Raw genomic sequence first — 115,343 nt, 5'->3', positions numbered from 1 at the left:
TTCGCGGGCAGTATTTCGACGCTGACGACAGTTCCCGCCTCAGGGAGATTGCCGAGAAGAATCTCGGCAAATATGTCAGGGAACTGCCGCTGACAATGGAGGGGGAGTTGTTCCCGGTGGCCGCATTGAGCATGGAGCATGGCCGCAGGCCCTTCTTCCGTTTCCTGCGCCCGCTGCTGCTGGCGCTGCTGTGGCTGGTGCCGGTCGTGCTTCTCCTCGGGCTGTATTGCTGGTTGCAGGCCAGGCTCCTGGCCCCCGTTTGAAGGGGGAAACGAATGCCGCCCTTTTCAACAGAACGTTGCGCCCATGCTTAAAACTATCCTGAAAGTGCTGCTCTGGTGCGCGCTTCTGCTCGGTTTGGCCGGCCTGCTCTTCTGGGCCCTTCTGATCTGGGAACTCCCCTGGTGGGTCGGCGTGGCCAGCTATGCCGGTATTCTCGGTTTGTTCTTTGGCCTCTGTCTCCTCCGGCGCCTGATGGTGCGGAGACGGCAAAAAAGGCTCATTCAGCATGTTGCCGCAGCGGATTCGTTGCCTCCGGCGGAGTTGTCCCCGCAGCATGATGCCGAACAGGAACTCCGCACTCATTGGGCCAAGGCCCTGCGGGATCTGAAACAATCCTCCCTGCGGCGCGCCGGCAACCCGCTGAAGGTCATGCCGTGGTATCTGATGCTGGGCGAGTCCAGGGACGGCAAGACCACCGCCATCAAGCATTCCCGGACCAGTTCGCCGCTCACGGATATAGATCCCCGTGCGCAGCGGCAGGGAACTCGCAATTGCGACTGGTGGTTCTGCGAGCAGGCGGTCATCCTCGATACCGCCGGCCGGTATTCGATCCCGGTCGACGATGTGCAGGATCGCAAGGAGTGGGAAGTCTTCCTCGAATTGCTCTTCAAAACGCGCCGGCGCAAGACCCTGCAAGGGGTGATCGTCAGTGTCGCCGCCGACCGGTTGCTGCGCGAAGACGCCGCCACCCTGCTGCGCAAGGGACAGACGATCCGCCAGCGGTTGAACCAGTTGATGCAGTTGACCGGCAATCGTCTGCCGATCTATCTGCTGATCACCAAGATGGATCTGGTGCACGGCTTCAACGATTTCTTCCAGGGGTTCGGCGACGACCAGGTCGAAGGCAGCATGGGCGTCGTCAACAGCACGCCCGATTGCCCCTGGCAGCAGACACTCGACCAGGCCTTCGGTACCTTGCGCCGACGTCTGCATGGCCTACGCCAGATCCTGGCGCATACGGTCAAGTTGGAATACTACCCCGGTGCCGTGCAGTTTCCCAATGAGTTCCAACTGTTATTGGAACCCTTGGGTCAGTACGGCCAGGGGCTGTTCGGTTTCGATCAATATCTCGAAACGCCCTTTTTGCGCGGTATGTATTTTTCCAGCGGACAGCATCAGGGGCAGCCTTTTTCGCCTTTCCTGCATTTGATCGGCTATGCGCCTCCGCCTGCCGATGCGGCTGAACAACGGGCCAGAAATGACTGAACAACGGCTACACGACGAGCGCGGCGAACAGCGGCTGCCATCCCGGCGCAGCCTGTTTCTGCGCGCCCTTTTTCAGGACAGGGTGCCACGCGACCGGGATGTGCACCTGCCGTTGGCCGGGCGGCTTCGTTCGATGCGCACCACCCTGGGCGTGGGGTTGTTGGCCTGGTATCTTTTGGCGGCCGGCTTCGCGGGTTGGCTCGGATTCACCTATTACCAGAACCATCAGGCATTGCAGAGCGGCCCCGGCCAGCAGCAGGCAAGCGCTCCGACCGAGCCAGCGTCCGTTTCCTTGCAGGACCTCGACCGGTTGCGTCACGATATCGAAACAGTGCACGGAAAAAACCGGACCCTGATCATCAGCCGCTTCGGCTTCGACCAGTCGCTTCGGTACGAGCAGGAACTCAAACAACGATACGTCAGCCTGTTCGAGAGCAGCGTGCGCCGATTGGAGGCGTTGGCCCTGGCCCATTGGCGCGCTGTCAACAAGGATTTCTCCGCGGAACAGAAACAGGGATACGCCAGGTTTCTTTTGGGGCAGTGGCGACTGCTGTCCGGAGGTGTCGGCGACAAGGCGGCGGATGGGCAACAGTACGCGGCCCTGACCGATCCTTTCTGGCGCGTCCTTTTTCCCGAGGCGGTCGGGGTTCCCATCGGTCCTCTCTACCGGGCCTATCTGCAATGGCGGCCGGCGTCTCACGGCGATGACGCCGTCTATGACTATCCCTCGGAGATCCAGAACCTCCTGAGCCGGGTCCGCGGTCAGGAAGCGGCTTGGCTGTGGGCTTCGCCGGAAATCACCGCCTTGCCGGTGGCCATCGAAGATTTCTGGATCGATTTTCCCCAGCCCGGCTGGATCGAAATTCCGGGCGGTTTCACGCTCCAGGGCCGCACGCAGACGGAGACGTTTTTCAAGCAGCTTGTGCAGCCACTCGACAAGAAAGATGCCGAAGCCATTGCCGCCCTTTTCTGGCAAAGTTACTGGCAGCAGTTTTTCACGGCCTGGGAACGGTTTACCAGTGAGTTCATCGAGCAGGGGAGACTGCTCTCGGAATCCCCGGGAAATATCGTGGCGGCCGGTTCGGTTTTGCGTCAGGACGGTCCGTATTTTCGGGTTTTCGTTCGTTTTGCCGATGAAATCAAGGGGCTCGCCGATCAGCAGGACCGGCCGGCCTGGGTGCGGCAGTGGCAGATATTGGCCGCGGGCTGGGATCGATTCATCGAAAATCAGACCAGCAAAACCGGGGGCGTGACCGAGAAGCTCACCGCGCTCACCGCGAATGTGACCCACAAGGGCGAGGAACTGACCGGGCAGCGCATTGCCCTATCCGTGTCGGTCAGGGACCAACTGGCGGAACTCTGGGCCAGTTATCTTGCCGATTTGTCGGCCCTCTCTCCGGTGACCGTCCATCGGGAGGAACGTGTCGATCAGTTCGGCAAGTTTTTCCGGGGATTGCAGCAGGGCGAGAGTTCCGGCTTTTTTTCCGCCTACGCCGATTTCCGCAAACTGGTGACCCTCGAGACCGGCGGCGCCGACGATACCCTGGCCACCCGCCTGGTGTTCGCGCCCCTGGATTTCGTGCTGCAGGTGGCCCTGGGCGAGGCAGCCGACGTGCTGCAACGGGAATGGACGGGGACCGTGACCGCGCCGTTGGGCGCGCAGGCCGCAGCGCCCCAGTTGGCCGCCCTCTTTTCCCAGGCCGACAGCCCGGTGCCGAAATTTCTCGCCGGCCCGGCGGCGCCGTTTCTTGAACTGACCAACAGCGGCTATCGCCCCCGCACCACCTACGGGATGAGCCTGCCGTTTCGCCAGGACGTGCTCTCCTTTTTGTTCGAGGGCACCCGGGCAAGCAAGGACTATGCGAAGGAGTTGACCGTCACCTTGAGCAATCTGCCCTTGAACGTCAATCCCGAGGCACAAACCCATCCGTTTTACGCCAAGATAGAGATGCAGTGCGCCAGCAGGCAATACGTGCTGGAAAACTGGAACTATGCCGACCAGGCTGCATTCACCTGGACGCCTTCGTCCTGCGGTGACGTGGTCATCACCCTGAAGTTCCCGGGCGAGACGACATTGAGCAAACGCTATCCGGGTGCCTTGGGATTCCCCCAGTTTCTCAATGATTTCCAGGACGGACGCCAAACCTACGCCCTCAAGGATCTGGCGGGGGACAGCAAGGGGCTGCTGGAGCAGAAGGTCGAGCAGGTGACCATTGCCTACGGTATCAGCGGCGCCCCGGATGTGCGCCAGTGGCTGCAGCGCATCCCCACCGCCATCCCCGAGAAGCTGTTTCTGGAAAAAGTGCCGCCCGTGCATCATGCGGACGCCTTCGATACCGTGCCGCTCCATATCGAAACCGTTCGCCCGGCCTCCGACGCGATTTTGCGGCTTCCAGCCGCAGCCGTCACTGCGCTCCATGCCAAGAAAACGAGCATTGCCCTCCGGCCTCCTGCGGTGGCGGATCGCGCCGCAGCCTCCTGTGACGACTCCGCCTCTTGGATTCAGGGACAGCCGGCCGGCGCCGTGACCATCCAGTTGATGAGCCTGCGCTCGCAGCAGGCCCTCAAGGGATTGTGCGAGAAATACGCTGACATTCCGGTCCACTGGTACCGAAAGCACGACGCGCAGGGCACATGGTTCGTGGTGATCGGCGGTTCCTTCGCCTTCAGGGAAGAGGCGCGGGCTGCCATCGCCCGGTTGCCGGCCGCGCTGAAAACGAGTGCGCCGTTGCTCCGCACCTTTCAATCCGTCCAGACGGAGATGGAGTCGAGTCGCGGCCCCAAGCCGGATGCAGGGAAGAAACAGCCATGAATCCGATGGAATACACCGATTTGGGTACAGCCCCGATCTCGGAAGCCTTGCCGGCCGGCATCGATCTCGCCACCGAGCCGCTCTACGAGCAGCTCTCCCTCGAGATCAAGAAGCTTTCCTCGCCGACCGCCGAGGGCGGCATCGACTGGCAGGCCATCCAGAACCTTGCCGCCGAGATATTGCAGACCAGGTCAAAGCATATTCTCGTCGCCTGCTGCCTGTCCGTCGCCTGGCAGCACACCGGCGGCTGGCGCGGCTTTGCCCAGGGCGTTCGGGTGGTCAGGGACCTCCTCCTCACCTATTGGGACCAGTGTTTTCCGGAAAAGAAACGCATGCGGGGCCGGCGCAACGCGCTGGTCTGGTGGAAGGAGCAGATCGACAAACTGATCGAGGCCGGCACCGGCGAGCAATGGGACCACGAGGCGCGGCAGGCCCTGCTCGACGACTTCGAAGAAATCGACCGCTTCCTTGGCGAACAGTTGGAGGATTCGCCCCTTTTCCGGCCGACCATCCAAGCGCTCGGCACGCTGATCGCCGAAGCGGCGATTCCGGAACCGCAGCAGGATCCTGAGCCGGTGGCCCCGGAAACGCCAGCTGTCCCTGCGACTGCCACCGAACCCCGTCCGCCGGCCCAGCCGCTGGCGAGCGGGCCGCGCCACGAGGCTCCGATCGCGTCGGACAGCGCCACGCCGGAAAAGAACCTGGCGCGCGGCAGTGAATTTCTGCGGGTGGCCGCCACCCAGTTTCTGCAGAACGATCCCTTTCATCCGCTCGCTTTTCGCCTGAACCGGATCGTGGCCTGGTTTCCCGTCGACAGCCTGCCGCCCGCCAGCGATGGCACCACCCTGGTGCCGCCGCCCGACGACCAAGTGGTATCGCTGGTGCGCAGCCTGGAGGAAAGCGGCAATTGGCCGGCGCTGCTGCAGACGGCCGAAGCCCAGCTGCGCCAGCATCTGTTCTGGCTCGACCTGAACCGGTATGTCGCCGAGGCCCTCGACCGCCTGGGCAAGGAACTGGCCAGCGAAGGGGTGGCACACGAGACCCGGCTGCTGGTCAGGCGGCTGCCCGGTATCGAAAAATTGTCCTTCAACGACGGCACTCCCTTTGCGGATCAGGCCACCCGGGCTTGGCTCAAGGAATTTCGCATCACCAAGGGGACGGACGGCACAGTGGTGCCCGACGAGGCCCAAGGCGAGCGGGGAGGCATTGCGGCGAAGCTGGCGGCGGCGTGGGCGTTGGCCAAAGACGGCAAGCTGACCGAGGCCCTGAACGAACTGCGTCACGGCCTGAGGACCGCCGGTGGCGGTCGCGAGCAGTTGTTGTGGACAGCGGAGATCTGCCGGCTGCTGTGCCGGCAGCAACAGGCGGCCCTGGCCGTGCCCTTTGCCGAATCCCTGGTGGCGCAACTCGACCGTCATGGCCTCGAGCAGTGGGAACCGGAACTGGCGGAAGAGACGCTTGAGGTGGTGTACCAGGCGCTGCGCCTCCAGGAAAGCAACGAGCAGGCCTCGGCACGGATGAATGAGGTCCTGCACCGGCTGGCCCTGCTGAACCCGGCGCGGGCCCTGGATGTCAAGTAGTCGGCTGGAAACGGATCACGGTCTTAACACACAGAGATAAGGAGAAGGATGCCATGGCAAAGGAAGGTTCGGTAGCTCCCAAGGAAAGAGTGAACGTCGTGTACCGACCGGCAATCGGCGACGCGAAGCAAGAGGTCGAACTGCCGATGAAGATTCTGGTGATGGGCGATTTCACCCAGAAAGAGGACGGTCGCATGGTCGAGGAGCGGGCGTCCATTAACGTCGACAAGGACAATTTCAACGAAGTGCTCAAGGCGCACGACCTCAACCTTAAAACCACGGTCGACAACAAGCTGTCGGAGGAAGCGGACGCGGTCATGAGCCTTGACCTCGACTTCAAGAGCCTTGCCGATTTCGAACCCGACTCCATCCTGCAGAAGGTGCCGGAATTGAAAAAACTCTACGAGTTGCGCGAGGCGCTGAAGGCGATCAAGGGTCCCCTCGGCAACATCCCGGACTTCAAGAAAAAGCTGACCCAACTGGTCGCCGACGAGGGTGCCCGCGAAAAGCTGCTGAAAGAATTGGGCATTGATTAACACGCAACTCAACGAGAGAGACGGCCATGACAGAGAAGCAACAAGAAGCACAACGTTCCGAAGCCACTGAAACCGGCGCGCAGGCGACCCTGCTCGACGAGATCGTGCAGGCCACCAGCCTGAGGCCGACGGATGAGGGATATCAACTCACCAAACAGGGCGTGCAGGCCTTTATCGATCAGTTGCTCAAGCCCGAAATGGCGGGGGTCAAGATCTCCCAGGGCCTGGTCGACGAAATGCTGGCCGAGATCGACCGCAAGCTGAGCATCCAGATGAGCGAGATTCTGCACAACGACCAGTTCCAGGCCCTGGAACGGTCCTGGCGTTCTCTCAAATATCTGGTGGATCATACCGATTTTCGCGAGAACATCAAAATCGAGATGCTCAACGTCAGCAAGCAGGACCTCCTGGACGATTTCGAGGATGCGCCGGAAATCACCAAGTCGGGTCTGTACAAACTGGCCTATACCGAGGAATTCGGCCAGTTCGGCGGCCAGCCCTACGGCATGATGGTGGGCGACTTCGAATTCGGCTACGGCCCGCAGGACATTCAACTGCTGCAGAACATCGGCAGCGTCGCCTCCATGGCCCATGCGCCGTTCGTCGCTGCCGCCGGGGCCGGGATGTTCGGCCAGGAGGATTTTTCCGGGCTGCCCAATCTCAAGGACCTGAAGTCGATTTTCGAGATGCCGCAGTACGCCAAGTGGCAGTCGTTCCGCGAGTCGGAGGATTCCCGCAATGTGGCCCTGACCCTGCCGCATTTTCTGCTTCGGCTCCCCTACAGCGCCGAAACCAAGTCGGCGAAAAGCTTCGACTTCAAGGAAGACGTCTCCGACGGCAACGACCGGTTCTTATGGGGTAACGCCGCCTTTGCCTTTGCCGCCCGGGTCACCGACAGCTTCGCCAAGTACCGCATGTCGGCGAACATCATCGGGCCGCAGGGCGGCGGCGCCGTCGAGGATCTGCCGCTGTACCAGTACGAGGCGATGGGGGATCTGCAAACCAAGATCCCGACCGAGATTCAGATCTCCGACCGGCGCGAATTCGAGCTGGCCGAGGAGGGCTTCATCGCCCTGACCATGCGCAAGGGCAGCGACAATGCCGCCTTTTTCTCGGCCAATTCGGTACAGAAACCGAAAATGTTCGGCAACTCTCCGGAAGGGAAACAGGCCGAACTCAACTACAAACTGGGCACGCAACTGCCCTACAACTTCGTGGTCAGCCGCCTGGCGCACTACATCAAGGTGATCCAGCGCGAGAACATCGGCACCTGGAAGGATCGCGGCCAGCTCGAGGACGAGTTGAACAAATGGATAACCCAGTATGTATCCGATCAGGAAAACCCGAGCGCCGGGGTCCGGAGCCGCCGGCCGCTGCGCAAGGCGCAGATCACGGTGAACGACGTGGAGGGCGAACCCGGCTGGTACAGGGTCTCCATGGCGGTGCAGCCCCATTTCAAATACATGGGCGCCTCGTTCACCCTGTCGTTGGTCGGCAAGCTGGATAAATCATGATGTTGCCCGATGTGCGGGCGAGATAGAGCAACTCACCATCCATTTTTACAGCACAAGGAGACACAACCATGGCAATGACATCGTATTTGAGTGTGACTGGCGCCAATCAGGGCGAGATCAAAGGCGGATGCACCCAGGCCGGGCGTGAGGGCAAGATCCTGGTGTACGGGATCGACCACGCCGTGGAAATTCCGCGCGACACCCACACCGGTCTGCCGACCGGGCAACGGATCCATCGTCCCCTGACGATCACCAAGGCCAAGGACGGCAGCAGCCCCCTGCTTTTCCAGGCCTGCTGCTCGGGGGAACGGTTCACCGCCTGGGAGTTGCAGTACTACCGGATCAACGACAAGGGCCAGGAGGAACTCTATTTCACCATCAAGCTGGAAAACGCGATCATTGTCGAGATGCGGGAGTACACGCCGCTGACCTTCCTGCCCGACAACAAGCCCTATCACGACATGGAGGATGTCTCCTTTACCTACGAAAAAATCTCCTGGACCTACGAGACCGACGGCATCGAAGCCGAGGACGACTGGAAGGCGCCGAAGGCGTGAACAGGGGACGCCTCGGGACGCGGATGACCCTTCGTCCCGTTCGCACCGTCCGGAAACGGGCGGCGAACGGGATGGGACGGTTCTTCCGCCCGATGCCTGCCTCGGCAGGTATCGGCACCCTGCGGCACGACGCGGGGCGGTGGTTCCGGCCGCCGCCTTGCGCCCGTTGTCACCGGACGGTAGCGAGCTTCGCCCATGACCATTTTTCGCGAACGGTTTCTTGAGCGGCTGGTCCGCGCCGGCCAATCCGGCGAGGAAGATCAGTCGTGCACCTCCGGCCAGGAGCTGGCTTCCGTCATCACGCATCTCCAGAAGCTGCTCAACACCCGCCAGGGCAGCGTGCAGATCGCGCCGGACTACGGCCTGCCCGACATGAACAGCGTGCACAGCGACAGCCTCGTCGATACCGGTCGCCGCATGGAGCAGGTGCTGGTCGGCGTGATAGCGCGGTTTGAACCGCGCCTGACCAATGTGCGGGTGACCATGGAAAAAAGCGAGGGGGTGCAGTTGGAACTCAAGTTCAAGCTCGAAGCCGCCCTGGCCCGGCAACCCGATATCCCGGTGGTGTTTGAAACGATCATCAATGCCAACGGCAGCATTCTGGTCACCAACTGATCATTTATTGGATGCATTGTGAGTCAACGCTACTACCAGCAACAGCTCCAAAACCTGCGGGAACTCGCCAAGGAGTTCTCCCGCGTGCATCCCGCCGTGGCGCCCTTTCTCGGCGGGGAGTCGCGGGACCCGGACGTGGAGCGGCTGCTGGAGGGGGTTGCCTTTCTCACCGGGCTGGTCAGCGAACGGATCGACGACGAATTTCCCGAATTGATCCACACGTTGACGGGTCTCGTTTTCCCGCACTATCTCCGCCCCATTCCCTCGCTGGCCCTGGTCGCCTTCACGCCGAAGCCGAGCGTGATGGAGTCGGTCCGGGTACAGCGGGGCACGGTATTGGCGAGCCGGCCCGTCGACGGAGAATCCTGTCAGTTCCGGACCTGCTTCGATCTCGAGGTCCATCCGTTGCGCCTGCTGCAAAGCGAATATGTGCAGCAGGGCCCCGGAACCAGCAGCATCGTTCTTGATTTCGAACTGTTCAATATCGATCTCGGCCAGTGGCAGCCGGACCAGTTTCTGCTGTACCTCGGCGGCCCGCTGAACACGGCCGCCAACCTGTTTTTCCATCTCACCAGGAATCTCGAGGGAATAACCCTGGAAGCAGGCAACGGCGGCGAGAGTCTGCGTCTGCCCGCCCGCATGCTGCGGCCTTTCGGCTTCCAGAACGAGGGGGCGCTTTTTCCCTATCCCCGGCGGGTCTTCGCGGGATTTCAGATCCTCCAGGAATATTTTTCCCTGCCGCAGAAGATGCTGTTCCTGCAACTGGACGGCTGGGACCAGTGGCGCGGGCGCGGTGCCGGCAACCGGTTCCGGATCCGGTTCGACCTGGGCCGTTTGGCGGAAAACCATCCGGTCCCGCCGCTGCAGGCCGACAGCTTCATGGTGGGCGTCACGCCGGCGGTCAACCTGTTCTCGCTCGATGCCGAGCCCGTGCCGCTCGATCCCACCAAGCCCAGGGTGCGGATCAACCCCTCGCAGCGCCGGCCCCACGCCTTTTCCGTCTACACCGTCGACCAGGTGGTCGGCTTCACCCGGGGCACGGTGCAGCAGCGCGTCTACCGGCCGGTCGACGATTTTGCCGAGGTCGAACGCGACGCGCCGGTCTACCAGGTGATCCGCAGGATCTCGCCGGTTCACGGCCAGGTGGAAACCTTTCTCGATTTCAGCTATCCCGGCACCAGCATCTTTCAGAACGACGAAACCCTGGCCGTGGACCTGACCTGCACCAACGGCCGACAGCCGGAGCAGTTGCTGCTCGGCGACATTTGCCGGGAAACGGCGAACAGTCCAGGTTTGCTCAGCTTCGCCAACATCACCACGCCGACCCTGCAGATCGACCCGCCGATCGGCCAGGGCAGCCTGTGGAAACTCCTGTCCCATCTCTCCCTGAACCTGGCCTCGCTGGGGCACATCGAGGGAGTGCGTTCATTGCTGGAGGCCTACCTGGCGATGCACGACCGGGATCGGCAGAAGGTGGCGGCCATGCGCAAGCGGATCGAGGGGCTGGAAGAGATGAGCATCCGACCGCTGGATCGCATCGTGCAAGGAATCATGCTGCGCGGGCAGGAGATCGTCGTCAGGGTGCGAAGCGCCCATTTTTCCGGGGTCGGCGATCTCTGCCTGTTCGGTTCGGTGCTCGATCTGTTTCTCGGTGAATACAGCGGACTCAACTGCTTCACCGAATTTGTCATGGTTGATGTCGACTCTGGGGAGGAGTTCCGATGGCCGGCCCGCCTTGGCAGCAGACCGCTGATCTGAAAGACATCCTCGTCAGTCAGGCGCGGCGCTTTCCCTACCAGCAGGCGGTGCGCCTGCTCCACCTCCTGCTCGAGCACGAGGCCGGCGGCATTTTGTCGGACGAGGAACGCAGCCGCTCGGTCCGCACCCGGCCGGAACTCTCGCTCTCGTTTTCCTCCTCCGATATCGCCGCCATCGATGCGGTCGAGGAGGAGCCTTCGCGGTTCCAGTTGACCGCGACCTTTCTCGGGCTGTACGGAGCCTCCTCGCCGCTGCCCACCTTTTATACCGAGGAACTCCTGGATGAATGGCGGGAAGGTCAGGACCTGTCGCGCCGTTTTTTCGATGTGCTCAATACCGGCCTGTACGACTTGTTCTTCCGGGGCTGGGCCAAGTACCAGCTCGCCTACCAACTGCACGAACGGCAAAACGCGGAAACGCGCGAACGGCTCTTTGCCCTTTTGGGGCTGCCGGAACAGGTGTGGCGCGACCGCGTCCGCCATCCCGTCCGCCTGCTGCGCTATATCGGCCTGACCACCCAGGCGCCGCACAGCGCGGCGGGATTGCAGGCCATGATTCGGGATTTCCTCGACAGCGATCAGGTCGAGGTCCGCCAATGCGTGCAACGCCTGGTGGCGATCCCCGTCCAGCAGCGGCTCCTGTTGGGCCAACAGGGCCACAGCCTGGGCGAAGACACTGTTCTCGGCCAGGAGATGGCCGAGCGTGGCGGCAAGTTTCAACTGCACATCGAGGCGCACACCGCCGAGCAGTTTCACGATCTGCTGCCCGACCGACCCGCCTTTGCCGAGGTGGTGCAACTGGTTCGTTTCTATGTGGATCGCCCGTTGGCCTGGGACATGGTCCTGTCGCTGCCGGCGCGCGATGTCCAGGCCGTCACGCTCGGAGGCCGGCAGTGGTCGCGGCTCGGGTGGAACACCTGGCTGCAGACCGAGAGCTCCAGTTCGGCACAACCCTTGGCCGTCACCCTCGCCGGACCGGAAATCGGCGCTCACACCCCTTCAGATTCGGTCCACTCCCACCGCTAAGGAGAAAAGCATGATCAAAGTCGATATCAAGTCCTTGCTTCTGCGTCTCAATCCCTATCTGACCACCAGCCTGCAGGCCGCTGCCGGCCTGAGCGTCTCCCGGACGCATTACGAGGTCACGGTCGAACACCTGTTTGTCAAACTGCTGGAGGACATGCGCAGCGACTGGGGCTTGATCGCCGTGGCCTGCGACATCGACACCGGCCGTCTGAGACACGCCCTCGAAGCGGTGCTCGAGGAGTACAAGACGGGCAACTCCGGTAAGCCGGCCTTTTCCCCGGCCCTGCTGGAATTGCTGCAGGACGCCTGGCTGACGAGTTCGGTCGACCTGCAGGAGCGCTCCATCCGCTCCGGCGGGGTGCTGCTGGCCTTCCTGGCCAAACCGATCGCCTATGGCGACGGTGCCTATGTCGACATGCTCAAAACGATCAACCGGGAAAACCTGCTTCGGGATTTCTGGACCCTGACCAAGGGCTCGCTGGAAAAACCGGCGCCGGCTGCGGCCCCGGCCTCGGGCGGCGATGTGGGGCAGGGCCGGGCCGGCGACAGTTTTATCGCCCGTTTCTGCAACGATTTCACGCAAAAGGCGCGTGAGGGCAAGATCGACCCGGTCTTCGGCCGCGATCAGGAGATCCGGCAGATGGTCGACATCCTGGCCCGGCGGCGGAAAAACAATCCCATCTGCGTGGGCGAACCGGGGGTAGGCAAGACGGCGGTGGTCGAGGGGCTGGCGCTGCGCATCGTCGAAAACGACATCCCCGAGGTGCTCCGGGACAACATCCTGCTGGAACTGGACATGGGGCTGCTCGAAGCCGGCGCCGGCATGAAGGGCGAGTTCGAGAACCGTCTGCGCGGCGTGATCAGCGAGATCAAGGCGTCGGAAAAGCCGATCGTCCTGTTCATCGACGAGGCCCATACCCTGATCGGCGCCGGTGGCAGCGCCGGCGGCAGCGACGCGGCCAACCTGCTCAAACCGGCCTTGGCCCGCGGCGAACTGCGCACCGTGGCGGCCACGACCTGGAGCGAATACAAGAAATATTTCGAGAAGGACCCGGCCCTGGCCCGGCGGTTCCAGCCGGTCAAGCTGGACCCGCCCAGCGTCGACGACACCATCCTCATCCTGCGCGGCCTCAAGGAGGGCTACGAGCGGTCGCACGGGGTCATCGTGCGCGACGACGCCGCCAAGGCGGCGGCCGAACTGGCCGATCGCTACATCACCGGCCGGTTCCTCCCGGACAAGGCCATTGATCTGCTCGACACCGCCTGCGCCCGCGTCAAGATCAACCTCACCACCAAGCCGCCGGAACTGGAAGACCTCGAGCGGCAGGTGCAGGCGGCCGAGCGGAGCAAAAAGGCGCTCGAACGCGACCGGACCAACGGCGTCGCCATCGACGAGGAGGCCCTGGCCGGCATGATCGCCACTATCGAGACCGCCACCGGCAAGGCCGAGCAGCTGCGGCAGCGCTGGCTGCAGATCCAGGAACGCGCCTGCGTGGTGCTGGAACTGCGCAACAAGATGCGGCAGTCCGAGGAGGAGGGCGGCGAGGCCAGGGCCGCCGCCCAGCGGGAACTCGAGGAGGCCAGCGCCGCCATGGACGCGCTTCAGGGCGACACCCCGCTGATGCACATCGAGGTGAGTCCCGACATCGTGGCCAAGGTGGTCTCCGACTGGACCGGCATCCCTCTGGGCAGGATGCTGCGCGACGAGGCCGGCACCATGCTCGTGCTGGAAGAACGGCTCGGCGCGCGCATCAAGGGCCAGGATCAGGCCCTGGTCACCCTGGGCGAGGTGCTGCGCAGCGCCAAGGCCGGCATCAAGAATCCGAACCAGCCCCTGGGCGTCTTCCTCTTTGTCGGCCCGAGCGGCGTCGGCAAGACCGAATCGGCCCTGGCCCTGGCGGACCTGATGTTCGGCAGCGAGAAGAGCACGATTTCGATCAACATGTCGGAATTCCAGGAGGCGCACACCACCAGCCGCCTGATCGGCTCGCCGCCGGGATACGTGGGCTACGGCGAGGGCGGCATGCTGACCGAGGCTGTGCGGCAAAAGCCCTACTCGGTGGTTCTGCTCGACGAGGTGGAAAAGGCGCACCTGGACGTGATGGAGCTGTTTTACCAGGTGTTTGACAAGGGCACCATGACCGACGGTGAGGGCAAGGAGATCAACTTCAGGAACACGGTCATCATCCTGACCAGCAACCTGGCCTCTGATGTCATCCAGGAGATGACGGCGGGCAGCGCCGACCTGGCCATGGACACCCTGACCGGGGCCATCCGGCCGATTCTTTCCCACCATTTCAAGCCGGCCCTGCTCGCCCGGATGACCATCGTGCCCTTTTTCAGCCTGGGCGCCGAGGCCATGCGCGGCATTGTCCAGCTCAAGCTCGGGCGCGTGCGGAAGACGCTGTGGCAGAACAACAAGATGGCCCTGACCTTTGCCGACCAGGTGATCGATGTCATCACCGCCCGCTGCACCGAGGTTGAAACCGGGGCGCGGAACATCGATTATATCCTCAACGCCAACGTGCTGCCGAAACTGTCGCAGGCCATTCTCCACCATCTGAGCGAGGGGGAGATGCCCGCCGCCGTCCATCTCGACGTTGACGACGACGGCACCTTCCAGTATCACTTCACAGACGAGGGCGGCGGAGAGCCGGAGGAGGGGGCATGAAGCAGGTCTGGGTGACGTCGCTTGACAAGGATCCGGCCGTGGTCGGCTCCCTGCTCGCCACCATCAGGCAGTACGGTCTGGCGGCCGAGGGCCATTTCTGGACGGACGATCTGGGCAAGATTGCCTGGAAGGGAGCGCTGGACCGGATCGTGGACCCGGCGGTCGCGGTATGGGTTGTTGTCGGCGGCAGCAAGCCCGTTGCCGCTAGTGTCGGTTTCGGGCTGACCCTGCTGGCGCTCAGCGCGGCGCAACAACGCCGGCAAGGGCCGGTCCTTGTCTGGCTCGACCGCACGGGGAAAATGACTGCGGCGCAACTGCCCATGCCGTTTCAGGGCGCGGAGATCCTGCCGCTGACGGCCCCGACCCTGGGGGCGAAATTGGTGGCCGCGGCCCATCGCCCGCCCGCGGCAGCGCCACCGTTGCCGTATCGCCTGGGGGTCCATGCCCACGAGGGCTACGGCACTTGGCTCGAAGTCGGGCCCATCGACGCCTCCTGGGCAGGCTCCTTGGTCGGCGTCGCCCCGGAGGGAAAAATCGTCTTCCAGGGGGTCGGTCCGGCTGGGCAATTGCCGCAGAAGGCGGTGCTCGAATATCCGGAACAGGGGCTGACGCTTTGCCTGGGCGAGACGGAATACAGCGCCTGGGCGGTGCGCAACGAGATCACCCCTGCGGATTCGCATTACGTCAAGATCGACGGGGCGCCGGCATCGCTTCTTTTCGGTCCCTATGCCGCCGGTGACGTGGCCGAGGTGTTCGTGATGCAAACCGCCTGCATTCCTTGAGATCACGGTAATACCCATGCGCGGAGATTTCCGGAATATCGCCGTCCTGGCTCCCTTTGCCGCCGGCATCGGCCGCCGGCCGGGCCATGCCGTGCGGGCGCGGGAGGATCTTGCCGAGGCGATGGCCGCCCTTGGCGGGCACTGCGTGCTGGAGGTCCCCCGTGAACTGGCTGCCGCCGGCCGCATCGCCGTGGCCCTGCACCCTGCCGACGGCCTGACCCCGGCGGGATGGGTGCCGCGCACCCCACCCCTGGCCGATCTTGCCGCGGCCCGCGCGTATCTGCAATCGGCTGACCAGGGAACCCCGCCGGCGCGCATCGCCGCCGAACTGCGGCAACGCTGGCCGCAATTGACGGGCGACTGGCTGGATGGTGCGCCTGACGACAACGGTGCAGTCGCCGCCGGCCGCAGCGCCGTGGACGACCTGCTCGATCTGGTCGCCTTGCCGCCGGGCAGAGAGGATGCCCCTGGCCAGGCACCCGCCGTGTCCGCCTGGCGCCGCGACATCGACAGCCGGCTTGCCGTGCTGCTCGAACACATCCTGGCCCATCCCGACTACCGCAAGCGGGTGGCGGCGTGGCGCGGCTTGGGCTGGCTGCATGACCTCGGCCAGGGCCGGCTGCAATGGCGCCTGTTTGATGTCGATCGCGACGATCTGCCCGAACTGCTGCCCTCGCTTGTCGAGGAACTCGTCCAGGATGAGCCCGACCTGGTGTTGGTCGATCTGCCCTTCGATCATACCCCGCGCGACCTGGACAGCCTCGCCGCCCTGGCCGGCTTGGGCGACCGCCTGCTGGCGCCGGTGCTCGCCTGGGCAGGGGCGAACTTCTTTTCGCTCTCTTCCTGGCGGGAGTTGCCGCGCCTGCCGTATCTCGCCACTCACATGGATCGTCCCCAGTATGCCAAGTGGCGGTCGCTTCGCGCCAGGTCCGAGGCCCGCTGGCTCGCCCTGTCGGTCGGGCGTTTTGCCACCGGCGGCCCGGATGCCCTGTGTGCGGACCTGGCTATCGCCCCGCCGGCGACCGAGCCAACATGGCTCAGTCCGATCTGGGTGCTGGCCGCGCTCGTCGTGCAGCAGCAGGAGCGAAGCGGTTTGCCCTTTCCCGTGGCGGACCAGGCCGTCGACCCGCCGGGCGAAGGGGCGGCCATGGAGGTGGCGTCCTCCGGGGATCGTAGCGAGCAGTTGCAGCGGGCGGGCTTTGCCCCCTTACTGGCCCTGGGGCCGCACCGGCTGGGATTCGCCGCCATGCCGCTGGCCGACGGCACGGATCTCGATCAGCAGTTGCTCGTCCGGCGGCTGCTCAACTGGCTTTTTGCCGAACAGCGGCAACAGCCGCTGGCGACGGCATCGCAGCTTCGCGCCGTTTTTCTGGAAAGTCTGCATCAGGCCGGCCTGGCCCCTCCGGACGAGTTCACGCTGGCAGTCGAAAACGGAACCTTGTCGTTGACCATGCACCTTGCAGGCAGAACATCCCGCACGGCTGGACAGGTCACCCTGCACCTGCCCTGGGAGGAAACGCCGCCGGCCGATGCCAACCGGGGAGAGACGCTATGAGATTCCTGACGGAAAAACGGTTCAGTTTCGTGAGTTCAGCCTTGGCCGAGGACAGTTTCGGCGTGGTTCATTTCACCGGGACCGAGGGGCTTTCTTTTCTCTACGAATTTGACATCACCCTGATCACCGACGACCCGGCCCTCGATCTCGACGCGGTGCTCCAGCAGCCGGCGACCTTCACCATCCATCGCCCGGACGACCGGAAGGTCGATTTCCACGGCATCCTCGCCCATTTCGAACAGCTGCACGAATTTAACGATTGCATTTTCTACCGGGCCCTGCTGCGGCCGCGCCTCTGGTGGCTGACCCTGACCCAGCACAACCAGGTGTGCCTCGACCTGCCGATCGTGCCGCCGCCGCAGGGAGCGGCGCAGGGCAGCGTGCTCGGGCAGGTTCTCAGGGACGGCGGCTTGAGCGATCTCGATTATGCGTTCCGGACGCAAAAAAGCTACGCCCCCCTGGAGTATGTCTGCCAGTACGGCGAATCGCACTACGATTTCATGGCCCGCTGGCTCGAACGGGAAGGCCTGTACTACTTTTTCGAACAATCCGCTTCGGGCGAGCAACTGGTGATCACCGATTCCGCCCTGAGCCACGTCGATCTGCCCCAGCAGGGGCAGTTGCTCTACACGCCGGCCTCGGGGCTGGATGCCCACCATCACGAGGAGGCGATCAAGGTGCTGACCTGCCGGCAGCGGATGCTGCCGAAGAAGGTACTGTTCAGGGATCACAATTACGAACGGCCCACCCTTGAGGTCTCCGGCGAGGCGCAGGTCGATCCGAAGGGACGGGGCGAGACCTATGTTTACGGCGAATATTTTTCCACCCCGGAAGAGGGGAACCGCCTGGCGGCGATCTATGCCGAGGCTCTGCTGTGCCGCAAGATCGAGTTGTACGGCGAGAGTACGGTGCCCTTCCTGGCGCCCGGCTACACCTTCAGCCTCGATCGTCATTACCGGCGGGATTTCAACACGAAATACCTGATCACCGAGGTGCGGCACGAGGGCAACCAGACCGGTTATCTCGTCTCCGGCCTGCAGGGCGCGCTCTCCGATGTCGAGCAGGCGGTGTCCTACCGCAACAGTTTCACGGCCATCCCGGCCACCGTGCAGTTCCGGCCGGAACGGTCGACCAGAAAACCGCGCATCGCCGGCACGCTGCACGCCAGCATCGATGCCGAGGGCAGCGGCCAGTACGCCGAACTGGACGACCAGGGCCGCTACAAGGTGCGCCTGCCCTTCGATCTCAACGACGAGCACCAGGCCGGCAAGGCTTCCTGTTTTTTGCGCATGGCGCAACCCTATGCCGGGCCGAAACGAGGCATGCATTTTCCCCTGCCCAAGGGCACCGAGATCCTGCTGACCTTCATCGGCGGCGACCCTGACCGGCCGGTCATCGCCGCCGCGGTTCCCAACCCGGAAGCCCCCAGTCCCTCGACCGCGCGCAACCAGACCGAGGCGGTGATCTGCACGGGCGGCAGCAACAAGGTGCGCCTCGAGGACCGGCAGGGCAGGGAAAGCATCGTCCTGGAGAGCCCGACCGCCGATTCCTGGGTGCGCCTCGGCGCGCCGCATGACGGCTCGATCCACGACAACGGTGTCAACGGCATCCGTCTGCACACCACGGAAGAACTCTGGCTCGAGGCGGAAGAGCGGTTCGGCGAGTATCACAGCGGCAGAAATGGAGCGGCCCCGAAGAAAGCCAGTGGGGAAACCGTGCCCAAGACCGGGGATCTGCTGGCGAACTTCGACAGTGTTTACAAGCCGTCAGGCATGCTGAGCCGCCATGGCGGTGCGGCGCAGCAATGGAGCGCAGTGGTGGATGCGGCCCATGTCTCGGTGTCGAGCCTCGATACCGTCAATACCCAGGAAGGCAATATCTACGATTTCGGTGGCTACTGGAACTACAACCTGGGCAATTGCTACCGGGAAAACCACATGGACCAGAAGGCAACCTTGAATGCCAAGCTGGACTATGATCTCCTGGACAAGGGCGGGCCGAATTTTACCAAGCTCGAATTCCCCACCCTCAAGGATGGCGCTTCAAGCGCGCTCGATGGGACCTGGCCGCCGGCACAGGGTATGTGGGTGGAGAAAAAGGTCGGCAATTCCTATGACTATGCCAGGGGGGACTCGGTGGAGGTCAGGGCCGGCAGTTCCCTGGACATCCGTCATGGCGGCCGTCATATCGAGGTTTCCTACCGCGGCGACGGCAGCCTGGCGTCGTGGAGTTGGAAGGAGAAGGGGGTTACGGAAGAAAGGGTATGGACAGAAGATGGAATCTGCATCGAATATAAAACCTCCGATTTCAATGCCTCCACCTCGTCGAAGACGGTTTACGACTGCAACATCGGAACCCTGGCTTCCTACTCGACGGAAGCCAACACCGGTGGCGGCTTGGCCAGCTTCGGATTGACCATGGTCGCCAAGGCCACCTCGGACATCAAGCTGGCGGCGGTGTCCGCCTTTTCCCTCGAAGTGGCGGGCAAGGTGGAGATTGCCCTGTCGGCGGCGGCCGAGATCAAGATAGGCGTCGCCGCGGCCCTGCAACTCGAGATGTGGACGAATCCCTCCGGGAAACTCCAGCTCAAAAACAGCAAATTCGAATACCACGGTCTCGGATCGCAACTGGACAAGGAAGAAGCGGTCAAGGCGGGGATCAAGGATCTGTATCTGGAGCAGACACTTGGATGGATTACCAAGAATGACTTTGAAGCGCGCAAACAGAGCTTGACCATGAGGGTACAGAACCTGGGCCTGGACTCGGGCATTTACATGATGGGATTGTAGGAAGCGAGGCAAAAAATCGCTTCCTACATGTTCGACGTTCTACACAGTATGGCGCACCTGCACCTTTCCGGTGAAGTATCCCGCAGGGGCGGGCGGTTCGCCCTGCAACCACCCCGGGAGGAAACCGGTGGTAACCAGAAAGAGGAGTCATGCAATTCCTGACGAAAAAACGATTTGATTTTGTGAGTTCAGCCACGCCCAAAGACAGCCTCGGCGTGGTCCATTTCACCGGGACCGAGGGGCTTTCTTTTCTCTACGAATTCGATATCACCCTGGTCACCGACAACCCTGACCTCGATCTCGACGCGGTGCTGCGGCAGCCGGCGACCTTCACCATCCAGCGCCCGAACAACCACCAAACCAATTTTCACGGCATCGTCGCCCATTTCGAACAGTTGCACGAATATAACGGCTACATCTTCTACCGGGCGCTGTTGCGGCCGCGCGCCTGGCGCCTGACCCTGACCCGGCACAATCAGGTGTGCCTCAATCTGCCGATCGTGTCCTCGTCGCAGGACAGCGTACTCGGGCGGATCCTCAAGGACGGCGGTCTCAGCGATCGCGACTATGTATTCCGTATGCAAAAAAACTATGCGTCCCTGGAATATGTCTGCCAGTACGGCGAATCGCACTACGATTTCATGGCCCGCTGGCTCGAACGGGAGGGCCTGTACTATTTTTTCGAACAAACGGCTTCGGGCGAGCAACTGGTGATCACTGATTCCGCCCTGAGTCATGTCGACCTGCCCCAACAGGAACAGTTGCTCTATGCACCGGCCTCGGGGATGGATGCCCAGCATCGTGACGAGGTCATCAAGGTACTGACCTGCCGACAGCGGATGCTGCCGCAGACGGTGCGGTTCAAGGATTACAGCTCCGAACGTCCCACGCTCGACCTTTCCGGCACGGCGGAAGTCGATCCGAAAGGATGGGGCGAGACCTATGTCTACGGCGAATATTTTTCCACCCCGAAAGAGGGGAACCGCCTGGCCGCGATCCATGCCGAGGCCCTGCTGTGCCGGAAGGTCGAATTCCACGGTGAAAGCACGGTACCTTCTCTGTGCCCGGGCTTCACCTTTGCGCTTGCGGGTCACTACCGGCGGGATTGCAACCGGAAATACCTGATCACCGAGGTGCGGCACGAGGGCAACCAGACCGGTTACCTCGTCGCCGGTCTGCGGCACGCGCTGGCCGATCTCGAACAGACGGTGTCCTACCGCAACAGTTTCACGGCCATCCCGGCCGAGGTGCAGTACCGGGCGGAACGGTCGACCAAGAAACCGCGCATCGCCGGCACGCTGCACGCCACCATCGACGCCGAGGGCAGCGGCCAGTACGCCGAACTGGACGACCAGGGCCGCTACAAGGTGCGCCTGCCTTTCGATCTCAACGATGGGCATGCGGCCGGTAAGGCCTCCTGCTTCGTGCGCATGGCGCAACCCTATGCCGGGCCGGACGGGCGGGGTATGCACTTTCCCCTGCCCAAGGGAACGCTGGTTCTGCTGACCTTCATCGACGGTGACCCCGACCGGCCGGTCATTGCCGCGGCGATCCCCAATCTGGAAACGCCCAGCCCCTCGACCGCAACCAACCAGACTGTGGCGATGATCCGCACCGCCGGCGGCAACGAGATCTGTCTCCAGGAACAGGCGGGGCAGGAAAGTATCGTTCTCGAGAGTCCGACCGCCGATTCCTGGCTGCGTCTCGGTGCGCCCTATGGCGGGTCGACTCATGACAACGGCGCCAATGGCATCCGTCTGCACACCAAGGAAAAGCTCTGGATCGAGGCAACGGAGCGGTTCGGCGAGTATCGCACCGGCAGAAACACCGCGGCTCCGAAGAAATCCGATGGGGAAACCGTGCCGAAGACCGGGGATCTGCTGGCGAACTTCGACAGTGCCTATAAGCCGTCGGGCATGTTGAGTCGCCACGGCGGGGCGGCGCAGCAGTGGAGCGAGGTGGTGAATGCGGCCCACGTCTCGGTGTCGAGCCTCGATACCGTCAACACCCAGGAAGGCAATATCTACGATTTCGGCGGCTACTGGGTCTACAACCTGGGCAATTGCTACGTCGAAAACCACATGGACCAGAAGGCGGGGTTGAACGCTGTCCTGACCCACGATCTGCTTGTGGACAAAGATGGGAACCAAAAGGGCGGCCCTAATTACACCAAGTTGAGCTTCCCCACCCTTAAGGACGAGGCTACCGCCGACATCACCGGAACCTGGAAAACGAAGGATAAGGATGGGAAAGATGAAGATGCCTCATGGAAGAACGGTGGCATCTGGGTGGAGAAAAAGGTCGGCGATTCCTATGACTATGTCAAGGGAGACGCGGTGGCGGTGGCGGTGGGCAGTTCCCTGAACATCCGTCATGGCGGCCGTCATGTCGAGGTGAGCTACCGGGACGACGGCAGCCTGGCCTCGTGGAGTTGGAAGGAAGGCGGTGTCTCGGACGAACGGGTATGGGACAAGCATGGTACCTGCCTTGAACACAGGACGGCCGATTTCAATAACGCGACCTCGTCGAAAACCGTTTACGATCGCAATACCAAAATACCTGCCTCCTACTCGACGATGATTAACAGCGGCAGCGGTTTGGCCAGTTTCGAGGTCACCTTTGTCGGTAGCGCTACCAATAAAACCTATTTGGGAGGGAAATTTGAATCTACCGTAGTGATTGGGGCGTCGATAGATACGTGGTTTGGACTTTCTAAACTCCAGATTCAAAACGATAAATTTCAATATCATGGTCTTGGTTTTAGCTTCAAGAAAGATAACAACAAAGCCAAGATCACAGGCGTAAAGTTCGGACACACTGATGGAGAAATTACGCGGCACGGTTTCAAGCTCAAGGAAGAGGAAATGTCATTGGAGAGAAAGGGGATTGCGATGATGTTTCCTCAATATTTGTTTATGGCATAGCAATCCATGCAGACCATCACCCCGCTCCAACTCGATATCAGGACCAATGTCTTTGAGCATGACCGGCGCTTCTACTGCGCGGTCAGCGCTACCCTGGCCACCCATCTGCTCAGCGGTGAGGTCGTGATGCCCTTCGACTATCTCTCCGGCCTGCCGGAGGGGAGTGACGACGAGGTGCCATTGGATACCGGCATGCCCAAACCCCAGGGCGAATATCTGGTGACCGGCAGCTTCCACGCCCCCAAGGGACAGCCGGTGCCGGCCGGCGAGGTGGCCCTGGCGGTGGGGGCGTTGCAAAAACGGTTGGCAATTTTCGGCGAGCGCCGCTGGCAGGGGCCCATTCCCAGCCCGCCGACCCCCTTCACCACCTTGCCGCTCACCTATGCCCACGCCTTCGGCGGCAAGGACTTCGCCCGCAACACCGGCGGCATGGGGCACAAAGACGGCCTGCTGCCGCGCATCGAGCATCCCGGGCGGCTGGTCGGCGGCAGGGACGAGGAGCCGGAACCGGCCGGAGTCGGCGCCATGGGCATGGACTGGCCGCAACGAAGCCAGTATCGCGGCACCTACGACGGCCAATACCTGCGGAACTATTATCCTGGTCACCCGGCCGACTTCGATTGGCGCTTTTTTCTCACTGCGCCGCCGGACCAGCGGTTGCAGGGCTTCTGGCAGGGGAACGAACGCTATGCCCTCCACAATCTGCATCGGCACCAGACCACCATTGAGGGGCAACTTCCCGGTTACAGGGCGCGCTGCTTCCTCCAGCGCACCGGAGCGGAGGCCGGATTCGCCGAACTCCCCCTGCGGCTCGATACCCTCTGGTTCTTTCCCGGCCAGTTGCTGGCTCTCCAGATCTGGCGGGGCGTGCTCGAAGTCGTCGACGACGAGGCCGCGCAGATCAGCCATCTGCTGGCGGGCTACGAGGATGCGGCACACCAGCCCCGCGATGCCGGCCACTACCGCCGGGCCCTTGCCCTGCGGCTTGACACCAGGGACCCGCTCCGCAACAGCCTCAATACCGCCGACCTGATTCCCGAAGGCGCCCCGTGCGCCATGGAGATCCTCCAGCAGAAAGCTTTTGCCGACAGCGAGCAGAGCCCCCTGGTCGCCAATATCGAGGCCAAGACAGCGGAACTCAGAAAAATGGCGGACGAGAAGATCGAAGAGGCCCTCCAACAGGCCGAACAGCAGGTGGCTGCGATTGATGCGCCGCCGGGTATGGAGCCGATCGACATCCGGGCCCTGGCCCAGGCCGCGCGGCAGGGGGAGGCCGACCCGGCCCAGCGGGCCCTGACCGACAAGCTGGAGGCGATTTTGCCGGGCATCACCGGCGGCGATCCGAAACAGATCGAATTGAAACAATTCTCCTTCGACAAGATCGATCAGATGATGCAGGTGGTGCAGGATTTCGCTACCGACAAGGAACAGGAGGGCAAGCGCCTAGCCAAGGAGGAGATCGCCAAGGCCCAGGAGACGCTGACGGCGCAATTGGCCGCGGGGACACCGGGCGAAACGGGCATCGGCGTGGACGAGCGGGCGCGGCTCGAGCAGGAGATGCGGAAACTTGCCGACCTCGATCTCGACCATCCCGCGCCCGGACCGCTGCCCCGGATGAACGCCGAGGCCCTGATGGCGCAACTGGCTCCCATCGACCCGATGATGCAGGAGGCGATGCAGCATGTGGCCAGCATGCGGGCCACGGGGGGCGAGGAGGCGCAGATAGCGGAACTGGAGCGCCGGGTCGGCGAGATGTACGACGGGCGGATAGCGGGGATCGAACAACGGCTCCGGGATGCGGAAGGCCACTTCAAGGAGGCCTATATCCTGGGCGCCCATTTCATGGCCGAGGGCTTGCCGCCCCACAAAGAGCCCCTCGACGAGGTGCGGGCGCGCTTTCTTCGGGCAGTGGCCGCGAAAGAGCGGGTGAGCGGCTGCGATTGGGCCTGCCTCGATCTTGCCGGCCAGAACCTGGACGGGATCGACCTCAGCGACTGTTTTCTCGAACAGGTGAATTTCACCGGTGCGAGCCTCAAGGGCGCCACCTTGGCGCGGGCCATCCTGGCGCGGGCCGTGCTCACCGATGCCGACCTGAGCGGCGCCAATCTGCACGGGGCCAATATCGGCGCGGTCTTCGCGCACGGCGCCAATTGTTCCGGAGCCGATCTGCACGGCGCCAAGCTCTCTAAAGGGGATTTCACCCGCGCCAATTTCACCGGCGCCAACCTGGAAGAGGTCGAAGCGCTGGACATCGTCGTCGCGGCGGCGGTGTTCGACCAGGCCCGCCTGGCCGGGGTGCAGTTCATCGAACGGCAGTTGACCGGCGTCCGCTTTTGCGGGGCCGGGCTCGCGACGGCGCTGTTCTACAAGTGCACCGTGCGGGATGCCGATTTTTCCGCGGCCGCCATGCCCCATTCGGTCTGGGCCGATTGCTCCCTGGAGACGGTCCGCTTCGACGGCGCCGATCTGTCCGCCGCCTGTTTCGTGGCCACGGAAGAGGGGAAATCGATCCTGCGCGGGGTCCATTTTCCCGGCGCCCGGCTCGACCGCGGCACCTTCCAGCACATGGGCATGGCCGGCGCCGACCTGGCCGGTGCGTCCATGGAGGGCACCCTGTTCAACGGCAGCGACCTCTCTGGCGCCGACCTCCGCGATGCTGCCGCCAAGCAGGCCCAGTTCCGCAAAACCGACCTCAACGGCGCCCGGCTCGACCGCATCGACCTGCGCGAGGGTTCGTTGGCCAAGGCGCGGCTGACCAACGCCTCGTTGACCGGCGCCAATCTGTACGCGGTCGACTGCCTGCGCTGCACCATCGGCAACACCGATTTCAGCGGCGCCAATCTCGACGCGACCCTGCTCGAAGACGGGAGTGGACAATGATGACCGGCCAGGAATTGAGCAACCAGGTCAAGGCGGGCGAAATTTTCGCTCAAGTGGATTTTGCGGACCTCGATTGCCGGGGGCTCGATTATGCCGGCGCGATTTTCAACGAGGTGCGGTTCGCGGGCTGCGATTTCAGCGGCGCCAAGCTGCGCGAGGCGACCTTCAACAATTGCACCTTCGACCAGGGGCGCTTTGACGGCGCCGATCTGAGCATGGCCAATTTCATGCAATGCCGGCTCCCCCAGGCCTGTCTGGATGGCGCGATCATGGATTTCACCAAGTTCATGCAGACGGAGATGGCGGCCGCCCGCTTCGACCAGGCGCGCCTGACCACCACCGTCTTCACCAAGTGCGACCTGACCGGGGCCTCGTTTGCCCGAGTCGCCTCGGAGGTGTGCGTGTGGTATGAGTGCACCCTCGCTGCCGCCGATTTTACCGCGGCGCAAATACACAAGGCCGTCTTTTTCGAGTCCGCCTTTCGCGGCAACGGCTTTGGCCAGGCCAGGATTACGCTTTCGTGCTTTTTCAAGGCAGACCTGGCCGGCGTCGATTTCAGCGGGCTCGATCTCTCGCAAACCCAGTTCATGGAATGCGAGTTGGCCGAATGCCTGTTCCGCGGCAGTCTGCTCAAGCAGGGGGGATTCATGCGGGCGAATTTGCACAGCGCCGTCTTTGACGATGCCGATCTGGAACTGGCCAACTTCTACGAGGCGAATCTGACCGGCGTCAGCATGAAAAAGGCGCGACTCGCCAAGGCGAACCTGCAAAAGGCGCAACTGACAGGGTCCGATCTCGGCTCGGCCCATCTGGAAATGGCGCAGTTGGCTGAAATGACGGCCAACCTGTGTGTGTTTGCCGGGGCCGATTTCACCTACGCTGACCTGGCGCATGCCGATCTGCGGGAGTCGGACTTCACCAATGCCGGCCTGTTTCAGGCCGATCTCCACAAGGTGCGGGCCGAGAAGGTCATCTGGAACGGCACGGACCGGGCCTTGGCCAAGGCCGGCAATGCCAAACGGGAAAAAGCGGAAAACTGGAGGCAGCAATGAGTGCAATAATCGGAAACAGGGTTCCCCTGGTCCGGCAACCCGAGGCAGGGTTTGCGCACGGCCAGGTGGCCGGGGTGAGGGAACGAGAGGTGCTGGTGGCGGTCGCCGGGCAGCAATGCCGGGCCACGGTCGCGTTCAGTTGCCTGGTCCAGCCGGAACCCGGCGACACCGTGCTCTGCGCCGGCGACGATCAGGGGCGTTGGTTCGTCCTCGGTATCCTCGAGCGGCCGCAGTCGACCAGAACGGTGGTCCAGTTCCCGGGCGATGTCGTGCTCCGGGCCACGTCGGCCAGCATGGTCAGCGAGGGCAACCTCAATTTCTTCTCGGCGCAGGAGATTCACAAAAGCGAGGCCGCGGTGGTCGACGTCCGGGAGGTCACGGCCACCGGTGAAAACTTGCAGGCCACCTACCGGAGCATCCGCTTCATCGGCCAGTTGATGAACATCATGGCGCGCCACCTGGTCAAACGGGTGCACACCTACCTGCGCCGCACCGAGGGGCACGACCAGATCAAGGCCGGTCAGGCGACCCGCACGGTCGAGGGCCTGTATTGCATGGATTCGAACTACACGGTCATGGTGAGCAAGAAGGACACCAGGATCGATGGCGAGCGGATCCACATGGGTTGACTTTTTTAAGGAGAGACGCATGTTTGCTAACTGTTCGCTGTCCGGAACGCAGTTCGGCTTTCCGGATGTCTGTCTGACCCCGTCACCGGTGGGGCCCGTGCCCATACCGTACCCCAATATGGCCATGCTGCCGATGGCCCTGCCGCCGACGACATCGCTCAAACACCTGATTTCCATGATGCCGGCGCACAACATGGGCACCACCGTGCCGATGAGCAATGGCGATAACGCCGGCGTGGCGGGCGGCGTCGCCTCGGGCATAATGATGGGACCGGCCCGCAACATCATGGGCTCGGTGAAGGTGTTCACCGGCGGGTTGCCGGCCACCAAATGGCTCTCGCCGACATTGCAGAACATGACCAACTGTCCGGGCGGCATGACGCTGGTGCCGTCGCAGTGCAAGGTCATGATCATGACCTGACCTCTTTCCCAATGCAAGGAGCAGCATGCCGCACAATCAGAACGACAAACCGCAGGACCGGCAGGCCGCCGGAGAAGAAGAACGCGTCCAGGTGCATTTTCATCTGCCGCAGGACCTGGAGTATGTCTACCGGGATATTTTCAACGTCTATGTCGGCACGGGCGACGTGGTGATCGAACTGGGCAACCTGCACCGCTCGATGCCCGGCCACGCCACGATCTCCGACCGCATCGTGGTTTCCGTCAGCAACGCCTATGTCCTCGTCCAGACCTTGCAGCAGGCCCTGCAGGCGGCACAACTCCAATTGCAGCAGCAGATGAACCAGGCCCGCAAAGACGGGCGCTGACGCCAGCGGAAAACAGGGGCGATTGGCCTCCGCCGCCCGCAGCAATCGCCCCCTCTCGCCGAGTCCCGTTGTCCCACCGATCGCCCACAGGGGCGCTCATCCCCTCATCAAGATGAAACCGGACCGGTCAGCCCCGGTCCAGAGCGTGCCGCCGCCGGCCCTGAGCCGGCCCGGCATGCGGCAAGGAGAGCCGATCCGGTGGAAAGCCTCGTCTGCCGGCTGCATACGGGGTTTTTTGATCAGGCCCTTGCTTCGTACGGTTTCTGTCTGATTTCACACCACACATTCTCCCTGGCAACCAGGCCGTAATGACTGTCATCCGCCAGGGCCACGGCTTCCTCGTCGCTTTCGGCATAGGCAACGCACCATTCGGTGCCCGCGCTCTCGTAGTGATGCCAATCCTCGCTGAAGGGTTCCGCTTCGCCCTGCGAATTGTACGTTGATACAAAAGGATAGGTGTTCAATTCGTCGCGATCGATGGCTCGTGCCTCGCCGTTGTTGACCAAAAAATAATGCTTCATGACTAGACCTCGCGTTGATAAAGATTCCTGTTGCTGTGTTAGAGATTCCTAAGATAAGGAGGCCGGCAGGGCGTGGCAAGGGGGCAACCTGGAAAAGCACGCATCCCGGAGAATTCGGGTCGACATGATCGGCCTCGACGCATGCCGACACATGGGTGGGAAAAACGCGGCCATTAGTGCCGTCGTGCCCATGTACCGGTGCAACCTGGATGCGTTCGAGGGGCTTCGGTAATAGGGGAGCTGAAGCGCCGCTCAACGGAACTGGAAAAAATCCTGCTGAAATATCGTTCATTCTTCTCCGTCCGCGTCCGATGGCGATAGATCGGTGAAAAAAAGCGTTGACATTTGGTGGCGCGCACTGTACTTAGGGGCATCTAACTTAGCAGTTTCTAACTCTGTTGTTTGCTAATAACATCGGAAGTCATCACTCTAAATATTGACCATGACCCACACACCGGTTTGCAGCCTTCCAAAAACGGAAGCGGAGGCTGAAAGCAAGAAATCCCCGTCATACCCTCTGGTTTTCGCCAGCGAAGGGGAGCGGGTCAAGGTTGTCAGTCTGCACGGCGGCTGCCTCATGCGGGAACGCCTCCTCAGCATGGGCATCAACGTCGACGACGAGATCCTCGTGGTGCACAAGCAGGAGAACGGGGCGGTTGTGATTGAGAAGGCGGGGTGCCGATACGGCCTCGGCGGCGGCATGGCCCATAAGATTAATGTGATCAAGGCATGATAATGGAAAAAACGCTCAGTGAAATTGCTGTGGGACAGGCGGGTACGGTGGTTGGATTCGTCAAGGGAAGCGACACCTATCGCCAGAAACTGTTGGCCATGGGCCTGCTCAAGGGCACGGCATTCAAGGTGGTTCGGGTCGCGCCCATGGGTGACCCCGTGGAGATCACGGTGCGCGATTTCAGTCTCAGCCTGCGCCGGGACGAAGCCAAGGCCCTTTTGGTGCGGGAGGTGTGACAATGAGCGCGAACAGGCTGGCAATCGGCATCGTCGGCAATCCCAATTGCGGCAAGAGCACCTTGTTCAACTGCCTGACAGGGGCCAAGCAGCAGGTCGGCAACTGGCCCGGCGTCACTGTGGACCGCAAGACGGGCTGGTATCAGGATGGCGGCCGCAAGGTCGAGGTCATCGACACCCCCGGCATTTATTCTCTGACCGCCTCCAGCGTGGATGAGCAGGTGGCCCGCGATTTCGTCCTGTCGCGGGAGGCCGACCTGATCGTCAATATCGTCGATGCCTCCAACATCGAGCGCAACCTGTATCTCACCAGCCAACTGCTGGAGATGGGTGTGCCGCTGCTCATCGCCCTCAACATGATGGACATGGCCGAGGAACGGAAACTGGCCATCGATGTGGCTGGCCTGGCCGAACGGCTCGGTTGCCCGGTCGTTCCCCTGGTCGCTTCAAAAAATAAAGGGCTCGAGGAACTCAAGGCGGCGATCCTCGCCTCGGTTGGGGCGACGAAGGTCTCCACCGCGGAGTTGGTGTATCCGGAACCGGTGCAGTTGGCACGCGAAGCCCTGGCCTCGGAGGTGCAGGATGCGTGCGCCATCAGGAAAATCGATCCCTACTGGCTGGCACTCAAGCTGCTCGAAGGCGACCCCCTGGCCGCGTCCTATGTTCCTCTGGGAGAGGCGACCCGAGCCAGGGTCGATGCCCTGCGGACGCAGATCGAGGAGGAGATGGAAGAGGAGGCCGATATCGTCATCGCCTCGGCCCGGTACGGGTTCGTTTCCTGGCTGACCCGCGATCTGGTCAAGAAACAGGGACAGGTCAACAGAACCCTCTCCGATCGGATAGACCGGGTGGTGCTCAGCCGGGTGCTCGGCATTCCCATCTTTCTTGTGGCCATGTACCTGATGTTCATGGTCACCATCAATCTGGGCGGCGCCTTCATCGACTTCTTCGATCAACTGGCCGGCACCATTTTTGTCGACGGTTTCGGCGAACTGCTCGCCGGCATGCACGCACCGGAATGGCTGATCACCGTCCTGGCCACGGGCATCGGCGGCGGTATCCAGACCATGGCCACCTTCATCCCGCCCATCGGCTTCATGTTCCTCTGTCTCTCCTTTCTCGAGGATTCCGGCTACATGGCCCGGGCCGCCTTTGTCATGGACCGGTTCATGCGCTTCATCGGCCTGCCGGGCAAGGCCTTCGTGCCGATGCTGGTCGGCTTCGGCTGCAACGTGCCGGCGATCATGGCCACCCGCACCCTGGAGAATGAACGCGACCGCACCCTGACCATCATGATGAACCCCTTCATGTCCTGCGGGGCGCGTCTGCCGGTCTATGCCCTGTTCGCCGCCGCCTTCTTCCCCACCGGCGGGCAAAATCTGGTGTTCCTGCTGTACCTGATCGGCATCGGCTTTGCCGTGCTCACGGGCCTGATCCTGAAGAACACCCTGCTCAAGGGCGAGATCACGCCGTTTATCATGGAGATGCCACCCTATCATCTCCCCACGGTCCGTTCGGTCGTCCTGCGGGCCTATGACCGCCTGAAGGCCTTCCTTTTCCGGGCCGGCAAGGTGCTCATTCCGGTGATCATGGTCCTGTCCATCCTCAATTCGGTGGGCACCGACGGCACCTTCGGCAACGAGGATACCGACAAATCGGTCCTGGCCGCGACCAGCAAGGTCATCACCCCGGCACTTGAGCCCCTGGGGGTCACCGAGGCCAACTGGCCCGCCACGGTGGGCATCTTCACCGGCATCTTTGCCAAGGAAGCGGTGGTCGGCACCCTGGATGCCCTGTATGCGCAGATCGACCAGCAGGCCCCGGCGGAAGAGGGCGAGGGCGAGAGTGAAGAGGAGGCCTTCGATTTCTGGGGTGGCATCACCGGCGCCTTTGCTACCATCCCGGAGAATCTGCTGGGCGTGGTCGACACCCTGACCGATCCCCTCGGCATCTCCGTGGGCGATGTCAGCGATACCGCCACTGCCGCCGAGGAGCAGGAGGTCAACGTCGCCACCTTCGGTTCCATGGTGCACCTGTTCGGCAGCAAGACCGCGGCCTTCGCCTACCTGCTCTTCGTGCTGCTCTATTTCCCGTGCAGCGCCGCCATCGCCGCGGTGTATCGGGAAACCAACCTGGCCTGGACCGCCTTCGCCGGATTCTGGACCACCTTTCTCGCCTTCATTGCCTCGACGCTGTTTTATCAGGTGGCCACGTTCAGCGCCCATCCCGGCTATTCGGCGGTGGTGATCGCCGGCGACCTCATCGCCTTTGCCGGCGTGGTCCTGATGCTGAAACTGGTCAGCAGCGCCAAGGAGCGGCAGGCCAAGACGGCCCTGGCCGCTGCCAGCCCGGTGACCCGGGTCGCGGAGCAAGGATAAGGACAAGGACCGAGCGAACCGATGGATCTGATCAGCCTGAAAAACTATCTGCGCGCGCGGAAAGTCGCCCCCTTGCAGGACATGGCGCTGCATTTCCAGACCGAGGCCGAGACGGTCCGTCCTCTCCTTGCGATCTGGATGCAGAAGGGTAAGGTCCGCAAGCGGTCGGATGATGCCGCCACGGGCTGCAAGGGCTGCTGCAAGTGCGATCCCGCCACTATCGAACTCTACGAATGGATTGAGTGAATTTCTTGATTGCGTTCAAGGCGGCAATTGCAGTACAAAAATTCGATTGTTATCAAATTATATTTTATAACACCAACATTCAAAAGGAGCGGAAACATGACCAAAGGATTCAAACGGAGCCTTGCCTTGGCGGCAGCGGGCACTTTCTGCCTGCTGCCTCTCACCTCTTCCCTGGCGGCACCTCCTGCCAAAAGCGAGATCGAGCAGCTCAAGCAGCAGGTGCAGCAGTTGATGCAGCAAAATCAGCAGCTCAATCAGCGCCTCAATGAAATGGAAAAGGGCATGCAGGCTCAGCCGGTTGTTGACAAGACGGCCATCGAAGAGGAAGTCGCCCGCCAGGTGAAGGAGAAAAGCAGCGGTCCGGGGATCAACGAGTTCGTCAGCCTGAGCGGCGTCATCGAGGGCGATTACAAACTGGGCAAGGATTTCCAGGGCGACCATTCCAGCGAATTCGTCCTTGACACCGTTGACCTGATCTTTGATCTCAAGGTCACCGATTGGGCCACCGGCAAGATCGTGGTCGAGTACGACGGCACCGAGGGCAACGAAGACATCTATATCGACGAGGCCCATGTCACCCTGGGCAACACCGAGAGCTTCCCCTTCTTTCTCACCGGCGGCAAGCTCTACGTCCCGTTCGGCGATTTCTCCACCAACATGATTCAGGATCCCCTGACCCAGACCCTGGGCGAGACCAATTCCGCCGGCGTCATCGCCGGTTTCGAGAAGAACGGCTTCACCGCCACCGTGTTCAGCTACAACGGCATGAACGAGGGCGACGATCCGGCCGACGAGGACAACGACAGCATCAACGGCTTCGGCGCCTCGCTGGGGTATAGCTACGAGCAAGAGGAGATGGGATTCAAGGTCGGCGGTGCGTGGATCAACAATATCGCCGATGCCGACAACACCACGGATATTCTGGAAGACAGCGGCATTTATACCCTGAGGGATCAGGTGCCCGGCCTCAGTCTCAACCTTGGCGCCAACTACAAGGCCTTTTCCCTGATCACCGAATACATCACCGCGCTGGACAGCTTCGACGCCGGCGAACTCGCCTACGGTGCGCCCGGCGCCGAGGTCGGCGCGGAACCGGCCGCATGGAACACCGAACTCGCCTATGCCACCGCGATTCTGGACAAGGAGACCGTGTTCGCCATCGGCTATCAGCGTTCCTGGGAAGCGGTCGCCCTGGAGTTGCCCGAGCACCGCTACATCGCGGCCACCTCGTTCGGCATTTTCGACGGCACCACCCTGACCTTCGAATATTTTCATGACGAGGACTATTCGATTGCCGACGGCGGTACCGACAACAGCGGCCACGGCTTCACCACCAGGCTGACGTACGAGTTTTAACTAACGATTGCACCACCCCCTCCCGGAAGTCCGTCTTCCTGGAGGGTTTTTTAGGGGATTTGTATTAGGCTTTTCTAATTTAATGGAGGAGTCCTAAAATGGAACGACTCGCATTGCCGCGCAGAGTACTGCAAGCCAAAAAAATCTGGGAGATCGAGCCGTGCTACAAGTGCTCGCTGATCGGTGCCTGCCTGACCCGCACGGAACTGCGGACCCTGGCCAAGGAACGGATCTTTGCCATTGAATCCGGTTACGACGACTACCAGTTGCACGCCGAATTCATCCGCATCTCCGACCGCGCCGATGCCCAGGGCAAGGCGCTGCACAAATATCTGGCCAAAAAATACCAGGGCCGCGCCAGGAAATATCTGCGCGCCGGTACCGATCAGGAGATCAGGGCGCTGTGGGACAAGGACATGGCCGAGGGGCTGCTGGACAGCGCCTGGTGGTCGGTGCTCATCCATCCGTCGGCCTCGATCTACCTGGTGGGCCGGCTGTACGGCTCCCTGCACATGCTCGGCCATGACGCCCTGAACAATCACCACAAGGACAGGCAGCAGGGCGACCGGTTGCGCGCCAAGATCACCATGCTGGAGGAGGTGCTCGGCTCGGAACGCCAGCATTACCGCCAGGAAAAACGGCAGCAGCAGGAGGAAATAGCCGCCCTGCAGCAGACCATCGTCCAACAGAAGGCCATGGAGCAGGAAAACGGAGCACTCCGCGGAGAGACCGCCAGACTGCAACGGGAACTCCAGGAGATGCGGGATGGCAAGGGGTATGCGGCGCAGCAGCAGGAGATCGACGACCTGCGGCAGACGAACAACGGCCTGTGCGGCAGAATCGACGAACTGACCGGCGAACTCGCCGCGATGAAGGAACAGATGGCCACCACTGTGCGGCAACTGGAGGACATGGAGCGGCTGCGCCGGCGACTCGAACATCACGAGGCCGAACAGACGCGGGAGATCGCCACGCTGGAGAGCCTGCTCATGCGCCACATCGTTCAGGAGGCACCCTGCTGCCAGTGCGCAGACCAGCACACGGCCAACTGCCCCGGACTGAGCCTGTGCGGCAAGACCGTACTCTACGTGGGCGGCCTGAACAACATGATTCCCCATTACCGGCAGTTGGTCGAGCAGTTCGGCGGGCGGTTTCTCCATCACGACGGCGGCAAGGAAGCCTCGCGCACCCTGCTGCCGAAGATGCTGACCACCGCCGATGCCGTGCTCTGCCCCATCGATTGCGTCAGTCACGATGCCTGCAACTGCGTCAAGAAAATGTGCAAGCGGTACCAGAAACCGTTCGTCCTCATGCGCAGCGCGGGCCTGTCCTCGCTGGCCAAGGGACTCAGCGAGATCGTGCAATGATCATTTTGAAGAAACAACGGAAAAACAGCAAAAAATAAAATGTTCTTTGTCGAGGAGAAAGCCATGAAATACAAACAACCCGTCGACGCCGCCTACCGTAACGGCAATCTGCACATCAACCTCAACGGACCGTTCTCGTCCGAGACCGCGGTGGAATTGTCCAGCACCATCGCCATGTTCTACGAGGGCAGAGGCAACATCTTCATCCACACGGCCAACGTCACCTCCGTGGAGCCGACGTCGAAATCCGTGCTGGCCGACCACATCAAACACCTGGGCCTGCCGTGCGAGCGGCTGTACATGACCGGGACGAAGGGCCTCGACATGAGCCCGGACAACATCAGGGTGATCGTCTACGAAAAGAAAAAGAAGGGATGCTGCGGCCGGTGCAAAGACTGCGGCTGCAACAGCGAGCATTGACATAGGGGCGTTCCCCATGTTTCATTCATAATCCACCATCAGGAGGAAAGTATGTCCAAGGCATTGATTGTGTATGGTTCCACCACAGGCAACACGGAAGCGACAGCCAAGCAGATCGGCGAGGTGCTGAGCCAGCAGGGAGTGGAGGTCACCATTCAGGATGTCACGCGCACGCAGGTGGCGGACCTGGGGGGCGATTTCGATCTGACCCTGTTGGGTTCCTCGACCTGGGGCGATGCCGACATCGAGTTTCAGGAGGATTTCGCCCCGTTTTACGACACCCTGGATCAGGCGAACCTGAAAGGCAGGAAGGTTGCCCTGTTCGGATGCGGCGACTCGAGCTACACGCATTTTTGCGGGGCCGTCAACATGCTCGAGGAGAAGATGGAGGAGCTGGGTGCCGCCGTGGTCAACGATCCGCTGCGGATCGATGGCGATCCGGGCGATGCCAAGAGCGATATCGTCGACTGGGCCAAGGAAGTGGCGTCCCACGCATGATGGCCGGCAGCGCCGGCCGTTTCCGTGGCAATGGATTGTCTTGACCAGTCACCCGGAATGCTCGGGACGTGAGGGGTACAATGGATCGCCAGACCTATCAAGCATACCGCACCGCTCTCCTCGCCGTGCGCCGGCAGGTTCGCATCGTTCACCACCTGTCCGGACGCATCCGCGTGGAATTCCGACCAGACGGAGCGGATGCCACCTCGCTGCCCGTCAACGGTTCCGGAGGACTGGCAGCGGTCCGGGCGTTGCTGCCGGGCATCCGCTCGCTCCGGCTCAACGCCCTGGCCGGTTCCGTGGTGCTTGAATACGACCACCAACTCTATCCTGCCCATCTGGTGGATGCGTTTTTCCGCACCACCAGTACGGAGGAGGCCGGCGATCTGCTGGATCGCCTCTATTCCAGAAACCTCAACACAAAGGAGAACGCCCATGAATGAATCAACCCAGAACCTTTTGATTTTCCTTGGTGGCGTCGCGCTCGGCTCTCTGGCGGTCCTGGCGCTGTCCAAGAACAAGGAAGGCCTGCGGCCCGCCCTGGCCGACCTGACCGCCAACGCCCTCGATCTGCGCGACAAGGCGGCAGGCGCCTTTCAGCGCACCAAGGAGGATCTCAGCGATTTCATGGCGGAAGTCGAACACGCCCGGGCCGAGAAGGGCGAGGCCCAGGCGCCGAAGGGGGAATAATCCCCGATGACCGTGATGATGAAGCCCGTGTCCTTGGCCATCGTGCACGATCTGCCTGGTCGCCTGCGGCTGCGTGGCGGCTCGACCCGGGAGGCGACCCTCCTGTCTCGGGGCGTTTCCCTGCAAACCCATGCCGGCGTGCTCGCCATCCATCACTCTCCTGTGGGTAGGAGCCTGTTGGTGCTGTACGATCCTGCCGTCATCGGCCGCAGCGACCTGCTTCTTGTCCTGTACGATGCCCTGACCCGGGAACCGGCGCCGGACGCAACCGCCCTGTCCGCGCCGGTGCAGGACCGGGGAGGCCCAAGCCTCCTCGGCCTGATGTTTCCGCTGGCCCTGAGGCCGCTGCTGCCGATGGGCCTGCGCCAGATCGTGGCGTTCAAGACCGCCTGGCCCCGCCTGCGCAGGGGGCTGGTCAGCCTGGCGCGCGGCCTGCTCGACATCGACGTGCTCGACGCGGCGGCCATCGCCCTGTGCATTGTCCGCCGCGATTTTCGTACCCTGACCACTATCACCGTGCTGCTCGGCCTGGGCGAATTCCTCGAAAGCTGGACCAGAAAGCGTTCCGAGGCCAGCCTGGCCGATTCCCTCGCCAGGCATTCGATCAGGGCCAGCCTCCGCCAGGGCGACACGGAGCGGCAGGTGGACGCCTCGGCCCTGCGCGCCGGCGATATGGTGGTGGTCCGCCAGGGCAGCTTCATTCCGGCCGACGGCGTGGTCATGAGCGGCGAGGGGCTGGTGGACCAGAGCCTGATGAGCGGCGAGGCCAAGCTCCAGGAAAAGCGGGCCGGCACGGCCGTGTTCGCCGGGTCGCTGCTGGAGGAGGGGGAATTGCTCATCCAGGCGACCGAGGACGGCGACAAGACGGTCTGGCGCCGCACCATGCTGCTGCTGCACGACGCCGAGCAACGCAAGGCGTCCATCCAGGGGCAGGCGGAACAACTGGCCAGCCGGCTGGCGCCCTTTTCCCTGCTGCTGGCCGCGTTGGTCTTCCTGGTCACCGGCGATCCCCGCCGGGCGGCCTCCGTGTTGCTGGTCGACTATTCCTGCGCCATCAAGCTGGCCACGCCCCTGGCCATCCTCGCCGCCATGCGACAGGCGGCATCCCTGGGGGCCGCTGTCCGCGGTGGCCGGCATCTCGAGGACCTGGCCAAGGCGGATGTCTTTGTCTTCGACAAGACCGGTACCCTGACCATGGCCGCGCCGACCGTCAGGGAGATCGTGCCCTGCAACGGCTGGAGCCGCGACGAGGCGCTCCGCCTCGCCGCCTGCCTGGAGGAGCATTTTCCCCATCCCGTGGCCAAGGCCGTGGTCCGCCAGGCGGCCAGCGAGGGGCTGGAACATGCCGAGCGCCATGCCACGGTCGAATACGTCACCGCCCACGGCGTCGCCAGTTGCCTGGAGGGCAGCCGCGTCCTGCTGGGCAGCCGCCATTTCGTCGAGGAGGACGAAGGCGTGGACATCTCGCCCCTCGAAGGGCACGTCGTCCGCTGGAACGACCAGGGGCACACCATCCTGTACCTCACCATGGGCGGCGAGTTGTTGGCCGGCTTCGCCCTGGACGACCCGCCCCGGCCCGAGGCGGCGCAGGTCATTGCCGCCCTGCGCGGCATGGGGGTCCGGCGCGTCATCATGCTCACCGGCGATCTGGACGGCATGGCGGAGCGCATGGCGCGGGAACTCGGCATCACCGAGTGGGTGGCCCAGGCCCTGCCCGACGACAAATTCCGCTTCATCGGCGAATTGAAGCGCGAGGGCCATGTGGTGGCCATGGTCGGCGACGGGCTCAACGACGCCGCCGCCCTCGCCGAGGCATCGGTGGGCTGCTGCATGCGCCGGGGGGCCGACATGGCCCGCGATGCCGCCGACATCGTCCTGACCCACAACGAACTGATGACGCTGCCTCTGCTCCGTTCGCTGGCCACCGCGACCCTGTCGCGGGTGCAGAGCAATTTCGCCTGCATCGTCGGCGCCAATACCCTGCTCCTGCTCGGGGGGTTGTTCGGTGTGACCTCCCCGGCCCTGGGGGCCTTCCTGCATAATTCGACGACCGTGGCGGTCGCCGTCAATGCGCTCAGGCCCTATACCCTTCCCGCTCTCGCGGCCAATCCCGTCGGAGGTGAACGATGATCGTCCATGCGCTTCCCGGCCGTATCCGCCTGCGCCATGCCGCGCCCCCGTCCCGCAACGAACTGGATGCGCTCGGCCTCTGCGTCCGTGCGGTCGCCCCCTCGGCCAGGCTGACCCACATGCCCAGCTCCGGCAGCACCCTGGTGGAGTTCACGGAACACGGGCTGACGGACGCGGTCCTGTCCCTGCTCCAGGGGCCGTCCTGCGGCTGTACCGCACCGGATCGCCCTGCGGCGGTCCGGTCTGCGCCGGCGGCGGGCAGCGCATCCGCCCGTGTTTTCCGCTGGCCGTCGATGTCGGTGGTCAAACGGGGGATGACCGGGTCGTTGCTCGTTTCCCTGGGGTTGGCCGCCCTGCGCCGCGAAGGCGGCCACGGCCTCACCGGCGGGATTTTTCTCGTTTTCCTCTCCCGCCACCTGTGGGTGTACCGAAAGCGGCTGTTGAAATAACGATCCCTGTAAACAATTGCATCATGGAGAAAGAGATGAACAAAGGAGAACTCATTGACAAGGTGGCCCAGGAATGCGGTCTGAGCAAGCATGCCCTGCACAATGTCCTGGATTGCCTGCTCGACACGATCACCGCCGCCCTCGCCAGCGATGGCGTCGTGAAACTGAAGGGATTCGGCACCTTTTCGACCCCCGAGCGGGCGGCCAGGGAAACCCGCAATCTGCATACCGGCGAGATGATCCGCATTCCCGCGCACAAGGCGATCAGGTTCAAGGCGGGGGTGAAATTGACCAAGGCGGTGCAGTGAGGAACAGACGCGACCATTGTCCGTTCCCCCCTCCATTGCTCGCTTGAGGCGATCCCGAATCCGACGGGATACGCTCCGAGGCATCCTCACCAGGTGATGGGCACCAGCTCATCACCTGTTTTTTTTCGACCCGCCACGACCCGGCATTCCACTTTCTTTCCCCCGCTTTCCCCGTGACGACCTGACACGCTGCCCTGGGAGCAGGGTGCCGACAGGCGCACGCCTCCGTCTGTTTCACGTTTTTGTCAGGACGATTTCGAAGGCCGCCGGTGCGGCGTCGCCGCATCGAACGGGCGGACATGCCTGAGCCATCAAAAAAAAATCAAAAATCTGAAAAATCTGACCCGACTGTGATCTACGTCACAGAAATAAATGGTGAATCGGGTATAGTGGCACGATTCGGGATGGCGAAACTCATCAGGGAATCCTGATCCAACGGCCGCGGCTCCCGCTGAAGGGAACGTCGGCCACAGCCGGAAAACGTTCGGGCCCCGTGCCCCATACTGGTTGTGTCCATGGTCACCGGGTCGAATGGCAACCAAGGAAAGGGGGCGCCGGGAACGGGCCGCAGAGGCGTTTTTTTGCATTCGGAGGCAACACGATGAAAAAAAGAGGTGTATCGGCCGCTGCGGGTGGATGGCTCCCCGCCCTGGCGCTGATCGGCATTATGGGGCTGTCCGGCATCTGCGTTGCCCAGCCCTCGGAATCGGAGGTGCTGGTGGCGCTGGCCGACAAGGGCGTCGCGCCCAGTCTCAAACAGGCCGCGACCGCATCGCGGGGGCTGGCCGAGGCGGTCCGGCAGTTGTGCGCGCAAAAGGACGCGGCGCATCTGGAGCGCGCCCGCGCGGCGTGGCAAGAGGCGTTCCTGGCGTGGCGGCGGGCCGAACCGTTTCAGTTCGGCATCGGCAAGGGAGGAAAGCAGGACCGGTCGATCGACGAATGGCCGGTCAACGCCATCGTCCTCGATCAGGTCGCGGCCACCAAGGATTTTGCACATTTGCGGGAGAGCAAGGACATTCGCGGATTTTCCGGGGCCGAATACCTGCTGTTCGTCCCAGCCGACGCCACTGCGGCGACGGCTGCGGAACGCTGCCCGCACCTGCAGGACATCGCCGACGAAATCGCCGGGCGCAACGCGCGCCTGTACCGGCAATGGCAGGAGGAAGACAGCCGCCGGTTCGTTGCCGCCGGCGACGGCGAACCGTTTCTGATGCCGGAAGACGCCTTTGCCCCGGTCTTCGCCCGCATGCTCAATGTCACCGAGCGTCTGCTCCGGGACCGGATCACCATTCCGAGCGGTTCTGACGAAATCGCGGCCAAGCCCGAGGCGCTGGAAGCCTGGCGCAGCGCTTTGACCAGGGACGCCATCCGGGCGACCATCGCCGGTCTCCGCCTGGCCCTGGTGGGGGACGGCAGGACGGGCATAACCGGCCTGGTCGCCGTCAGGGACGGGCTGGTGTCGCAGAAAAATCCCCAGTTGGCCGGGGCGATCGCGCATCAGCTCGACCGCATCGACAAACGCCTCGACGACCTCGGCGGCGGCCGGACGCTGTACGAGGCCCTGACGAGCAAGACCACTGTCCTCAAGCCGCTGTACGACGACATCGAAACGCTCCAGAAACAGATCGTGGAGGCCTCGCTGACACTGGAGGTCGATGTGCGCATGCCCGGAGAACTGTAACCAGCGAGGATGAGAAGGAAAAAAAGCAATGAAGACACCTGCGAAACCACACACGTCAGCGAAACCACACAAATCCAAGCGGCGCCTGCCGACCGCACAATCCCTGGTCCGCATCGCCGTGCTGCTCGTCCTTGCCGGGATCGTCTGCGCCGGCCTGCTGCTGTACCGCGATGAGGCCGTGCGGACGACCGTCCAGGACTACCTGACAGCCCGAAAGATCGACAAGGTCATCGTCGATTACACCGACAATGTGGTCGTGCGGACGCTGGCCGACGTCGCCGACAAGATCGCGGCCCTGCGCGACGCCACCGTCCGCCTGCAGGCCGAACCCTCCGAGGCCGCCATGCGCGCGGCCACCGATGCCTGGCGTGCCGCCCGCGCCCAGTGGCAGGCGATCTACACCTTTGCCTACGGTCCGAACGCCTTTTACGATTTCGACAAGCAGATAGCCTCCTGGCCGCTGGACAGGCCGATGATCGACCATACCATCGCCGAGATGGCCGCCGGCCGGCTGCAACTCACCTCCAGGTATCTGCGTGAGCAACAGTATTCCACCCTGCGCGGATTCTTTGCCGCCGAATATCTGCTGTTCCGCGACGGCCAGCCGCGCAAGGCCGGCGACCTCGGCCCCTTCGAGTTGCAGTACCTGACGGCGGTCACCCGGGCCATGGCCGAGGAGAGCCTGGATTTCCAGGCCGCCTGGGTGGGCACCGACCGTCTGCCCGCGCCGGCCGTGGCCGCGCTCACGGAAGCCGGTCTGCGGCCCAGGACGTCCTATGCCGAGGAGTTCAAGCATCCGGGCCAGCCGGGCAGTCGGTATGTTTCGCCCTCCATACCGCTCCAGGAAATGTTCCAGGAAAGCCACTCGGTGGTGGAGGATGCCTGCGCCATGATCGAGGAGATGCTCGCGTCCGACGACCCGAAGGACAGCGAGTCCCGCTACAGTCGCAACGTCTCGGCCGACATCGTCAACAGGCTCAAGGGAGTCGAAACAGCCTATCTCGGCGGGATCGAAGGCGTCCGCCGCCATGCTCAGGCCGACCTGGTGGCGAACAAGAACAGCGTGCTCGACCGGCGCATCCGCATTTCCCTGGCCAGGGCGCAGCACAGCGTCGCCGCCGTTGGCGATCCCTATGGGGAACACCGGGAGGACAAAGAGTTGAAGGTGCGGCGGGCCATGGCGGCCTGCACCAAGCTGGCGGACAACTTTGCCAGCGCCATTCCCGTGGTGTGCCTGGACCCGGCATCCAAGCCTTGGGCCGCCTACGGCAGATGAGGCGCTGCCTGCGGACAAACCGGAAGAACAGAGGAGAACAGAATCTATGAAACCTTTCCATACATGGCAACGACGAACCGTGGTCGGGGCGATGCTGTCGCTGCTGGCGACCGCCGAATGCCTGACCGGCGGCTGGCAGGCGGACCTGCACGCCCACGCCCAGATCGGCGCGGTGCCGAAGGGACTGGCCGAGGAATATTACACCGGCGGCCGGGGGGGCACGGTCTTCAGCACCACCTCCCGGTCCTTGGAGCTGCCGGCGCCGGCGATCAGCGCCAATCCGGAGTTACAGGAAAAATTCGATCGGGGCGAGGCCGTGTTCGAGGCCCTGTACGTCACCGACCCGGAGTCGCAGTACGGCGGCCTGGGGCCCGTCTATCTCAACAATTCGTGCCGCAACTGCCATCCCAACTATGGCCGGGCCCGACGGGTGGAGAACTTCAAGACCCAGTTCGGCAACGGCTACACCGTGTTCGTGCACACCCCCGACGGCAAGTTGGTGGACGGCTATGTCTTCATGCTCCAGACCATGGCCGTGCCGCCGTACGTGCCGACGGCCAAGGGCGTGGACATCACCTGGCATCCCTTCGTCGACGAGCACGGCAACACCTATCCCGACGGCACGCCCTACAACAAGGGCAAGGCCACCGAGGGCACGCTGATCTACCCCACCGCCGACATCGTCGAGCCGCTGCTGCCCCTGCCGCCCGACTACAAGGTCAGCCTGGAGGCGACCATCGGCATCTTCGGCACCGGCCTGCTCGACGCCCTCCGCGACGAGGACATCATCGCCGAGTTCGAGCGGCAGCGGGACCAGCCCGGCCCGGTCAAGGGCCAGCCCGGCAAGTGGGTGGAGGGACCGGACGGCACGAAGCGCCTGGGCAAATTCACCTGGCACTGCACCCGCGCCACCATCGACGACGGCCCCGGCAGCAACGGTGTCTGGAACGTCACCAACGTCAACCGCGCCGACCGGCCCAAGCTGTTCGCCAGCCAGCAATGGATCGACAAGCAGGCCGAACTCGGCCTGGACATCGCCCCGTTGGCCGCGCATCAGCCCGTGGAGATGAGTACGGAGGAATTCGAGGACTTTCTCGTCTGGCACCGGGGACTGGGCGTACCCGCGGCGCGCGGTCTCGACAAGGCGGAAGTGAGGCGGGGCAGGGAACTGTTCCATCTCGCCGGCTGCGCCAACTGCCACAAACCGTCGTGGGTCACCGGCGACTACCCGCAACTGCCCGGTTTTTCGAAACAGAAGATCTGGCCGTACACCGACATGCTGATGCACGACATGGGCGAGATCAACCACGGCGTCAGCAAGCTCTTCCGCACGCCGCCGCTCTGGTCGCGCGGCCTGATGTACAACGCCGTCGATCACACCGACATGTTCCACGATCTGCGCGCCCGTGACTTCGAGGAGGCGATTTTGTGGCATTTCGGCGAGGGGCTGGACTCCCGCGAGGCCTTCCGCAAGCTGCCCGCCGAGGATCGGGCCGCGTTGATCGAGTTCCTCAAGGCGATTTAAGGGGGCGCGTCTCCGTCGGCCGGGCTGCGCCTGCTGCGCGGTATCGGTGCGCCCGTATAGGTCGCGGGACCGGAAAAGCCGGGTAGGTTGGAGTTGAGCGCAGCGAAGCCCAACGTTCAAGAGGGGGGATTGCGCCGTTTGTTGGGTTGCCTTCGTCAGCCCAACCCGGCTAAAAAAACCGCTGTGACCCGGATCACAGTTTTGCACTTTTTGAGGGAGATTGTACGCTTCTCACGTTCATTCCCGTGGATGTTTGAACCCGGAAAGAGGCTGTTTCATTTCGCAGTTCTTGTCATTGACCGTAAAGGGAGGAAAAACCATGGAAGTCGAAATTACCTGGGGCAGAATTATCAGAGTCTGGTGGGCATATCTTTGGCGCAACCTCATCGCGGTCATCCTTGCCGCGATAACCGGATGGATCATCGGATTCATTCTCGGCTTCATCATGGGTGCCATGGGTATCGCGCCTACGACAAGCCAAATCGTGACTGCACCTCTCGGAGCTCTTTTTGGATTGGCGTTTTCAGTCATTCCCATGAAGATGATTCTTGGCAAAGACTTCGGGCAATTTCGTCTTGTCTTGGTTTCGAAGGCCTGATCTTTGCTGATTGCATCAATAAAGCCCAACACCCAACATTTACCGCTCAACCCGGCCTACGCCCTCCGGGGCTGCCTTGCGCTTCTCCGGCGGATCGGGCCGCGGATACCGTCTTGGCGGTCAAGCGGTTTTTGACAATGCCACGAAAACGCGCGGTGTTCATGCTCCATTGCCTGAGACAGGAGGGAAACCACCAGGGTGTTCATGCTGAGCCTTCCCGACGGGCCAGGGCCGCCGGGCGGGCGTGCAGGCTCTTGGGCACCCTGGCGACAAACGTGCCGGAGATACCGCCGGTGTCCGGCTCTGGAATCGGATCGTCGAATTCCCTGGCCGTCTCGGTCCAGAAACGGGCGACATCGTAGGTGGCGCGCAGCGCATCCTCCACCGTCTCGCCGTCGGCCATGCAACCGGGCAGATCGGGGAAAACCGCCAGAAAATGACGATGGGATTTCTTCCTCCGGGCGAAATGACCTTTTCCCTTATATGACAGCCGGGTAGGTTGGGCTGACGAAGGAAGCCCAACGGGCGGCTGCATCCAACGGAGGGCTGAATGTTGGGCTTCGCTGCGCTCAGCACCAACCTACGGACAACTCCCCCCCGGCGCAATCCAACGGACGGCTCTCAAATCGACCTCCCCGTGGGACGTTGAGCTTCGTTGCGCTCGGCGCCAACCTTGCATCAACCTGCCTCGGCGCCGACGAACGGCGCCGCCCAACGGCGCAACTACCCGGTGATACTGATTTTTTTCAGCCCCTCGACATCGAGAATATCCACCACGCCGTTCTCGACCCGGATAAGCCTCCGCTCCTGCAGGCAGGAGAGCGCCCTGGAGAAGGTTTCCCGCGCCGTGCATATCTCGGCGGCGGCAAGATCGAAGGGCCGCAGATCCGTTTGCACTTTCTGACCCTTTACCATGTCCTCCGGGTTCAGGGACAGATGCCGGTATTTGCTGAGCAGGTATCCGGCCACCTTGGCCAGGGCCCGGCTTTTGCGGCACAGGCAGGCGTGCCGGCAGAACTGTTCGACGTGCTCGGCCAGGACCCTGCTCACCTGCAGGGCGACGAGGGGCTCCCGCCGCATGATGTCGCGGAATTCGTCGAAATGCCAGGTGAAGCACCGGGCCGCCCCGATTGCCTGGGTCGAATAGGTGTGCACAGGCGCTTCGGTCAGCATCAGGTGCAGGGAAATGTACTGGCCGGGCAGGACGACCCGCCGCAGGCATTGATCGTCGGCGCCGGCCGGATAGTACTCCTTCAGCCTGCCGGCCAGCACATAATAGAAGGCAGCGAGTTCCTGGCCTTCCCCAAACAAATGCTCGCCCCTGCGCAAGGATCGGGTCGCGCCGATGCGCAGCAGCAGGTTCTGGATTTCAGAAGGCAGATTCTGCAGAAGCGGGGAATGCAGCACCACCCGGCGGTCATGGGTTGTGGCCGGCCGGATGTCGGCAGGCAGCTCGCTGAGCAGGGCAAGGTCTTTCATGGCAATCCGATAAGCTGTTTAAAAAAATGACGGCGATGCGGGGCGACTGTTCCTGTCAGGAGACGCCGGATATTACGGTTCCGTATCTTAGGGTTACCGCAAAATATTGTCAAATTCTAAAAACGAACCGAATCGGTTGCTATTCCTCGACAATCATTGGGAGGAACAGGGGAGATTTGCATGGTTTGGTTGTTCCGCGCCGCTCAGGAACACAGAAAACCATCGGGGGCAATCGCAGCAGGTTTCCATGGTAATAGAGTGTTTTTATACATAATAATTCTATAGAACCGGCGATTGCCGCGCGCTGTCATTTTTTTCATTTTTTTTCACAAACTGTGATCTAGGTCACAGCAATTTTCTGCGGATGTGGTAGAGTGGCTCCATTGTTAGCTATGGCTAATACTAATCGGTGACGCTAATCGATCATTCGCCGGATCGGATGCCGTCCCCCGCCGATCGGCGGGTGGGGCGGGAAGAGTTTGGCGGATCGTGCGGTTTTTCCGTATGGAGCCATGGGCGAAAACAGTGGGAGCAACGGCTGGTTGTCCGCATGGGAACAATTGGTTGTTCCATGGGAACATGTTATTTTTCCATTGAAAAATTGCTCATGGCGCGGGCGGATGATCGGAAAATGTCATTTTTTTCATTTTTTTTTGCAAACTGTGATCTAGGTCACAGCAATTTTTTGAGAGCATGGTATAGTGGCTCCGCAATTAGACACGGCTAATACTAATCGGAGTTGCTAATCATGATTGGGGAGCCCATGGTAGCCTGGACCAGCCATGGGCGGAAGGATTTCCGGAAAAATGGTCGATGGCCGGGGTGAGCCGCGCCGGCCAGGTGGAACGAGAATGGAAACGGCAACCAACCAAGACGTGCTGAAACAGTTCGAGGCTTTGTATCACGAGGTGTTTGCCCACGACGGCTATGGCGATATCCGCCTGGAGATGCGGATTCTCCGTCGGGGGCAGAAGGAGGTGATCATCCACTGCGGCAAGCAGTACCGGTTCGTGGTGGATTTCATCAACAAGAGCGACCATGAACCGCCGTCGAAGCGCGACCCCAGGATTGAGGTGGGGCGCGACGCCTCGGCGGCGTGAAGTGTGAACCACGGCGATGGCGTGCGGCCATGCCGGCAAGCGAAAGGCGTCGCAAACGTGAGGGACGTTCGATGCCGCAGCGACCAAATGTAGGCAACATATCTGCAGTGCAACCCATGGCTGTCGGCTCCTCGGGGTGGAGCGAAGTCGAACAACACCATCCTTTAGGAGGAAACTAGGAATGAAGGCTTTCGCACAGAAAATGAAAACCCTGCTCGAGACCAGAAAACAAATGCTGGAGAGCAAGAAACGCAACAACGACGGCTTCACCCTGCTCGAGCTGCTGGTGGTCGTGGCCATCCTGGCCGCCATCGCCGGTACCGCCACCATCGCCCTGCAGGACACCGACGCCCGCGCCGCCGCCGCCGCCCACGTGGCCATGATGGACGAGTTGAACAAGGGCGTGGGTACCTTCCGCGTACTGCAGAAAAACGTCCTGCCCAACAACCTGGATTCGCTGCTGTCGCATTCTGGCACCGACTTTGCCCTGCTGCCGAACGGGAATGGCGAGATACTGGGAATCGAAAACGATGGTACCACGACCGGCGATATCGGCGCCTTTATCCTGCCCGCGGATTCGTATGATCGCATGGAGGAGATCGGCATGACTCACCTGCGCTACATCAACGCCGATGCTGCCACCAACGAGCTGCCGGACGATGTAACCTCCTGCGCCGTTGCCAATGGTAATTTGCAGAATGTCATCAACAGCCGCAGCAACGCGGTGGTGGCCGGCAACATCTTCAACGGCCCGGAGGGCAATGGTTGTGGCGAGAGCGTTGCCATGGACTCCACTGCAACTGTGCCGGTGGCCCTGTGGACCGGCACCGCCGAACGCATCCTCGGACCCGGCGACTACGGTTCCTTCCAGGTGACCGCTCCCGATATTGACACTGCTCCCGCTGCCATTGCCGCAGCTGCCCTGCAGGGCACCGCCCGCACTGCGACCGCTGGCGTGCCCGCGCCGATCATGATGGCGGTGGGCTTCGGTCCTGCCTCCGACCTGTTCAATGTCCAGAAGCTGGGCGCCATGACCTCGGTGCCGGTGTACCGCCACGTCAATCCCGACCAGTACAACCGGTTCATCGGCTTGTTTCAGGTGGCCACTGCCATCTCCGGAGATGCTGGTGCCTATTCATCCGGTACCATCGAGGCGGTTGACATGATTACCTTCTTGGGCGTGGTCGACGGCGCCGGCGACACCAAGGAAGAGGAACTGGGCGAGTGGGACGGCACCCGCAGCACTATCTAATCGCCTGACCTGAACCTTCCCAGCGGCAAGGGCCGCCGGGAATACCTGGAACAGCGGGCGGGGCGGCACGATCCGTCGAGTCAGGCCCCTGCCGCTTCGCCCCTGTTTACGGCACACCTTGCAATCTCAGGGCCGCATCCTGGCTGCGGCGGGTGCACTTTCCCCCCCCCCGCGTCCGCCACGGCTGCCCCTGCCCTCCGCAGGGGGAGGCCCGAACAAACCAACCCGGAGCCGGCGGCCACCTCGTGTGGCCGCGGAGCTCCATCGGCGGCCGGAGCACGCGCCGCCGCCGAGGAACAGGCACCGCAGCCCCGTGGCGGCGAACACCACGGGGCTGTCGTGTGTCGGCCGTTAACGGCCCCCCCCTGATCACCTATCAACCGTTTCAGCCAAAGGAGAGGGTCCTTGGAGGAAAGAAAGATGCGCACCATGAAACGAAATTCGCTGCTGTTGTTGACCGCCGTGCTCTTGTCCGGCTGCGGTCCGTCGCCCGATGTCGAGGCCATGAAATCGGGATTGATCAAATCGGGCATGCCCGCCGACCAGGCGACCTGCTATGCCGAGACCGCCGGCAAGACGGTCGATGGCGAGCCGTACAACTACATGGCCGAGTTGATGAACGCCGGGCTTCCGGAAAATGAAGCATCTAACAAGGCCAGGCGCAAGTATTCGGCGGAATTCAGGAAACCGCTGATCGAGGCCAGGAAGGAATGCGTCAAGGCTGAGCAGAAGTAGCGCTGAACGGCGGATGTGCTTGTACTCCCGAACGATGGGCAGATTGCCCGGGCAGGATGACGTGCAAGGAACCGGTGCACAACAGTTGCGCAGTTCCGCAGGCCGGGGCGGAAAAAGAGCCGCATGCCCGCCATGGTCACGTGGCGACGGCGGGCGCGGTAAGGGCATCCGCCCTTGTCCTGCGGTCTGCCGGCAGGGCTTCACCCTGCTCGAGCTGCTGGTGGTGCTCGCCATCCTGGCGGCCATGGCCTTCATCGCCACCGGAACCTTCCGGGGCGCGAACGAGCGTGCCGAGGAGAGTCTGGTCCGGGCCGAGATGCAGGAAATCGTCAAGGCTTTGCGCCAGTTCCGGCAGGATACCGGCTATTTCCCCAGGCAAGGTCCCTTTGCGCTTGGTGCTGTGGGCACTCTCAATATTGTCACCGATGCCGACCTGCAAACCGTCGCCCACAGTGGCACTACGGCGGCAGAGCGCGCTCGCTGGTTCAATTCTCCGGCCAACTTCTACCAGTTGCTGGTCGGGCCGTTGCTCAGCAACCATGTCCAGGGCCTGGAGCAGTGGAACGCCGAAACCGGCCGGGGCTGGCGCGGCCCCTATCTCAGTGGGTTCCGCGACGGTTGCGTCGACATTGGCGATGACATTAACCCCGGTCAGAACGAAGCGGACGGCAGCCCGACCGCGGGCGTATCCATTCCCGACGTCAACGGCCTGGCCGACCCCTTTCTTCGCCGGCCCGTCGCCGGCGGCGGAGTGACGGTCGGAAATACCCTGCTCGATTGGTCAAGTTTGCCGCGGCCCAACCGCAATGCACTCAACCAGTGGGGGAGCCCTTATCTGTTTCTGCAGGTCGACGGCCGCTGGAGTCTGGTCAGCATGGGCCCGAACGGCAGGTATGAACAAGGCGGCGGCGACGATATCGTCCTGCCGGTGGAATAACACACAACACGAGATCGAGTGAGTCGACACAATGCAATTGCGACACGAGAAGGTGTGGGCGCTGGTTTTCTGGGCCTGCATGGCATTGCCCCTGTGGGTGGGGGCCGAGGAGCAGCCGCCCTCCGCCGAACAACCGGCCATGGAACAACCGGGTGCGGACCAGCAGGCCAATCCTGCTGCCGGGCAAGCGGTCGAAGCCGGGCAGACGCCGGCACCGCACGACGATATCGGCCCGCTGCCCACGATGCATCCAAGGCAGGCCGACGTCAGCAATGAAACCTTCGCGACGATCGAGCTGGACCGGTTCATCGAACAGGAACAGCGGTTGGTCAATAACAGCAAAAAACTCATCAAAATGGCCGCGCCGGTGACGTTTGAGGCCAAAATGAAACGTCTGCCCGAAGAAAAGAAGATGGAATACATCTATACCGCTCTGGAGGTGGCCGGCGTTTCGCCCATGCCCAAGGTGCAGCACCGCATGTTTCTCGAATCGCGGGAGGGCCGCATCCTTCCGGTCTATGTCGAGGAAAATGCGGTGAAGAAACTGAACGCCGGGCTCAAGGAAGACGTGACCGCCCGCTTCCAGGGGTACCACGTCTACACGTACGCCAAGGGGCCGGCCATCCTGGTGGTGGACTTTGCCGCGACTCCCTGAGCCATACCGGACACCTCGCCGGGCAGGCGGCGGTCAGGGCGGTTTCACCCTGCTCGAACTGCTGCTGGTGGTGACCGTGCTCTCGGCCGTGGCCTGGATGGCCCTGGGCGTGGTCAACAACAACAGCGATCAGATCCGCTTCGACGATACCCGCAACCGGCTGGCCGCCATCCGGCGGGCGATCATCGGCGACACCTCGCGCACCGTCAACGGTCAGCCCGAGGTGCGCGGCTATGTGGCGGACATGGGAGAGTTGCCGCCAAACCTGCAGGCTCTGGTGAGCCAGAACTACTGCCAAGGGTTGCCTACACAAACGACATCGGCCACATGTACCGCCAAGGGCGGCACCTGGATTACTCAGCCGGGGTATGTGGCTGATGACAGCTATAATCCCGGTGAAGTTCCACATACGGGTCTGAGATACGGGTGGAATGGCCCTTATCTTCCCATTGAGGCTCTGACGATGATCAACGGTCATCGTTTCCTTGATGGCTGGGGCAATGATGATGGCGGTCGTAATTTTGGCTGGAATTATCAGTTCGTTAATGAGGCTGGTCAGGTGCACTTACAGGTGCAGAGTCTGGGTATGGATGGTCTGGTGGATGCAATCCCGGAAAACACCCCGCTTTACGAGAAGGACTATCCACCGTCGCCTGCACGCGACAACTTAACTGAACCACTTGAATCTCCGCCGCCGTTGATTCGGGAAAATGAATATTTGGTCCAGATCACTGATGCCAAGGATGTTGCCCAAGGTGATGCCGTCGGTGGACTGAAAGTCGATTTTGGCGCACCGGCATCGTGCTGGACTGGGGGCGAATGTTCTGAATCCGCTGCTGAACACAAGCGCAGTGCGTGTTCAGCAGCAGCATGGACCTGGAAATCGGGAACCTGTTCCAACCCGGCGTACGAGACGGAACTCGAATGTGCGCAAAATGATGCTGGATGGACTAGGTCCGTTCCGAAGCCACAAATTAACAGCGAGATAGATTGTCACAACAGCACACATGGTCATTGGCGTCCCAGTCATACCCTCGGCTTCATCATCACGCGGGTCCACAATGGCAATCTCGAACGTCTCGTCTCCGACCCTGTGGAAGTAACCTGGGATGGATCCGAAAAGGTCCCGGAATTTATTTTCGAAGGCGTTCAAGAAGTTTCAGGCGTGAAACTGTACGATGTTGACACCTACCTCTATCAGGGGCGAATGGCCTGGGGCGTATTTGAATGCTCGGGAATTCCGTTGGTCTGCAATACAAACAAGCCCTTTCCCGCCGGCTCGCCTCCCTGGAAAATTTTTACCTATGTTCCCGGAACAACGCTTGTGCCGTTTGAACGGCCGATCAATCCGTAATGAACGTTGGCGCCGGTGGGCGGCGCGGGTCTCTCATGCGTAAGTTGAACATCCCCAGGATCGGGATCGATTTCAAACAGTTCAAAAAACTCGGCAAGCTGAGCAAGCCGGGCCGGGTCCTGGTGTTCGAGGAGACCGGCACCGGCCTCCACGGCGCGGTGGCATCGTGCACAACCTCGTCGGCCTTTGCCCTGGGCGCCACGGCCTTGTCGTCAGCTCCCGACAGGGCCGTGGCGGTCGGCGAGGTGCTGGCTCAGCTCAAAAGCCAGTCCAGGAAGCGGCTGCCCCGAACCGCCGTCCTGCTCACTCCCTGCGCCGCCGGCGCGCTGCTCTCCCTGCCGGTCAATCCGAAAAAGCCGCGTCCCGCCGCCCAGATGGCCGAGATGGTCCGCTGGGAACTGGAGGAACTCGTGGTCCAGCAGAACGAACTCTGGACCCTGGGCGCTCTGCTCATGGGCCGGGGCCATCTCAGCCACGAACAGCGGCGCGAGCTGGAAAGCCGGGCCCAGGCCGAGGGCCGGCGGCTCAATGCGGCCCTCTACGGGGAAGTGGTTGCCAGGGAACATCTGGAGGAATGCCTGCTGCTGCAGGAACAGCTTACCGCCGGCGACGAGGAACTGGCCACCGGCTGGTTCGGCCAGGCGGCGGGCGAGGAGGAAGAGGACAGCTTTTCCTGGCTGGTGGCCGGGGTCGGTTCGGGCCTGTGTGACGGCTGGGCCAGGGCTTTCAAAAAACACGGTGTCTTCCTTGCTCGGATCTATCCCCGGACGGGGGCCTGCCTGCCGCTGATTCCCCCGGAAGCTGACTGGCTGCTGGTGGATGCGGGGCCGGAACAGTGGAGCCTGTTTCTGGGCAGGGGCCGCCGCATCGAGGCCATGCGGTTGAAACCCTGCGCCCACGGCCGCGCCGTGGCGGCCGAGGTGGTCGAGGCCGTGGGCGACTTGCTGCCGGCCCTGTGCAACCGGCTGTACCTGAGCGCGCCCGGCGACCAGTGGCCGGAGTTGGCCGCTGCCCTGGATCGGGCCTACGGCCGCCGGGGACTGCGGGTGACGCCCCCGCTCGGCGACAGTCCGCAGCCGCTGGATGGAGATCGGTTGGCCGCCCTGTCCGGAGTGGCCCGTCATCATCTGGGGTTGGGCGGCAAGGGGATGCCCATGGCGCCGATCGTAGCCCAGCCGCCCGCGCCGCCGCTGTGGAAGCGCAGGGATCTCTGGCCCTGGATGGGAATCGGCCTGATTGTGCTGAGTTTAGGTGTGCTGGACACCTATTTCCGAATTCAGGGCACCAGGTACCAGGATGAGCTGGATCGGCTCGACGTGGAATACGCGACAAAGATGCAGCTCAAGAAACAAGCCGAGGAGATGGCGGCGGAAGCGAGAAAGGCCCAGGCCGCCCTTGCGGCCAAGGAACAGGAACTCCGGGAGGCGGAACGACAGCGCGACATCCTCGACAACGTCATCCGCCACCGGCAGGAATTGATCCCCGGCCTGCTCCAGGTCCTGGGCGAATCCATCGGAGAGCTGGTGCTGCTCGATTCCCTGGAAGAGAGCGCGGACCGCAAGGGGTTCTATCTTGCCGGCTGGGCCCTGACCGATACCGATGGCCAGCAGTTCGCCAACACCCTCAACGAGCAGTTGCAGCCGTGGAAGTTCCGGGTCAGGGATGTCAAGCTGATCCGGGCCAAGGGCCGGCTGGGTCTCGATGGCTACCAGCTCAGTATCTGGCTGACCCAGGCCTCGGCACCGGCCGACAACAAACCCGGTGTCACATCCCCTCCACCCGCCGAGAAGGGGACGGCAAAACCGGCACAGTCGAAGTCGGTACAGGCCGCCAGGAAATCCAATGCCAGAGGCTCCAGGTAACATGCTCGATAAATGGCGTAAAATGTCGCCCGGCGACCGGCTGAAGGTACAGGTCATTATCGTGTTTCTGATCGTCGGCCTGTACGGCATGCTGCTGTATCCCCACAGTTTCAAAAAGTATTTCGAAGCAAAGAAGATGGTCAGCCGTCGGGCGAACCGCATCGAGGTCCGGACGGATACCGATATCAAGGCGCCCACGGTCGACCCGAAGATCGTCAACCGCAAGGCTGAGGAGACGGAAGAGAAACTGCGCGAGATCAAGGAATCGTTCAATGAGTTGGATACCGGCTTCGCGCCGCTCGACTCCAGCGACATGCGCCAGCAACTGCTGCTGGAAATATCGAACCTGGCCCGGCGTACCGGGGTGACGCTGACCTCGGTGGTCCGCAAGGGACTGGAGGGCAAGGGTGGCGCGGAACTGCTCGGCCGCGGGCAGCAGCAGCATGAGGGAGGCTCCGCGCAGGTGGCATTGGACCCGACCCTGGGACGGCCCCTGCTGGTGGTCCGGGCCGTGGGGCAGTATCAGCCCCTGATCGCCTTTCTGCGCGGCCTCAAGGAGCTGTCGTTCTATGTCTCACCCATGCAGGTGCGATTGTACGCCAGCCACCTCAAGGGCTCGGGCACGGGAGGAAGCGCAGCAGCATCGCCCGCCGGCCCGGACGACGGCACGCTCAATGTCTTTCTGGAATTGTCGATGTGAGTGCGGTCAGAGAGGAAACAGGCCCAGTGCGGGATCGGGCCGAGACAGGCAAAGGAGCCCGCCCTCGGGCGGAACGGACGAACGTGGACGGATACGGCGAACAGCTGGACGGTCTGCTGCGCCGCTGCGTCGAGCAGGGGGCCTCGGACATGCACCTTTCCAGCAACAAACCGATCAGTTACCGGATCAACGGCAGGCTGCGGGCCTCCGGCGAGACTGTCTACACCGCCGAGGCGGTGGCCGCCATGGCCGACGCCGTCATGAGCGAGGCGCAGCGGCGCGAGTTCGCCGAGCGCTGGACCGCCGACCTGGGGCACTCGTCCAGCGACGGCGAGCGGTTCCGGATCAACTGCTACCGGGAGATGGGCAAGCCGGCCATGGCCGTTCGCCACCTGGATCAGCACATCCTCAGCCTGGAGGAACTGGGCCTGCCCTCGCGGCTGCGCGAGCTGGCCTATCTCAAATCCGGGCTGGTGCTGGTCACCGGCGCCACCGGCAGCGGCAAGTCCTCGACCCTGGCGGTCCTGCTCGACGAGATCAACCGCAACCGCGAGTGCCACGTCCTCACGGTCGAGGACCCGGTGGAATTCGTGCATCAGAGCCGCAAGAGCCTGGTGCACCACCGCGAGGTTCACCGCGACGTGCCCAGCTATGCCGAGGCAGTACGCGCCGCCATGCGCGAGGACCCGGACGTGATCATGGTCGGCGAGATGCGCGACCTGGAAACCATGCAGGCCTCGATCATCGCCGCCGAAACCGGGCACCTGGTGTTCTCGACCCTGCACACCGGCGAGGCCATCGGCGCCATCGAGCGGTTCATCGGCTACTTCTCGGGCGAGGAGCAAGGCGTGGCCCGCCATCGCATCTCCATGGTGCTGCGGGCGGTGATCGCCCAACGGCTGGTGCCCTCGCTGGACGGCACGGGCCGGGTGCCGGTGGTGGAGCTGCTGATGGTGACCACGGCGGCGGCCAACCTGATCCAGAACTCCAAGACCAGGCAGCTCTACTCGATGATGGAGTCCGGGGCCAGGGACGGCATGTGGACCCTGGACCAGGAGTTGGCCCGCTTGGTGAAAAACGGCAAGATCGGCAAGGAGATCGCCCTGGATCTCTGCAACGACAAGGACGGCTTCAAGAAACACCTGAGCGTGGCCGGAGGAGAACGACGCTGATGGCGGTCACCGAGACGACCCTGATCGAGGCCGGCATCCGGGTGGGGCTGGTGGAGGCGGAGGCGCTCAAGGGCCTGCGCCTGCAGGCCAAGCGCGAGCGGCTGCCGCTGCTGGAGGTGATCACCCGGGCGGGTCGTTTCCCCGAGGCGGCCCTGTACCAGGCCCTGGCCGATACCCATCGCATGCCCTTTCTCCAGCCGGACGAACTCAAGGCCGACCGGGAAACCCTGGCCCTGCTGCCGCGCACCATGCGCCAGCAGCGGCCGATGCTGCCGGTGTGCAGGGGCGGCGAGCGGCTGCTGGTCCTGGCCGACCCGGAAGACCGGCTCACCCTGGAGCGGGCCGAACGGGCCGTGGGGCAACGACTGCTGCCGGCCCTGGCCGATCCCCGCGCCCTGCGCGCGGCCGTGCTGCGCAGCGGCGAGGAGGGAATCCTCCCGGCTCTGGCCGCGGCGGACGAGGAGAGCGACCCGGTCGAACTGCTCGACGACATCATGAAGGAAGTCTACCTGCGGCGAGCCTCGGACGTCCACTTCGAACCCGTCGAGGGAGGGATGCGCATCCGGCTGCGGGTGGACGGTCGGATGCAGAATTACGGCCGCCTCCTGAGCCTGGCCGAGGAGGAGGCGCTGATGAACCGGATCAAGGTCCTGGCCGGGCTCGACATCGCCGAGCAGCGCATGGCCCAGGACGGAGCCATGAAGTACACCATCACCAACTGGGACATCCCGGAAACCGACATCCGCGTGGCCACCATTCCCACCAGGTGGGGCGAGCGCGGCACCATGCGCATCCTCGGGCAGGAGACCGGCAACCTGAGCCTGGAGGACCTGGGCATGCCGGAGGCGATCCTCGCCGAGTTCCGCGGCGCCATCGCCCGGCCCTACGGTATGATCCTGGTCACCGGACCCACCGGCAGCGGCAAGTCGACCACCTTGTACGCCGCCATCCGCGAACTCAAGGTGGATCAGATGAACGTGCTCACGGTCGAGGACCCGGTGGAACAGCCGATCGAGGGGGTCAGCCAGGTGCAGGTGAGCGGCAAGGTCAATTTCGCCCAGGCCCTGCGCTCCTTCCTCCGCCACGACCCGGACGTGATCCTGGTGGGCGAGATCCGCGACAAGGAGACGGTGGAGATCGGCCTGCGTGCCGCCATGACCGGCCACCTGGTGCTCTCCACCCTGCATACCAACGACTCGGTGGGCGCGGTGACCCGGCTGGCGGATATCGGCGCCGAGCGGTTCCTGATCGGCTCGACCCTGATCGGGGTCATGGCCCAGCGGCTGGTGCGGCGGCTCTGCCGTCACTGCCGCCGCCGGCGTCCGGCCGAGCCAGAGGAACTGCACCTGCTCGGGCTGGCCGTGGACAGCGGCGCGGAGATCTGCGACCCGGTGGGCTGCTCGTTCTGCCTGGGCACCGGGTTTCGCGGCCGGATCGGCATCTTCGAGGCCCTGTGGATCGACCGCGACCTGCGCATGGCCATCGCCGAAGGGGCCGGGGAAAAGGACATCCACCGCATGGCCACCGGCCTGCGCACCCTGTGGCAGGACGCCTGCGCCAAGGTGATGGCCGGCGAGGCCGCCCTGCGCGAGGTCCTGCACCTCCGCGTGGAGGGGTAAGCCATGCCGGTCTTTTCCTACACCGGCCTCGACGGCCGGGGCCAGAACCAGCAGGGTCAGGTCGAGGCCAAGGATGTCAAGGAGGCGCGGCGGCTGCTCAGGGAGCGGGCCATCTACGTGCTCGAACTGCGCGAGGGCACCTGGTCGCGTTCCGGCGGCGGCCTGCGCGCCCGGCTGCGCACCGTGGCGGCGCTGCTCAACCCCGGGCAATACCTCAAAGTCAAGGCCGGCGATCTGGTCGTCTTCTTCCGCCAGACCGCGCTGATGCTGCGGTCCGGCTATACCCTGGTCACGGCCCTGGACGCCAACTGCGAGATGGTGGCCAAGATCCGGCTCAAGCGGGCGCTCAGGCGGATGAGCGACGAGATCCGCAAGGGGGCCAGTTTCTCGGCGGTGGTGGCCCGGGAAAAAAATATTTTTTCGCCGATGGTCGCCAACCTGATCGCCAGCGGCGAGCAGAGCGGCAACCTGGATTCGATCCTCGAACGCCTGGCCGACAACCTGGAAAAGAGCCGGGAGTTGAAACAGCAACTGTTCTCGGCCATGCTCTATCCCTCGTTTGTGCTGATCGCCGCGGTGGGGGTGGTGATCTTTCTGGTGGTGGGGGTCATTCCCCGCTTCGCCACCTTTCTCAGTGCCCGCAACGCCACCCTGCCGGGCTCGACCCAGATGCTGATGGACGTCTCCGCCTGGGCGCTCGACCATGGCAAGGTGCTCGGCATTGTCGCCGGCTCCGTGATTTTCGGCATCCTCGTCGCCATGACCCAGCCCAAGGGCAAACAGGTCATCGACCGGGTGCTCCTGGCCATCCCGGTCATCGGCGGGGCGATCCGGGCCTCGGCCATGGCCCAGGCCGGTTGGTGCCTGGCGATGCTGCTGTCCAGCGGCGTCACCGCCCTGGAGTCGCTGCGCATCACCGGCGGCGTGATCGGCAACCTGGCGGTAAGCCACTGCTTCAGGCGGGCGGCCGAGGGGTTGCTGGCGGGCAAACCCCTGTCCAAGGCCTTCGAACAGCCGCACATCACCCTGATGATGCGCAACATGGCGGCGGTGGGCGAGAGTTCCGGCCAGTTGGACACGGTCATGCACGGGGTGGGCGAATACTACCAGAAGGAACTGGCCGCCAAGGTCAAGATGATCTCGATCATGATCGAACCCATGCTGATCGTGATGGTGGGCGGTATGGTAGGCTTTGTCTATTACGCCTTTTTTCAGGCGGTCATGTCGGTATCCAATCGGGGGATGTGAGATGAAACGACGCGGATGGAAAAGAATGCTGCCGGTCCTGGTCATGGCGCTCTGCTGGTTCCGGCCAGGGGCCGGGGCGGTGCCGGGAGATAGCGATATTGTCCAGCCACAGCCGCTGTTGTCCCTGGATCAGGGGGAAATCCCGGCGACGGCGACCGGGATCCTCGGTAGCCTGGGCGGATCGCAGGGGCCGCGCAATCCCTTTGCGCCCTCGGCCCGGCTGCTGCTGCTCAAGGATCAGCCGAATGCGGCGGCCGCCTTGGTTGCCCAGTCCGAGTTCACGCCGGTCAAACAGCCGGACAAGGTGCCCACGATGCGGCTGCGCGGCCATCTCCAGGGCAAGGACGGTGAAGTGCTGGCCCTGCTGGAGCTGGTCGGCGGCGATGTCTATATCGTTCGCGAGGGCGATACCGTGGGACTGCACGATTTCGCCATCGACTCGGTGATCCGGGTGCAGAAGATCGACCGACTGCACCTGGTGGTGGAGTATGGCTCGTTGAACCAGAGAATCATCGTGCGCTGAGGCACGAGAGGAGAGAGGCGCGCATGGTGTGGCAAAGTTCCCTGTTCCGTCGGTCATCGACCTGCTTTCGGCCGGTGCTGCTGGTGCTGGCGTTCTGCCTTTTGGCCGGAACCTGGACGGCCCACGGTGCCGAACGGAGGGAATGGCCCCAGGGACAGGGAAATGCCCGGGCCGAGGCGATCTCCGTCAGGGAACTGGAATTCAAGAAAACCAGGGTCCTGGATGCGGTCCGGGTTATCTCCGAACTGACCAGGGTGAACATCGTGGCCACCACCGCCGCCGGCGAGAAGCAGATCACCTTTTTCATCCGCGACCTGTCGGTGACCGACATCGTCGACAGCCTGTGCCGCATCGCCGGGCTCTGGTACCGCTACAACAGCAAGACCGGCACCTTCATTATCATGACCACCGAGGAGTACGGCCGCGACATCGTGGTCTTCCGCGATGAACCGGTGCGGGCCTTCAAACTCAAGTACCTCAATGTCGGCATCGCGGCCCGGACCATCGCCGACCTGTTCGGCGAGCGGGTGCAACTGGAGGGCAAGGCCAACCGGTTCCTGGGCGACGATTACACGGTCGGCAGCGCTTCGGGGGCCTTTGCGGAAAACATGGATGAAGGCACCATGGACGATGAAGATGAATCGAGCAGCTCCTCGTCATCGAGCAGGAATCGGAGGAGCAGGGACAGAACCGATAGCAAGAGGGGCGGCAGCGCCGCTCAGCAAAAAACGGACGCGGCCGACCTGACCACCGCCAGACTGGCCCTGCTGGAGGAGATGCAGAAACGGCAGCCCCAGATGATCTCCGAGTCGGCCCTGGGCCAGGTTTCGAAGCAACAGCAGGAGCCCACCATCTATGTGACCATCAACCGGATGCACAACATGCTCTTTGTCCGCACCTCGGACGAGAAGGCCATGGAGGAGATCGCCCGCATCATCGAGGAGTCCGACCTGCAGGTGCCGGAGGTACTGCTGGAGATGAAGGTGCTTGAGGTGCAGTTGAACGACGAGTTCCAGTCGGCCTTCGACATCAGCAGCATCAGTGGCAACCAGAAGCGGGGACCGGACGATGGCCAGGTGACCAATCCGTTCAATGCCGATGCCACCACCGTGGGCAGCACGGCGGTGGGCTCGGGCAATTTCGACCTGATCGGAGACAGCACCCTCGTCTTTCAAGCCCTGAGCGGCAACCTGCGGGTTCGGCTGCAACTGCTGGAGGCGGAGGGCCGGATCAGTTCGATCGCCACGCCGATGCTGCTGGCGGCCAACAATCACCCGGCCAAGCTGTTCATCGGCCAGGAGCGGGTGATGACCACCGGGTTCACCACCGAATCGGTCGACGTCACCGAAGCCACCGCCGAGGTTGTCCGGGTGACCTCGGTGGTCGTGCCCGAAACCGAGGTGCGGAGCGTCGGCGACACCCTGAGCATCCTGCCCTCGATCAACGCCGACCGGTCGGTGGTGATGCGCATAGTCCACGAGAAATCCAGCGTGGCTGAAAACAGCGGCAAGGTCCCGGTCGTGGTGGGCAACACCCTGGATTATGCCACGATCGATTCCGTCAACACCTCCACCCTGGAGGGTACGGTCCTGGCCCACGATGGCATGACCGTGGCCGTGGGCGGCATGATGCGCACCACCAAGAACGACGCCTCCAGCAAGGTGCCGGTGCTGGGCGACATTCCCCTGCTCGGGTTTTTCTTCCGCGAGGATGCGAAGACCAATGTCAAGACCGAACTGGTGCTGCTGATCACCCCCCATGTGCTCAGCGCCCCCAGCCAGGGCGAGGCCATCACCCGCCAGCGCCTGAGCAAGCTCAGCAGCCATCCCAACGAAATGGATCTGTACTTCGACGAACTCGACAAATCCCGCGAAACCGCCAGGGGCGCGGCCGGCGGCAAGGAAATCGACGGATTGAATCAGAGCTTCATCGAACTGACCCGGGTGGCGGCCAAGCAGGTGCGCATGACCCTGCTGCTGCGCAAGCCCGAGGGCAGCGTCAAGCCGGTCCATCTGCCGGCTTTGGGCGAAGTGGCGCTGTTCCCCCACAAGGGGGTGCGGGTGACCCCGATGGCGGCTTGGCATAACGGCTTTCACTACATCACCGCCCTCAAGGTCGAAAACACCACCAGGAGCGAAGTGGTGCTCGACGTGGGCACAATGCGCGGCACCTGGAACGCCGCCACCCTGGAGACGCAGCAGCTGGCACCGGCCGGCAGGGAAGGGGATTTCACCTATCTGTATCTGATTTCGGAGCAACCGTTCGCCAACACCATGGGATTGGGGGGGAAATGATGCATCATCGACACGGAAGACCGCAGCCGTCGGCGCGCAAGGCGATGCTGGCCGCGTCCGTCCTGCTGGGCAGCCTGGGGACGGCCATGGCCGGCGCCGCCGACCAGCCGCCGGCGGAACTGAAAATGATTTTGTCGCCGGGGCAGGGCAGAAGCGACGTGATCACCTTCAGCACCGATGGCGAAGACCAGCCGGCGACGAAAGAGTCCCGGCCGGTGGAGACGGCCGAACCCACACCGATGACGGTGCTGCCGCCCGAGGCCACGGCCGAGTCCGCCGCCGAGCGGGAGGCCTTGGTGTCGGGGAAAAGCCGGCCGCGCACCCTGGCCTATCCGTCTTCCTTCACCCTGGGTGCCGGCTACCGCTGGGACAGCGTGAACTGGAACATCGCCGACAGCGATTACCGTCCCAACATCCTCTCGGAGTTGCAATACGACGATATCGAGAGCCTGACCCTGTCCGGGACCCTGCGCTGGAGCAACAGCGCCAACTTCTATGTCAGGGGCGGCTTCGATATCGGCCGCACCCTCAGCGGCGATGTCCAGGATTCGGATTACCTGGGGAACAACCGGACTTACGAATTTTCCCGCTCGTATTCCGACTCGGACAGCGGTTCGCTGGTCGATGCCACCATCGGCGTGGGGTACCGCTTCGACCTGCCGCTGTCCGGTAGCGACCGGTACATGCACCTGATGCCCCTGGTGGGCTATTCCTATCATTCCCAGGATCTGGATATGACCGATGGCGTGCAGGTCATTGCCGACTACGGTTTCAACATGCCGCTTGGTCCGTTCGATGGGCTCGACAGCAATTACGACGCCCATTGGGCCGGCCCCTGGATCGGCCTGGACATGGAACTGGTCTTTGACCAGAGCCATGCCCTGCTGGCCTCGCTGGAATACCACTGGGCCGACTACGAGGCCGATGCCAACTGGAACCTGCGCGGCGATTTTGCCCATCCGGTCAGCTACGAGCACGATTCCGACGGCGACGGTATCGTTGCCTCGATCACCTATCGCTACACCCCCAATCCCAAGTGGTTCTGGACGGTGGGCTTCAGGTACAGCAGGTTCGAGGCCGACTCGGGCACCGACACCACCTATCTTTCCGACGGTTCGGTGGTGGCTGGCCCGCTCAACGAGGCGGAATGGGAATCGTATGCGGTTATCGTCGGACTGGGGTTCAAGTTCTGACCTGACGCTCCCTTGGCAAGGAAGCCGCATGGACCCGGCAATGTGTTGGGGTGGGCGGTTGGATTGAGAGCCGTTTTTGTTGGGCTTCCTTCGTCAGCCCAACCTACCGCCGAGCCGGACGACGGGATTGATTTCGACCGGGCCGGGATGCTCAGCGTGCACACCCGACCGCAACGACGAGGCAAATGGACCGACGAGTGTGTCGGTCATCAGCAATTGAAAAGGATGAACATGAACATCATGACCACAGACCATGACGAGAAGACCACCGGGGCCGTGCTGGCGCCGGTGCTGGCGCAGCTCAACCGCATCATCCTGGGCAAGGAGGAGCAGATCGAGATGGCCCTGACCTGCCTGCTGGCGCGGGGGCACCTGCTCATCGAGGACGTGCCCGGCCTGGGCAAGACCGTGCTCGCCCACGCCCTGGGCAAGGTCCTGGGCCTGAGCTACCAGCGGGTGCAGTTCACCAGCGATCTTCTGCCCGGCGACATCATCGGCTGTTCGGTCTACGACCGCAACAGGGGCGAATTCTTTTTCACCCAAGGGCCGGTGTTCACCCAACTGCTCCTGGCCGACGAGATCAACCGGGCCACGCCCAAGTGCCAGAGCGCGCTGCTGGAGGCCATGGAGGAGCGGCAGGTGAGCGTCGAGGGTGCGCCGAGACCGCTGCCGGAGCCCTTTTTCGTCATCGCCACCCAGAACCCGACCGAGCAGACCGGCACCTTCCCGCTGCCCGAATCGCAACTCGACCGCTTCCTGCTGCGGATCGCCATGGGCTATCCCGGCCGGGAGGCGGAACTCGAACTGCTGCGCGGCGAGGACCGGCGGCGGCTTTTGGAGTCCCTGGAGCCGATCGTGACGCCGGCCGAACTCATCACGCTGCAAAGCCAAGTGGAACAGGTGCACGCCTCGGACGCGGTCCTGGAATATCTGCACCGGCTGCTCGAATTCACCCGCACCTCGAACCTGTTTCAGGCCGGACTGTCGACCCGGGCCGGGCTCGGCCTGTTGCGGGCCGCCCAGGCCTGGGCCCTGCTGCACGGCGAGGACAAGCTGCTGCCCGGCGATATTCAGCGGGTGCTGCCGGCCCTGGCCGGACACCGGCTGGCGCCGCTGGCCGGCGGCATTGCCGCCGCCCGCATCGGCGAGGAGATCCTGGCCCAGGTGCCGGTGGAATGAGCGCCGACTCCGTTTCCATGCGGTCGCTGCTGCAGATGCAGCTGCGCTGGCCGCTGAAAGGAAGACGGCTGCGGCTGCGCCTGGCGCCCGCCGGCTGGGGTTTTCTCGGCCTGATCGCCTGTGGTTTTCTGTTGTCGATCAACTTCAGCAACAACCTGATTTTTGCCATGACCTTCCTGCTGGTCGCCATCGCCCTGGTGGGGTGGTGGTTCACCAGGGCCAATGTGGCCGGCCTGGTTGCCGCCGACTGGCGGGTGGAGCCGGTCTTTGCCGGGCAGCAGGCCGTCTGCCGGCTGGAAGTGGAGAACCGCGGCGGCCAGGATCGCTACGGCGTGCGGGTTGGCGCGCGGGGACTGCCGCCGGCCGGCGAGGCGCGGCTGGCAGCCGGCGGCCGTGCCGAGTTGGCGCTCAGGCGGCCGGCGCCAACACGGGGACGACTGCCGCACCTGGCGGCCACCATCCGCAGCGCCTTCCCGCTGGGGCTGTTCGAGGCGCGGCTGCCGGTCGGCGACCTGCCGGCGATCCTGGTCTATCCCGCGCCCAGGGGTGAGCAACCCCTGCCGGAACTTCAAGCCAACCGCAATGCCCATCAGTGGAGGGAGGCCGGGTCCTACACCGACATGCGGCGCTACGCCCCCGGCGATCCGCTCTCCCGGATCTCCTGGAAGGCGCTGGCCCGGTTCGACGAACTCTACACCAAGGAATTCGACGGCGCCCAGGGGCAGGCGGCCCTGTGGCTGCGCTGGAGCGACGTGCGCGCCGCCGGGGTCGAGGACACCCTGTCGCAACTGTGCCGCTGGGTCCTGGACGCGCACCGGCAGGGCCGGGAATACGGCCTGGAACTGCCCGGCACCGTCCTGCCGCCTGCCGCCGAGGAACAACACCTGCGCCGCTGCCTGGAAACGCTGGCGCTGCACGGCACGGAGGAGCGGGAAGGCGCATGAACGAATCGCGACATTGGGTGCTGCTGACCCTGGTGATGGCGGCCCTGCCCAGTTTCATCCGCCTGCCGTGGTGGGTGGCGGCTATCGCCCTGGCCGGCGGCCTGCTCCAGTATGCCGGCACATGGCGCCGGGGCTGGTACGGCCGCGCTGCCGGTTTGGTGCTGCTGGCGGCCGCCGTGGCCGGCATCTGGTTCAGTTTCGAGAGCTGGTTTGCCGGCGACGCGGTGCTGAGTTTCTTCATTACGGTGGTCTTTCTCAAGTGGGGCGAGGCCCGCACGCGGCGCGACTTCCTCCTGCTGATCTTCGCCGCTGTGATCCTGGCCGCGGTGGGCGCGCTCTCCTTCGAGAGCCTGCTCAACCTGCTGCACATGCTGGCGGTGGTGTTCGCCCTCACCCTGAGCCTGATCGCCATCCACATGGAGGGCGGCAAACCGCTGTTCCTGGTGCGGCGGGCCGGGTTGCTGGTGGTGCTCGGCCTGCCGCTGATGCTGCTGTTGTTCCTCACCTTTCCCCGCATTCCGGGGCCGCTGTGGGACATCGGCCTGGCCTTCGGTCTGCCGGTCAAGGCGCTCATGGACCGGGACAACGGTGAATTCGGCAAAGCCAAGGTGCTGGAGCCCGGCGGCATTCAGCGGGCCAAGCAGGAAAATGGCAACGTGCTGGTGGCCGAATTCGAGGGCGCGGTGCCCTTCAAGAGCCGGCTGTACTGGCGCGGCCCGGTGTTCTGGGACTACGATGGCGAGAACTGGACCTTGGCCGACAACTGGGACGACCGCAATCAATTGCTGAAAGGGGCCATTCGCTCCAAGGCCCAGCTCGACCGGATCCTGCACACCAGGGATACGCCGGTGCGCTACACCCTGCGGGTGATGCCCAACGGCGGCCGCTGGCTCTACGGCCTCGACGTGCCCGCCGCGCCGGCGCCGGAATCGATGATCTCCGAGGATCTGCAGCTCCTGAGCATCCGCCGCATCGACGATTTCGAACCCAAGCTGCAGATGCTCTCCTACCTGGACTACAGCGCCGGCGACCGGCTGAGCCCCGAACAGCGGGCGCGGGCCCTGGCCTGGCCGGAGAACACCAATCCGCGCCTGCTGGCCCTGGGCCGGCAACTGGCCGGGGAACACCGCGATGCGGGCGAGATCGTCCACCAGGTCTATACGACGCTGGCCGCCGGCGGCTACCGTTTCGAGCAGGCCCACATCGTGGAGCCGGGCGCAAACCTGCTCGACCGCTTCTTCTTCGATGAAAAACGCGGCGGCGTCGAATACCTGGCCGGCGCGACCGCCATGTTGATGCGGGCGGCGGGTATTCCGGCGCGGCTGGTGAGCGGGTATCGGGGCGGCACCATCATCGCCCTGACCAACTTCGTCATCGTCAAGCAGGCCGACGCCCACGCCTGGGTGGAGATCTGGCAGGACGGCCAGGGCTGGAGCCGGGTGGAGGCGCTGGACATCGTCGCGCCGCCGCCGGAGGAGAAGAGCGCGGCCGCCAAGCCCAAGGAGATGCCGCAGCCGGCCACGGTGGTCGAAATGAAGCAGGAGGGCCAGGCGGCGGAGCAGCCCAGGGAGGCGAAGCGCGAACCCAAGGCCAAGGCGCCGGCACCGCGTCCGGACAAGGGCTGGACCCTGCCCGACTGGGCCTCGGTGTTCGGTTCCATGCAGAAATGGGTGATCAACTACAACCCGGACCGCCAGATGGAGCTGCTCAAGGGCGTGGGCCTGCCGGACAGCAACTGGGCCGACCTGCTGATCGGCGGCGTGGCCGGCGTGCTGGGCGTGCTTTCGCTCTACGGCGCCGTGGCCTGGCGGCGCAGCCGGAAGGCCATGGACCGGGTGGCGCGGAGTTGGGCGGGATTCTGCCGGCGCATGGCCAAGCAGGGCGTCGCCAAGACGGCGCAGGAATGCCCCCGCGATTTCCTGGCCCGGATTCGCCGGGAGCGGCCCGAGCTGACCTCGGCGGCCGAGGACATCGTCGGCCGCTATATCGACATCCGCTACGGCGGCAACCACGACCCCGGGGCCGCGCAGTTGTTCCGGCGGCAGATTGAACGATTCCTTTCCATGACGTGAGAACCATGCACACACGAATGCTCCTTGTTGTCCTGCTCCTGCTTTCATGGGCCGGCTGGGCCTCGGCCGCCGGCAAGGCCACCGAGAACTACGGCCCGGTGGTCGAACAGATCGTCCAGCGCGGCGACGCGGCCCTGGCCGCCTATACCGCCGGCACCGGCGTGGCCACCGGCAACGAATTTTCCCGGATCTACTTCGACATCTTCGAGACCAGCGGCATGGAGTTCACCCTGGGCCTCAAGGACAACGCCTTCATGCTCAAGATCGAGTCCGGTTTCAGCCTCCTGATCAGCCAGGCCATGCGCGGCCAGGACAAGCAGGCGCTGGCGGCCACCTGGGCCTCGCTGAAAACGGATCTCGATTACGCGGTGGTCCACTATGCGCGGGCCGACGGCGAAACGGGATTCTGGGGCCGGGTGCTGCAATCCTTCATCATCCTGTTCCGCGAGGGCGTGGAGGCCATGCTGGTGGTGGCGGCCCTGGTCGCCTATCTGCGGCGGTCCGGCTTCGGCGACAAGGTCGGGGTGATCTGGCAGGGGGTGGTCTGGGCCCTGGGGGCCAGCATCGGCGCGGCCTGGCTGCTGAACACCCTGGTCAAGACCTCCGGCGCCCAGCAGGAGGCCATCGAGGGCGTCACCATGCTCATCGCCGCCGGGGTGCTGGTCTACGTCAGCTACTGGCTGACCGCCAAGCGGGATGCCGACCGCTGGCAGGCCTTCATCAAGGAGACCATGGACCGGGCCCTGAGCCGGGGCAACCTGTTCGCCCTGGGATTTGTCGCCTTCCTGGCGGTGTTCCGCGAGGGCGCCGAGACCATTTTGTTCTACCAGGCGCTGATGGCGGGAACGAGCGGCGAGTTCCACGCCATCGCCGTGGGCATGGCGCTGGCCGTGGTCGGCCTGGCGATCGTTTACCTGGTGGTGCGGCTGGCCTCGATCCGCCTGCCCCTGGGCCTGTTTTTCGGCGGCACGGCGGTGCTGCTCTACCTGATGGCCCTGGTTTTCGCCGGCCAGGGCATCCTGGAATTGCAGGTCAGCGGCCTGCTCCACACCACCAAGCTCGAGGGCTGGCCGATGATCAGCTGGCTGGGCGTGTTCCCCACCGTGGAGTCCATGCTCTGCCAGGCCGTGGTGGTGGGGCTGCTGCCGCTGGGCTGGATCTGGCTGCGCGTCAGGCGGAAGCCGGGCGCGGACGGCGTGGCCGCTGCCGACGTGGTCCGGCGGGACGCCCCCTCGCAATGAACGACATTCCCGGCAGGGGATGCCGCAGCCGCGAGGGAGGGCCGGCACCTGACCATGGGGTCGGTGGCGGGCGCCCATGAATGCGACCGTCGTCGGCATGCTGGTCGTCATCGGGGCCATGTCCGCCGTGGCGCTGGACGTTCCTGAACGGTTCAGGGCCATCTCCTCCGAAAGCGTGGCGGCCGCCCAGCAGGTGATCACCGCCGGCGACCTGCGGTCCATGGCGGTGATGCTCGACGCCACCTATCTCATGGACCGCCGGCTGCCGAAGGAGGAGGAATTCGCCGACTGGCTGGCGGAAACCTTCAAGGAAAACAACGCCAAGGATCTGGCGGAAGACCATTGGGGCCATCGGTACCGCTACACCGTGACCAAGGGCAGGCGCTACGAACTCCGCAGCGTCGGGCCGGACGGCGTGGCCGACACCGAGGACGACATGTCGATAAGCGGCCCGTGAACCACGAGAGGGACTGAACGGATGAAGATCAACATACATAAGCTGAAAAAATTGAAGAACAGGTGGCTCACCGGCAAGGGCGCCATTCTCTTTCTGCTCAACCGCAAGGTCGCCGCCATGACGGGCGACGGCGATTTCGGGGAATTGACCGACCTGCGCCTGGACCGCGCCGAGAAGAACCTCGTGCTCGAGGTCAGCCGGGGGCTCCATGTCAACACCATCGCCATCAGGGGATACGGCGTGGTCACCCGGCGGGGCACGCCGTATCTGACCTGGAAATCGGCCCAATGCGACGGGCCGGACAGCGAGCGGTACGCGCAGGTGTTCCGGCAACGGGACGGAATCGAACTGTCGAAGCGGTCTGTCGCCGTGGTCGAGGCCATCCTGTGAGCGGGTGCCGTCACCGCAAGATCCTGGTGCATCCCCGCTACCAGTTCGTGCAACTGGCGCTGGTCCTGGTCACCAACATCGTGGTGACGGTGACGATAAGCGCCCTGCTGTCCTGGTTCTATCTGCTGGCGTGGGACGGGGCCGTGGCCTACAACCACAACCAGCACATCCCCCTGTATGTGGCCCTGTTCGCCCTGGCGGTCACGTCGCTGACCGTCTTTTTCAGCCTGCGCCAGAGCCGGGCCATTGCCGGGATGATGCACAAGATCTACGAGACCCTGGACGATGCCGACCGGGGGGTGTTTCCCGACGGCAGGCTGGAGTTCCGCGCAAACGATTATTTCCGCCAGATGGCCGATCCGCTCAACCGCTGCCTGGACCGGCTGCGCCGCAGCCGTGCCGACGCGATCCTGCGGGCGCGTCTCGACAACCTGGTCGGCGAGATCGACAGCGGCGCCGTCGAGCCGGCTGCGATCCGACAGGCTCTGCACGCCATCCTGCGCGAAAGCGCGGATCGGGGCACCCCGCCCGGCGCCGATTAGCCGGACAACGCCCGCGCCCCGCACCGTGTGCCGTCGATTGCCGGCGCCGCCGCTGCCTGCGGGCTGTTGCGTTGCCGCGAGGGGTGTTTGTCCCCCTGGTTCAGGGGCGGGGAAAGGGATGCGCTGCGAGGCCGGGGACTGTTCCCGGCAGGCGACGACCGGCATCAGGACCCATCGGCCGGCGGCTCGGCCATCCCTGCGCACGGTGCCGCCGCCGTTTCCGGCAATGGCGCCGATTTCGCTTTTTTCGGGCCGAACCCCGGCCCATTGACCCATCCAATCACGAAAAGGACCAAACGTATGAAGTCTATCAATACAACCCTCAACAACGTGGCGATCGATGTTTCCTGGTTTCAGCGGCAGAACACGGCCGAGCTGCACCTGGCCGCCCGCGCCTGCGAACCCAAGCGCTTCGACCGGGAACTGGAAGAGGTGTTCGCGGCAATGGCGCTTTTTTTCGAGCAGGAGGGCATTCCGTTCACCACCGCGGTGTTCCTGCGCCTGTTCGTCAGCGATTTCATGAACCAGGAGGACAGCCTGGGTGCCTTTGCGCAAAACGGCATGAACAAATTTTCCCGGGCCGCCTGTTCCGTCGTCGAGCAGCCGCCGCTGACCGGCAACAAGGTGCTGGTGTGGCTCTACGCCATCGTCGATCACGGCGCCAAGGGATTGTCGGTCGACAGGAGAGAAGGCCAGATCGTGGTCAAACGAGAAGGGATGGCCCATATCTGGAGCACGGGCATGCGGGCCAAGGAACCGGGGTGGGATTCCCACGCCCAGACCTCGGCGGTGTTCGCGCAACTGGAGCGCCGGCTGCGCGACCTGAACTGCACCGTTCAGGACAACTGCGTCAGGACATGGCTGTTCGTCAAGGACATCGACTTCAACTATCCGGGGGTGGTTCGCTCCCGGCGGGACCTGTTCGAGACCCTGGGCATGACCAAGGACACCCATTATATCGCCAGCACCGGCATCGAGGGCAGGCATGCCGACCCCGGCACGTCGGTGCTGATGGACGCCTATGCCATAGCCGGCCTCGCCGGGAACCAGGTCAGGTATTTGCAGGCGCTGCAGCACCTGAATCCCACCCACGAGTACGGCGTGACCTTCGAACGGGGTACGAGCGTGGATTTCGGCGACCGGCGGCACATCTACATCTCGGGCACGGCGAGCATCAACAACAGGGGCGAGATCGTGCACAAGAACAACGTGCGCCGGCAGATGGAGCGGGTCATCGAGAACATCGCCGCCCTGCTGGCCGATGCCGGGGCGACCCTGGCCGACATCGCCCACATGATCGTCTATCTCAGGGATCTGTCCGACGCCCCGGACGTGGAGCGCTACTTTGCCGAACACTTTCGGGAGACGCCCAAGGCCGTCGTGCTGGCGCCCGTCTGCCGGCCGGGTTGGCTGGTGGAGATCGAATGCATCGCCGTCATGGCCATCGACCGGACCGATGTGTGCCGCTTTTGAGTGAGCGTCCATGGGATCGATAGGTACGGCGCTGCATGCAGCGCACAGGTGCGTCCGGCCGTTGCTGCCGGCGGTGTTGTTGCTGCTGGCCGCCTGCACGGCGGACACCGGCAGGGAGATCAGTTTTTCCACGGCTATCCAGCCGATTCTCGATGAGAAATGCGTGGGTTGCCATTTCGGCGGGCGGGCCCCGTTCGACATGACCAGGGGCGATGCCCACCAGGACCTCATGAAGGGCCGGTACATCGTTCCGGGCAAGGCCGAAGCCAGCCCCCTCTACGTCAAGGTCAAGGGCGGCCACGCCGCGGTGGCGCCCCTGACCTCCCAGCAGTTGAAGGACCTGAAGATGTGGATCGATCAGGGGGCGAAAAGAAACTGACCGCGGCCCGCGGGCACAATCGGTCGCGGCGTCGGGGACGGTGCCGGCGGCGCGGCGGCCCCATGATCAGCCCCGGCACGGCCGGGATGCAGGCGGGTCGTCGTTCTCCCGGACCGGGCGATGCGGCGGCTGCCGCCGCACAAAGCCGGCAGCCGGCTGATTCCCGCGCACACCGCTCATGCGGTTTTGTCGCCGACGGTGAGGGCCGGTTCGGGACGGGTGCCGGGCCGGGAGGCGGTGGGGCGCGCCATGCCGGGGCAGGAGGAGCGGCCGGTTTCGGTGGCGCCCGATTCACCGGAAAAATTCCGGGGACGGTGTTCGAGCAGGTCGAGGAACAGATCGCAGATTTCGGGGTGGAACTGGGTGCCGCGGTTGCGGCGGATCTCCTCGAAGGCCTGTTCCGCGGTCAGGGCGGCCTTGTAGGGCCGGTAGGTCGTCATGGCGTCGTAGGCGTCGGCAATGGCGATGACCGCCGATTCCAGCGGAATCGCATCGGCCCGCAACCCGTCCGGATACCCCTTGCCGTCAAACCGTTCGTGATGGTGGCGGATGACGTCCGCCATCCTGTCCAGGCCGGGCAGGTTTTCGAAGATCGAGGCGCCGATCACCGTATGCTGCTGCATCAGCAGGTGCTCCGCCGGCGACAGCTTGCCCGATTTCATCAGAACGCCGTCGGCGATGCCGATCTTGCCGATATCGTGCACATGGCCGATCACGTGCAGGTATTCGCACTCCCTGTCCGTCCTGCCCCATTCCCTGCAGATGTGCTCGGCGATCTCGGACACGCGCCGCGAGTGGCCGGCCGTGTACATGTCCTTGAGTTCGATGGTGCGGGTCAGGCTCTCGATGAACAGGTGAAAGTCGATATCTTCAAGGCAGATCATACAATACTCCGGGATATGCGCCGCTTGGGCGGGAGCGCCCGCAGAGGAAGGCGGCGGTCGGGAACATGCGGTGGTCCTTTTGGTGTCCGTTGGCCGACGACGGTCGGCGCGGCCCGGCCAAGGCGGCAAGGACGTGCACCGCGCCGATGTCCGGACGCGCTCAGGCGGTCGACACGGGCGGTGCCGGCCGGGGGGACGCGGTGTTTGCGGGCGGGTGCGGGCGGCACAACGGGAAAGGCGCGCGGATGCGCAAGCCGTTCCGGCAGGCGGACGTGTTCGGGGGAAGGGGAATGGTCGCCGGATGAGCGGTCATGGCATCACGAGTTCTTTTCCATCGATGGGTCGGGCCGTTGCCGCGGATCGTCGTCGGCGCCGCAAGGCTGCTTCATGGACAGCTCCGCCGGGTCGGCAGGGGTCTCCGGGGCGGGCGGCCAGTCGCCGGTGTCGGTGGCCTGGCCGGTGAGCGCCACCTGTCCGGCCTCTCTGACCGTGGTGGTGTAGGTGATCATGCTGTCGAGGATCTCGTCGCTGATCACGTGTTCGATCCGGCAGGCGCCGATGTCGGCGGTCCGCGGGTCCACGCCGAGCACCTCGACGAAGAAGTCGCGCAGGGTTTCGTGGCGGTGGAGGATTTCGCGGGCCCGGGCCTCGCCCGCCGGCGTCAGGGTGATGAGCGAGTAGGGCACATAGTTGACCAGGCCCCGGGAGTCCAGTGCCCGCAGTGCCTCGGTGACCGAGGCGGCGCTCACGGAAAGTCGCCTGATGACATCCTTGCTCCGGGCCGTGCCCTGCTCCCGGACGATCAGGTAGATCGTTTCGAGGTAGTCTTCCAGGCTGCTGCTGAGGTTGCGGCGCGCCGTCATGCCCGGCCCTGCCGCGGTGGCGTTTGCCGGAGCGATCCGGTGTTCGGCACCTGCCGCACCGTCATGGTGCCGGTGGATGCGGCCGGTACCGGGCCGGGCGCGGCGAGCAGGGCGGCGGTGGGAATGGTCAGCGAGGTGGAATGCCCCACCAGGATCAGATGGTCGATCAGGTCCGGGGTCAGGCCGGCGTGATGGCCGACGAGCAGCGTGGTCTTGCCGGGCTGGGCGCCGTGCCGCCGGATGGCATCGTAAACCACGGCCCTGGTGCTGTCGCCGAAGGTGGTGATCCAGTCGTCGAGAATGAGCAGGTCCGGATTCCGGGCCAGCAGCACCGCCAGGGCGACGAGGGCCCGCTGATGGTTGTGCAGGTTGCTGATCTTCACCCGTCTGGAGACGCCGAAACCGTCGGTCAACCGATAATAGGTCTCGTTGTGCCACTCGGGATAGCAGCCGTTGAAAAACAGCGCCGTCTGCCCGATGGTCATCACCTCGTAGATGCGCTCGCCGTTCTCGAGGATGCCGATTCGCTGCTTGGCCGCCAGCGGCAGGTTGTGGGCCTCGTGGCCGTCGATCAGGCAGGTGCCGGCGGCGGGCCGCTGCCGGCCCGCCAGCAGATCGAGCAGAGCCGCCTTGCACAGGGCGTCGCGGGGGGCGAGCACGGAAACCGCCCCCTTGGGAACGGCGAAATGCAGATGCTCGCAGACGGTTTTGTTCTGGCAGACAATGGTCAACTCCGCGCCCGTGACGCTTGCCGGTGGCTGCGGTCGATTGATGCCGGCGTGTGCCGGCGCGCTGCCCGCCGGTGCAGATCCCGGCAGGTGGTCGGAGGCGACATGCCCGCGCATGGAGGTGGCGCGACTGCTCATGGCGTGTTTTTTCATGGGGACACCCGTTCAAAGGCATGGTTGTCTATTTTAGTTGCATCTAATAAAAAGAGGGTATATGAATAATGCTTGGTCGTCAATAGTATTTTTGCACGGCCACCACAATTGCAGGCGGAACGGACGCGCGGGGAGGCGCGCTGCGCGTGGGATGCGGGATGGTTTCGCGAAAAGGAAAGAAGGAGGGATACGGGTGAGGGAAGACGAACGCAGGCGATATGCCGGGGGCCTCCGGAAAGGGGTGCTGGCGGCGTTGGTGTGGGCGCTGCTGGTGCCCGGGCCGGTCCAGGGTAGGCAGATCAGTCATTATATTCATAAATACAAGACGATCGAGCTTTCCTCCGTCCAGATGAAGCGCATCGCCGAGTATGACCGGCTGATCGTCGCCTTCAGTTCGATCGCCTTTATCCGGCCCGGCTACAAGGTGAATCCGGACTTCATCCGGGCCCTGATGCTGACCGAATCCGGCGGCGACCCGAACGCGGTCTCGCCCAAGAACGCCCTCGGTCTCTGCCAACTGCTCTACCCGACGGCGCAGGCGGCGGCCAGGGAGCTGCTGACCCTGGGCATCACCTTCCGCCATATCCCTTCCAAACGACTGCGCAGCCTCCAACCCGAGGATCTGTTCGATCCCGCGGTCAATATCCTGCTGACCTGCTATCTGGTCGCCAAATACAATTTCCTCTACGACGGCCGGCTCGACCTGGTGGTCGCGGCCTGGAACGCCGGCGAAGGGGCCATCGTCGACAACCGTCCGCCCGACTATCCGGAAACGCTGGACCTCATCGGCAAGGTCAATGGGTACCTGCACGCCCTGTTCAGGGAACGGCGCGGCCGCCTCATGGGCTGAGCCCGGCGCCGCACCGGCCGAGCCGCGGCAAAAACGTGGTATTCGTTGACGAACCGGCACCTTTTTGTCATAACAACGCAGTCGATTTCAGGCCCATTGTTCTTGAGTCTCGTGGAGGAGCGGATAATGAAGGGAGTGCGTGCGGTACGGATGGTGCGGGTGGCGTGTGTGTGCGCCGTGGTTTCGTTGCTCATGACCTCGTATGCCCTGGCGGCGGGCATCAAGATCGGCGCCATCCTCGCCGAGACCGGGCCGGCGGCCTTTCTGGGCGGACCCGAGGTCCGGTCGCTCCGCATGCTGGTCGACGAAATCAACGCCAGGGGCGGCATCAACGGCAAGACCGTCGAACTGATCGTCAAGGATTCGGGCGGCAGTCCGGAAAAGGCGGTCTCCTTCGCCAAGCAGTTGATCGACGAGGAGAAGGTGTTTGCCATCATCGGCCCGTCCACCAGCGGCGAGAGCCTGAGCATCAAGAAGATTGCCGAGGAGGGCAAGACGATCATGATCTCCTGCTCGGCGGCCGAGACCATCACCACCCCGGTGGCCCCGCACGTGTTCAAGACCGCGCCCAGCGATTCCTTCGCCGCGCAGCAGATTTTCGCCACCATGCAGAAGAAGGGGATCAGGAACATCGCGGTGCTGGCCGGCAACGACGGCTTCGGCAAGGCCGGCAAGGAGCAGCTGGCCAGGAACGCCCCGGACTTCGGCATCGCCATCGTCGCCGAGGAGGTCTACGACAAGAGCGCCACCGATCTTGCTGCCATTGTCGCCAAGCTGAAGGCCAACCCGAAGATCGAGGCGGTGGTCAACTGGTCGATCGTGCCGGCCCAGTCCATTCTGGCGAAAAACATCCGCCAGGCCGGATGGGACGTGCCCATCTACCAGAGCCACGGTTTCGCCAACATCAAGTACGCCGAGGCGGCGGGCGTGGCCGCCGAGGGCATCATCTTCCCGGCCAGCCGGCTGCTGGTGGCCGATTCCCTGCCGGCCGGGCCGCAGCGGGAGTTTCTCCTCACCTACCGGGATTCCTACGAAAAGAAATTCGGCGAGAAGATCTCGACCTTCGGCGGCCATACCTATGACGCCATGACCATCCTGGCCAAGGCCATCGAGGTCGGCGGCGAGGACCGGGACAAGGTGCGCGCCGCCATCGAGAACATCAGGGACCTGATCGGCACCGCCGGCACCTTCAACTTCTCGCCCGCCGACCACGGCGGCCTGGGACCGGACGCCTTTGCCATGCTGACCGTCAAGGACGGCCGGTTCGTGCTGCTGGAGCGGTAAGCGGCCGGAAGGCCGTCGGGCGCCTGGCCGCCCGGAAGGATCGATACGGGGATGCGCCTGGGAAACACCGGGTGCATCCCCTTTTTTGTCATCGGCGGCCATCCCGCGGTCCCGCGAAAAGAACCGCCGTCCCTGTTGCCCTCGTGCCGGGTTCATGGTATAGCAGGCGCACATTTGCAAACCGCCGCTTCCGCAGCCATCCGCGAAGCATTGCCATCGATCACCGCCCAGCAAGGAGAACCCCATGGAACGCACATTCGCCATCATCAAGCCCAATGCCTTCAATGCCGGCAACGCCGGCAAGATCATCGCCCGCATCTATGCCGAAGGTTTTACGATTGTCGGCATGAAGAAGCTGTATCTGAGCAAGCGCGAGGCCGAAGGGTTTTATTATGTCCACAAGGAGCGCCCCTTTTTCGGCGAGCTGACCGATTTCATGTCCAGCGGCCCCTGCATCGTCATGGTGCTGGAGGCTGAAGGCGCGATCAAGAAATGGCGCGACCTGATGGGCGCCACCAACCCGGCCAACGCCGCCGAAGGCACCCTGCGCCGCGAGTTCGGCGAATCCCTGGAGGCCAACGCCACCCACGGCTCCGATGCCCCGGAAACCGCCGCCTTCGAGATCGGCTACTTCTTCTCCGGCCTGGAGTTGCTGGTCTGATCGATTCCGCACCCCTTCTGTACCCATCGCCCAATACAAAAGGCGGCTCGCATGAGCCGCCTTTTGTCGTTTCGGGGGGTCTTCCACCGCTTTCTAGTCCGCCGTGCCGACCGTCTCCGGCAGGGCGCCTTTGCGCCGTTTGAGCCACTGCTGCAGATCTTCCATGTACAGATAGAACACCGGCGTCACGTAGAGGGTCAGGGTCTGGGAAAAGAGCAGGCCGCCGACCACGGCCAGCCCCAGCGGTTGACGCGATTCCGCACCGGCGCCGTAGCCGACGGCGATGGGGATGCCGCCCATGAGCGCGGCCATGGTGGTCATCATGATCGGCCGGAAGCGGATGACGCAGGCCTGGTGGATGGCCTCGACGGCGCTCTTCCCCTCCTGCTGGGCGGCGATGGCGAAGTCGATCATCATGATGCCGTTCTTCTTCACCAGGCCGATCAGCATGATGATGCCGACAAAGGCGTAGATCGACAGGTCGACCCGGAAGAGCAGCAGGGTGATCAGGGCGCCGAACCCGGCGAAGGGCAGGGCCGTGAGGATGGTGAGCGGGTGGATGTAGCTCTCGTAGAGGATGCCGAGCACGATGTAGATGACCACGATCGACAGGGCCAGAAGCCAGCCCATGCTGGCCTGCGAGGCCTGGAACTGCTGGGCGTTGCCCTGGAACGAGGCGGTGATGCCGGTGGGCAGGAGCTCGTCGGCCTGCTGCTGCAAGTCGGCCAGGGCCTGGCCCAGGGCCACGCCGGGCTTGATGTTGAACGACAGGGTCACCGAGGGCAGCTGGCCCGAGTGGTTGATCGACAGCGGCCCCAGCCCCTGCCTGAGGGTGGCCACCGTGGAGATCGGCACCAGCGGCCCCTGGTCGGAACGGATGTGCAGCAGGTCCAGGGCCGAGGCGTCGTTCTGGAAGTCGGGATGAAATTCGACGATGACGCTGTACTGGTCGTTGGCCCCGAAGATGGTCGACACATCGCGCTCGCCGTAGGCGCTGTACAGGGTGTCCTCGATCTGCTTGGGCGAGACCCCGAGCAGCAGGGCGCGGTCGCGGTCGATCTCCACCCTCAGTTCCGGGTTGTCCATCTGCAGATCGCTGGAAACGTCGATCAGGGTCGGGGTGTCGAGCATGATCCGTTCCAGGGTCCGGGCCGTGGCGTACAGCCGGTCGGTGTCGATCCCCTGCAGGGTCAGCTGATAGAGACTGCGCGAGCGGCGGCCGCCGATGTTGATCGGCAGGGGGTTGACCAGCATGGCGCGGATGCCGGGCACGCCGTTGAGCTTGGGCCGCAGGGACAGGATCACTTCGTCGGCGCTCAACAGCCGCTCGTGGCGGGGCTTGAGCACCAGCAGCATGAAGGGCGTGGTGGTGGCGTTGACCATGAAGCGGTCGACATTGGGGTCCTGCTGCACGATGGCCGCCAGCTCCATGAGATGGTCGACCTGGGAGATCCAGGAGGCGGACTGGGCGCTCTGGGTGGAAACCATGATGAAGCCGCGGTCCTCCGAGGGAATGAAGCCCTTGGGCACCACCGCGAACAGGTAGGCCGTGGCCGCCAGGATGACCAGGGAAACGAGCATGGTGGTCCGCCGGTAGCGCAGCACGGCGAGCAGGCTGCGGTCGTAGATCCGCACCATCCACTGGTATCCGGCCTCGGTCAGCCGGTACAGCCGGTTCTGGCGGGTGTGGCCGCCCTCGCGCAGGTAGCGGCTGCACAGCATGGGCACCAGCGTCAGGCTGATCACGCCGCTGACCAGCACCGCCACGCCGATGGTCACCGAGAATTCGCGGAACAGCCGGCCCATGATGCCGCCGAGGAAGAGCAGGGGGATGAAGATCGCCACCAGGGACAGGGTCATGGAAATGATGGTGAAGCTCACCTCGCGGGCCCCGTCCAGGGCGGCCCGCATCCGGCTCTTGCCCATCTCCATGTGGCGGACGATGTTTTCCAGCACCACGATGGAGTCATCGACCACGAAGCCGACGGCCAGGGTCAGCGCCATCAGCGACATGTTGTTGAGGCTGTAGCCGAGCGGGTACATGACCGCGAAGGTGCCGATCACCGACATCGGCAGCGACAGGCTGGGGATGACGGTGGCGCTGAGCCGGCGGATGAAGAGAAAGATCACCAGCACCACCAGGAACAGGGTGAGCAGCAGGGTGAACTGGATGTCCAGGGCCGACTCGCTGATGGCGGTGCTGCCGTCGCGGAGGATGGAGAGCTTGACCGAGGCGGGCAGGGTCTCGGCCAGTGCGGGCAACATGGCCTTGACCGCGTCGGCCACCTCGATGGTGTTGGCGCCGGGCTGTTTCTCCACCGCCAGCATGATGGTCTGGGCCCTGGTGGTGGGGGTGAAGAACCAGGCGCCGGACTTGTCGTTCTCCACGCTGTCGATCACCGCGGCCACCTCGGCCAGGCGGATGGGCCGGCCGCCGCGCACCGCCACCACGATGTCGCGGTACTGGTCCGCCACTTTGAGTTCGCCGCTGGCCTTGAGGGTCAGGGTGGTGTGCGGCCCGCTCAGCAGGCCCATGGGCTGATTGGCGTTCTGCCGGTCGATGGCCGTGGCCACCTCGTCGGGATCGAGGTCGAAGCCCTTCATGGCCTGCGGGTCCAACTGCACCCGGACCGCGTACTTCTGCGTGCCGCGCAGGGTGATCTGGGCCACGCCGCTGATCATCGACAGCCGCTGGCTCATGGTCTGGCCGTACTGGTCGAGCAGGGAGAGCGGCAGGGTCGGGCTGTTGAGGGAGATGAACAGGATCGGGTCCGAGGCCGGGTTGGTGCGGCGGAACGAGGGCGGCGACGGCATGTCCTCGGGCAGCCGGCGGTTGGCCAGCGAAATGGCGGTCTGCACGTCCTGGGCCGCGGCGTCGATGTCGCGTTCCAGGGAGAACTGCAGGGTGATCTGGGTGGAACCGGTGGTGGAGACCGAACTCATCGAGTCGAGGCCGGCGATGGTAGAAAACTCCTTTTCCAGCACCGTGGCCACGGTCGAGGCCATGGTGTCCGGGTTGGCGCCGGGCAGGGTGGCGGTGACCTGGATGGTCGGAAAATCGACGTTGGGCAGGTCGCTGACCGCCAACTGCTTGTAGCCGATCAGGCCGAAGAGCAGGATGCTGCACATCACCAGCACGGTCATGACCGGCCGGCGGATGAAGAGATCGGAGATACCGTTCATGGCGCGCTCCGTCTGCCCTCGTCACCGGGCTGCGCGCCCTGGCCGCGCACCTCGATTCTGACCCCGTCGGCCAACTGCAACTGGCCGTCGATAACCACCCGCTCACCCGCCGCCAGCCCCGACTCGATCACCGTTTCCCCCTGGTGGAGCATGCCGGGGGTCACCGGGCGGTAGCCCACGGTCTGGTCGTCTTTGACCACATAGACGTAGGTGCCTTCCTGGCCGACCTGCACCGCCTGCGAGGGGACCACGACGCAGTCAGGCCGCCGGGTGAGTTCGATGCGCACGTCGACCAACTGCCCCGGCCACAGCCGGCGGTCGCCATTGGCGAAGCTGGCCTTGAGCCGGAGCATGCCGGTGGTCGGATCGACGGTGTTGTCGACGAAGACCAGGTCCCCGGCCAGGGGTGGGTCGTTCACGTATTTCTGCAGGGTGGCCAGCACCTTGAGGCTGCCGGCGGACTGATAGCGGGCGATGTCCTGGAGATGGTGGCCGGGTACGGTGAAGGCGGCCAGGATGGGTTGCACCTTCTTGAGCGTGACCATCGGCGTGTCGGCGTTCTCCTTGATCAGGTTGCCCTGGTGGCTGAGCAGCTCGCCGGTGCGGCCTGCGAACGGGGCGCGGATCGAGCAGTATTCCAGCTCCAGCCGGGCCCTGTTCGCCGCCGCCTCGTCCGCCTTGACCGTGGCGGTGAGGGTGGCCACCAGGGTCGCGGCCTGATCGGCCTGTTCCTGCGACACATAGCCCTTCTGCACGGCCAGGGCGTAGCGGGCGGCTTCGCGGCGGGCATTGTCCAGCTCGGCCCTGTCCCTGGCCAGGTCGGCCTCGGCCTTGGCCAGATCGGCGGCAAAGGGGCGGGGATCGATGGTGAACAGCAGTTCCCCGGCCTTGACCGAATCGCCCTCGCGGAAATGGACCGTTTTCAGCGTACCGGTGACCTGCGAGCGGATTTCCACCGTGGACTCGGCCTCGACATGGCCGGTGGCGGTCAGCTCCACGGGCAGCGTCTTTGTGGTGCTCTCGGCCACGGTGACCGGGATGCCGGCCTGCCGTTTCTGGCCGGCCTGCCCCTCATGCTCCGGTGAACAGCCGGCCAGGACGAGCAGGGCGAGCAGGCAGGTCAGCAGGCACAGGAGGGGGGACGGCGGCGCGACCGGGGCGTGGCCGCGAGGCACCGGAGGAAAGGCGGGGAACGACAGCTTCATGGGGTATTCCTTGCAAGGGGCGCGGTATCGGGACCGGAGAAGAGCGGGGCCGTGTCGGGGGAGTGGAATTGCCAGCCGCCGCCCAGGGCCTTGTACAGGGCGATCATGTTGACTGCCAGGCGCTGGCCGCTCTGCGCCAGCTTGTCCTGGGACTGATAGAGGGCGTTTTCGCTCTGCAACACGTTGAGAAAGGTGGTGAGCCCGGCCTGGTACTGGCCGTGGGCGATGTGCATCGCCCGCTGGCTGGCGTCCACGGCCGTTTTCAGCATCTCGTGGGTTTCCCGTTCGCGGTCCAGGGCGACGAGCGCGTTTTCCGCCTCCGCCAAGGCCGTGAGCACTGTTTTTTCATAGGTCAGTTCGGCGCGCCGGCGCTGGGCTTCGCTGGCCTCGATCGCCGCCCGGATCCTGCCGCCGGCGAACAGGGGCCAGTTGACCGTGGGACCGGCCGACCAGAAGCGGCTGCCGCTGGTGACCAGATCGCCGAGCGACGTGCTCTGCAGGCCGATCAGGGCGGCCAGGGAAAAACGGGGAAACAGCTCGGCCGTGGCGACGCCCACGGTGGCGGTGGCGGCGGCCAATTGCCGCTCGGCGCTGCGGATGTCGGGCCGCTGGCGCAACAGTTCCGAGGGCAGGGAAAGGGGCAGGCGCGGCGGCACCGGCGGGGTGGCGCCCGCCGGGGTCAGTTCCGCCTTCAGGGTCTGCGGCTGCTGGCCGAGGAGCAGGGCCAGCTGATGCATGGCCTGGGCCGCGCCGCTTTCCAGGGCCGGCATCTCCGCCCTGGTTTCGGCCAGCAGGGTTTCGGCCTGGGCCACCTCCAGGTCGCCGCCCAGGCCAAGCCGGAACTTGCCGCGCACCAGTGCCACGGTCTGTTCCTGGATACGGCTGTTTTCCCCGGCTATGGCCAGCCGCTGCTGGCTGGCCCGCAGTTCGACGTAATTCCGGGCCACCTCGGCGGCCAGCGAAACGAGGGCGGTCCGCCGGTCCTCCTCCGCGGCGGCGAGGTTGGCCTCGGCCGCCTCCATCTGCCGCCGGACGGAGCCGAACACGTCGATCTCCCAGTTGGCGTCGAACTGGGCCTGGAACAGGTCCTGGGTCCGGGCGTTGTCCCGGTCCCGCACGTTCTCGCTCTGGCGGCTGTTGGTGAAGCTGCCGCCCGCATCCACCGAGGGCAATCCCCCGGCGACGGCCTGCCGGTACAGGGCCCTGGCCTCGCGGATGCGGGTCTCGGCGATCCTGAGATCCGGGTTGGCCGCCATGGCCCGGTGAATGAGGGTGTCGAGCAGGGGATCGTGGAACAGGGACCACCAGCGGGCAAGCGCCTCGGCATGGTCGCCGCTGTCCGTGGTGGCGGCCTCGCCCCAGCGGGAGGGCATCTGCGGCTGCGGGGCCTGGTAATCGGGGCCGACCGGAGCGCAGGCGGCCAGCAGCGCGCTTCCCCAGGCAAACAGAAGGCAAAGGCGGAATCGAAAGGGGATGTGGCGGCGCATGGGCCCGGGTACCTACCTGACGGAAGAGAAGCGTACGAGGCGGCGGCCGACTTGGCCCGCCGCACAATTCCGGACACTATATAATTGAACATCGGGATTCGCCAACAGATTCCGTGGCCCACCCGGCGGCCGGCGGCGGTTCGTCCCCGCTGTCATGCGCCAACTCCGCGATATGACTGCCCGCAGGGCACCGGCATCGGTCCATGTGGTTCGCTTCTTTTTTTAACTTGTCGAATTATAATGAAAAAAATGAGGGCCATCCGTGTTTTGCCTCTTTTGTCAGAAAACGGTGAGGATATTGTTTTTTTGGTGTCAGAATTCCGTGAGGAAGGTAAAGTCGGTGCGGCGCACGACGCCCATGACGCGGTGGTCGAGCTGGAACCGGGGGAGAGACGAAAAAGAGCGTAATGACGGGTTGTTCCACCGATCGTTGTGCCGCCGCGCCGCTCTCCAGCCTTGCATTTTTTTCGAGGAGGAACAACGAACATGGCCATTGGTCTTCTTGCCAAGCTGCTGCCGCCGCCGGAGAACAAGTTCTACAATTTTTTCGAGGACGGGGCCGAGGTCATCGAACTCTCCTCCCAGCTCTTCTACCAGATCGTCCATTCCGACCTCAAGCAGCGGGAAGAGTATCTCATCCACGCCAAGACCTACAAGCGGCGGGCCGTCGAGGCCATGGAGGGCAGCCTCACCCTGCTCAACGCCTCTTTCATCACGCCGATCGACCGGGAAGACATCCAGCTCATTTCGACCAACCTGTACAAAAGCACCAAGGTCATTCTCAAGGCCTGCGTCAATCTGCGGATTTACAAGATCGACTCCTACAACGACATCGTCAAGACCCAGGCCGAAGTGCTGATCAAGTCGGCGGAGGAGTTGCGGACGATCATCTCGATGCTGAAGAAGAACGCGCCGCTCAAGGAGATCACCGCCTGCAACTACCGGATCAAGGATATCGAGAATCGCGGCGACGAGATCCTGTTCACCGCCACCGAGGAGATCTTCTCCGGCAAATACGACGCCCTCTACGTGCTCAAGATGCGCGACATCTACAAGGGCATCGAAAACGCCATGGACATCTGCTCGGTCATTTCCGACCTGATCGTCAACATCGCGCTCAAGCACAGCTGACCGTACGCCATTGCTGCACCCCGACCGGCGCGGCAACCGTGCCATCCGGCGGGGGGCACGGAAAAGAGACACGACCCCATGGTTCTCACTCTGCTCATTTGTGTCATCCTCACCGCGCTGGTCTTTGAATACATCAACGGCTTCCACGATTCCGCCAACGCCATCGCCACCGTGGTGTCGACCAAGGTGCTCACCGCCCGCGCCGCCGTCGTCTACGCCGGCGTGCTCAACGTCGCCGGCGCCTTCATGGGCACCCATGTGGCCAGCACCATCGGCATGGGGATCGTCGACTCGGAAAGCGTCACCCAGGGGGTCATCCTCTGCGCCCTGCTGGCGGCCATCATCTGGAACCTGATCACCTGGTACTACGGCATCCCCTCCAGTTCCTCGCACGCCCTGATCGGCGGCCTGATGGGCGCCACCATCTCCAAGGCGGGCTATCACGTCGTCCATTTCGACGACGTCACCAAGAAGGTGCTCATGCCCATGATCACCTCGCCGGTCATCGGCTTCGGCATCGGCTTTGTCTGCATGATCGTCATCCTCTGGCTCTGCTCCCGGGCCCGCCCCAATTCGGTCAACAACTGGTTCCGGCGGCTGCAGCTGGTCTCGTCGGGCATCATGGCGCTCAGCCACGGCAGCAACGACGCTCAGAAGACCATGGGCATCATCACCCTGGCACTGGTCAGCTACCACACCCTGCCGACCTTCGAGGTGCCCTACTGGGTCATCCTGGGCTGCGCCGTGACCATGGGCCTGGGGACCATGGCCGGCGGCTGGCGGATCATCCGCACCATGGGCAGCAGGATGATCAAGCTCAAACCCGTCCACGGATTCGCCGCCGAAACCTCGGCCGCCGCCGTCATTCTCACCGCCTCCCACTTCGGCATTCCGGTCAGCACCACCCATATCATCTCGACCTCGATCATGGGCGTGGGCAGCACCAGGGGGGCCAACGCCCTCAAGCTGGGCATCGTCGGCAACATCGTCATGGCCTGGGTTCTCACCATCCCGGTCTGCATGGTGATCGCCGCCATCCTCTACCGCGTTCTCCCGGTCTGACCGGTCGAACCGCGCCGGGACGCGGGCGCAGAAGCCGGGTCGATGGACCCGGCTTTTTTTGTCCTTTCTTCCCGCCCGCGCCGCGGGCCGCATACCGCCGGGTGATCCGGGCGATTGCGCGTCCCGAAATCGCGGCGATTGCGCCGGCGGCCCGGCCGCGATACAGTGGGCGGGTGGCCACGCGGGCAGCGCGCCCGGGCCGTGGCCGTTTCGCGTCATGAACAGTGAGGCCCGATGGGAACTTCCCGCCGCCCCATTTCCCTGCATCGTTTTGTCTACCGGACCCTGACCCTGCGGCTGGCCCTCATGGCCGCCGCCGCCGGTCTGTTGGCCGCCGGCCTGGTCTATGTGGCGCAGGAGCGGCATCTTGGCGCCCAGGTCATCGAGGAAACGCGCAACGAGGTGGGGCTGCTGGTCCTGCGCACCCAAGCGGTGAGCCGGGAATCGGGGATGGACGGGCACGCCGCCTTCCGGCAGGCGCTGGCCGGACGCATCCAGGCCTACCGGGAAGGGGAGAGAGGGGCTTACGTCTATGCCTGTTTCTCCGGTCCGGACGCTCCTGATATCGTCGAACTGCGCGACCCTGGCTATGCGCTGGCCGAGGAGGTGCGCCGGTTCATCGCCTCCCGGCCCCGCCCGCACCCCGGAACCGGCGAATTGGCCGAGATCGTCTTTCTTGGAGAACGGATGCATGTCCATGTGGTGGTGCCGCTCCAGGACCAGGCGGGGCAGAGGATCGGCTCTGTGCAGGCGATCTTCGCACCCTCCGAAGCCACGCTCGCCGGCATCCGCGCCACCTTGCGGCGCGCCGTTTTCCTGACCGTGCTGGTCGTGCTCGCCACCAGCGGTCTGCTCTATCCGGTCATTCTCAACCTGGTGGGCAGGCTGACCCTTTTCTCCCGCACCCTGCTGGAGGCCAACCTCGAAACCCTGTCCCTGCTGGCCAGTGCCGTCGCCAAGCGCGACAGCGACACCGACATGCACAACTTCCGGGTGACCCTGTGCGCCGTGCGCCTGGCCGAGGCGCTGCATCTGGGCACCGGCGAGATCCAGGCCCTGATCAAGGGCGCCTTTCTCCACGATGTCGGCAAGATCGGCATCCGGGACAATGTCCTGCTCAAGGCCGGCGGATTGACCGAGGAAGAACGCGGTCTGATGCAGGAGCATGTGCGGCACGGCATGGACATCATCGCCGGTTCGGCCTGGCTTCGCGACGCGGCCCCGGTGGTCGCCAGCCATCACGAGCGCTTCGACGGCAGCGGCTACCCCCTGGGCCTGGCCGGCGAGGCCATCCCCCTGTTGGCGCGGATTTTTGCCGTGGCCGACGTCTTCGACGCCCTGACGTCGCGCCGGCCGTACAAGGAACCGCTGTCCTTCGAGGCGGCCATGACCATGGTGCGACAGGGGCGGGGCAGCCATTTCGACCCCGCGATTGTCGATGCCTTCGAAACCGTTGCCCCGGAATTCTCTCTTTTTTGCACGACCCGTGGAGATCAGGGCGTGCGCGACGAACTGAGGATGGTGGTGGCCCGGTATTTCAGCGAGGGCGCGGTGGTGCTGTATTGAAACGCCGGCACCGTGACGGTGGCGGCGAGAGCCCTGTCCCCTTTCCTCTGTAACAGCGCGGTGTTTTGGTTTTTCCGAGCGCAAGCGGGTTTGCCCGACATACCGAGTGGCCACGCCGCGCCGCTTCCCCCTGACCCGGGAAGGGCGTTGGCTGAGCGGTGGTTGGCGCTGAGCGTAGCGAAGCCCGACGTGCAGCTTTATAGGGAAGGCGGGCGGGCGGCGGGACCGAACAGGCCGGTCAGTCGGCGGACAAGATGCCTGATGCCCCGCCAGAGCAGGGGCAGCAGGCAGAGGCAGGCCAGCACGAAGAGGCCGAGACAGACGAGGAACAGCCAGGGGTGCGTGACCGCGATCCACAGGCCGGCCAGCACCGCCGCATCCTCGCCGATGGAAAGCGCCCAGTTGGAAAAGGGCTCGGGCGACGCGTTGACCAGGATTCTGGTGCCGGCCTTGAGCGCGTGGGCGCCGGCGGAGACGGTCCCGCCGACCAGGGCCGCCACGGCCGTGACGGCCGGGTCGACCTCGCCGATTGCTCCGGCCGCCAGCACGGCTCCGGCCGGGATGCGGATGAGGGTGTGGAGGCTGTCCCAGACCGAGTCGACCCCCGGCACCTTGTCGGCCAGGAATTCAGCGAGATACATCGTGGCGGCCGCGCCGATCACCCAGGGATGGGCCAGCACCTGCAGATCGGGGGGCAACGGGATCGCCCCGTTCGCGGCCAGGAGTCCCACCACCAGCAGGGCGGCATAGAGATTGATGCCGCTCGCCCAGGCCAGGCCCGTGGCCAGGGCGAGCGTGCCGGTGATGGGGTCGGCGGTGGCCATCCCCGGGGTGGGTGCCTAGTTCTGGCGGATGGGGTTGATGACGATCACCACGCGCCGGTTGACCGCGTCGCTGGAGGAGATGGGCTGCGACTTGCCGTAGCCGACCGCCTCGATGCGCCGGGAATCGACGCCGCGCTGGGCCAGGGCGTTCTTGACCGACTCGGCGCGGCGTTCGGAGAGCCGCTGGTTGTACTCGACGCCGCCCTTGGTGTCGGTGTGCCCTTCGACCCGGATGGTGGTCTGCGGGAAGTTGTTCAGCACGTTGGCGACCCGGTTCAGCTCGCTGTAGGCGCCGGGCTTCAGTTCGGCCGAGTTGAAATCGAAGAACATGTCGCTCTTGAAGGTGGCGGTGAGGACGTCGTTGTCGCGCTGGATGCTGGCCGCCTCGATCTGCTGCAACTGTTGCTCCTGCTGATCCATGTAGGCGCCGATCTGGTTGCCGGCGATGCCGCCCAGCACGGCACCGATGCCGGCGCCGACCAGCGTGCTCGTGGTGTTGTGGCCGATGGCCTGTCCGAGCAGGGCGCCGATGCCGGCCCCGGCGGCGGCGCCGACCCCGGTTCCGGTCTGTTGTTTGTTGGCGCCGGCGCAGGCGGTCAGCATGGCGGCCAGAGCGAGAATGGCGGAACATCTGATCACGTGATTCATAACAGCTCCTTTGGTCGAATTGTGAAATGAGGGGAAATCCGGCCGGTCGACAAACCTGTCGGCGATCCGGAGCGCATCCTTGCGGCTTGAGCGATGACAAATCATAGCATCTTTAACGGAAATGGAAAACGAAATCCCCGCCTCCGGCCGGGGGACGGCCCGCTTTGCCGGAGGCACGCCCAGATTCAGATCGGCTGATCGAAGCCGGCGCCGGCTTTGTCCCGGCGCGGGCTCCTGCCGAAGTCGGGCCGGTGTTCCACGGCGTCGCAGGCGCGGCGGAAGGTGAGCAGCGTCCTCTGCGCGAGGTGGAGCAGGCTGCCGGCCGGATACATCCCGTTTTTGTTGGCGCGACCGGCGGGCATGCCGGTGAGCAGTTCCAGTCCCTCGGTCACCCGTTCCACGGCGTGGATGTGGAACAGGCCCCGGCGCACGGCGTCGACGACCGCATGATCGAGCATCAGGTGGCGCCGGTTGCGGTGCGGGATCAGCACTCCCTGGCTGCCGTTCAGGCCGGCGGCGGCGCAGAGCCGGAAAAACCCTTCGATCTTTTCGTTGATACCGCCCACCGGCAACACCTCGCCATGCTGGTTGAGGGCGCCGGTCACCGCGATTCCCTGCCAAACCGGCACGCCCGCCAGCGACGACAGCAGGCCATACAGCTCGGCGCAGGAGGCGGAGTCGCCCTCGATGCCGCTGTATTCCTGCTCCAGGACAAGGGAGGCGCTGAGGGCCAGCGGCGTGTTGCGGGCGAAGAGCGCCGCCAGATAGTGCTGGAGGATGAACACGCCCTTGTCGTGGATGGGGCCGGACAGGGCCACCTCGCGCTCGATGTTGACCAGGCCCTCCTCGCCGGCATGGGTGCGGGCGCTGACCCGCACCGGATGGCCGAAGCGGTGATCGCCCAGATCGACCACGCTCAGGCCGTTCACCTGGCCGACCTGCCCGCCATCCAGGGAGATGAGCACCTCGCCGTCGGCCACGGCCTCCCGCATCAGCTGCTCGGGATAGTCGTGGCGCCAGGATCGCGCCGCCAGGGCCGCTTCCACATCGGCGGGCGCGACCGGGCCGTCGTGCCGCTGGCGGCACAGGGCCGCGCTTTCCACGACCAGGGCCGCGGTCCGGCCGAAGAGCGCGCTCTGCCGGGTGCGGTCCTCGGCCTCCCGGTGGCTCTGCTCCAGGAGGCACGCCACGGCGGCCGCGGAAAAATGGGGCAGGCCGAGTTTGGCGCAGGTGCGGGCAACGAAGACGGCGGAGGCCCTGCGGGTGGCATCGGTGGCGTCGAACCGGTCGGCGAAGTCCACCTTGACGCGGAAGCGGCGGGCAAATTCGGGATCGTCCTCCTGCAGTTCGTAATAGAGATCGCGCGAGCCGATGAGCACGATCTTGACATCCACGGCCACCGGTTCGGGCGCCAGGGACACCGCCGCGATCGGGGCATGGGCCGTGCCCGGTTCCTCGATCCGCACCTGGCCGTTGCGGAGAAAACGGCGCAGTTTTTCCCAGACCAGGCCGTCGGCCAGCAGGTCGCGCAGGTGCAGGAGGAGAAAGCCGCCGTGCGCCCTGAGCAGGCTGCCGGCGCGAATGCGGGAGAAATCGGTGACCAGCACGTCGTTTTCCCCCTGGTATTCGATGCTGCCGAACAGCGAGCGGTACAACGGGTTGTCCTCGACGATCACCGGTGCCCCGCAAAGGCCGTCGTTGTCCACGATCAGGTTGACCCGGTAGCGGGACAACACCGTATCGAGCGTCTCCGTGGCCGCTTCGTCGTCTGCTTCGGGAGATTTGAACAGGTCAAGGTGGTCGAGGATATCGCTTCTGACCTGCGCCAGATAGGCGGCGAGGGTGCGTCCGGCCTCGCTCTCGCCGTCGATTTCCGGAAGAATCCCGCCGCATTCCCGCTCCAGCAGCGGATCGACCGTCCGCCGACGCAGGGTGGCCAGCGCTTCGTGCATCGCCTGTTCCAGGGGCCTGGTCCGCTCGAAATAGCGGTTGATCTCCGCCAGCAGTTCCTGCTCCTTTTGTTCGATCTCGTTGCGTTGGTCCCTGGGCAGGGCCAGCATGTCATCCTCGCTGAGGGCATGGCCGTCGGGGCTGCGCAGGGTGAAGAGGATGTTGTCCGCCTCCCGCCGCATCGAGAAAGCGCGGGCCTCGGCAAAGGCGTCGAGTGTGGTGAAGGCGCGGGATTCCTCCTGCTTGTACGACTGGACGAGGCGCTCGCTTTCCACCTTGAAGTCCGGGCCGCCCAACTGCTGCGGGATGGCGGCGAGCAGGGTCCTGATCATCCTGGCCATGGCCTGGCGCAGGACGCGGCCCTGACCGGCGGGCAGCCGGAGGGCCTGCGGCCGCTCCGGGGCGTCGAAGTTGTGCAGATAGCAGAGGTCCGGCGGGGTTGGTCGGCGGGCCGCCGCGGCCTGCATGGCCTCCCTGAGCAGAGAGGACCGGCCGCTGCCGACCTCGCCGAGGACGAACAGGTTGTAATCGGCCTGTTCCATGGCCAGCCCGAAGAGGGCGGCGCTTTCCGCCCGCTCCTGGCCGATCCAGGGGAGATCGTGGTGCAGCAGGGCCGAGGTGTCGGCGAACCCCAGGGAGTCGGGGGCGATGGTCAGACGCAGTTCGGCAGGAGTCAGGGTGGTCATGGGCATGGGTGCGAAACGTTTGCGTGGAAAGGAGACGGGACGGCCGGGCAAGGATCGGGAACGGCCGCAGGGCCTGGCGGCCGGCCGTGCCCGCATCCCTTCGGCATTGGAGAGGTACAAAACGGGCCAGGGGAAGTCAACAGCTTTTGCCGGCGGCGCGGGCATCGGGCCGGGCGCGGTTCCAGCGCCGGCCGCGCGGGGCTATCCCTTGTGACAGACGATTTTCCCGGTCAGGCTCAGGTCGTAGCCGCGCAGGGTTCGTGCGGCCTCCTTGAACGGTTCGGACTGGAGCAGCCCGATAAAGGCCTGAACCGATTGTTCGGCAACAATGTCCCCGGCCACCAGCAGGTCGAACCGCTCCCAGCACAGGGGGATGAAACCGAGGTCGAGGTTGCCGGCCACCGCCTCGATCCCCGGCCCGGCATCGGCCCGGCCGGCCAGGATTGCCAGGCCGACATCCAGGTGGTCCGCCAGTTCGTGGTGATAGCCAGCGATGCCGTCGCCCGCGATCCCCGCCCGCTGCAATTCCCGGTCGAGCAGCCGGCGGGCGGTGGTGCCGAGCGGGCGGTTGGCCAGCCGCAGGCCGGCACGGCCGAGATCGGCCGCCGACAGGATGCCCAGGGGATTGTTCTTCCGCACCAGCAGGCCGTGCAGGCGGCGGCAGAAAGTGATTGCCACCGGCCTCGGCGCGGACGGCCGAGTCTGGTCGGGAACAGCGGGGTCGGGCTCGTCCTCCGGGAGGGCCTGGCTGGTGGCGATATGGCAGAGGTTGGCGCGCAGGGCCCGGAGCCCGCCCATGCCGCCGACATGGCCGAACACCGCCAGATGTCCGGCATAGGTGCGGTTGAACAGGCTGATGGCGGTGTCGAGCAGAAGGTCGCGGCCGCCCGCCAGCACGATCAGCCGCTGATTCGAGGCCAGGGGCCGGCCGGGGTCGGGAAAGTTGATGGTGTTGTTCTCCACCCACTGTTCGATCAGGTGCCGGGGAAAGAGCCATTTGCCAGCGATCTTGGTGGCGGGCATGCCCTTTTCCGCCACCAGGGTGTAGACCATCTTTTCGTGGATGTTGAGGAATTCGGCAACCTCTTTGGTGGTCAACAGGGGATGCATGGCATATCCGTGAAAAAAAATGGGGCGGCCGGTCACGGGAACAGGAGCACCGTCGCCTCCGTGCCCTGGTCCAGACCCGCGATGTCGCGGCCGATGGGCAGCAGGCCGTCGGCCCGGACCAGCGGGCTGAGCAGGCCGGGCTTGCCCGGAACTGGAAGCACCAGAGGCAACATGCCGTTAGCTTGCGGTTCGAGGCGGACGCGGACATAGTCTTCCCGGCCGATTGCCGAGGAAAGCGATTGGCCGAGGATCGCCCGCACGGCCGGCAGCCCCAAGGTCGCGCCCAGACCGGTGTAGTGCCTGAGCAGCGGACGGACGAAACAGATGAAGCCGATGAGTGCCGAGGCCGCATGGCCGGGCAGGCCGAACAGGGCCTTGTTGCCCTGTCGGGCGAGGATGGTGGGCTTGCCGGGCCGGACCGACACGCCGTGCACCAGGACCTCGGCACCGGGGATGGCGGCGAAGACCCGGCCGGTGAAGTCGCGCTTGCCCATGGAGCTGCCGCCGGTGAGCAGCAGAACGTCGGCCCGGGCCAGCGCCTCGGTGCAGCGGGCGAGCAGGCGGTCGAAGTCGTCGGGACAGATGCCGCCCGGCAGGGGCAGGCCGCCGGCTTCCTCGACCAGGGCCGTCAGGGTGGTGGAATTGACGTTGCGGACCTTGCCCGGCGGCGGCGTCTGCTCGGGTGGCACCAGTTCGTCGCCGGTGGAGAGAATCGCCACCCGCGGCTGCCGATGGACCGGCACCGAGCCGATGCCCAGGCTGGCGAGCAGGCCCAGGTCCTGGGGCCGCAGGCGGCGGTTCGCTTCGAGTACGACCGTACCCGGCCTGCAATCCTCGCCGGCCCCGGTCACGTTCTCCGCCGGCGCCACCGGCCGGCACACGGCCACCGTTTGCCGGTCAGGGGAGTTGGTCTGCTCGATCATGACCACGGCATCGGCCTCCTGCGGCAGCTCGCCGCCGGTGGAGATGCGGACCGCCTGGCCGGGCGCCAGGGTTAGCGCCTGGCCGGAACTGCCGGTGACGATCTCGCCGATCACGGCCAAGCGGACCGGGTTCGAGGCGGAAGCGCCGCGGGTGTCGGCGGCCCGGACCGCGTAGCCGTCCATGAGCGAGCGGGAAAAGGGCGGCAGCGTCTCGCCGCTGACGAGCGGTTCGGCGAGGACGCGGCCCCGCGCCTGGACAAGCGGGATCGTCTCGGCCGTCAGCGGGGCGAACTCGGCGAAATGGCCCATGAATTCGACCGGGGGAAGCTGCGCGTAGGTATCGTTCATGTCGTGGTCCGGGGCGTCCGCTCCGGTCAGTAGCCGTCCTGGCGGAAGAGATGGCGGTGGCGGCTTTCTCCGGCCGAGGTCACCAGGATGGCCGCCGCGCCGTCCAGCGGGCATTTGTTTTCGCAGATGCCGCAGCCGATGCAGAGGTCGTCGACCACATAGGGCTGCCGGACCAGGACCCGTTCGCCCTTGCTGTTTTCGGTTTCGATTTCCCGGAACTTGATCGCCTTGTCCGGGGTCGGGCAATGCTCCTCGCAGACGATGCACGGCGTGCCCGAGGCGTAGGGCAGGCAGCGGTTCTTGTCGAAATGCGCCCGGCCGATGATCACGGCCTGTTTGTCGATTCTGCCGAGTTTTCTGATGGCGCCGCTGGGGCAGACCTGGCCGCAGAGGGTGCAGTTGTACTCGCAGTAGCCGAGGCGGCCGATCAGCCGGGGAGTGAACACTCCTTCCAGGCCGGCCTCCAGCCAGGTGGCGTGAAGGGCGTTGCCGATGCAGACCTTCATGCATTCGCCGCAGCGGAGGCAGAGGTCGAGGAAATCCGGTTCGGCCAGGGCGCCGGGCGGCCTGATCAATTGCGGATCGCCGTGGCGGGCCAGCGGCCGGGAGGGCAGGGCCAGCGGGGCCAGCGCGCCCGCGGCCAGCGACGCCAGGATCGCGCGGCGGGACAGGTTGGCGGTTTGCCCGTTGGTCGCGGCCTGGCCGTTGGCGGCGGCAACACGCTTCAACCCGTAGCCGATGCGGGAACGGGGACAGTGGCTGACGCAATCGAGGCAGAGGGTACATTCCGCCGTGGCGATTTCCCTCGATTCGCCGATGGCGGCCATGGGGCAGACCAGGCGGCACTGGGTGCAGCGGCCGCACTCGGCCGAGCCGCCGCGGAGGCGGAATAGGGAGAACCGGGCGGTCAGGGCCAGCAGCGCCCCCAACGGGCAGACCTTGCGGCAGAAGAAGCGCGGCTCCAGCCGGCTCAGCCCCAGCACCGCGAGCAGCAGGAAAAGCGACAAGACCGAGAGGTTGTATATTTTGGCGCTGAAGGGGAGGATGGAGCGCTTGAGCAGCGCGTAGGCCGGTTCGGTCACCGCGTTGACCCAGTCCGGCGCCTGCTGGTAGGTCCAGGTGAAGAGGATGGTGGCGGCGTGGTCCAGGGCCGGCTGCACCGAAAAGGTGAGGCCGCGCACCAGAAGCGAAAAGGGATCGAGGTAGCCGGCCAGGGGCAGGCCGAGGCAGGCGGCGGTCAGGAGAAAAAGGAGCAGCAGATACTTGAGATGCCTCCGGCCGGGCTGCGGCAGGGTGGTGGTGGCGCGTCCGACCAGGCGGCGGCTGGCGTCGATCAGGCTGCCCATGGGACAGACCCAGCCGCAGAAGAAGCGGCCGAAGAGTAGGGTCAGGCCGAGGGTGAGCAGGGCCGGCAGCATGAGGGCGATGACCGCCCTGGCCGCCAGCATGGCCGCCGCGGCGAGAAAGGGATCGATGCGGAAGAGGAGGTTGACCGCCCAGTTCAGCTCGTCGACACCGGCATAATCGGTTGTGACGAACAGGGTCAGAAACAGGAGCAGAAACAGGGTCTGGCCGAGCGCGCGCCAGGTGGACGGCGCCGGGAGTAAGGCGGGCCGCCGCATCAGGCCTCCATCACGGTGATGCGGTCGAGCGCCATCTCGCCCAAGCCCAGCGCGTGGGCCGCCACCGTGGAGGCGATGGCCTCGGGCTGCAAATCGAACAAAGTGGTGGCATAGGCGTCGGCGGCCACCGGATCGATGGCGGCGATCAGGGTGTCCATGCGGCGCACATCGGCGAGATTGCCGCCCTGCGGCCCGTTGTCGAGCAGGATGCGGGTGGCGTCGATGAGGGTCAGCCTGGGCCGGACCACCGTGGCCAGGTCGGCCAGGCTCTGGCCGAGATCGTGGTGGAGCGAGCCCCGGTTGCCGCCGATCACGCCCATGGTGTTCTTCAATCCCAGGGTCAGCCGGGACAGGCCGTGGTGCTTGGCCACCGGCAGATTGATGTAGCAGTCGCAGTCCAGGGCGTCCTTGTAAATTTCCCAGCGGGTGAGCGCCTTGCCCCTGGCGATGTCCACCGGCACGAACTTGCGCTGGTCGATGTGCTCGATCACCGCGCGGCTGTCGTTGAGGTCGCGGACCGCCCGCTCGATGCCGCTGTTGGCGTAGCAGCGCCGCTGCTCGTTGCAGGTACGGTCGAAGACCAGCACCTTCTTCGCTCCCGCCTCCAGGGCCTGCCGGACCACGGCCTGGACCACCTGGGGATGGGTGTTGGCCCCCTGTTCCGGGTTGCGGTCCCAGCCGATGTTCGGCTTGACCACCACCCGGTCGCCGGGCCGGACGAACCGGCCCATGCCGCCGAGCGGTTGCAGCACCCGCGTCACCAGGGCGCCGTAATCCCCGCCCTTGGCCACGCCGAGCAGGGGTTGGGGGGCATCCTCGGCCAGGGTCTCGGCGAGGACGGTGAACCGGGGCACGGCCAGGGTGGCGCCGGCCGACCAGAGCAGGACATCGCGGATGAATTGCCGTCTGTTCATGGATACCTCCAGCGGGCATACGGGGTGGGCACGGTGTGGCGGCAACGGGGCCGCAGGGGCGCGGGCAGGGGCAACGGCGAAATTGTACCCGGTGGCAGGGGGAAAAACAACGAATTACAGCCCCCCGGAGATGGCCGGCGGCCGGCAGCGGCTTTTCGCCGCTCATTCGATGGCGTATTCGAGCAGCTTGCGGTAGAGGGTCTTGCGGCTGATGCCCAGGGTATCGGCGGTTTTCTGGCGGTTGCCGCCGTGGAAGTCGAGCATCCGCAGGATGTGCTGCTTCTCCACCGAGGCCAGGGTGAGGTCGGTGCCGCCGGCATCCGCCGACTCCACCATCTCGCGCGGCAGGCAACGCTCGGTGATGATCCCGTTTTCGGCCAGGATGATCGAGCGCTCGATGACGTTGCGCAACTCGCGGATGTTGCCCGGCCAATTGTAGTTGAGGATGCAGGCCATGGCCCGCTCGACGATGCGGTACTGGGTGGAGTCCGGGCTGAGGCAGGTGAGGAAGTAGTCGACCAGCAGGGGCAGGTCCTCCTTGCGGTCCCGCAGGGCCGGGATCTTGATGCTGAAGGCGTTGATGCGGTGGAAAAAGGCCTCGTTGAACCGGCCCGCTTCCACCTCCTCCGCCAGGTGGCGGTTGGTGGCGAAGAGAAAGCGGATGTTGACCTTGCGCTCCTCCTTTTCGCCGACCCGCCGGTAGGTGCCGGTTTCCAGCACCCGCAGCAGCGAGGCCTGCACCTCCATGGGCAGGTCGCCGATTTCGTCGAGGAAGAGGGTGGAATCGTGGGCAAAGGAGAGCAGGCCCTCCCGCGATTCGTTGGCGCCGGTGAACGAACCCTTGACGTGGCCGAACAGTTCGCTGCGGGCCAGCTCCTTCTGCAGGGTGGCGCAGTTCTTGACGACCATCGGATGGCCGGCCAGGGGGGAGCGGCTGTGGATCAGCCGGGCCACCACGTCTTTGCCGGCCCCGGATTCGCCGGTGATCAGCACCGGAATCCGGGCCGGGGCCACCTTTTCGGCCAGGAAATGGATCTCGCGGATGGCCTGGGAGTTACCGATGAGCCGGACCTGCTGCCGCCGCTCGTGGCCGGTGGAGTGGCGGAGCATGGCGTTTTCCCGCGACAGCAGCACCCGCTGGTGGGCCTTTTCCACGATCAGGTCGAGACGGTCGAGATTGAACGGCTTGCGGATGAAGTCGCAGGCGCCCAGCTTCATCGCCTCCACCGCGATGTCGACGTCGCCGTGGCCGGTGATCATGATCACCTCGATGTGGGGGATCGATTCGCGGATGCGGATCAGGAGATCGAGGTCGGAAACGTCCGGCAGCCACAGATCCATGATGATCACGTCGAACCAGTGGCTGCGCACCATGGCCATGGCCTCGGCGCCGTCGGCGGCGGTGAGCACCTCGCGGTTCTTGTTGCGGAGTTCCTTGTGCAGCAGCCGGCGGATCGATTCCTCGTCGTCGACCACCAGAATGGAATATTTTTCTCTGTCCATCATGCCTCCATGCCCGGCAGGGAAACCTTGAACGACGAGCCCTTGCCCACGGCGCTGGTGACGCTGATTTCCCCGTTGTGGTTGTTGACGATCGAATAGCAGGTGGACAGGCCGATGCCGATGCCCTTGCCGACCGGCTTGGTGGTGAAAAACGGTTCGAAGAGTTTGTCGTGCATTTCCAGCGGGATGCCGCAGCCGGTGTCCTCGATGATGAGGGTGACGCGGTTGTTTTCCTCGGTCTGGGTCCGGATCAGGATGCGGCCGCCGGCCCCGGTGGCGTCGAAGGCGTTGGTGAGCAGGTTGATGATCACCTGCTTGAGTTGGGATTCGTCGCCCAGGATGAGCGGCAGATTCTCCCGCAGGTCGGTGTGCAGGGTCAGGTCGTGATGCTCCTTGAAATGGTGCTTGAGGATGAACAGGGTGTCAGTGACGCACTGGTTGAGATCGACATGGCCGAGGCTGGGGGCGGTGGGGCGGCTGAAGGTCAGGAGCGTCTGCACGATGTCGCGGCAGCGCAGGCATTCCTTGATGATGGTTTCGGTGTACTCCTTGAAATCGGCGTGGAGTTCCTCGTCGACGAGGCCATTCAGCTTGGCGTTCCGACGCTTCAGCCCCTCGGCGAACCCGAGGATGGCGGTGAGCGGATTGTTGATCTCGTGGGCCACGCCGGCGGCCAGGGTGCCGACCGTGGCCATCTTCTCGGCCTGGTAGAATTGGGCCTGAAACTCCTTTTCCAGGGTGACGTCGCGCTTGAAGAGCAGCACCTGGCGCTCGCCGGTGCCGGTCTTGAGCGGCGAGGCGATGATCTCGTAGTGCTTGAAGGCATCGCCGACCTTGTAGATGCACAGGTCCTTGACGATCTGGTCGCTGTCCAGGGCGCGCAGGGCGGGACAGTCGTCGCAGTGGCTGTCTTCGCCCCGGAAGATCCGGTGGCAGTGCATGCCCATCGGGTCGATGCCCGGAAACCACTCGGTGAAGACATGGTTGACCCGCTGGATGGTCATATCCTCGTTGAGCACCACCATCAGGTCGGTGATCCCGTCGAGCAACGCCTGGATTTCCTTGCGTTTTCTTTCAAGCTCCAGGTTGGAGCTCTTCAACTGCTCCACCTTCTGCTGCAACTCCTGGTAAAAGCCGAGCTTGCAGTGCTCGATGCCGACCAGGTCTTCCAGGGTGGTGGTGTGGGGCATCACCAGACCTCCTCGCAGATGCGATGAAATTCCTCCCAGGTGGCCGGGCGGGGATTGGTCAGGTTGCAGGCGTCGAGCACCGCCATCTTGCACAGGTTCTCCAGGTGGTGCCGTTCGCTCTCCGGAATGATTTCCGAAAGATGCAGGGCGACATCGAAGGAGGCGAAGAACTCGTCGAGCTTCTCGATGCCGGCCAGGGCGGTCGCCCGGTCGGAATGGAGGCGGCGGTTGAGGATCACCCTGCCGATTTCCGCCATTTTTTGCGGGTTGATGTCGAGGTTGAAGCGCATGACGCTGGTGAGCAGAATGGGGTGGACGACGCCGTGGCGCATGTCGAAGTGACCGCCCAGGGAGTGCGCCAGGGCGTGCTCGGCGCCGAGGCCGGCATTGGAAAAGGCCATGGAGGCGGACACCGAGGCGATGGACAACTGCTCCAGGGCGTCGAGCGAACGGGTGGCCACGGCCCGCGGCATGTTGGCCAGGATGAGGTCGATGGCTTTGAGCGAGTGCATCTCGGTGAAGGGCGAGGAGATGCGCGACATGTAGGCCTCGATGGCGTGGGCCAGGGCGTCGACCGCGCTCTGGATGATCAGGGACTCGCTCTTGGTGCGCAGGATCAGCGGATCGACGATCGAGATGTTGGGCACCAGCGTCCTGGTGATGATCGACATCTTGACGCCGCGCTTCATGTCGGTGATGATGCAGAACTGGCTGATGTCCGAACCCGAGCCCGCGGTGGTGGTGATGAGCATCATCGGCGGCAGCGGCCGCTGCACCCGGTTGGCGCCCTCGTAGTCGCGGATCTTGCCGCCGTTGCTGGCGATGATGGCGATGCCCTTGGCCGTGTCCATGGCGCTGCCGCCGCCGATGGCGATGATCACGTCGGTGCCGTTCTTGGCGTAGAATTCCGCCCCCAGCTCCACCTGGAAATCACGGGGATTCGAGGTGACGCCGGGATAGTAGACCCATTTGATGCCTTCCTTCTCGAGGATGTCCATCAGGCGCTGGAGCCAGCCGGCCTGCTCGATGCCCTCGTCGCTGACGAGGAAGACCTTTTTGGCGCCGAGCCGCAGGGCGCATTGGCCGGCATAGTTCAGGCTGCCCCGGCCGAAGATGATTTCGGGGATGGCGAATTTGGTGGTGTCCATGCTGCTGTCCAGTGCTGGTGGTGTTCGGATGTACCGGCGTGCCCGCCGCGAGCGGAACGGAACCGTGGGAATCGTTCCAACCCGGTGGCCGGGTGTGCCCGGAAAGAGAGAGCATCTTTCATGCCGGGTGTCGGGTATGATGCGCCAGATCGGCGGTTGGGCGCCGGCATGGAAGAAATGACCCGTTTCCGGCCCGGTAGCGGGGTGGTTCGCCGGATTTCAGCGGGAATCATACCCGGAAACCGGCGACGCATGGAAGAAGAATCGGGTCGTTGTGACGTGTTGAGTGCGGGAATCGGGTTGTTTTGACCCGTTCGGCGCCGGGGTGGCCCGTTTGACGGGCAGAAAAGGGGAACGGCAATGATCATCAGCGCCAGCAGGCGGACCGATATTCCGGCGGTGTACGGCGAATGGCTGCTCAACCGGCTGCGCGAGGGGTATGTCCTGGTGCGCAATCCCTTCAATGCGCACCAGGTGTCCCGGATCGCCCTGGACCCGCAAATGGTGGAGTGTATCGTTTTCTGGACCAAGAATCCGGCGCCATTGCTGCCCCGTCTGGCGGAAATCGGCCGGCTGGGCCATCGTTTTTACTTCCAGTACACCCTGACCGCCTGCGACCGAATCATGGAACCGTTCCTGCCCGCACGACGGGAACGGATCGCCGCCTTCCGCGCCCTGGCCGACCGGATCGGGCCGGAACGGGTGCTGTGGCGTTTTGACCCGATCCTGTTCACCCGCCGGCAGGGGCCGGAGGCGGTGCTGCGCGCATTCGCCGAATTGGCGGCCGGATTGCGCGGACATACCCGTCGGTGCACCATCAGCTTCGTCACGCTGTATGCCAAATGCCGGCGCAATCTGGAGAATATGGGCCTGCTCTCCGTCGACGATCGGGAAAGGATGGCCTTCGTCGGCCGGCTGGCCGCGATCGCCGCCGACCACGGCATCGCCGTTTACGCCTGCTGCGATCCCTTCCTCGACGAATGCTGCGGCATCGAGGCGGCCCGCTGCATCGACGACCGCCTGGTGGCGTCGATCCTGGGCCGGCCGGTGCGCATCCCCAGAGACAAGGGGCAACGGCCGGGCTGCGGCTGCGCGGCCAGCGTCGATATCGGCGCCTACGGCACCTGTCCGCACGGCTGCCGCTACTGTTATGCCAATGGCAGCGGGCGGACCGTGGCCGTCAATCGGGCGGCCCACGATCCCGGCTCGCCGCTGCTGGTCGGCAACCTGACCGGCCGGGAAACCGTCACCGAACGCACCGGCATCTCCCACTGTTCGCCCCAAGGCGTGCTGCCTCTGGCCGAGCCGCTGCATCCCCGCCCGGCTCCGGTCGCTCCTTTCCCGCCGCCCCCGTCGGCTGAGCCTTGACAGTGCCGGCAAATGGTTGTAATGCTTAACCTATTGAAAATGCGCCCGCTCGCGTCATCCGGCCTCGCCCGGAAGGACGCCGGCGGCGCCGACAACCCGGAGTCCTGCCGCCACTGAGCGGAGAGAAGGTACTATGTATACCATACAGCACGAAAAAGACGAAATGGTCATCCGCTTCGAGAAGGATCTGGTCGACGGCGAGACCCTGTCGCGATTCCTGAGCCATATCAACCTGCAATCCATGCTGAAGAAAAGCGCCGGCGGCGATGCCAGCGCCCGCCTGCGGGCCCGCAACCGGGTGGCCGGCCTGCCCACCGGCATCGCCCTGCTCCGCGATCCGACCCTGAACAAGGGCTCGGCCTTTACCCTGGAGGAGCGCGAGACCCTGGGCCTGACCGGCCTGCTGCCGCCCCGGGTGCACACCATCGACGAGCAGGTGCAGCGCATTCTCGAGAACCTGCGCAAGCAGTCCACCGACATCGAGCGCTACGTCTACCTCATCGCCCTCCAGGACCGGAACAAAACCCTGTTCTACCGGGTGCTGCTCGACAACATCGAGGAACTGCTGCCCATCGTCTACACCCCCACGGTCGGCCAAGCCTGCCTTCAGTTTGGCCATATCTTCCGGCGGCCGCGCGGCATCTACATCACCGCCCGCGACAAGGGACGGGTGGCGGAACTGCTCGGCAACTGGCCGTACAACGACATCCGCGTCATCGTGGTCACCGACGGCGAGCGCATCCTCGGCCTGGGCGATCTCGGCGCCGACGGCATGGGCATCCCGGTGGGCAAGCTGGCCCTGTACACGGTCTGTGCCGGCATCCACCCCTCGCTCAGCCTGCCGGTGACCCTCGACATGGGCACGGACAACGCCCGCCTGCTCAACGATCCGCTCTACATCGGTCTCCAGCATCCGCGTATCCGGGGCGAACTCTACGACGAGATGATCGAGGAGTTCATCCTCGCCGTGCAGCAGGTGTTCCCCGGCTGCATGATCCAGTTCGAGGACTTCGCCAACCGCAACGCCTTCCGCCTGCTCCAGCAGTACCGCGATCAGGTCTGCTGCTTCAACGACGACATCCAGGGCACGGCCGCGGTCACCGTGGCCGGCATCTTCTCGGCCCTGCGGATCACCGGCGGCGCCCTTAAAGATCAGCGCTTCCTGTTCCTCGGCGCCGGCGAGGCCGGGCTGGGCACGGGTGAGCTGCTGGTTTCGGCTCTGATCGAGGAGGGGCTGTCCCCGGAGGAGGCCCGCCGCTGCTGCTGGTACTTCGATTCCAAGGGACTGATCGTCAAGAGCCGCACCGACCTCAGCGGCCACAAGCGGCTCTACGCCCACGATCATCCGCCCGTCGCCGACTTTCACGACGCGGTGCAGGCCTTGGGACCGCAGGGAATCATCGGCGTTTCCGGCCAGCCCCGGCGGTTCACCCCCGAAATTCTGGAAACCATGGCCCGGATCAACGAGCGGCCGATCGTCTTTTCCCTTTCCAACCCGACGTCGAAATCCGAGTGTACAGCCGAGGAGGCCTACACCTGGACCGGCGGCCGGGCCATTTTCGCCAGCGGCAGCCCCTTCGGACCGGTGGTCGCCCACGGCCGCACGTTGTATCCGTCCCAGGGCAACAACGTCTACATCTTCCCCGGCGTGGGTTTGGGGGTGATGGCCAGCGGCGCGGTCCGGGTCACGGACGAGATGTTCCTCACCGCCGCCCGGGTCGTGGCCAGGGACGTTTCGGAAGCGGATCTGCGATTCGGCAGGGTTTTCCCGCCCCTGCCGCGCATCCGCGAGGTGTCGCTCGATGTGGCGGTGGCGGTGGCCGAGGCGGCCTATGCCAGCGGACTGGCCGGCAAGCCCAGGCCGGACGATTTGACCGAGACCATCCGCTCGCTGATGTTCGAGCCGGTGTATCAGAGCTATATCTGAGGCGTCGCGCAGCGGTGTTTCCCTTCCTCCCGGCGGATGTCCGCCGGGCACCGGTTGCGCGTTGCGGCGCCCCATGCCATGCAAGGAGGAACCCATGGAAACCTGTGCAGCCATCACCCAGCGGCGGGCGGTCAAGGCCTTCGATCCCACTCACCGCATGAGCGAGGAGGACATCGAACGGTTGTTCGGCCTGGCCGTATTGTCGCCCACGGCCTTCAATATCCAGAACTGGCGATTCGTGGTGGTGCGCGATCCGGAGTTGCGGCGGCGGATCCGGGAGGTGGCCTGGGACCAGGCCCAGGTGACCGACGCCTCGCTGTTCATCGTGCTCTGCGCCGATCTCATGGCCTGGGCCAAGGAGCCCGAGCGGTATTGGCGGGAGGTGCCCCAAGGGGTGCGCGACTTCGTGGTACCGGCCATCGACAGCTACTACCGGGGCAAGACCCAGGTGCAGCGGGACGAGGCCATGCGCTCCTGCGGCATGGCGGCCCAGACCCTGATGCTGGCGGCCAAGGACATGGGCTACGATTCCTGCCCCATGGACGGCTTCGATTTCGAGGCGGTCGCCCGTTTGATCAATCTGCCGGCCGATCACGTCATCGCCATGTTCGTTGCCATCGGCAAGGGCCTCGCCCCGCCGTGGCCGCGGGGTGACAAGCTGCCGCTCGGCGAGGTGATGGTCACCGACCGGTTCTAGCCGCAGACAAAGCGCAGGGACTTCTTTGCCGGGAAACGGCCGCCCGCGCCGGGTCCGGCCGGTCACCGCCTGCGGACAAAATCCTCCAGCCGGGGCGCGATCATGGGGCAGCCGCCCATGCAGTCGCCGATGGCAGCGATCTCGGCCTCTTCCAGGTCGACGAGCGCGGCGATCACGTCCGCCTCGCTGGCGCCGGCAAAGACGCCTTCGGCCGTGAACCAGCCGCCCCCCTCCCGATGGTGAAACCGGCTCCTGACCGCTTCGATCTGCCGCTCTCTCGGCAGGTCGACGAATTTTTCGTGCAGCATGGGCATGCCTCCCGAGGTGCGAGGAGCGGGCTGTCTGCGCCCGTCTACCAGGCGCCTGGCTCGACCTTGCCGAGAAAGATCCGGGTGCAGATCAGAATGTTGCGGGCGTTGTCGCCCGCCTGGATGCGGAGCAGCCCCTCGCGGATGATGATCTTCTTCAGCAGTTCGCGGCCGTTGGATTCGTTATAGTAGATGTCCGCGTCGAGGATGTCCTGGACGTTCTCCGGTTCGGTCTTGTCGACGATCAGTTCGATGCCGAGCTTGAGCAGGGGGTCCCTGATCTGGGGCAGTTCGCCTTCCAGGGCCAGCAAGCCCCGTTTGCAGGCGACCTCGCCCAGGTCGCGGAGTTGTTTGACGATCGGCACCAGGCTTTCCTGGTCCTCCCGGCTGCAGGCGGCCTTGGCGGCCAGGGCTAGATCTCGAAGCATGGGATGCACACACCTTTGGTGGCAACAGTGGGACGCGGGACCGGGGTGCACCATGCAACCCGCCGCTGGCCTCTGTCAGTCATTGTACCGCAAATCTCGTCGGCGCGACCAATGCCGGCCGCCCAGGTCACGCCGTCACGGCATGATGGTGCTGCCCAGCACCTTGAGAAAGGCGCGTATCCATTCCGGATGGGCCGGCCAGGCCGGACCGGTGACCAGGTTGCCGTCGACGTAAGCGTTGGAGAAGGTGTCGTTGACCTCCACCCAGGTGCCGCCGGCCCGGACGATGTCCGGCTTGACCGCCGGGTAGGCGGTGCAGGCCCTGCCTTCGAGCACGCCGGCAGCCACCAGCACCTGCTGGCCGTGGCAGACCGCGGCGATGGGCTTGGCCGCGGCGGCGAAATGGCGGACGATCTCGAGCACCCGCTCGTTGAGGCGGATGTATTCCGGCGCCCTGCCGCCGGGAATGACCAGGGCGTCGTAGCTCGCCGGGTCGATCTCGTCGAAGGTGGCGGTGACGGCGAACCGGTGCCCCGGTTTTTCGCTGTAGGTCTGGTCGCCCTCGAAATCGTGGATGGCGGTCTTCACCGTGTCGCCGGCCTTTTTCCCAGGGCAGACCGTGTGGACCTCGTGCCCCACCATCACCAGCATCTGGAACGGCACCATCGCCTCGTAATCCTCGACAAAATCCCCCACCAGCATCAAGATTTTCTTTGCTGCCATGCTGACCTCCTCGGATGAATTGGTTGGTGTGTTGGTGGTTGTCGTCCCGCAGGGTGCGGGGCCGACACAAGCGCATCAATTATCCTGCACCCGGCGGGAAAAAGCAATCCTTCCGGAGGCAATTACGGACAATGGTCACGACAGGGCGCCGTTTTCCGTCACCAGCCGGTAGCAGGGATTGTAGGCCGTGGTCGGCAGTTTCATCCGCCGCTGTTCGACAAAGGCGGTGAGCAAATCGTCGAGCGGCCGCATGATGGCCGCGTCGCCGCAGAGCTCGAACACGCCCTTTTCCTCGATGGCCCGGATGCCGGCATCCTTGACGTTACCGGCGACGATGCCGGAAAAGGCCCGACGCAGGTTGGAGGCCAGCAGGTGCGGCGGCTGGTTCCTGTGCAGATCGAGGGCGCGCATGTTCCCGTGGCTGGGCACAAAGGGGAGTTGCAGGCTGAGATCGATGTTGAGCAGCCAGTTGAAATAGAAGGCGTCGTCGGTCTTCAGCCGGAACCGATGCACCTCCTTCACCCCTTCCAGGATTTTCCTGGCCACGGCCTCGGGATCGTCGATGATGATCCGGTACATCTGCCGCGTGGCCGGGCCGAGGGTGTCGATGATGAAGCGGTCGATCTGCTCGAAATAGCCGGCGGCGGCGGCCGGACCGGTGAAGATGAGCGGCAGCGGGATGCGCGAGTTGTCCGGATCGAGGAGAATAGACAGGATGTAGAGGATTTCCTCGGCCGTGCCCACGCCGCCGGGAAAGACGATCACGCCGTGGCCGACGCGGACAAAGGCCTCCAGCCGTTTTTCGATGTCCGGCATGATCACCAGGTCGTTGACGATGGGGTTGGGCGATTCCGAGGCGATGATGCCCGGCTCGGTGATGCCCAGGTACTGGCCGTTGTAGATCCGCTGCTTGGCGTGGCCGATGGTGGCGCCCTTCATCGGACCCTTCATGGCGCCCGGCCCGCAGCCGGTGCAGATGTCGAGGCCGCGCAGGCCCAACTGGTAGCCGACCTCCTTGCTGTAGTCGTATTCGGCCGGGGTGATCGAGTGCCCGCCCCAGCAGACCACCAGGCGCGGCTCGGTGCGCGGCCGCATGATGCCGGCGTTGCGCAGGATGTGAAAAACGGCGTTGGTGATCCCGTCCGAGCTGGCGAGGTCGAAGCGGGGATTGTTGTTGATGGTGTCGTCGACATAAACGACATCGCGGAGCACGGCGAACAGGTGCTCGTTGATGCCCCGGATCATCTCGCCGTCGACAAAGGCGCTGGCCGGGGCGTTGCGCAGGTCGAGCTTGATGCCGCGCTCCTCCTGGATCACCCGGATGTCGAAATCCTGGTAGCGCTTGAGCAGTTCGCGGCCGTCGTCGAGATAGTCGCCGTAGTTGAGCACGGCCAGCGACGAGTTGCGGAAGAGCGGGTACAGCTCGCCGCGACTGGTGTCGAGCAGTTTGCTCACTTCCAGCCGGGAGAGGACATCCAGGCTGCCGTTGGGGCTGATACGGGCATCGATGACGTCGCGGGACACGGGTATGTTGAGGTTTTTCACGCTTGATCGTTCGGGAGAGGGAATCGGGTGGCGGCCGGGAATGACGCCCGGCCGCCCGGAGAGTCTGGTGGAATCAGGAGGTCCTGTTTTGTTCTTCGTTGGACGGCGGGATAATCGGGCGGCTGCCGATCGAAAGTATCGAAGTCGGTACCGGTCGCAGAAAATGCCGGACCCGCATCAGCCGCCGATACGGACGATGTCGCGGCCCTTGTGCTTGCCCTGCAGCAGCAGGCCGAGCCGTTCGTCCAGAGCTTCGAGGCCGGGAAGTTCGGTGGTGATGGCCTCGAGATGGTCGAGTTTCCATTCGCCGGCCAGTTTGGTCCAGATGTCGCGGCGCAGACCGGTGGGGCAGTTGACCGAATCGATCCCCAATAGGCTGATGCCGTTGAGGATGAAGGGGTAGATCGAGGTATGCAGTTCGCCGGAGGTGACGTTGCCGCAGCAGGTGACGGTGCCGCCGTAGCGGGTGGCCTTGATCGCCGTGCTCAGGATATTGCCGCTGACCGTATCCACCACGCCGGCCCAGCGCGGCTTGAGCATGGGGCGGCCGCTCTGGTCGTCGACCTCGGCGGTGGGGATCACTTCTTTGGCGCCGATCAATTGCAGGTAGGCCGCCTCGTTCGTCTTGGTGGTGGCCGCTGTCACCTGGTAGCCGGACTTGGCCAGGATGGCCACGGCGATGGAGCCGACGCCGCCGGTGGCGCCAGTCACCAGCACCGGTCCCTGGTCCGGAGCAACACCGTTTTCCATGAGTTTGTGACAGGCCAGAGCGGCGGTGAAGCCGGCGGTGCCGCAGATCATGCTCTCGCGCAGTGTCAGGCCCGCGGGCAGCGGTACCACCCAGGCGGCCGGCACCCGGATGTATTCGGCAAAGCCGCCGCTGGTGTTCATGCCCAGGTCGTAGCCGGTGACCACCACCGGACTGTCCGCCGGAATAGAGGCATCGGCGCTTTCGGCCACGATCCCGGCCGCGTCGATGCCCGGCGTGTGCGGATAGCGCCGGGTCACGCCCTTGTTGCCCGAGGCGGACAGGGCGTCCTTGTAGTTGATGGAGGAATAGTGCACCCGGATCAGGACCTCGCCGGCCGGCAGATCTTCGATGCGTTTTTCGCCGATGGCGCGGACAAACCGCCTGTCCCCGGCTTCTGAGACGATCATCGCTTTGAAACCCAAGTTTTCCATAATCCCTCCTGAAAGAAAGTGCAGGCAAAAGAGTGGTGCATGACCGGCTCACTATACGGTGTTTTGGCGCGCGGTTCAAGGCAGGGAAACAGGGGTGATTGCCGCGACCCGGCAAGAGCGGCTTTGCATTCCCCCGGCCGGATGGTATGAAGAGGACGTTTGGCAGCGGCGAGGCGCCGGCCCGGTCGGCGGAACCCGATTCCCGGCATTCATTCCCGCTTGACGGGAACACACGAGAAAGACAAGCAATGTTCAATCGCATCCTCGTCACCGTGGTAGTCTCGGTGTTCATCGCCCTGCTGGGCGTCGGCATCATCATCCCGATCCTGCCGGTCCTGGCGACCAAACTGGGCGCCTCCGGTTTCGCCCTGGGACTGATCACCGCCGCCTTTTCCCTGAGCCGGGGGCTGTGGCAGCCGGTGGGTCGGCAATCTCTCCGACCGCTGGGGCCGCAAGGGGTTTCTTGTGGCCGGACTGTTCATTTACGGCCTGGTCGGTCTGCTGATTCCCTTTGCCGGCAGTGTGTCGCATCTGGTGGCCATCCGCCTGTTTCAGGGTTTCGGCGCGGCGATGATCGTGCCGGTGGCCATGGCCTACGCCAGCTTCCTCTCCCCACCCGGCCAGGAAGGCCGCTATATGGGAGTCGTCAATATCGCCGTGTTTTGCGGCATCGGCTGCGGGCCGGTGCTCGGCGGCTATTGCGCCGATACCTGGGGCATGGCGACGGTTTTTCATGTGATGGCCGGCCTTTGTTTTTTCGCCTTTCTGCTGGTGTGGGGCAATATGCCCGCCTGCTGCCCGGTCGACCGGCAGCAACAGACCGGCTTGCTTGAAAACGTCAGCGGCATGCTGCACCGCCGCCGCACCGTGGGCATTCTCGTCGCCCGGTTCGCCACGGTGCTGATGATGGTGCCGACCATGGCCTTTCTACCGGTGATGATGGCCGGATGGCCCGGCAGCAGCGGCATGCAGACCGGCCTGGTGATCGCCAGCCGGACGCTGATGAACGCGGTGCTCCAGTATCCGTTCGGCGCGCTGGCCGACCGGTTCGACAAGGTGGTCCTGCTGCTCTGCGGCTGCCTCTGCATGAGTGTCGCCGTGGTGCTCATTCCGTCCGTGACCGGACTGGGCGCCATGATCGGCGTCTATCTCTTTCTCGGCTTCGGCGAGGCCGTTCTCTGGCCGGTGTTGGGGGCCTATGCCGTGGAGGAGGGCCGCGAGCGTTTCGGTCACGGCACCATGATGGGTGTGTTCAACCTGGCGATGAGCGCCGGGGTGTTCACCGGCGCCATCCTGGGCGGCCTCAGCTTGGACGCCCTTGGCATGCGCCATGCCTTCTGGGCCACGGCCGGTGCCATCGTCATCCTGTGTTTCCTGGCAGCCTTTCTGATCCGTTCCGGAGAAAGCGCGGGCGAAACCGAAGAGGGGGATGCCGTTGCCCGCTTCATGCCTCCCTCTCCTTAATGCTTTAAATTTGTTGATAATACATCTTTTTCTCGCCAGCGATCACTTGACGGGAAAAGTTATTCCGGTTATTAATTATGGTTTAACGTAAAGCGAGAGTGGTGAAATTGGTAGACGCACTGGACTTAGGATCCAGCGGGCCAGCCCCATGGGGGTTCGAGTCCCCCCTCTCGCACCAGTCGCTCCGTCATCAAGCACAGCGCGCGCCACCATCGAAGAGCGGGCTGACAAAAAAGCCAACGCCGCCGGCTTCGCCGGCCCGGCAAACCGAACAAGAGGAACCGCAGTCCATGGATATCGTCGTCGAACAACTCTCCGAATTGACAAGAAAACTGACCGTCACCCTCCCCAAGGAAACCGTGGGGCCGGCTCTTGCCAAGGCCTATGCCAAGATCAACAAAGATGTCAAACTGAGGGGATTCCGTCGCGGCAAGATTCCGCAGGGCGTGCTTGAAAACAACTTCAAGGAGCAGGTGCAGGCCGAGGTCGGCGAGAAACTGGTGCAGGAGAGCTATTTCGACGCGGTTGAACAAGAAAAACTCGATCCCGTGGTCCATCCCGAGATCACGGAGCATAGCTTCAAGGACGACGGCACCTTTGTGTACATGGCCATGGTCGATGTCAAGCCCCAGATCGACCTCAAGGCGTACAAGGGACTGGAGGTGGAAAAGCCGCTGGTTGTGGTGCGCGACGAGGAGGTCGACAAGGAGATCACCCTGCTGCAGCGGCATCAGGCGGTGCTGCAGACCGCCGAGGAGGGCCATGCCATCGCCATGGACGACGTAGCTGTGGTCGATTTTCAGGGCTTTCACAACGGCAAGGCCATGAAGGAAGTCAACAACGAAAATTTCAGCGTCGATATCGGCATGCACCGGCTCGGCAAGGACTTCGAGGAAAAACTGCTCGGGTTGAAGAAGGGTGACAAGACCCTCTACGAGATCACCTTTCCGGCGGATTATCCCAATCCGATGCTGGCAGGGAAGACCGTGGAATTCAAGGTCGACATCAAGGATGTCAAGGTGCGGATCAAACCGGCCCTCGACGACGAATTCGCCAAGGACATCAAGCCGGAACTGAACACCCTGGCCGAACTCCGTGACGACATCCGCCAGCGGTTGCAGCAATCCAAGGACGAGGCGCTCAAGGGCGATCTCGACGACAAGATCATGCTCAAGCTGATCGAGCTCAACCCCTTCGAGGTGCCGCAGCGGCTGGTCAACTACGAGATTCAGGAAATGCTCAAGCAGGCCGAGGAGAATCTCAAGCGGAGCGGCCTGTCGTTCGAGTCGGCCGGCATCAAGCTCGACGACCTGGTGGAAAAGAACCGGGAAATCGCGATCAAGCGGGTGAAGGGCGACTTCCTTCTCAAGAAGGTGGCCGAGATCGAGGAGATCAAGATCGCGGACGAGGACATCCAGCGTGGCTATCAGCGCATCGCCGACCAGTACCGCATGACCCTCGACGAGGTGAAGAAATATTTCAAGCGGCGGGAAGAGATCCTGCCGTTCATGAACGAGCTGCATAACGAGAAGGTGCTCAATTTCCTGCGTGAACAGGCAAAAATCACCGAAGTGGCGCCTGTGGAGGCCGCCGAGCAGACCCCGGCCTGACCGGGCCCCGTTGTTTCAATTGGCGGCGGGTCGCACAACCCGCCGCCGGGATATCATGTTCCGGAGTGGAAAGTATGAATCTGGTACCAATGGTTGTCGAACAGAGTCCGCGCGGCGAACGGGCTTACGATATTTATTCCCGGCTGCTCAAGGAGCGGATCATCTTTCTCGGCAGCCAGGTCAACGATGACGTCGCCAGTCTGATTGTGGCCCAGTTGCTGTTCCTGGAGGCCGAGGATCCGGACAAGGACATCACTTTTTATATCAATTCCCCCGGCGGATCGGTGACCGCCGGCATGGCCATCTACGATACCATGCAGTACATCCGCTGCGACGTGGCCACCCTCTGCCTGGGGCAGGCCGCCTCGATGGGCGCGCTGCTGCTGGCCAGCGGTGCCGCCGGCAAGCGGTTTGCCCTTCCCAACTCGCGGATCATGATCCATCAACCCATGGGCGGGTACCAGGGGCAGGCCACGGACATCGACATCCATGCCCGGGAGATCCTGCGGATGCGGCACGATTTGAACACCATTTTGTCCAGGCACACCGGCAAGGCGATGAAAAAGATTCAGGCCGACACCGAACGCGACAATTTCATGAGCGCGACCGAGGCCTGCGAATACGGTATCGTCGACAAGGTCTTGACCAGCCGCGAAGAGTTGGCTGCGGAGAAGGAACGGTGAACAACGATTTTCACGACGACCCGAGCCTGACCTGCGTTTGTTCCTTTTGCGGCAAGAGCCAGGAAGAGGTCGGTAAACTGATCGCCGGGCCCAATGTCTACATCTGCGACGAGTGCGTTGCGCTGTGCAACGAGATCATGACCGAATCCACCGACGGGGAGGGGGAGCAGTCCGAATTCGGCCAGCGGGTGCTCAAACCGAAGGAGATCAAGGCCTATCTCGACCAGTACGTGATTGGCCAGGATCATGCCAAACGCATCCTGTCGGTGGCGGTTCACAATCACTACAAGCGGATCAACGCCCCGCCTGTGGAGCACGATGATGTCGAGCTGCAGAAATCGAACATCATCCTGATCGGCCCGACCGGTAGCGGCAAGACCCTAGTGGCCCAGACCCTGGCCCGTCTGCTCAAGGTGCCGTTCACCATCGCCGACGCCACCACCCTGACCGAGGCCGGCTATGTCGGCGAGGACGTGGAAAACATCCTGGTCAGTCTGCTCCAGGCCGCTGATTACGACATCGAGAAGGCCCAGCGCGGCATCATCTACATCGACGAGATCGACAAGATCGCCCGCAAATCCGACTCCGCCTCCCTGACCCGCGACGTTTCCGGCGAAGGCGTCCAGCAGGCCCTGCTCAAGATCATCGAGGGCACCATGGCCTCGGTGCCGCCCAAGGGCGGGCGCAAGCACCCCCAGCAGGAACTGGTCCGCATCGACACCACCAACATCCTGTTCATCGTCGGCGGCGCCTTTGTCGGGCTCGACAACGTGATCAAGCGGCGCACCGGCACCCAGGCCATCGGCTTCGGCGCCAAGGTGGTCAGCCAGAAGGAACGGCCCATCGGCGAGATCCTGGCTTCGATCCAACCGGAAGATCTGCTCAAGTTCGGCCTGATTCCCGAATTGGTCGGCCGCCTGCCGGTAATCGCCACCATGGATGAATTGACGGAAGACGACCTCATCTGCATTCTCAGGGAACCCAGGAACGCGCTCAGCAAGCAGTACCAGAAGCTGTTCGCCTACGAGGGCATCACCCTGCGGTTCACCGAAGGGGCGTACAAGGCCATCGCCCAGAAAGCGCTGGCGCGCAAATCCGGAGCCCGTGGTTTGCGCTCGGTGATGGAGGAGTGCATGCTCGACGTCATGTATGAACTGCCTTCGGACGAGCACGCCACCGAATGCGTGATCAACGAACAGGTCATCACCCAGGGAGAGTATCCGGTCATCCTCTACGAAAACGCCGAAACAAAAAAGATTGCCTGATGTATGCCGATGAGTGAACTGACAGCCGAAACCTACCCCCTGATGCCGCTCAGGGATATCGTCCTCTTCCCCGGCATGGTGGCGCCGCTCGTGGTCGGGAGAAAGCGATCGATCCTGGCCCTGGAGGCGGCCATGGAGCAGCGCTCGCTGATCTTCCTGGTCACCCAGAAGGACGCCCGGGTGGACGATCCCGAACAGAAGCATCTGTACTCGCTCGGCACGCTGGCGTCGGTGATGCAGTTGTTGCGCCTGCCCGATGGCACCATCAAAGCCTTGGTGGAAGGCAAGCGGCGGGCGATCATCGTCGGCGCCTTCGAGGGCGGCGACCGGGAGGACGCGTTTTATTCGGTCCGGTTGGTGGAAGCCCCGGACGTCGACATCGAGCGGGAGGACGTGCCGGCCTATCTCCGCGAATTGCGCAAGGCCTTCGATCAGTACACCGTGACCAACAAGAAACTGCCGCGCGAGGTGTTGAAATCGATCACCTCGCTGGACGATCCTTCCCGGATGGTCGACCTGATTTCCTCCCATATCCAGCTGAAAACCGACGAGAAACAATCAATTCTCGAACTGGTCAGCCTGCCGCAGCGCATCGCCAAGGTGCTGGAGATCCTCTATCGGGAGATGGAACTCTCCGAGATGGAGAAGGATATCCACGCCAAGGTCAAGAAGAAGATGAACGCCACCCAGCGTAACTACTATCTCTCCGAAAAGATGCGCGCCATTCAGGAGGAGATGGGGCAGGGTGAGGGAGGCGACGACCTGACCGAGCTGCAGGAGGTGATCGACAAGAAACGCCTGCCCAAGGCGGTCAGGGAGAAAGTGCAGAAGGAGTTCAAAAAGCTGCGGCAAATGCCGCCGATGTCCGCCGAGACCACGGTGGTGCGCAACTACATCGACGCCATCCTCAGCCTGCCGTGGAAAAAGAAATCCCGCGCCAGGATCGATATCGAGCGGGCCGAGGTCGTGCTCAACGAGGATCATTACGGCCTGGAAAAACCCAAGGAACGGATTCTCGAGTATCTGGCCGTGCAGGCCCAGGTCAAGAAAATCCGCGGGCCGATTCTCTGTCTGGTGGGCCCACCGGGCGTCGGCAAGACGTCGGTTTGCCGTTCCATCGCCCGGGCCATGGGGCGGGAGTTCGTCCGCCTGTCCCTGGGCGGGGTGCGCGACGAGGCCGAGATCCGCGGCCACCGGCGAACCTACATCGGAGCCATGCCGGGCAAGATCATCCTCTCCATGCAGAAGGCCGGCGTGATCAATCCGGTGTTCTGCCTGGATGAAATCGACAAGATGAGCGTCGATTTCCGGGGCGATCCCTCGGCGGCCCTGCTCGAGGTGCTGGACCCGGAGCAGAATTTTGCCTTCAACGATCACTATCTCGACGTCGATTACGACCTGTCCGAGGTCTTCTTCATCACCACGGCCAACCACCTGCACGGCATTCCGGTGCCGTTGCAGGACCGCATGGAGATCATCCAGCTCAGCGGCTACACCGAGGAGGAAAAGCTCAACATCGCCAGCGAGTTCCTCCTGCCGAAACAGCTGGAAGCCAACGGGTTCAAGACCGAGGAGATCGCCCTGAACGACAAGGCCATCCTGGAGATCATCCGCCGCTACACCCGCGAGGCCGGGGTGCGCGGCCTGGAACGGACCATTGCCTCCATCTGCCGCAAGGTGGCTCGGGAACGGCTCAAGAACAAGGAGCCGCGCAAGAAGTACCGGATTTCGCCCCAGGCGGTCGAGCGGTATCTGGGCGTGCCCAAGTACCGATTCGGCCTCGCCGAGGAACGCAACGAAATCGGTTTGGCCACCGGCATGGCCTGGACCGAGGTCGGGGGCGAACTGCTCCAGATCGAGGCGACCATCATGCCCGGTTCCGGCAAGCTGACCATCACCGGCAAGCTCGGCGATGTCATGCAGGAGTCGGCCCAAGCGGCCATGTCTTACGTGCGTTCGCGGGCCATGCGCCTGGGACTGGACCCCGACTTCTATCAGAAGATCGACATCCATGTTCACGTGCCCGAGGGGGCGATACCCAAGGACGGGCCGTCGGCGGGCATCACCATCGCCACCGCCATCGTCTCCGCCATCCTCAAGCTGCCGGTGGACCGCACCCTGGCCATGACCGGCGAAATCACCCTCCGGGGCCGGGTATTGCCGATCGGCGGCTTGACGGAGAAGCTGCTCGCGGCCAAGCGGGGCAACATCACCCATGTCCTGGTTCCCAAGGAGAACGAGCGCAACCTGCGGGACGTGCCTCAGAAGATTCGCGGCAGTCTGGCCATCGATCTGGTGGACGATGTCGACGAGGTGTTGCAACGCGCCTTGATTCTGAGGGAAGGGGAAAACCTGTTCAAGGATGTGCCGCTGGATTCGATTTTCAGCGATTTCACCATTTCGGCGCACAACACTCCGGCGCATTGAATTGAGCCGGTCGTGCCGGCTGAAAAGCCGATGGCGAATTTGCTAATCGTCCAGTCCGGCTCTGTTTTTTTCTTGACGGACAAGAGTCCACCTGCTAAATAGACCGTCACCTTTCGGGGCGAATAGCTCAGCTGGGAGAGCATCGGCCTTACAAGCCGAGGGTCACAGGTTCGAGCCCTGTTTCGCCCACCATAAGCTACTGGAGTCGTAGTTCAGTTGGTTAGAACGCCGGCCTGTCACGCCGGAGGTCGCGAGTTCGAGTCTCGTCGGCTCCGCCAGTAAAATTCAGGCACTTAGCGCATGAGCGTTAAGTGCCTTTTTTCTTTTGGTGGGCCGTAGGTGGGCCGACAAGTTTTTTGGTTCATCCGGCAAACGCGTACCTGGGGTTGGAAGGAGTTGTGGAAAAGTGACATGACATGAGCGATGTTGTTTGGTGACGAAACCCGACAACACAAAGGAGCTCAGCCATGTCACAAACACTTTTATATCATGCCCTTGGCATCAAGGGCGTCTCCTATCGCAGCACGCACGTTCTTGGCAATGCCCTTGTCTTCTCTGTTGAAACGACCAACCGCCATGTTGTCTGTCAGACCTGCGGACATCGGTATTGTCAGTTTAAAGGGCAGACCGTTCGATGGTTCCGCATG

Annotated in this window: 99 protein-coding genes and 3 tRNA genes (1 of these 102 running past the window's edge); 78 read left to right on the top strand and 24 right to left on the bottom strand. The window is 64.0% G+C overall.

All coding sequences use genetic code 11. The features are described from left to right. From Q362_RS22135 to Q362_RS0106945, 20 genes are all read left to right on the top strand, one after another. A protein-coding gene (locus tag Q362_RS22135) for a DotU family type IV/VI secretion system protein (protein WP_084312401.1) crosses the window boundary here: on the top strand, positions 1–263 show its final stretch. Its footprint begins 397 nt before the window's first position; the window shows 263 of its 660 coding nt (coding positions 398–660); the start codon falls outside the window, past its left edge; the stop codon is at positions 261–263. 43 nt (positions 264–306) lie between these two features. After that, positions 307–1,488 carry a type VI secretion protein IcmF/TssM N-terminal domain-containing protein gene (locus tag Q362_RS0107035; protein WP_028318108.1) on the top strand — a complete coding sequence of 394 codons (1,182 nt, stop codon included), beginning with the start codon at positions 307–309 and terminating at the stop codon, positions 1,486–1,488. Beyond that, positions 1,481–4,300 carry an SPOR domain-containing protein gene (locus Q362_RS0107030; RefSeq protein ID WP_169737376.1) on the top strand — a complete coding sequence of 940 codons (2,820 nt, stop codon included), beginning with the start codon at positions 1,481–1,483 and terminating at the stop codon, positions 4,298–4,300. The genes Q362_RS0107035 and Q362_RS0107030 overlap by 8 nt, the downstream gene beginning before the upstream one ends. Next, complete coding sequence (tssA, locus tag Q362_RS0107025) at positions 4,297–5,880, top strand: type VI secretion system protein TssA (protein ID WP_028318106.1); 1,584 nt, start codon at positions 4,297–4,299, stop codon at positions 5,878–5,880. The genes Q362_RS0107030 and tssA overlap by 4 nt, the downstream gene beginning before the upstream one ends. A 53-nt stretch (positions 5,881–5,933) precedes the next feature. Further along, positions 5,934–6,416 (top strand): type VI secretion system contractile sheath small subunit, encoded by a 483-nt coding sequence (tssB, locus tag Q362_RS0107020; RefSeq protein WP_028318105.1) that lies wholly within the window; start codon positions 5,934–5,936, stop codon positions 6,414–6,416. 26 nt (positions 6,417–6,442) lie between these two features. Then, positions 6,443–7,930 (top strand): type VI secretion system contractile sheath large subunit, encoded by a 1,488-nt coding sequence (tssC, locus tag Q362_RS0107015; RefSeq protein ID WP_028318104.1) that lies wholly within the window; start codon positions 6,443–6,445, stop codon positions 7,928–7,930. Between the two features lie 68 nt (positions 7,931–7,998). After that, positions 7,999–8,487, top strand: coding sequence for an Hcp family type VI secretion system effector (locus Q362_RS0107010; protein WP_028318103.1), 489 nt, complete (start codon positions 7,999–8,001; stop codon positions 8,485–8,487). 195 nt (positions 8,488–8,682) lie between these two features. Continuing rightward, positions 8,683–9,102, top strand: a complete 420-nt coding sequence (gene tssE / locus Q362_RS19580) for a type VI secretion system baseplate subunit TssE (RefSeq protein WP_035215877.1) — start codon at positions 8,683–8,685, stop codon at positions 9,100–9,102. Between the two features lie 18 nt (positions 9,103–9,120). Further along, positions 9,121–10,860: a type VI secretion system baseplate subunit TssF gene (gene tssF, locus Q362_RS0107000; protein WP_028318102.1), complete on the top strand. Its 1,740-nt coding sequence runs from the start codon at positions 9,121–9,123 to the stop codon at positions 10,858–10,860. Then, positions 10,824–11,885 (top strand): type VI secretion system baseplate subunit TssG, encoded by a 1,062-nt coding sequence (gene tssG / locus Q362_RS19575; protein WP_051553821.1) that lies wholly within the window; start codon positions 10,824–10,826, stop codon positions 11,883–11,885. Before tssF ends, tssG begins: the two co-directional genes overlap by 37 nt. 10 nt (positions 11,886–11,895) lie before the next feature. Further along, on the top strand, positions 11,896–14,556 hold the full coding sequence (tssH, locus tag Q362_RS0106990) for a type VI secretion system ATPase TssH (protein ID WP_028318101.1): 2,661 nt from the start codon (positions 11,896–11,898) through the stop codon (positions 14,554–14,556). Next, positions 14,553–15,338 carry a hypothetical protein gene (locus Q362_RS0106985; RefSeq protein ID WP_028318100.1) on the top strand — a complete coding sequence of 262 codons (786 nt, stop codon included), beginning with the start codon at positions 14,553–14,555 and terminating at the stop codon, positions 15,336–15,338. The genes tssH and Q362_RS0106985 overlap by 4 nt, the downstream gene beginning before the upstream one ends. A gap of 16 nt (positions 15,339–15,354) precedes the next feature. Then, positions 15,355–16,893: a type VI secretion system contractile sheath domain-containing protein gene (locus Q362_RS0106980; RefSeq protein WP_028318099.1), complete on the top strand. Its 1,539-nt coding sequence runs from the start codon at positions 15,355–15,357 to the stop codon at positions 16,891–16,893. After that, positions 16,890–19,682 carry a type VI secretion system Vgr family protein gene (locus tag Q362_RS22130; RefSeq protein WP_051553819.1) on the top strand — a complete coding sequence of 931 codons (2,793 nt, stop codon included), beginning with the start codon at positions 16,890–16,892 and terminating at the stop codon, positions 19,680–19,682. The genes Q362_RS0106980 and Q362_RS22130 overlap by 4 nt, the downstream gene beginning before the upstream one ends. A gap of 149 nt (positions 19,683–19,831) precedes the next feature. Next, positions 19,832–22,606: a type VI secretion system Vgr family protein gene (locus tag Q362_RS22125; protein WP_051553816.1), complete on the top strand. Its 2,775-nt coding sequence runs from the start codon at positions 19,832–19,834 to the stop codon at positions 22,604–22,606. Between the two features lie 6 nt (positions 22,607–22,612). Then, positions 22,613–25,486 carry a DUF2169 family type VI secretion system accessory protein gene (locus Q362_RS0106965; RefSeq protein ID WP_028318098.1) on the top strand — a complete coding sequence of 958 codons (2,874 nt, stop codon included), beginning with the start codon at positions 22,613–22,615 and terminating at the stop codon, positions 25,484–25,486. After that, complete coding sequence (locus Q362_RS0106960) at positions 25,483–26,538, top strand: pentapeptide repeat-containing protein (RefSeq protein WP_028318097.1); 1,056 nt, start codon at positions 25,483–25,485, stop codon at positions 26,536–26,538. The genes Q362_RS0106965 and Q362_RS0106960 overlap by 4 nt, the downstream gene beginning before the upstream one ends. Beyond that, positions 26,535–27,167 carry a DUF3540 domain-containing protein gene (locus tag Q362_RS0106955; RefSeq protein ID WP_028318096.1) on the top strand — a complete coding sequence of 211 codons (633 nt, stop codon included), beginning with the start codon at positions 26,535–26,537 and terminating at the stop codon, positions 27,165–27,167. The genes Q362_RS0106960 and Q362_RS0106955 overlap by 4 nt, the downstream gene beginning before the upstream one ends. A 19-nt stretch (positions 27,168–27,186) precedes the next feature. Continuing rightward, positions 27,187–27,588 (top strand): DUF4150 domain-containing protein, encoded by a 402-nt coding sequence (locus Q362_RS0106950; RefSeq protein WP_028318095.1) that lies wholly within the window; start codon positions 27,187–27,189, stop codon positions 27,586–27,588. Between the two features lie 25 nt (positions 27,589–27,613). Further along, entirely contained in the window at positions 27,614–27,934 is a 321-nt protein-coding gene (locus tag Q362_RS0106945; RefSeq protein ID WP_028318094.1) for a hypothetical protein, read from the top strand. 239 nt (positions 27,935–28,173) lie between these two features. Here Q362_RS0106945 and Q362_RS0106940 read toward each other — a convergent pair whose 3' ends face one another. Beyond that, positions 28,174–28,455 carry a hypothetical protein gene (locus Q362_RS0106940; RefSeq protein WP_028318093.1) on the bottom strand — a complete coding sequence of 94 codons (282 nt, stop codon included), beginning with the start codon at positions 28,453–28,455 and terminating at the stop codon, positions 28,174–28,176. A 442-nt stretch (positions 28,456–28,897) separates the two neighbouring features. Between Q362_RS0106940 and Q362_RS0106930 the strand changes: the two genes are divergently transcribed. From Q362_RS0106930 to Q362_RS0106850, 17 genes are all read left to right on the top strand, one after another. Beyond that, complete coding sequence (locus tag Q362_RS0106930; protein WP_051553814.1) at positions 28,898–29,188, top strand: FeoA family protein; 291 nt, start codon at positions 28,898–28,900, stop codon at positions 29,186–29,188. After that, positions 29,185–29,424, top strand: coding sequence for a FeoA family protein (locus Q362_RS0106925; protein ID WP_245590179.1), 240 nt, complete (start codon positions 29,185–29,187; stop codon positions 29,422–29,424). Before Q362_RS0106930 ends, Q362_RS0106925 begins: the two co-directional genes overlap by 4 nt. Before the next feature lie 2 nt (positions 29,425–29,426). Further along, positions 29,427–31,802: a Fe(2+) transporter permease subunit FeoB gene (gene feoB, locus Q362_RS19560; protein ID WP_035215874.1), complete on the top strand. Its 2,376-nt coding sequence runs from the start codon at positions 29,427–29,429 to the stop codon at positions 31,800–31,802. 21 nt (positions 31,803–31,823) lie between these two features. Next, positions 31,824–32,048 carry a FeoC-like transcriptional regulator gene (locus Q362_RS0106915; protein WP_028318090.1) on the top strand — a complete coding sequence of 75 codons (225 nt, stop codon included), beginning with the start codon at positions 31,824–31,826 and terminating at the stop codon, positions 32,046–32,048. A 96-nt stretch (positions 32,049–32,144) separates the two neighbouring features. After that, on the top strand, positions 32,145–33,404 hold the full coding sequence (locus tag Q362_RS0106910) for an LbtU family siderophore porin (RefSeq protein WP_028318089.1): 1,260 nt from the start codon (positions 32,145–32,147) through the stop codon (positions 33,402–33,404). 98 nt (positions 33,405–33,502) lie between these two features. Then, positions 33,503–34,771 carry a DUF2325 domain-containing protein gene (locus tag Q362_RS0106905; RefSeq protein ID WP_028318088.1) on the top strand — a complete coding sequence of 423 codons (1,269 nt, stop codon included), beginning with the start codon at positions 33,503–33,505 and terminating at the stop codon, positions 34,769–34,771. Positions 34,772–34,834: 63 nt separating this feature from the next. After that, positions 34,835–35,191: a hypothetical protein gene (locus Q362_RS0106900; protein ID WP_157469941.1), complete on the top strand. Its 357-nt coding sequence runs from the start codon at positions 34,835–34,837 to the stop codon at positions 35,189–35,191. Positions 35,192–35,242: 51 nt separating this feature from the next. After that, a complete protein-coding gene (locus Q362_RS0106895) occupies positions 35,243–35,689 on the top strand; it encodes a flavodoxin (RefSeq protein ID WP_028318086.1) in 447 nt (148 codons plus the stop codon). A gap of 80 nt (positions 35,690–35,769) precedes the next feature. Next, complete coding sequence (locus tag Q362_RS19555; protein WP_035215871.1) at positions 35,770–36,132, top strand: hypothetical protein; 363 nt, start codon at positions 35,770–35,772, stop codon at positions 36,130–36,132. Beyond that, positions 36,125–36,379 (top strand): hypothetical protein, encoded by a 255-nt coding sequence (locus Q362_RS0106885; protein ID WP_028318085.1) that lies wholly within the window; start codon positions 36,125–36,127, stop codon positions 36,377–36,379. The genes Q362_RS19555 and Q362_RS0106885 overlap by 8 nt, the downstream gene beginning before the upstream one ends. 15 nt (positions 36,380–36,394) lie before the next feature. After that, positions 36,395–38,509: a heavy metal translocating P-type ATPase gene (locus Q362_RS0106880; RefSeq protein WP_169737375.1), complete on the top strand. Its 2,115-nt coding sequence runs from the start codon at positions 36,395–36,397 to the stop codon at positions 38,507–38,509. Beyond that, positions 38,506–38,958 carry a hypothetical protein gene (locus Q362_RS0106875; RefSeq protein ID WP_028318083.1) on the top strand — a complete coding sequence of 151 codons (453 nt, stop codon included), beginning with the start codon at positions 38,506–38,508 and terminating at the stop codon, positions 38,956–38,958. The genes Q362_RS0106880 and Q362_RS0106875 overlap by 4 nt, the downstream gene beginning before the upstream one ends. A gap of 23 nt (positions 38,959–38,981) precedes the next feature. Beyond that, positions 38,982–39,266: an HU family DNA-binding protein gene (locus Q362_RS0106870; RefSeq protein ID WP_281172874.1), complete on the top strand. Its 285-nt coding sequence runs from the start codon at positions 38,982–38,984 to the stop codon at positions 39,264–39,266. Positions 39,267–39,867: 601 nt separating this feature from the next. Further along, on the top strand, positions 39,868–40,947 hold the full coding sequence (locus tag Q362_RS19550; RefSeq protein ID WP_084312393.1) for an imelysin family protein: 1,080 nt from the start codon (positions 39,868–39,870) through the stop codon (positions 40,945–40,947). 28 nt (positions 40,948–40,975) lie between these two features. Continuing rightward, entirely contained in the window at positions 40,976–42,223 is a 1,248-nt protein-coding gene (locus Q362_RS0106860; RefSeq protein ID WP_084312391.1) for an imelysin family protein, read from the top strand. Between the two features lie 46 nt (positions 42,224–42,269). Continuing rightward, positions 42,270–43,748, top strand: coding sequence for a di-heme oxidoredictase family protein (locus tag Q362_RS0106855; RefSeq protein WP_028318080.1), 1,479 nt, complete (start codon positions 42,270–42,272; stop codon positions 43,746–43,748). Positions 43,749–44,067: 319 nt separating this feature from the next. Continuing rightward, positions 44,068–44,346, top strand: coding sequence for a hypothetical protein (locus Q362_RS0106850; protein WP_028318079.1), 279 nt, complete (start codon positions 44,068–44,070; stop codon positions 44,344–44,346). 202 nt (positions 44,347–44,548) lie between these two features. Here the strand turns inward: Q362_RS0106850 and Q362_RS24825 are convergent, their stop codons facing one another. After that, on the bottom strand, positions 44,549–44,749 hold the full coding sequence (locus tag Q362_RS24825; protein ID WP_051553809.1) for a toxin-antitoxin system HicB family antitoxin: 201 nt from the start codon (positions 44,747–44,749) through the stop codon (positions 44,549–44,551). A gap of 320 nt (positions 44,750–45,069) precedes the next feature. Beyond that, positions 45,070–45,825 carry a Crp/Fnr family transcriptional regulator gene (locus Q362_RS0106840; RefSeq protein WP_028318078.1) on the bottom strand — a complete coding sequence of 252 codons (756 nt, stop codon included), beginning with the start codon at positions 45,823–45,825 and terminating at the stop codon, positions 45,070–45,072. Positions 45,826–46,676: 851 nt separating this feature from the next. Here Q362_RS0106840 and Q362_RS19540 point away from each other — a divergent pair. The 23 genes from Q362_RS19540 (at position 46,677) to Q362_RS23490 (ending at position 71,146) form a co-directional block, all read left to right on the top strand. Further along, a complete protein-coding gene (locus tag Q362_RS19540; protein WP_035215866.1) occupies positions 46,677–46,925 on the top strand; it encodes a hypothetical protein in 249 nt (82 codons plus the stop codon). Positions 46,926–47,106: 181 nt separating this feature from the next. Next, positions 47,107–48,177 (top strand): prepilin-type N-terminal cleavage/methylation domain-containing protein, encoded by a 1,071-nt coding sequence (locus Q362_RS19535; RefSeq protein WP_035215863.1) that lies wholly within the window; start codon positions 47,107–47,109, stop codon positions 48,175–48,177. A 429-nt stretch (positions 48,178–48,606) separates the two neighbouring features. Then, positions 48,607–48,912: a hypothetical protein gene (locus Q362_RS0106825; protein WP_157469939.1), complete on the top strand. Its 306-nt coding sequence runs from the start codon at positions 48,607–48,609 to the stop codon at positions 48,910–48,912. Between the two features lie 85 nt (positions 48,913–48,997). Beyond that, the gene (locus tag Q362_RS0106820; protein ID WP_169737374.1) at positions 48,998–49,849 is read left to right on the top strand and encodes a type II secretion system protein; all 852 of its coding nucleotides are present in this window, start codon (positions 48,998–49,000) and stop codon (positions 49,847–49,849) included. A 31-nt stretch (positions 49,850–49,880) separates the two neighbouring features. Continuing rightward, a complete protein-coding gene (locus Q362_RS22120) occupies positions 49,881–50,504 on the top strand; it encodes a hypothetical protein (RefSeq protein WP_051553808.1) in 624 nt (207 codons plus the stop codon). Next, positions 50,488–51,858, top strand: a complete 1,371-nt coding sequence (locus Q362_RS0106810) for a prepilin-type N-terminal cleavage/methylation domain-containing protein (RefSeq protein WP_028318075.1) — start codon at positions 50,488–50,490, stop codon at positions 51,856–51,858. Before Q362_RS22120 ends, Q362_RS0106810 begins: the two co-directional genes overlap by 17 nt. 35 nt (positions 51,859–51,893) lie before the next feature. Continuing rightward, complete coding sequence (locus Q362_RS0106805; RefSeq protein ID WP_028318074.1) at positions 51,894–53,720, top strand: hypothetical protein; 1,827 nt, start codon at positions 51,894–51,896, stop codon at positions 53,718–53,720. After that, on the top strand, positions 53,701–54,420 hold the full coding sequence (locus Q362_RS0106800) for a hypothetical protein (protein ID WP_157469937.1): 720 nt from the start codon (positions 53,701–53,703) through the stop codon (positions 54,418–54,420). Before Q362_RS0106805 ends, Q362_RS0106800 begins: the two co-directional genes overlap by 20 nt. A gap of 83 nt (positions 54,421–54,503) precedes the next feature. Further along, a complete protein-coding gene (locus Q362_RS0106795) occupies positions 54,504–55,592 on the top strand; it encodes a type IV pilus twitching motility protein PilT (RefSeq protein ID WP_028318072.1) in 1,089 nt (362 codons plus the stop codon). Continuing rightward, positions 55,592–57,211: a GspE/PulE family protein gene (locus Q362_RS0106790; RefSeq protein WP_028318071.1), complete on the top strand. Its 1,620-nt coding sequence runs from the start codon at positions 55,592–55,594 to the stop codon at positions 57,209–57,211. Before Q362_RS0106795 ends, Q362_RS0106790 begins: the two co-directional genes overlap by 1 nt. Positions 57,212–57,214: 3 nt before the next feature. Then, positions 57,215–58,459, top strand: a complete 1,245-nt coding sequence (locus Q362_RS0106785) for a type II secretion system F family protein (protein ID WP_028318070.1) — start codon at positions 57,215–57,217, stop codon at positions 58,457–58,459. Between the two features lies 1 nt (position 58,460). Next, a complete protein-coding gene (locus Q362_RS22115; RefSeq protein WP_157469935.1) occupies positions 58,461–58,982 on the top strand; it encodes a hypothetical protein in 522 nt (173 codons plus the stop codon). A gap of 23 nt (positions 58,983–59,005) precedes the next feature. Then, positions 59,006–61,276 carry a DUF3438 family protein gene (locus Q362_RS19520; protein WP_051553804.1) on the top strand — a complete coding sequence of 757 codons (2,271 nt, stop codon included), beginning with the start codon at positions 59,006–59,008 and terminating at the stop codon, positions 61,274–61,276. Beyond that, positions 61,273–62,469 carry an omptin family outer membrane protease gene (locus Q362_RS19515; protein WP_157469933.1) on the top strand — a complete coding sequence of 399 codons (1,197 nt, stop codon included), beginning with the start codon at positions 61,273–61,275 and terminating at the stop codon, positions 62,467–62,469. The genes Q362_RS19520 and Q362_RS19515 overlap by 4 nt, the downstream gene beginning before the upstream one ends. A 231-nt stretch (positions 62,470–62,700) precedes the next feature. After that, entirely contained in the window at positions 62,701–63,648 is a 948-nt protein-coding gene (locus tag Q362_RS0106765) for an AAA family ATPase (RefSeq protein WP_157469931.1), read from the top strand. Further along, a complete protein-coding gene (locus Q362_RS0106760; RefSeq protein WP_211248456.1) occupies positions 63,645–64,592 on the top strand; it encodes a DUF58 domain-containing protein in 948 nt (315 codons plus the stop codon). Before Q362_RS0106765 ends, Q362_RS0106760 begins: the two co-directional genes overlap by 4 nt. Beyond that, positions 64,589–66,664: a transglutaminase TgpA family protein gene (locus Q362_RS0106755; protein ID WP_028318067.1), complete on the top strand. Its 2,076-nt coding sequence runs from the start codon at positions 64,589–64,591 to the stop codon at positions 66,662–66,664. The genes Q362_RS0106760 and Q362_RS0106755 overlap by 4 nt, the downstream gene beginning before the upstream one ends. A 5-nt stretch (positions 66,665–66,669) precedes the next feature. Next, positions 66,670–67,905 (top strand): FTR1 family iron permease, encoded by a 1,236-nt coding sequence (locus Q362_RS0106750; RefSeq protein ID WP_028318066.1) that lies wholly within the window; start codon positions 66,670–66,672, stop codon positions 67,903–67,905. A 76-nt stretch (positions 67,906–67,981) separates the two neighbouring features. After that, a complete protein-coding gene (locus tag Q362_RS0106745) occupies positions 67,982–68,362 on the top strand; it encodes a type II secretion system protein GspG (protein ID WP_028318065.1) in 381 nt (126 codons plus the stop codon). Positions 68,363–68,383: 21 nt separating this feature from the next. Then, entirely contained in the window at positions 68,384–68,752 is a 369-nt protein-coding gene (locus Q362_RS0106740) for a hypothetical protein (RefSeq protein ID WP_028318064.1), read from the top strand. Further along, positions 68,749–69,294 carry a hypothetical protein gene (locus Q362_RS0106735; RefSeq protein WP_028318063.1) on the top strand — a complete coding sequence of 182 codons (546 nt, stop codon included), beginning with the start codon at positions 68,749–68,751 and terminating at the stop codon, positions 69,292–69,294. Before Q362_RS0106740 ends, Q362_RS0106735 begins: the two co-directional genes overlap by 4 nt. Positions 69,295–69,594: 300 nt before the next feature. After that, positions 69,595–70,767, top strand: a complete 1,173-nt coding sequence (locus Q362_RS0106725) for a Rid family hydrolase (protein WP_028318062.1) — start codon at positions 69,595–69,597, stop codon at positions 70,765–70,767. A 10-nt stretch (positions 70,768–70,777) separates the two neighbouring features. Beyond that, positions 70,778–71,146: a hypothetical protein gene (locus Q362_RS23490; protein ID WP_157469929.1), complete on the top strand. Its 369-nt coding sequence runs from the start codon at positions 70,778–70,780 to the stop codon at positions 71,144–71,146. Between the two features lie 176 nt (positions 71,147–71,322). Here the strand turns inward: Q362_RS23490 and Q362_RS19510 are convergent, their stop codons facing one another. From Q362_RS19510 to Q362_RS22110, 3 genes are all read right to left on the bottom strand, one after another. Next, positions 71,323–72,030 carry an HD-GYP domain-containing protein gene (locus Q362_RS19510; protein ID WP_084312386.1) on the bottom strand — a complete coding sequence of 236 codons (708 nt, stop codon included), beginning with the start codon at positions 72,028–72,030 and terminating at the stop codon, positions 71,323–71,325. 317 nt (positions 72,031–72,347) lie between these two features. Further along, positions 72,348–72,893: a metal-dependent transcriptional regulator gene (locus Q362_RS19505; protein ID WP_051553799.1), complete on the bottom strand. Its 546-nt coding sequence runs from the start codon at positions 72,891–72,893 to the stop codon at positions 72,348–72,350. Further along, the gene (locus Q362_RS22110) at positions 72,890–73,774 is read right to left on the bottom strand and encodes an ATP-binding cassette domain-containing protein (RefSeq protein ID WP_084312384.1); all 885 of its coding nucleotides are present in this window, start codon (positions 73,772–73,774) and stop codon (positions 72,890–72,892) included. The genes Q362_RS19505 and Q362_RS22110 overlap by 4 nt, the downstream gene beginning before the upstream one ends. Positions 73,775–73,967: 193 nt before the next feature. Between Q362_RS22110 and Q362_RS0106695 the strand changes: the two genes are divergently transcribed. The 3 genes from Q362_RS0106695 (at position 73,968) to ndk (ending at position 76,569) form a co-directional block, all read left to right on the top strand. Further along, positions 73,968–74,624, top strand: a complete 657-nt coding sequence (locus Q362_RS0106695; protein ID WP_051553796.1) for a lytic transglycosylase domain-containing protein — start codon at positions 73,968–73,970, stop codon at positions 74,622–74,624. A gap of 126 nt (positions 74,625–74,750) precedes the next feature. Further along, on the top strand, positions 74,751–75,908 hold the full coding sequence (locus Q362_RS0106690) for an ABC transporter substrate-binding protein (protein WP_051553795.1): 1,158 nt from the start codon (positions 74,751–74,753) through the stop codon (positions 75,906–75,908). Between the two features lie 244 nt (positions 75,909–76,152). Further along, complete coding sequence (ndk, locus tag Q362_RS0106685; RefSeq protein ID WP_028318056.1) at positions 76,153–76,569, top strand: nucleoside-diphosphate kinase; 417 nt, start codon at positions 76,153–76,155, stop codon at positions 76,567–76,569. Positions 76,570–76,662: 93 nt separating this feature from the next. Here ndk and Q362_RS0106680 read toward each other — a convergent pair whose 3' ends face one another. Genes Q362_RS0106680 through Q362_RS19490 form a run of 3 tightly spaced genes read right to left on the bottom strand, consistent with a single transcriptional unit; the run spans position 76,663 to position 82,444 of the window. Then, positions 76,663–79,752, bottom strand: coding sequence for an efflux RND transporter permease subunit (locus Q362_RS0106680; RefSeq protein ID WP_028318055.1), 3,090 nt, complete (start codon positions 79,750–79,752; stop codon positions 76,663–76,665). Further along, positions 79,749–80,957: an efflux RND transporter periplasmic adaptor subunit gene (locus tag Q362_RS19495; protein ID WP_051553793.1), complete on the bottom strand. Its 1,209-nt coding sequence runs from the start codon at positions 80,955–80,957 to the stop codon at positions 79,749–79,751. The genes Q362_RS0106680 and Q362_RS19495 overlap by 4 nt, the downstream gene beginning before the upstream one ends. Further along, positions 80,954–82,444, bottom strand: a complete 1,491-nt coding sequence (locus Q362_RS19490; RefSeq protein ID WP_051553791.1) for an efflux transporter outer membrane subunit — start codon at positions 82,442–82,444, stop codon at positions 80,954–80,956. Before Q362_RS19490 ends, Q362_RS19495 begins: the two co-directional genes overlap by 4 nt. A 240-nt stretch (positions 82,445–82,684) precedes the next feature. On the opposite strand from Q362_RS19490, the gene Q362_RS23485 reads away from it, so the two are divergent. From Q362_RS23485 to Q362_RS19485, 4 genes are all read left to right on the top strand, one after another. Then, a complete protein-coding gene (locus tag Q362_RS23485) occupies positions 82,685–82,852 on the top strand; it encodes a hypothetical protein (protein WP_157469927.1) in 168 nt (55 codons plus the stop codon). Between the two features lie 78 nt (positions 82,853–82,930). Then, a complete protein-coding gene (locus tag Q362_RS0106660) occupies positions 82,931–83,575 on the top strand; it encodes a DUF47 domain-containing protein (protein ID WP_028318054.1) in 645 nt (214 codons plus the stop codon). A 78-nt stretch (positions 83,576–83,653) separates the two neighbouring features. After that, positions 83,654–84,637 carry an inorganic phosphate transporter gene (locus Q362_RS0106655; RefSeq protein WP_028318053.1) on the top strand — a complete coding sequence of 328 codons (984 nt, stop codon included), beginning with the start codon at positions 83,654–83,656 and terminating at the stop codon, positions 84,635–84,637. Positions 84,638–84,871: 234 nt separating this feature from the next. Then, positions 84,872–86,203 (top strand): HD-GYP domain-containing protein, encoded by a 1,332-nt coding sequence (locus tag Q362_RS19485; RefSeq protein WP_051553789.1) that lies wholly within the window; start codon positions 84,872–84,874, stop codon positions 86,201–86,203. A gap of 197 nt (positions 86,204–86,400) precedes the next feature. Here the strand turns inward: Q362_RS19485 and Q362_RS19480 are convergent, their stop codons facing one another. The 10 genes from Q362_RS19480 to Q362_RS0106600 form a co-directional block, all read right to left on the bottom strand. Beyond that, positions 86,401–87,027, bottom strand: a complete 627-nt coding sequence (locus Q362_RS19480; protein ID WP_035215859.1) for a DUF4126 domain-containing protein — start codon at positions 87,025–87,027, stop codon at positions 86,401–86,403. A gap of 15 nt (positions 87,028–87,042) precedes the next feature. Next, positions 87,043–87,675, bottom strand: a complete 633-nt coding sequence (locus Q362_RS0106640) for a YiaD family glycine zipper/OmpA-like lipoprotein (protein ID WP_028318052.1) — start codon at positions 87,673–87,675, stop codon at positions 87,043–87,045. A 185-nt stretch (positions 87,676–87,860) separates the two neighbouring features. Next, positions 87,861–90,317, bottom strand: coding sequence for an AAA family ATPase (locus tag Q362_RS0106635; RefSeq protein ID WP_028318051.1), 2,457 nt, complete (start codon positions 90,315–90,317; stop codon positions 87,861–87,863). A gap of 195 nt (positions 90,318–90,512) precedes the next feature. Next, a complete protein-coding gene (locus Q362_RS0106630) occupies positions 90,513–91,421 on the bottom strand; it encodes a helix-turn-helix transcriptional regulator (protein ID WP_028318050.1) in 909 nt (302 codons plus the stop codon). Between the two features lie 32 nt (positions 91,422–91,453). Next, positions 91,454–92,692, bottom strand: a complete 1,239-nt coding sequence (locus tag Q362_RS0106625; protein WP_028318049.1) for a molybdopterin molybdotransferase MoeA — start codon at positions 92,690–92,692, stop codon at positions 91,454–91,456. A gap of 26 nt (positions 92,693–92,718) precedes the next feature. Beyond that, on the bottom strand, positions 92,719–94,314 hold the full coding sequence (locus Q362_RS19475; protein ID WP_035215857.1) for a 4Fe-4S binding protein: 1,596 nt from the start codon (positions 94,312–94,314) through the stop codon (positions 92,719–92,721). Then, positions 94,314–95,228: a DUF362 domain-containing protein gene (locus tag Q362_RS0106615; protein ID WP_028318048.1), complete on the bottom strand. Its 915-nt coding sequence runs from the start codon at positions 95,226–95,228 to the stop codon at positions 94,314–94,316. The genes Q362_RS19475 and Q362_RS0106615 overlap by 1 nt, the downstream gene beginning before the upstream one ends. A 162-nt stretch (positions 95,229–95,390) precedes the next feature. Continuing rightward, positions 95,391–96,731 (bottom strand): sigma 54-interacting transcriptional regulator, encoded by a 1,341-nt coding sequence (locus Q362_RS0106610; RefSeq protein WP_028318047.1) that lies wholly within the window; start codon positions 96,729–96,731, stop codon positions 95,391–95,393. After that, positions 96,731–97,921 carry a two-component system sensor histidine kinase NtrB gene (locus tag Q362_RS0106605; protein WP_028318046.1) on the bottom strand — a complete coding sequence of 397 codons (1,191 nt, stop codon included), beginning with the start codon at positions 97,919–97,921 and terminating at the stop codon, positions 96,731–96,733. The genes Q362_RS0106610 and Q362_RS0106605 overlap by 1 nt, the downstream gene beginning before the upstream one ends. After that, a complete protein-coding gene (locus tag Q362_RS0106600) occupies positions 97,921–99,069 on the bottom strand; it encodes an iron-containing alcohol dehydrogenase (RefSeq protein WP_028318045.1) in 1,149 nt (382 codons plus the stop codon). The genes Q362_RS0106605 and Q362_RS0106600 overlap by 1 nt, the downstream gene beginning before the upstream one ends. Positions 99,070–99,429: 360 nt before the next feature. Between Q362_RS0106600 and Q362_RS19470 the strand changes: the two genes are divergently transcribed. From Q362_RS19470 to Q362_RS0106585, 3 genes are all read left to right on the top strand, one after another. After that, positions 99,430–100,437 (top strand): DUF1848 domain-containing protein, encoded by a 1,008-nt coding sequence (locus tag Q362_RS19470; RefSeq protein WP_051553786.1) that lies wholly within the window; start codon positions 99,430–99,432, stop codon positions 100,435–100,437. A 133-nt stretch (positions 100,438–100,570) separates the two neighbouring features. Next, positions 100,571–102,364, top strand: a complete 1,794-nt coding sequence (locus Q362_RS0106590; protein WP_084312377.1) for an NAD-dependent malic enzyme — start codon at positions 100,571–100,573, stop codon at positions 102,362–102,364. A 94-nt stretch (positions 102,365–102,458) separates the two neighbouring features. Next, positions 102,459–103,061: a nitroreductase family protein gene (locus Q362_RS0106585; RefSeq protein WP_028318043.1), complete on the top strand. Its 603-nt coding sequence runs from the start codon at positions 102,459–102,461 to the stop codon at positions 103,059–103,061. Between the two features lie 62 nt (positions 103,062–103,123). Here Q362_RS0106585 and Q362_RS0106580 read toward each other — a convergent pair whose 3' ends face one another. From Q362_RS0106580 to Q362_RS0106560, 5 genes are all read right to left on the bottom strand, one after another. Beyond that, positions 103,124–103,369 carry a hypothetical protein gene (locus Q362_RS0106580; protein ID WP_028318042.1) on the bottom strand — a complete coding sequence of 82 codons (246 nt, stop codon included), beginning with the start codon at positions 103,367–103,369 and terminating at the stop codon, positions 103,124–103,126. 44 nt (positions 103,370–103,413) lie between these two features. After that, a complete protein-coding gene (locus Q362_RS0106575) occupies positions 103,414–103,797 on the bottom strand; it encodes a MotA/TolQ/ExbB proton channel family protein (RefSeq protein ID WP_028318041.1) in 384 nt (127 codons plus the stop codon). 135 nt (positions 103,798–103,932) lie between these two features. Beyond that, complete coding sequence (locus tag Q362_RS0106570; RefSeq protein WP_028318040.1) at positions 103,933–104,520, bottom strand: DJ-1/PfpI family protein; 588 nt, start codon at positions 104,518–104,520, stop codon at positions 103,933–103,935. 135 nt (positions 104,521–104,655) lie between these two features. Continuing rightward, the gene (gene ppnN / locus Q362_RS0106565; RefSeq protein ID WP_028318039.1) at positions 104,656–106,044 is read right to left on the bottom strand and encodes a nucleotide 5'-monophosphate nucleosidase PpnN; all 1,389 of its coding nucleotides are present in this window, start codon (positions 106,042–106,044) and stop codon (positions 104,656–104,658) included. Positions 106,045–106,242: 198 nt separating this feature from the next. Next, positions 106,243–107,247 carry a YhdH/YhfP family quinone oxidoreductase gene (locus tag Q362_RS0106560; protein WP_028318038.1) on the bottom strand — a complete coding sequence of 335 codons (1,005 nt, stop codon included), beginning with the start codon at positions 107,245–107,247 and terminating at the stop codon, positions 106,243–106,245. A gap of 465 nt (positions 107,248–107,712) precedes the next feature. Here Q362_RS0106560 and Q362_RS19465 point away from each other — a divergent pair, with 465 nt between their 5' ends. The 8 genes from Q362_RS19465 (at position 107,713) to Q362_RS0106520 (ending at position 114,974) form a co-directional block, all read left to right on the top strand. Then, on the top strand, positions 107,713–108,711 hold the full coding sequence (locus Q362_RS19465) for an MFS transporter (protein ID WP_051553784.1): 999 nt from the start codon (positions 107,713–107,715) through the stop codon (positions 108,709–108,711). Between the two features lie 92 nt (positions 108,712–108,803). Next, positions 108,804–108,889: transfer RNA gene (locus Q362_RS0106550), tRNA-Leu, on the top strand. 112 nt (positions 108,890–109,001) lie between these two features. Further along, positions 109,002–110,321 (top strand): trigger factor, encoded by a 1,320-nt coding sequence (gene tig / locus Q362_RS0106545; RefSeq protein ID WP_028318037.1) that lies wholly within the window; start codon positions 109,002–109,004, stop codon positions 110,319–110,321. Positions 110,322–110,395: 74 nt separating this feature from the next. Continuing rightward, positions 110,396–111,004 (top strand): ATP-dependent Clp endopeptidase proteolytic subunit ClpP, encoded by a 609-nt coding sequence (gene clpP, locus Q362_RS0106540; protein WP_028318036.1) that lies wholly within the window; start codon positions 110,396–110,398, stop codon positions 111,002–111,004. Continuing rightward, positions 111,001–112,269 (top strand): ATP-dependent Clp protease ATP-binding subunit ClpX, encoded by a 1,269-nt coding sequence (clpX, locus tag Q362_RS0106535; protein WP_051553781.1) that lies wholly within the window; start codon positions 111,001–111,003, stop codon positions 112,267–112,269. The genes clpP and clpX overlap by 4 nt, the downstream gene beginning before the upstream one ends. Before the next feature lie 9 nt (positions 112,270–112,278). Beyond that, a complete protein-coding gene (lon, locus tag Q362_RS0106530) occupies positions 112,279–114,696 on the top strand; it encodes an endopeptidase La (protein WP_028318034.1) in 2,418 nt (805 codons plus the stop codon). A 116-nt stretch (positions 114,697–114,812) separates the two neighbouring features. Further along, positions 114,813–114,888: transfer RNA gene (locus tag Q362_RS0106525), tRNA-Val, on the top strand. 9 nt (positions 114,889–114,897) lie between these two features. Continuing rightward, a tRNA-Asp gene (locus Q362_RS0106520) sits at positions 114,898–114,974 on the top strand. Positions 114,975–115,343: the final 369 nt, after the last annotated feature.

This window comes from Desulfobulbus elongatus DSM 2908 (genome assembly GCF_000621145.1).
GTDB lineage: Bacteria > Desulfobacterota > Desulfobulbia > Desulfobulbales > Desulfobulbaceae > Desulfobulbus > Desulfobulbus elongatus.
Note: the sequence above shows the minus strand (reverse complement) of the source record. Positions and strands in the feature narration are given on the sequence as shown.

Coding starts and splice junctions, on each gene's coding strand:
- Q362_RS0107035 (WP_028318108.1), top strand. CDS start 307: ATGCTTAAAACTATCCTGAAAGTGCTGCTCTGGTGCGCGCTTCTGCTC.
- Q362_RS0107030 (WP_169737376.1), top strand. CDS start 1,481: ATGACTGAACAACGGCTACACGACGAGCGCGGCGAACAGCGGCTGCCA.
- tssA (WP_028318106.1), top strand. CDS start 4,297: ATGAATCCGATGGAATACACCGATTTGGGTACAGCCCCGATCTCGGAA.
- tssB (WP_028318105.1), top strand. CDS start 5,934: ATGGCAAAGGAAGGTTCGGTAGCTCCCAAGGAAAGAGTGAACGTCGTG.
- tssC (WP_028318104.1), top strand. CDS start 6,443: ATGACAGAGAAGCAACAAGAAGCACAACGTTCCGAAGCCACTGAAACC.
- Q362_RS0107010 (WP_028318103.1), top strand. CDS start 7,999: ATGGCAATGACATCGTATTTGAGTGTGACTGGCGCCAATCAGGGCGAG.
- tssE (WP_035215877.1), top strand. CDS start 8,683: ATGACCATTTTTCGCGAACGGTTTCTTGAGCGGCTGGTCCGCGCCGGC.
- tssG (WP_051553821.1), top strand. CDS start 10,824: ATGGCCGGCCCGCCTTGGCAGCAGACCGCTGATCTGAAAGACATCCTC.
- tssH (WP_028318101.1), top strand. CDS start 11,896: ATGATCAAAGTCGATATCAAGTCCTTGCTTCTGCGTCTCAATCCCTAT.
- Q362_RS0106985 (WP_028318100.1), top strand. CDS start 14,553: ATGAAGCAGGTCTGGGTGACGTCGCTTGACAAGGATCCGGCCGTGGTC.
- Q362_RS0106980 (WP_028318099.1), top strand. CDS start 15,355: ATGCGCGGAGATTTCCGGAATATCGCCGTCCTGGCTCCCTTTGCCGCC.
- Q362_RS22130 (WP_051553819.1), top strand. CDS start 16,890: ATGAGATTCCTGACGGAAAAACGGTTCAGTTTCGTGAGTTCAGCCTTG.
- Q362_RS22125 (WP_051553816.1), top strand. CDS start 19,832: ATGCAATTCCTGACGAAAAAACGATTTGATTTTGTGAGTTCAGCCACG.
- Q362_RS0106965 (WP_028318098.1), top strand. CDS start 22,613: ATGCAGACCATCACCCCGCTCCAACTCGATATCAGGACCAATGTCTTT.
- Q362_RS0106960 (WP_028318097.1), top strand. CDS start 25,483: ATGATGACCGGCCAGGAATTGAGCAACCAGGTCAAGGCGGGCGAAATT.
- Q362_RS0106955 (WP_028318096.1), top strand. CDS start 26,535: ATGAGTGCAATAATCGGAAACAGGGTTCCCCTGGTCCGGCAACCCGAG.
- Q362_RS0106950 (WP_028318095.1), top strand. CDS start 27,187: ATGTTTGCTAACTGTTCGCTGTCCGGAACGCAGTTCGGCTTTCCGGAT.
- Q362_RS0106945 (WP_028318094.1), top strand. CDS start 27,614: ATGCCGCACAATCAGAACGACAAACCGCAGGACCGGCAGGCCGCCGGA.
- Q362_RS0106940 (WP_028318093.1), bottom strand. CDS start 28,455: ATGAAGCATTATTTTTTGGTCAACAACGGCGAGGCACGAGCCATCGAT.
- Q362_RS0106930 (WP_051553814.1), top strand. CDS start 28,898: ATGACCCACACACCGGTTTGCAGCCTTCCAAAAACGGAAGCGGAGGCT.
- Q362_RS0106925 (WP_245590179.1), top strand. CDS start 29,185: ATGATAATGGAAAAAACGCTCAGTGAAATTGCTGTGGGACAGGCGGGT.
- feoB (WP_035215874.1), top strand. CDS start 29,427: ATGAGCGCGAACAGGCTGGCAATCGGCATCGTCGGCAATCCCAATTGC.
- Q362_RS0106915 (WP_028318090.1), top strand. CDS start 31,824: ATGGATCTGATCAGCCTGAAAAACTATCTGCGCGCGCGGAAAGTCGCC.
- Q362_RS0106910 (WP_028318089.1), top strand. CDS start 32,145: ATGACCAAAGGATTCAAACGGAGCCTTGCCTTGGCGGCAGCGGGCACT.
- Q362_RS0106905 (WP_028318088.1), top strand. CDS start 33,503: ATGGAACGACTCGCATTGCCGCGCAGAGTACTGCAAGCCAAAAAAATC.
- Q362_RS0106900 (WP_157469941.1), top strand. CDS start 34,835: ATGAAATACAAACAACCCGTCGACGCCGCCTACCGTAACGGCAATCTG.
- Q362_RS0106895 (WP_028318086.1), top strand. CDS start 35,243: ATGTCCAAGGCATTGATTGTGTATGGTTCCACCACAGGCAACACGGAA.
- Q362_RS19555 (WP_035215871.1), top strand. CDS start 35,770: ATGGATCGCCAGACCTATCAAGCATACCGCACCGCTCTCCTCGCCGTG.
- Q362_RS0106885 (WP_028318085.1), top strand. CDS start 36,125: ATGAATGAATCAACCCAGAACCTTTTGATTTTCCTTGGTGGCGTCGCG.
- Q362_RS0106880 (WP_169737375.1), top strand. CDS start 36,395: ATGATGAAGCCCGTGTCCTTGGCCATCGTGCACGATCTGCCTGGTCGC.
- Q362_RS0106875 (WP_028318083.1), top strand. CDS start 38,506: ATGATCGTCCATGCGCTTCCCGGCCGTATCCGCCTGCGCCATGCCGCG.
- Q362_RS0106870 (WP_281172874.1), top strand. CDS start 38,982: ATGGAGAAAGAGATGAACAAAGGAGAACTCATTGACAAGGTGGCCCAG.
- Q362_RS19550 (WP_084312393.1), top strand. CDS start 39,868: ATGAAAAAAAGAGGTGTATCGGCCGCTGCGGGTGGATGGCTCCCCGCC.
- Q362_RS0106860 (WP_084312391.1), top strand. CDS start 40,976: ATGAAGACACCTGCGAAACCACACACGTCAGCGAAACCACACAAATCC.
- Q362_RS0106855 (WP_028318080.1), top strand. CDS start 42,270: ATGAAACCTTTCCATACATGGCAACGACGAACCGTGGTCGGGGCGATG.
- Q362_RS0106850 (WP_028318079.1), top strand. CDS start 44,068: ATGGAAGTCGAAATTACCTGGGGCAGAATTATCAGAGTCTGGTGGGCA.
- Q362_RS24825 (WP_051553809.1), bottom strand. CDS start 44,749: ATGGCCGACGGCGAGACGGTGGAGGATGCGCTGCGCGCCACCTACGAT.
- Q362_RS0106840 (WP_028318078.1), bottom strand. CDS start 45,825: ATGAAAGACCTTGCCCTGCTCAGCGAGCTGCCTGCCGACATCCGGCCG.
- Q362_RS19540 (WP_035215866.1), top strand. CDS start 46,677: ATGGAAACGGCAACCAACCAAGACGTGCTGAAACAGTTCGAGGCTTTG.
- Q362_RS19535 (WP_035215863.1), top strand. CDS start 47,107: ATGAAGGCTTTCGCACAGAAAATGAAAACCCTGCTCGAGACCAGAAAA.
- Q362_RS0106825 (WP_157469939.1), top strand. CDS start 48,607: ATGAAACGAAATTCGCTGCTGTTGTTGACCGCCGTGCTCTTGTCCGGC.
- Q362_RS22120 (WP_051553808.1), top strand. CDS start 49,881: ATGCAATTGCGACACGAGAAGGTGTGGGCGCTGGTTTTCTGGGCCTGC.
- Q362_RS0106805 (WP_028318074.1), top strand. CDS start 51,894: ATGCGTAAGTTGAACATCCCCAGGATCGGGATCGATTTCAAACAGTTC.
- Q362_RS0106800 (WP_157469937.1), top strand. CDS start 53,701: ATGCCAGAGGCTCCAGGTAACATGCTCGATAAATGGCGTAAAATGTCG.
- Q362_RS0106790 (WP_028318071.1), top strand. CDS start 55,592: ATGGCGGTCACCGAGACGACCCTGATCGAGGCCGGCATCCGGGTGGGG.
- Q362_RS0106785 (WP_028318070.1), top strand. CDS start 57,215: ATGCCGGTCTTTTCCTACACCGGCCTCGACGGCCGGGGCCAGAACCAG.
- Q362_RS22115 (WP_157469935.1), top strand. CDS start 58,461: ATGAAACGACGCGGATGGAAAAGAATGCTGCCGGTCCTGGTCATGGCG.
- Q362_RS19520 (WP_051553804.1), top strand. CDS start 59,006: ATGGTGTGGCAAAGTTCCCTGTTCCGTCGGTCATCGACCTGCTTTCGG.
- Q362_RS19515 (WP_157469933.1), top strand. CDS start 61,273: ATGATGCATCATCGACACGGAAGACCGCAGCCGTCGGCGCGCAAGGCG.
- Q362_RS0106765 (WP_157469931.1), top strand. CDS start 62,701: ATGAACATCATGACCACAGACCATGACGAGAAGACCACCGGGGCCGTG.
- Q362_RS0106760 (WP_211248456.1), top strand. CDS start 63,645: ATGAGCGCCGACTCCGTTTCCATGCGGTCGCTGCTGCAGATGCAGCTG.
- Q362_RS0106755 (WP_028318067.1), top strand. CDS start 64,589: ATGAACGAATCGCGACATTGGGTGCTGCTGACCCTGGTGATGGCGGCC.
- Q362_RS0106750 (WP_028318066.1), top strand. CDS start 66,670: ATGCACACACGAATGCTCCTTGTTGTCCTGCTCCTGCTTTCATGGGCC.
- Q362_RS0106745 (WP_028318065.1), top strand. CDS start 67,982: ATGAATGCGACCGTCGTCGGCATGCTGGTCGTCATCGGGGCCATGTCC.
- Q362_RS0106740 (WP_028318064.1), top strand. CDS start 68,384: ATGAAGATCAACATACATAAGCTGAAAAAATTGAAGAACAGGTGGCTC.
- Q362_RS0106725 (WP_028318062.1), top strand. CDS start 69,595: ATGAAGTCTATCAATACAACCCTCAACAACGTGGCGATCGATGTTTCC.
- Q362_RS23490 (WP_157469929.1), top strand. CDS start 70,778: ATGGGATCGATAGGTACGGCGCTGCATGCAGCGCACAGGTGCGTCCGG.
- Q362_RS19510 (WP_084312386.1), bottom strand. CDS start 72,030: ATGATCTGCCTTGAAGATATCGACTTTCACCTGTTCATCGAGAGCCTG.
- Q362_RS19505 (WP_051553799.1), bottom strand. CDS start 72,893: ATGACGGCGCGCCGCAACCTCAGCAGCAGCCTGGAAGACTACCTCGAA.
- Q362_RS22110 (WP_084312384.1), bottom strand. CDS start 73,774: ATGAAAAAACACGCCATGAGCAGTCGCGCCACCTCCATGCGCGGGCAT.
- Q362_RS0106690 (WP_051553795.1), top strand. CDS start 74,751: ATGAAGGGAGTGCGTGCGGTACGGATGGTGCGGGTGGCGTGTGTGTGC.
- ndk (WP_028318056.1), top strand. CDS start 76,153: ATGGAACGCACATTCGCCATCATCAAGCCCAATGCCTTCAATGCCGGC.
- Q362_RS0106680 (WP_028318055.1), bottom strand. CDS start 79,752: ATGAACGGTATCTCCGATCTCTTCATCCGCCGGCCGGTCATGACCGTG.
- Q362_RS19495 (WP_051553793.1), bottom strand. CDS start 80,957: ATGAAGCTGTCGTTCCCCGCCTTTCCTCCGGTGCCTCGCGGCCACGCC.
- Q362_RS19490 (WP_051553791.1), bottom strand. CDS start 82,444: ATGCGCCGCCACATCCCCTTTCGATTCCGCCTTTGCCTTCTGTTTGCC.
- Q362_RS23485 (WP_157469927.1), top strand. CDS start 82,685: ATGAAAAAAATGAGGGCCATCCGTGTTTTGCCTCTTTTGTCAGAAAAC.
- Q362_RS0106660 (WP_028318054.1), top strand. CDS start 82,931: ATGGCCATTGGTCTTCTTGCCAAGCTGCTGCCGCCGCCGGAGAACAAG.
- Q362_RS0106655 (WP_028318053.1), top strand. CDS start 83,654: ATGGTTCTCACTCTGCTCATTTGTGTCATCCTCACCGCGCTGGTCTTT.
- Q362_RS19485 (WP_051553789.1), top strand. CDS start 84,872: ATGGGAACTTCCCGCCGCCCCATTTCCCTGCATCGTTTTGTCTACCGG.
- Q362_RS19480 (WP_035215859.1), bottom strand. CDS start 87,027: ATGGCCACCGCCGACCCCATCACCGGCACGCTCGCCCTGGCCACGGGC.
- Q362_RS0106640 (WP_028318052.1), bottom strand. CDS start 87,675: ATGAATCACGTGATCAGATGTTCCGCCATTCTCGCTCTGGCCGCCATG.
- Q362_RS0106635 (WP_028318051.1), bottom strand. CDS start 90,317: ATGCCCATGACCACCCTGACTCCTGCCGAACTGCGTCTGACCATCGCC.
- Q362_RS0106630 (WP_028318050.1), bottom strand. CDS start 91,421: ATGCATCCCCTGTTGACCACCAAAGAGGTTGCCGAATTCCTCAACATC.
- Q362_RS0106625 (WP_028318049.1), bottom strand. CDS start 92,692: ATGAACGATACCTACGCGCAGCTTCCCCCGGTCGAATTCATGGGCCAT.
- Q362_RS19475 (WP_035215857.1), bottom strand. CDS start 94,314: ATGCGGCGGCCCGCCTTACTCCCGGCGCCGTCCACCTGGCGCGCGCTC.
- Q362_RS0106615 (WP_028318048.1), bottom strand. CDS start 95,228: ATGAACAGACGGCAATTCATCCGCGATGTCCTGCTCTGGTCGGCCGGC.
- Q362_RS0106610 (WP_028318047.1), bottom strand. CDS start 96,731: ATGGACAGAGAAAAATATTCCATTCTGGTGGTCGACGACGAGGAATCG.
- Q362_RS0106605 (WP_028318046.1), bottom strand. CDS start 97,921: ATGCCCCACACCACCACCCTGGAAGACCTGGTCGGCATCGAGCACTGC.
- Q362_RS0106600 (WP_028318045.1), bottom strand. CDS start 99,069: ATGGACACCACCAAATTCGCCATCCCCGAAATCATCTTCGGCCGGGGC.
- Q362_RS19470 (WP_051553786.1), top strand. CDS start 99,430: ATGATCATCAGCGCCAGCAGGCGGACCGATATTCCGGCGGTGTACGGC.
- Q362_RS0106590 (WP_084312377.1), top strand. CDS start 100,571: ATGTATACCATACAGCACGAAAAAGACGAAATGGTCATCCGCTTCGAG.
- Q362_RS0106585 (WP_028318043.1), top strand. CDS start 102,459: ATGGAAACCTGTGCAGCCATCACCCAGCGGCGGGCGGTCAAGGCCTTC.
- Q362_RS0106580 (WP_028318042.1), bottom strand. CDS start 103,369: ATGCTGCACGAAAAATTCGTCGACCTGCCGAGAGAGCGGCAGATCGAA.
- Q362_RS0106575 (WP_028318041.1), bottom strand. CDS start 103,797: ATGCTTCGAGATCTAGCCCTGGCCGCCAAGGCCGCCTGCAGCCGGGAG.
- Q362_RS0106570 (WP_028318040.1), bottom strand. CDS start 104,520: ATGGCAGCAAAGAAAATCTTGATGCTGGTGGGGGATTTTGTCGAGGAT.
- Q362_RS0106560 (WP_028318038.1), bottom strand. CDS start 107,247: ATGGAAAACTTGGGTTTCAAAGCGATGATCGTCTCAGAAGCCGGGGAC.
- tig (WP_028318037.1), top strand. CDS start 109,002: ATGGATATCGTCGTCGAACAACTCTCCGAATTGACAAGAAAACTGACC.
- clpP (WP_028318036.1), top strand. CDS start 110,396: ATGAATCTGGTACCAATGGTTGTCGAACAGAGTCCGCGCGGCGAACGG.
- lon (WP_028318034.1), top strand. CDS start 112,279: ATGAGTGAACTGACAGCCGAAACCTACCCCCTGATGCCGCTCAGGGAT.